The following is a 115343-nucleotide window of genomic DNA, read 5'->3' as shown; positions in this document are numbered from 1 at the left end:
TCGATTTCGAGGGCCCTGCCGGTGGTCATCAGAGAGCGTCCTTGGTGTGGCCTCGGGCGAAGTCCCATGGGGCGGGTGCATTGGCGGCCGCGTACTCGTCTGCGATGCCGAAGACACTCCCGCATCTTGGGCATTCCGCCTGGCCGAACAGGTGCGTCAGGCCCCAGGCGAGCCGTTGCTGGCCATCCCGTACGGCCGGCTCGTGCAACATCCTCCCGGTGCCGGTCAGCTCGTGCGGGACGGCTGGCCGGAGGGGGACCTGGTGGACATCCCCCAGATTCCAGTCTCGGATCGAGGAGTAGCAGCCGTAGTCGCCAACCGCGATCGTCACCGGTGCGTCGCAGTGCGGACACGCGACAGTGACGAAGGAATCGGTGAAGTCGTCCAGGGCCTCGAACCACAAGGTCTGGCCGTCGAACGCGAGCATGGCCCGCAGCCGGCTCAGGTAGACCTTCCCGTCCAGGCCAGACCGCAGCCGGGCGGCGGCCATGGCGCGAAGCTCGGCCAAGGTCGCCGCACAGCGGGCGACTTCTTCGTCGGCGCCGTGAGGTTGAAGGAGGCCACCCGCTATGGCTCCGGCCAGATCGAGGGCCCAGTCCCCGGCGTCCTCGGTCTTCGCGATGTCCGCGAGCTTCGGCAGTGCGGCGATGCTCGCCGGGGTGATCGTCCCCTGGTGGCATAAGCGCCCCCAAAGCCAGTCGATGGCCTCCTGGTCACGACCGATGGCTCGGTCCAGCAACCCGGGTATCGCGTGTGCCGGGCCGTAGGCGTCGTGGAGTGTGGACCAGTCGATCATCCGGTGATTCAAGCACGCTGCGGAGCGACCTCTGGGGGCGGTGAGTCGTGAGCGGGATCACTTACGCCACCGCCAGTGCTGGGGCCTGCGGCGCCGGAACGCGGTGTGCTCATCGAACAGGCGGCGGTTCTTGAGGCAGTGGTGGAGCTGGCCTAGCATCCGGTTGAACAGATTGCGCTGGCCAGCGGCGTGCCAGTCTCCGTGGTCGTCACGTCGCCGCCGGTAGTGGGCTTTGGCACCGGGCGAGGCAGTGATTGCTGAGAACGCCCAGAGGTAGCCGGCGTGGTTGAGCCGGTCGTTCTTCACCCATCGTCTGGTGACGCTGGACTTCTTGCCGGAGGCCCGGGTGACGGGTGAGGCGCCCGCGTAGGCCTTCAGGCCGCGGGCGTCCGCGAAGCGGGTGCGGTCGTCTCCGATTTCGGCCAGCACCCGCGCGGCAAGCTGGATACCGAGGCCGGGGAAGCTGAGGATAATTTCGGAGTCTGGGTGTTGCGGGAACGCCTCCTCGACAGCCCTGGGCGAGGTCGGCGGCGGTGCAGGCGGCCGTGAGCTGTCCGAGTAGGGCGAGCGTCTGCTTGCCGAGCGCATCCTCGACAAGCTCGGGCTGACGGGCACAGTCGGTGCGGAATGCCTCGCGCAGCCGCTCGACGTCCGACTCGATGCCGCGCTTGCGGCCCGCACGCTTGAGAGCCGCCGTGATCTGGGTGCGAGTCAGGCTCGCGGCCTTGGCCGGTGTCGGCGCGAGCTTCATCAGCTCGCGGGCCTCCGGTCGGCACAAGCCGTTGTCCCACTTTGCGAAGGCATCCAGAGCGGCGGGGTAGTACTCGCGCAGCAGGGAGCGGAGCTGGTTGGCGACCTGCTGCCGGTTCCAGACCGCGTCCTGCTGAGCGCGGGCCAGTACGGCAATGGCGCGGGCCAGGTCGCTGTCGTTCGGCAGCGGCCGGTGGGCATGCATATCCGTGCGCAGGATGTTCGCCAGGACCAGGGCATCGCCGGGGTCGGACTTCTTGCGGGAGACTGCGTGCCGGTCGCGGTAGCGGGCGGCAGCCATCGGGTTGATCGCGAACACCTTCCGCTTGCCTGCCCGCAGCACCGCGACCAGCAGACCGCGGGAGGTCTCGATCGCGACCGGGATCGGGGTCTCCTCGGTGTCGCCGTACTCGGCGAGCAGGTCCATCAGGTTCCTGTAGCCGGCCGCGTCGTCGGTGATGTGTCGCTTCGCAAGTAGCTGGCCGGTGTCATCGACCAAGGCAACGTCGTGTGTCCTCTCGGCCCAGTCGATGCCGCAGTAGATCAACTTCTCCTCCCCAGAGGTGCGGTGTTTGCCCAGGTTGCGAGCGCATGCGGGCCACGCAGCGACCTAATTCCAGGACTCGTCCATCCGGTCGGTCCGCCACCTCACTAGCCGTTCGTGGCACCAGCGCACCCCACGGGCCCCGGTCTCCTCGGGAGCTCTGACGGCTCTGGAGTATCAGGAGGTCACCGTGCGGCGGGCTCGCACCACCAACACCAACGAGTGATCAAGCGGACAGTGTTGACGGTGGCGGCGACCTCGAAGACACCGAGCGCCGCCGCTCTGGATAAAGGGATCGAGTGCCCAGACGGCTCCAGGCGTACGGTCGGTGCCCGCGAGGCTGCCACCACCTGCACTGTGGAGAGCAGGGATGAGAGAAGGGCATCGGCCCCAGCGCTCGAACGGACTGGTGGCAACCCCCGGCTCCCACGGCCCGTTACCAAGGAATTAGGACGGCTCCGACGCCGTGATCACACCAGCCACGGCGAGATCGTCTCATCGTGATCATGGTGCGGGGCCGCCAGCCTCTGACGGGACACATCTCGGTCGCCCGGACGGATTCGGCATGAGAGCCTCACGCCCGTGGCTACTGAAACCGAGGTGGGAGAGCTGTTGCACCAGCGCGGCTGGAGGACGTTCACGGTCACTGAAAGGGTGAACGCGTGGGCTGCCCTGGTGAGCTCCATCGAGCGCGGCTACGGCGACGACATCTACGAGTACACCAACGACCTCTACTGCCGAAACTGGCTGCACGAGGCGTGGCTCCTGCTGGACGAACACGTCGTCCAGCTCTGGACCCCGCGGATCAAAGCCTTGGACGCCCGGTACAAGGTCGCGACCATCGACGACGGCGGCCAGGCACTCGATCAGTTCCACAGGCTGCCCGGCCCTGACCTGTGGTGGTGGCGGCGCCACCCCCGCATCCTCACCGGAGACCTCGGGCGTTCGCTTCGCTCGGCCGGTGCCGTCGGCGCCGACCCGGACACGGTATGACCCTCAGCCTCGTGGGATTAGCGCTCAACCCGAGTTTTCACGCGGGACAGGCCTCCCACACGCCCCAGGTCTCCGCGGGCACCGCAAGCAAACCGCGGCCGATCCTGCGGGGAGGTGGCCAACCCGAGGTCTCCTCGACTCGATGAGTATGCGAACGCGGCTGACGGACGCCTGGATTCCTGCAGCCGTCCGGCGGGCGAAGCGGCCGCTGCGGTGTTCCTCACGGCTTGTACCACCGCCCTGAGTATTACGCCGTGGTGACCGAAGGTCTGCGGACTGCAGGAGCAATGCCTGGCGCGGCACGCGCATCCGCAACGCGTGCCACCGCTGTCGGATGCGGTTGCCCATGACAGCGGGCGGCGTTGTGGGCGTGGCCGGACTTTCAGGCGTTGGGCTGCTCCACCTGGTGCCAGCCTTCGGCTGAGCGCGTGAAGAGCATGATGCGGTAGACCTCGCGCGTCCAGACCGTCGCGCCCGCTCCGTAGCCGGCGAGTTCGGCGAAGGCTTCGTCCTCCGAGTCGAAGGAGTATTTGCGGCCGTTTGCGTCCCTGACCATCCACTCCCGGCCGGGCAGGCCGCTCGCACCCATCGCCACGGGTCATTCCGTTCTCTCGCGGTTCTCAGCCGGCGCGGGATCCGCGCGGAGGCCCGACCCTATGCCGTGCGGTCGGGTTTCGGCGAAGGGGTATCCGTGGCCTCCGGAGGGGAGGTGGCGCGGGGCGGGCGGGGCGCGACCCTGCGGTGCCCGCGCCCGGCGAGTCTCCGGCGGGCCGCTCAGGCCGCGGGATGCGGGCGCACGGGGTGCTTGCTCAGTATGGACACCCGGTTGAAGGCGTTGATGGTGATCGCCACCCAGATGACCGCGGAGATCTCGTCGTCGGTCAGGGCCTCGCGGGCGGATGCGTAGGCGTCCTCCTGCACGGCGGCGTCCGCAGGAGAGGCGGTCGCCTCCGCGAGTGCGAGCGCCGCGCGCTCACGCGGGGTGAACAGCTCGGTGTCCCGCCACGCCGGCAGCACGCCCAGGCGCCGCACGTCCTCGCCGGCCTGCAAGGCCGCCCTGGTGTGCGTGGACAGGCAGTAGGCGCAGCCGTTGATCTGCGACACGCGCAGGTTGACCAGTTCGACGAGTATCCGCTCCAGCCCCGCATCCGCGGCGACCGCGCGGACCACGCCGGCGCTCTCGCGGAAGGCGCGGTAGGCCTGCGGGCTCTGCTTGTCGATGAAGACCCGCTGCCGCGTCCGCTCGTGCTCCACGTCATCCATCTGAACTCCCCTTCGGCGATCCGCTGCCGACCCCGTTTCCCGGTGCCCGTCGCGACCCGCGAGCATGTCCTATGGTGGCATAGTAGTTGAATGTGCAATTGTATTGAGGGAGGCGTCGTACGGTGAGCAGTACCGAGAGTGACCCCGCCGGGCTGCTCCGCGGTGACGCGGGGGAGGAAGGCCCGGCACGGCAGGGGACGCACGTGGAGGTTCTGACCGCGCGGGACGTCCCCCTCGGCGGTCCGCGGGCGATGACGGTGCGGCGCACTCTGCCGCAGCGGGCACGGACGACGATCGGCGCCTGGTGCTTCGCCGACCACTACGGTCCCGACAGCGTCGCCGAGTCGGGCGGGATGGACGTCGCGCCGCATCCGCACATCGGGCTGCAGACGGTGAGCTGGCTGTTCAGCGGCGAGATCGAGCACCGGGACAGCCTGGGCACCCACGCGTACGTGCGGCCCGGCGAGCTGAACCTCATGACCGGCGGCCACGGCATCTGCCACTCGGAGGTCTCAACCGCAGCGACCAGCGTCCTGCACGGCGTGCAGCTGTGGGTCGCGCTACCTGCGGGCAGCCGCGACGTCCCCCGGGACTTCCAGCACCACGTGCCGCGCCCGGTTCCGATCGACGGAGGCGAGGCCAGGGTCTTCCTCGGCTCCCTGGCCGGCGACACCTCGCCGGTACCCACCTTCTCCCCCCTCCTGGGCGCCGAGATCATCGTGCACCCGGGTGCGACCGCCGTCCTCGCGGTCGACCCCGGCTTCGAGCACGGCCTCCTCGTCGACAGCGGGACCATAAGCTTCGCCGGAACACCGCTGCGTCCGGCCGAACTGGGCTACCACGCCCCCGGAACCGGGACGCTGACCCTCACCAACACCGGCGAAACCCCGGCCCGGACGATACTGCTGGGCGGGACGCCCTTCGACGAGCAGATCGTGATGTGGTGGAACTTCGTCGGCCGCAGCCACGAGGAGATCGTCGCGGCTCGGGAGGCGTGGCAGCGCAACTCCGGCAGGTTCGGCCGCGTCGAGGGCTACGACGGCGACCGTATCCCGGCCCCCGTCCTGCCCAACGCCACCCTCACCCCGCGCCGGAACCCCGAGCGCCCCACCCCTGAAAGGCAGACGATGACATCGCCGACCGACCCGGTCGTGGAACTCGCGGAAATCCGGCAGCGTTACGAGATCCTGGCCGACGGCCGGCTCGCCGGTTTCACCGAATACCGCGACCGTGGCGTGCAGCGGGTGTTCTTCCACACCGACGTGGACGCGGCCTTCGCCGGGCGAGGCCTGGCCTCGGTGCTCGTCCAGCAGGCCCTCAGCGACGTGCGGAAGTCAGGTATGCGCATCGTGCCCGTCTGCCCCTACGTGGCGAAATTCCTGCAGAAGCACGACGAGTTCGCCGACATCACCGACGTGGTGACGCCGGAGATCCGGCACTGGCTCCGCACGCAGCTCGACTGACCGAACAGCGCAGAGGCAGCTACGGCCTGGGGGCGCGACTGGCCCACCGCGATCGCCGTGTATCCCGGACCGAACCGAACCGAACCGAACCGAACCGGATCGGCGGCGCCGCGCCCGAGCGTATCGGGCGCGCCGGGACCCGCCGCCTCGTCGCCTGGCGCCGGGAGCGGGATGTGCGGCACGGACGTCACTGCGCCGCCGGTTCGGCGATCTGGCGTTCCTGTGGCGTGAGGCCGGCCTGGCGGTGGTGGCGCCCGCGGCGCGGAGCGCCGGAGGAGAGAGGCCGGCGGCCGCCGCGGGACTGGGGTCGACCCCGGCGCGAGCGGCGTGGGAACGCGGTTGTCCGGGGGGCGGGCCGGCGGTCGTGAGGAGCGCGCGGTCGCTCGGTGTGAACCGAACTTTGTCGTTGCCGAGTTGGTGATCGAGCACCATGATCTGGTGGCGCAGCGCGAGGATCTCCGTATCCCGCTCCCGATCGCTCATGGGGAGCAGGCGCAGCATCGCGAACGCGTTCGTCACGGTCAGGTAGGCCAGTCGCAGCAGCACCTTGATCGTCATGCCGGGTGACCGCCGACCAGGCCAGGCCCTCCAAGCGACCGTCCCTGCTCAAAACGCGCACCTCGCACACCCCTTTCCACCAGGGTGGACGGGGTTATCGGCAGGGGCAGGGCTACAGGCCGTTGCTGTCCAGGATCTTCATCAGCTTCGGCTTGCGCTTGAGTTCGGTGCGCAGCGCGGCGGCGCGGCGGGCGTACCCTTCGGGAGTGCCAAGCCGTTCGTGGCAGGCGCGGATACTGCGCAGCAGCCGGGCGATCTCCTGGTAGGTCTGGTCGCCGGTCGACTGCTTCAGCGGTTCGAGCAGCCGCAGATAGACATCGAGCGCGTCGGCGGGGCGGTGGTCGCGTACACGGTCGGCCAGTGTGAGGAGCCGGCGGTCGTCGGCGCGCCCGGCGGCGGCCTCCCAGGCGGCGTCGACGTCGCCCTCGTCGAGCAGGACGTCGATGAGCGTGCGGTCGGTCTCCCCGAGCCGGGAGCCGGAGCCGCCGCGGCCCGCGTCCGCACGCAGCAGCTCCAGCGCGGCCTCGCGTTCGGTCTCCCAGCGGTCGCAGGCCCGAGCCGCCGACCGCAGCGACCGGTAGGTCCGCAGCGTGGCGTGTGCCCGGAAGCGTTCGCGCCGCGCGGCCAGGGCGTCGTCCGGCCGCCCGGCCCGTGCGTAACGGGCGCAGACCCATTCCACCAGCCCGTCGTCGATGTCGCGTCGCTTCGCGGCGGCCCGCAGACCACGCTCGGCCCACTCCAGGGCGTCTCCTGCGCGCCCGGCCTCGTCCAGTTCCTGTGCGATCCGCAGATGGGTGGCGCCGTCAGGGGCGGGAGCGGCGGCGTAGGCGGCGACCAGCGCGTCCACATCGCCCTGGGCTTTGAGCAGCCGCTCCCTGAGACGTGCCGCCTTGTCAGTGGGTTCCTCCCGCCATGCTTCGGTGGCCAGGCCGAGGGCCTGGGCCAGGCCGGCCGGGCCGAGGATGTCGCGGTAGTCGGCCGGGTCGACCGGGCTGATGCTCGCGACCGGGCCCAGCAGATGCCCGACGAGCCAGCGCGCGGTCGGCTCCGGAGCCGGACGGGCCGTGTGGCACGCCTGCCGGTGCACCGCCACCAGGTCGTGCACCGGCGTGAACAGCTCGTCCGGCTCGTCCGCGAGCTCGTAGACCCCGCCGAGCCGCCACAGCGCCCACCGCGCCCCGTCCACCGCCTCGGCCGCCCGCCCCGCCGCGATCAGCGCGCGCAGGACCAGCGCAGCCTCGGTCACCTGCCGGACGTACGCGTCGATCTCGTCGGAGTCGCCGTACCCGTCGCGGGCGAACGCACCTGCGTTGAGGAGCCCTTTGACCCGGTCACGGGCGGCCGTACGGTCGGACCCTGCGACTTCGGCCCGCACCAGGAGGCGGCCGCGCAGCTCGGGGGCGGCGGCCGTCTCCTCGCCCAGCAACGCGAGCAACGCGTTCCGGTCCAGCGATTGCAGCCAGGGCGTCACCACGTCCTCGTCCTCGCGAGCGGGCCGCGCTACGGCCGATCGAGGTGCCGGGACCGTCTCTGCGAACTCCTGCGGTGCGGCCGGTTCGGCGTGCCGCAAGGCCGACAGGCCTACCGCGACGCAGTGCTTGCAGAAACGGCCCTCGGCGCCGTATGGGCAGTCGCACGACCCTTTGACCCCCGCCTGCTCCGTGACGACGAGTGTGACGCGGTACGTCTCCCGGCCCGGCACGGCGGCGCGTATCGTGCCCCCGCCGATCTCCAAGCCGCTCACCGCGCCTACGTACTCCTCGCCGCGGCTGAAGGACGTCGACCCAGCCGCGGCCCTCAAGTCGCCCTCGCCAAAGCCAGGTTGGCTGCCTACTCTCCGCGCCACCGGTCCATTCAAACCGATTCCGGCCCGCGCTGGAGCAGTTCGCGGCTACTTGCCGACGGGTCACCCCGCTCCTTCACCGAACTGACCACCCACGCTTGACACCTGGCGGAGTCGAATCCGCTTGGGGCCGCCCGCCGCCCGTGGACGACGCGTAATCCGTCAGGCCATGTGCTACCACGCGTTCAACGGCGCCTCCCGGGCTCGCCTTCAAGGGCAGCACATGGCCGATCCGCAGGCGCGTCTGTCCCGGCTGTCGCGCGGAACTCGTCGTCGCGGGCTACGACTTCGCCACGCCACGCCACGCCCCGGCGACGCGACACGAAGGCACGGTCCGTCGTCGCCACCGTGCTCGCGGATGCCTGACCTACGACAACCGCCCAGGCCACGGCTGCTCACGGCTCCCCTCCTTCCGGCTCAGGGCGTGTTGTGAAAGTGCTGGTCACGAACTTGTTGGCTGCGTAAAGCCGTTGCCAGCGGCTCGCCCCCCAAGTGCTCGATGGAAGGTGGGGGTCCCAAACGTCATCGTGAGTCTGAGGCCTATTGTTGGGGGATGTATGACCTCGACGTGGTTCTCAGGGGCCTGATGCGGGATGTTGGAACCACTCTGCGCCCGATGGGTTTTCGAGGTTCTGGCGGTGCTTGGCGACTGGTCACCCCCGAGGGTGCCGCCGTAGTCCAGAAACAAGGGTCGCAAAGCTCCGCCTGGGACGCCAAGCTGTTCTACCTCAACACGGCGGTGATCCCGACGGCGTGGTGGACGTGGAAGTACGAGAATGCCATCCCGATCACCAAGGCGAGTGAGTCCGATGGGATTCGAGTCCTCGAAGGTCGGGTCGAGTGCTCTCATACCGATCGCCACGGGCATCGGGGTTTCGCCGACCGGTGGCGATTGACAGCCGGCACGGACGTCGATCGGCTGCGTTCTGATCTCCTGGCTGCGGTTGCGCGAGCGGGGAGCCGGTTGGTGGACTTGCTGGAGCCAGGCTGCTACATCGATGAGCTGCTGGCCCTGCCGGAAAAACAGTGGGGTCATTGGCAGGCGTTGGTGGTGTTGCTCGCAGCCCGGGGACCATCGCCGGAGCTGGATGCGGCGTGTGTCGGGCTGCGCAAAGTCTCTGTCGACCGGCCCCTGGCAGCCGGGCACGTTGATCGGCTCGTCGAAATGGCACTGGCCCGCAAGTCAGGCTGACGGTTTCCCTTGCCGATCAGGCCGCGTCTCCAGGGGCTTGCGAAGCGCAGGTCACAGCCACTCGTTGATGGCTGCAACCAACACGGTTGCTTCATAGCGGACCGCCAACTTGTCATACCGGGTGGCCACCGCTCGGTGGTGTTTCAGCCGGTTGATCCCGCACTCCACCGCGTGGCGCTCCTTGTGGTCCTCCTTATCGAAGGCCGGCGGTCGGCCGCCACGGGAGCCGAGCTTCTTACGGTTGCGGACCTGGTCAGCCTTCTCGGGGATGGTGCATCCGATCCTGCCTCGGCGCAGGTAGGAGCGGTTCGCGCGAGAGCCGTAGGCTTTGTCGGCACGAACCCTGGCCGGTTTGGTGCGCGGGCGTCCGGGACCGGTGCGGGGGGCGCGGATACGATCGAGGACAGGCTGGAACTGGGAGCTGTCGTGCCGGTGCCCGGCAGTGACCAACAGGGACAGCGGCTTTTGCCCCTGCTCGGCCGCGAGGTGGATCTTCGTGGTCAGGCCGCCTCGAGAGCGTCCGAGGCCGTGGTCGTCCGGCTCGGTGCCGAACCCGCCGGGCGGCTCACGCCGCAGATCCCTTTTTTACGCGTGCCGGCGGCGTGCTGGTGGGCACGGCAGACAGTCGAGTCCACGCTCACGTCCCAGGTGATCAGACCCTGCGCGTCGGCCTGGACCTGCAGTTGCTCCAGGATCCGCTTCCAGGTGCCGTCGCGCTGTCACTGGCGGAAGAGGCCGTATATTCGGTCCCACGGGCCGTATCGCTCGGGGACGTCCGGCCACGGGGTGCCCGCTCGGGTACGCCACCGTATACCGTCGATCAGCTGTCGACGTGCCTACGTCCGCGGCCTGCCCGCCTTCTTCCCCATCGGCAGCAACGGCTCCAGCCGAGCCGGCTGCCGGTCTGTCAGATCCCCTCGCGCCACAACATGATCACCGCGATTCAAGATCCACTTTCGCAACAGGCCCTGATCGGATGGACCCATCCGATCAACTGCCCAACCGCTCACAGAGACACGCCCTAGCCCTGTCTCCGGGAGGGTGAGACGGGCGCCGTCTCGCCGGAACTGACGGACGGGCCGGAGGTGGCGAGGTCGAGGAGTGTCATCTTGTCGTGGTCCGGGCTGCCGGGCGGCGCCATGTAGATGATGAGGCGTTGGCCTTGTGCGCGGTTGAGGGACAGCCCTTCGTGCGAGAGCGTCATCGTGCCGACCTCCGGGTGTCGGAGCGTCTTCTCGCCGTCGCCGATCGTGTGCACCTCGTACCGCTCCCAGAGCCGGTTGAAGTCGGGGCTCTTGACGATCAGCTCACCTACGAGTGCGGCGAGATCCGGGGCATCCGGATCGGTGCCGGCGATCGCCCGCAACTGGGCGACGCACCCCTTGGCCTTCTGTTCCCAGTCCGCCCACAGCTCGCGGGCAGCTGGGTGCAGGAAGGTGTACCGGACGGTGTTCCGCTGCCGCTCCGGCCAGTCGGCGATGCCGTGGAGCAGCCGCAGCCCGCCGGGATTGGCCGCCAGCAGGTCGTTGGTGCGGCTCACGACGTACGCCGGGTTGGGCCGGAGCGTCTCCAGAAGCTGCGTGACGGTCGGTCGGACCCGCCGTGACGGCCGGGGACGGGGCTCGGGCGCACGCCGCGCCGCCCGCGCCGCCAGCTCGTGCAGGAAGCCGCTCTCCTCCTGGTTGAGGCGGAGCGCGTCGGCCAGCGCCTCGACCACGGAGGGGCTCGGATGGGTCTCCTTGCCGCGTTCCAGACGTATGTAGTAGTCGATGCTCACACCGGCCAGCGCCGCCAGCTCTTCCCGGCGCAGACCCGGCGTACGGCGGGTGCCGGTTCCGGCGGGCAGTCCGACGTCTGCAGGGCGTACTTCGCCACGGCGAGCCCGCAGAAACTTCCCGAACTCGGTCATGTCGTCATTCTGCCAGCGTGTGATCAGGGGTCCAGCCCGGAGCCTGGCCCTGTTACACCCACCCATGGCGCACCCCGGAAGATCACGGTCTGCCTCGCCCTCGCGAGCCTCACCAGTCTGGACGGATGACCACTCTTGAACCAGCCCGCGCCTCACAGGATGCCCGGCAACGCACGGCCGCACCGAAGCTGATCCTGGCGACCACGTTCATGGGCATCTTTCTGCTCAACCTCAACACCATGGCGATGAACGTGGCGCTGCCCGGGATCGGGCGGACCTTCGGCGGCAGCACGGCGGGACTGCAATGGATCGTGGACGCCTACACGCTGATGTTCGCCGCACTCCTGCTTTCTGCGGGCACGCTCTCCGACCGCATCGGGGCGAGCCGCGCGTTCGGCGCCGGAGTCGCGGTCTTCACGGTCGCCTCGGCGGCCTGCGGACTGGCGCCGGGGCTGGGCGAGCTGATCGCCGCCCGCCTGATCCAGGGGAGCGCGGCGGCGATCATGCTGCCCTCCTCGCTGGCCCTCGTCCGGCAGGCCTTCCCGGACGCGGCCGAACGGGCACGGGCCATCGCGCTGTGGACCGTTGGCGGAGCCGTCGCGGTTGCCGCCGGCCCGGTGGCTGGCGGGGTGCTGTCCAGCACTCTGAGCTGGCGGGCGATCTTCGTCGTCAACCTGCCCGTCGGCATCGCCACCCTCGCGGTGTTGACCCGCGCGGAGCGCTCGCCGCGCCGTGCCACGCCGCTCGATCCGTACGGCCAGCTCACGGCGATCGTCGCGCTCGCGGGGCTCACCTTCGCGGTGATCGACGGAGGGGAGAACGGCTTCGGCGAGCCCGTGGTGCTGGGCTGCCTGGGGCTCGCCGCAGTGGCGACGGCCGCGTTCATCATGATCGAGGCACGTACCGCCGCGCCGTTGGTCCCGCTCGACCTCTTCCGTTCGCGCACGGTGACGGTTTCGGTCGCGATCGGCTTCGTCGTCAATGCCGCGTTCTACGGGCTGGTGTTCGTGCTGAGCCTGTTCTTTCAGGACGTTCTGAACCTGTCCGTCATGGCCGCGGGGCTGATGTTCCTACCGATGATGGCCGTGATCGCCGGAGCCAACCTGGCCTCGGCCAGGGCTGCGGCACGCTTTGGGCCGCGGATGCCGATCGCCATGGGACAAGCGATCTTCGCGCTGGCGATGTTCGGCCTGCTCTGGATCGACGAGGGCACCAGCAGACCAGTGATCGCGGCGATGCTCATCCCGGTCGGCCTCGGCCTCGGTTTCTGCGTACCTTCCCTGACCGCCATCCTGCTGAACGACATCGCCGCAGATCGGGCCGGAATGGCCGCCGGGATCCTGAACTCCTTCCGGCAGACGGGCGGCGCGCTCGCCGTGGCCGTCTTCGGAGCCTTGGTCGCGGACCGGGGTGAGTTCATTGTGGGTCTGCGGGTCGCCTTGTGCGTCGCGGCTGTGATGCTGATAGCCACCACGGCCGCGGCCCTCATGCTGCCGCGCGGCCGTAGCTGACGGGACGGTGACGGGGATGTCTGGCGCGGGGCCCGGTAATGAACTCAACCTGAGGGAGCCGGGCGGCGCACGTCGTGAGGGCGCTCCTCACCACGCCTCGACCGGGTGAGGGGCACCCCGACCTTCAGATCGGCTAGGGCGTGTTTTGGAAGTTGCCGGTGTGCTGGGTGGGTCGACCGGGGAAGTCGCGGGCCGCCGTCCAGATGGTGAGGTCACGGGCGATCTGGTCGATGCTGGTCTCGGTGGTGACGTCGTGTTCGCGTCGGGCGGTGTCGCGGCGGACGACCTCGTACCCGCCTTCGTCCAGGACCGCGACGGAGGTGAACCAGGCTTGGTCGTCCTGGTCGGGCTGGATGACGACGAAGGTGTTGTCCGTGCCGTTGAGGTCATCGATCAGCATGAACAGCGCGTCCTCGGACGGGTCCTCGATGTGGTCGCCGCTCTCGCTCTCGGCCCCGTAGTACGCAGCCCCCATCGGCTCTGTCTCCCCTCAACCCACTGGCCTGATCGCCGCCAGAATGACATGCGGGACCGACACTCCCGGCAGGGCACAACCATTCGTTGATCGCAGCGATGAGGACGCTTGCCTCGAAGCGGACCGCGAGTTTGTCGATCCTGGTGGTCACTGCCCGGTTCGGTTGCGTCCGTGGAAGTGGTGTAGCGGGTTGGACCTGATCCGGGGGTTTGCTCCGGCGTCCGGGTTGGTGCCCGCATAGAGAGACGGCCACCGGCTGATCGTCGAAGTGTCTAGCCTCGAAGGAGATCAGCACGATGACCTCACCCGACAGTGTGCCCCTGCACGCCCTGACCGAGGAGAACTTGGCCTCGGCGACGCGGAGTACGGGCAGGTCAGCGACGAACGCGTCAACCACCGCAACGGCTACCGCCCGCGCGAGTGGGACACCCGCGCCGGCATCTTAAGCGCCAAGCTCATGCACACTGCATCATCAGGTTTTCGGCGGCGTTATACGGCGGGGTTCGTGGGCAGGACTCGGGCGAGCCAGTCGGTGCGGGTTCGGCGGGCCGTGGCCGAGATGTGTGCCTGCGGGTAGAGGGCGTCGAATCCGTGGAAGCCGCCTGCCCAGACGTGGAGTTCGGCCTGGCCGCCGGCCGCCCAGATGCGGGTGGCGTAGTCGGTGTCCTCGTCGCGGAAGACTTCGGCGGAGCCGGTGTCGATGTAGGTGGTCGGCAGGCCCGCGAGGTCGTCGGCCAAGGCGGGTGAGACGTATGCGGGTACCTCGTCGTCGGTGAGGTCGCCGAGGAGGCAGCGCCATCCGAATCCGTTCATCTCGCGGGTCCAGACCCCGGACACCCCGGAGTACTGGCAGCTGGAGGTGGTGGTGTTGCGGTGGTCGAGCATGGGGCCGATCAGGACTTGGGCGGCGATCGTCGGGGTGCCGAGGTCGCGGGCCAGCAGGGTGACGCCGGCGGCGAGGCCGCCGCCCGCGCTGGCGCCTGCGACGATGATCCGGGCGGGGTCGATGCCCAGTTCGGCGGCGTGGTCGGCGATCCAGAGCAGTCCCTGGTAGCAGTCGTTGACCGGGATGGTGCCGGTGGCCTCAGGAGCGAGCCGGTAGTCGACGGAGACCACGATGGCGCCGAACTCGTCGAGCCACTCCAGCGGGATGTCGATCTGTGAGAAGCGGTCGCCCATGACCATCCCGCCGCCGTGCATCCAGTAGACGCAGGGTGCGGCGGCGGTGCGATCGGTGTTCGCGGGGCTGAAGACGGACAAGGGGATCGGGGTGCCGTCCGGACTCGAAGCGGTGACCTCGTACCGGTCGATCGCGCGACCTTCGAGGAGGGGTTCGACGGGTATCGAGGAGAAGGGGCGTACCTGCGCCAGCACTTCCAGGCTGAGCTGGGACATCAGCGGCATGTCGGCCAGGAGTCCATGCAGTTCGGGGTCGAGGGCGGGGCGTGCTGTGGTCATGGTCGTTGCCTTTCGCGGGTGGTGGCGGGACGGTCGGGCCAGGGGCCGCCTCGGCGGGCACCGAGGCGGCCGGGGCTGGGGTGCGCGAGGTAGGCAGCGGTCAGAAGGCGGCTTTGCCGTGGACGGGGACGTAGTCGGTGTACTCGGAGTCCTTGGCGAGCAGCGGGTCGATCTGCGCCACGATGGCCTGGGCGGTCTCGCCGGCGAAGATGCGGTGGTGGTCCTCCTCGCTGGTCCAGCCTTCGGTGACGTGGACGACGTCGGGGTCGGACGCGGAGCGGGAGACGAGGTAGACGAGGCAGTGTTCGCTCGCGCCGGGGCTGCCTTCGTTCAGTCCGGTCAGCAGCAGGTCGATGAGCTGGTCGCCCATTCCGGGCCTGGCGGTCAGGGTGGCGTTGAAGCCGTAGTTGGCGATCATGGATTCCTTCTCTTCTGTGATGGAGCGCGGTAATTCAATTCAACCGGGTTGACCTGCGGAAACGTTAGACCGATACTCGTTCGTACTTGCACGATCCTCGCGATTATGGGAGCCATGGCCAGGAACGGTGCTGCAATGGACGCATGTACCTCGAAGAACTCCGCACCCTGCTGACCCGCCATGCGCGGCCCGACTGGACCACCGCCGTCGACGGCGTCCTCATCTCGAGGGTCGACCGTCCTGATCCGCCAGCACCCGCGATGTCCGGCACGCTCCTGGCCGTCATCGCGCAGGGCGCCAAACGCCTCGCCTTGGGCGAGAGGGTGTTCGAGTACGGGCCTGGGCAGTACCTGGTCGCATCCGTCGATCTGCCTGTCACAGGGCAGTTCACCCAGGCCGACCCCAAGCAGCCGGCGCTGGGGTTCGGTCTTGTCCTGGAACCGTCCGCCGTTGCCGAGCTGCTGCTTGAGGCCGGGCACGGAGACACCCCCCGCAGCAGCGGGGGCGCGCCGTCGGGGATCGCCGTCAGTGACGCTCCGGCCGCGCTGCTGGACGCGGTGGTCCGGCTGCTGCGCCTACTCGACGAGCCCCGCGACCGGGCCGTACTGGCGCCGCTGGTCAAGCGCGAGATCCTTTGGCGTCTGATCACCGGCGAGCAGGGTGCGACGGTTCGTCAGCTCGGCCTGGCCGACAGCAGCCTCAGCCACGTCTCGCGGGCCGTGCGCTGGATCCGCGAGCACTACGCGCAGCCCTTCCGGGTCGAGGACGTGGCGCGGCAATCCGGCATGGGCGTCTCCGCTTTCTACCGCAACTTCCAAGCGGTGACCGCGATGAGCCCCATCCAGTTCCAGAAGCAGATCCGGCTCCAAGAGGCCCGGCTGCTGCTCGCCACCCACCCCGGAGACGTCACCGGAGTCGGCCAACGCGTCGGCTACGACAACCCGTCGCAGTTCAGCCGGGAGTACCGCCGCCAGTTCGGCGCACCCCCCAGCCAGGACGCCGCCCGCCTGCGCCAGGCCGTACGGGCACCGGCAGGTGTCATGCCTTGAGCTGGGCGGGCAGCGCCGGAGGATCGTGCAAGGAGTAGCGAGGATAGTTCTACTATCTCCGCAGGTCACAGCGGTTCAATGGGATTACTGGTTCTCCCGCGGAGCAGGAAAATGCCTGTCCTCCCGGGTGGATCCCACCACATCGCAAAGGGTCACACCATGAAGACCGTTCTGATCACCGGCACCTCGTCCGGCTACGGGCGCGAGACCGCCCTCTACTTCCACTCGCAGGGCTGGAACGTCATCGCCACGATGCGCACTCCGCGCCCGGACCTCCTCCCCGATTCGGACCGGATCCGCGTCGTCGAGCTCGACGTGACCAAGCCCGAGAGCATCACCGCCGCCTTCGAGGCCGCGGGCCCCATTGACGTCCTGGTCAACAACGCCGGCGTGCCCTCGATCAGCGTGTTCGAGGGCACCCCCATGGCCCGAGTGCGGGAGGTCTTCGAGACCAACACGTTCGGCGTGATGGCGACGACGCAGGCGGTGCTGCCCCAGTTCCGCGAGCGCGGGTCCGGCGTGGTGATCAACGTGACCTCCAGCGTGGTCCTCGGGCACATGCCGCTCTCGGCCGTTTACAAGGCGAGCAAGATCGCCATCGAGGGGTTCACCTCATCCCTCGCCCTCGAACTCGCGCCGTTCGGCGTGCAGGCAAAGACGGTCGAGCCGGGCGCCTGCCTGACCACGAACTTCGCAGCCAGGGCAACGAACGGCGGCACCCTGGACGCGCTCGTCCCCGCGCCCTACGCAGCGTTCGTACAGAAGACCATGGACGACTTCACGGGCCAGGACGTGTTCACCAAGGAGAGCGACGTCGCCGAAACGGTGTGGCGCGCCGCGCACGACACGACCGGCCAGCTGCGATTCCCGGCCGGTCCCGACGCGGTCTGGCTCGCCCAAGCGAAGTGATCGCCGACATCCCCGCCGAGGCGCACCGGCAGGAAATGCCGGTCCGGGCCCATGCCGCCGTCTTTCCCGCCAGGCCCGGGGAGGTGGTTGCCGCGGGGGCCGACAGCATCTCGCACGCCAGCCTGCTGGTCCACCAGACCGCCCGGAGCGGCCCGGCCTGGCCGACCTGCTCGGATGCGATCCCGCAGGGGTCGACCACCTGGCCGTGGACGGCAAGACCGCCAAGGGCTCGCGCATCGGCACCTCCCCGGCCGCCCACCTGATCTCCGCCGTGCACGGGCGCCAGCGCGGAGCTCACGCCGCGGGTCGGACAGGGCGGCCGGCGTGCTACTCCCCGGCGGGACGCCGGTAGGCGCCGTACCACCAGATCCGGGCGAGTTCACGGGCGAACGCGGCGTCGCCGCTGCCGTCGTCGACCCGGATGTGGTGGGCGATCGCCTGGGCGCCGCCCCAGACGATGATCCTGCTCGCGGCGACGGCTTCGAGGTCGGCGGTGGTCGAACCCGCGGCCTGCTCCGAGCGGAGGGTGCGCAGCACCGTCTCGTCGAATCCTTCGAGGTCGGCGCTGTAGAAGTCGCTCACCGCGGATTCGTAGGCCGCCGCCTCCCGGACCGCGGTGAGCACGCCTTGGTGGGCGCGGTGGATCCTGATCACTTCTTCGAAGTACGCGGCGAAGCGGTCCGCCCCGTCCCCCGGGCCCGCCGGGTCCCACTGCCGCGCAAGTGCCAGCACCGATTCCCTCAGGTCGTCGGTGAGGCGTGCAAGGACGTCCGCCTTGCTCGGGAAGTGTGCGTAGAAGGTCGCCCGGGACACGCCGGCCTCCTCCAGGATCCGCTGGACACTGATCTCGGAGTAGGCCTCGCCGGAGTCGAGCAGCCGCTCCAGGGTGGAGATCACCTGGGCCCTGGTGGCGGCCGAACGCGCGGCGTGGTGGTCGGCCTGGCGTCGGGTCACGGGTCTCATCGGCACCTTCCAGTCTGTCGTCGCACGCGGACCGGTCCCGGCTTCGCGCGGGGGCGGCGGGCGGAGCCGCGGTCCTCGGGTCAGTCCATCAGAACCGGGTCCCGCTGTCTCCGCCCGCCCCCGTTCCGGGCGCGCCCCCCCGCGCAGGGCCGTTCTTGCCCGCCCCGCCCTGAGGCCAGAACGGGACCGCGCGCACGGCGGCGCCGCGTCAGCGCACCACCGGGAGGGCGTGGTCCCACAGCCGGTCCGCGGCGTCGGGGTCGACCGACCACTTCGCGACTCCCGCCATCACGTCGGGGCCTCCGTCGACCACCTCCGACTCCTGGTTGTCCTCGAAGTACCGTCCGGTCACCCCCTTGAGGAGCGGTGACGCCGCCAGCAGCACGGTGGTGGCCGCTCCCTGGGCCGGCGTCTTGAAGAAGTCGGGGGTCACGAGGTTGCCCTCCGCGTCCATCGCGCCCAGCGCCTGCATCGTCGCCTTGTCGAGGTGGCGTGTCAGGTTGGTGTGGATCCACCCGGGCGCGCACGCGTTGGCCGTGATCCCGTACTCCGCCCAGCGCCGGCTGATTCCGACGGCGAGCAGCACGTCGGCGGTCTTCGACTGCGCATAGGCGACGAACGGGTCGTAGGGGCGGTGCTCGAACTGCGGGTCCTCGAAGTCGAACCCGGCGCGCAGTTGGGCACCGGAGCTGACGACGGCCACCCGCGGGTCGTCGACCTCCTGGAGGGCGGCACGCAGGCCGACAGCCAGGGCGAAGTGGCCGAGGTAGTTGGTGGCCAGCTGCATCTCCCAGCCCTGCACGGTGACCTGGCGGGTCGGGAGCATCATCACGCCCGCGTTGGCGACGAGGCCGTCGAGCGGTCCGCTCCACGCGTCGCAGAAGGCGCGGACGCAGGCGAGGTCGGCGAGGTCGAGCGCGACGGCGCGGACACCCGGGAACTCCGCCACCAGGGGCTGGGCCGCGGCGGGGTCGCGCGTGGCCACGGTCACCTGTGCTCCGGCGCCGGCGAGCGCGCGCACCGTCTCGGCACCGAGGCCGGAGGACCCTCCGGTGACGATCATCCGGCGGCCGCTCAGGTCGACCCCGTCGAGCACCTCCGCGGCGGTGGCCCGTATCCCGAACGGCGTGGTTGTCAGCGTCATACCTGTGCCCTGTCGTGAGAAAACGTGGTTTACAGCGCCGGACGACGTCTGAGCAGCGCTTTGGCGGCACCGTCGCCCCGCGATAACCATACAGCGTGTTCGGACATGCAGATCAGGTAGTGACACGGCGGGCGGCGGGTGGGGAATGACCGTCCGAGCGCGGCGCGGGCGCAGGCCGCGCGCAGGCCACGGCGCCCGCACCCACTTTGCGGACACACGGCCTACTTCTGGAGGCGGCCAGGTCAGTCATCGCCTTGCGTGGCAGCGTCGACCTCCTCAAGCAGGTCCGGGTTGTTCACGCCAGGTTTGTTGACATGGGTGGACACCGGCCGTACGTCGAGGGGCCGCGCCGCGGGGTCGGCGAGGAGGCCCGTGATCTCCTCAGGATCCTGAAGGGACGGGTCGAGCCGGTGGGCGATGTTGTCCGGTGCGACCGTGAGCGGCGTCCGCGGATGGACGCCGCCTGCCGCGTCGGTGGCCTCGGGAGTGATGATCGTGCAGGTGAGCCTGCGCCTGCCGAGAAGGTCATCCGCGCAGGGCGGGTGTTGGCGATGCGTTGGTGGGGCGGTGGGCGTTGTGGTGTTCTTCGAACTCCCGTAGGGCGTGGAGAAGGTGCCGGTGGTTTCAGATGAGGGTGCGGTCGAGGAGTTCGCGTCGGCAGGTCTGCACCCACCGTTCCATGATCGCGTTCATGCGCGGCATCCGGACCCCGCTGAGTACGACCTGGATCCCCGTGTCGTTGAGGGGTGGCGTCGAACAGGGCGGGGAACTTCGCGTCGCGGTCACGGATCAGGAACCGTGCCCGGCAGCCGGCGTCCTAGAGGTCCGTGACGAGGTTCTTCGGGGCTTGGGTCACCCACGAACGGTGCAAAGTCTGATCTGTAATTTCCAGAATCGTTCCTACATGCTGCCGCCCGCACTGACCCCATGACAAACTGCTTGTCAGTCAGGGGAGTTGAGGAGGCGCTGCGGTGATGGACCCCCGGCCGGGCGGAGCCCCGACCGTCCTGCGCATGGTGCTGGGCAGGCCCCCTCGGCTGAGCACTTGCACGGCACACGCACCACGTAGCACCAGACTGGGGACTTCGCGCAGCAGCGAGGCCACGACGGACCGGAGAACGGCGTTGACAGACCAGGGCTTTCCCACAGCGGAGATCGACACGAGCAGGCCGCACCCTGCCCGCATGTACGACTACTACCTCGGCGGCAAGGACAACTACGAGGTGGACCGCGTGGCCGCCCAGCAGGTCATCGACCTGTTCCCCGACGCGGTGCCGTCGGCGCTGGGCAACCGGGCGTTCATGCATCGGGCCGTGCGGTTCCTGGCGGAGAGCGGCGTCCGGCAGATCATCGACATCGGCACGGGTATTCCCACCGCGCCGAACACCCACCAGGTGGCGCACGAGGTGTCCCCGGATATCAAGGTGGCGTACGTCGACAACGATCCGATCGTGGCCACGCACGCCGGGGCGCATCTGCTGGGTGCGGGCAACACCGGGTTCTTCCTGGCCGACCTGCGTGACCCGGAGAGCATCTTGAGCCATCCGACCATCGGCAGGCTGATCGACTTCGACCAGCCGGTGGGTCTGATGCTGGTGGCGATCCTGCACTTCATCCGCGACGACGAGGACCCGGCCGGTCTGGTCGCGGCCTATCGGGACGCGCTGCCCGCCGGCAGTCGAATGGTCCTCAGCCATGCAACTGCCGACTTCCACCCGCCGGAGACGGGTTCGGGGGACGCCATCGACGTGTACCGGCAGAGCAAGGCCACCGCCACCTTCAACCTCAGGGCGCGCGCGGAGGTGTTGGGCCTGTTCGACGGCTTCGAACTGGTGGACCCCGGACTGGTACAGCTGCCGCTGTGGCGCCCGGACGGCCCCGCGCCCGCCGAGCAGGAGCTGGCCCGCGTGGGCATCTACGGCGGTGTCGGCATCAAGAACTGAACCTGTCCCGCGTGAGAATGCGGGTTAGGGACGTTGAGCTGCTGTGCTTTCCTGCGGGGTGACTGGCGTTTCGGACGTGATCGATGGTCATGCGTTGGTCGTGGACCTATCTGCTGGCACGCCGATCCCTGGAGTCGGCGGGCTTGAGGCTGCTGGGCAGCGGGGCGAAGGACGTCGAGCTTCTGGTGCTGCGCCACCAACTTGCGGTGCTGCCACGCCATGCCGGCCGGCCGAAGCTGGAGCCGGCCGACCGGGTACTGCTGGCGGCCTTGTCGCGGTTACTGCCCAGGGAGCGCTGGAGCAGCTTCTTCGTGACACCGACGACGCTCCTGCGGTGGCAACGCGAGCTGATCGCGGACAGGTGGACCTACCCTCCCAAGCGTCTGGGCCGACCACCGATACCTGACACGACACGGGAGTTGATCCTGCGCCCGGCCCGCGACAACCCGCTGTGGGGCCATCGGCGGATACAGGGCGAGCTGTCCCGGTCGGGCATCACCGTGTCGGCAGCCACTGTGCGGGCCGTCCTGCGCCAGGGCGATATTCCGCCCGCGCCCCAGCGGGCGCGCGACACCTGGTCCTCCTTCCTGCGAGCCCAAGCCTCGGGTCTTCTGGCCTGCGACTTCTTCCCGTGGACACCGCGTTCGGTCGACGTCTCCATGCGCTGTTCGTCATTGAGGTGGAGTCACGCCGGGTGCACATTCTCGGTGTGAACGCCCACCCGAAGCAGGACTGGGCGACTCGGCAAGCCAGAACGCCGACTATCAGGCGTACGTGGCCGACGACCCGGACCTCGCCACCGTGATCGCGCACCGCGAGCCGCCGCCACCGCCCGGGCGGGCGCACTGGGCCTGCGCGTGACGTCAGGGGCGGCGGGGCGGTGTCGCGGAAGGCGGCCTGGACGCCGGCCTGGAAGCGGGACGGCTCGGTCCCACAGGTTCGCGAAGAGCAGGGCGAGCGCGTCGAGCAGGGCGGACGAGTGCACCACGACGATGGCCTCCGGCTCGTCGCTCCCGCTCATCGTCGACAACCGGCTACTGATCATGGCAGTGAGCTCGCGCGGGGAGGAGGCGTGGGTCATGTCCGCTCGAGTGGTCGTCGATACACCACCCCATCGGACGTGACCCGCATCCGGGATCCCAGCACGTCGGCGTCACAGCCCGCCGTTCCCCCGGCCGGGCTTCAGGGGGACAACCGTTTGGGGCTCAGGCCGCAAGTATGTCATCGTATGAAGACATCGCGTGATGACAAACTTGGGGAGAACGTCGATGACTGCCCGACATACGGGGTCCGACCTGCGGCAGCGTGCGCTGGTTCCGGTGCTGGTGTTCCTCGGCACGGTGGTTGCGGTGATCAGCAGCCTGGGGGCTCCGCTGGTGCCGACCATCGCCGATGTGGACCACGTGTCGCTGACCGACGCGCAGTGGTCGCTCACGATCACGCTGCTGGTCGGATCGGTCGCCACCCCCGTGATGGGCCGCCTGGGAGACGGGCCGCACCGGCGCCGGGTCGTGCTGGGGGCGCTCACCATGGTGCTGGCCGGCAGCGTGCTGGCGGCGCTGCCGCTGGGCTTCGGCTTCCTCGTCGCCGGGCGAGGACTGCAGGGAGTGGGTCTCGGGCTCATCCCCCTGGCCATCGCCACCGCACGCGACGTGCTGTCGTCCGAGCGGTCGCGCCCGGCGGTGGCACTGCTCTCCATCACCACCGTGGCCGGTGTCGGCCTCGGCTACCCGCTCACCGGGCTGATCACCGAGTCGATGGGCATCCACGCAGGCTTCTGGTTCGGCGCGATCATCAGCGGTCTTGCCCTGCTGGCCGCGGCGCTGGTCGTACCCGATGTCGGTATCCGGGAGAAGCGGCCGCTGGACGCCCCGGGGGCGGCGCTGCTGGCTGTCGGACTGGCGTCGCTGCTCCTCGCGCTGAGTGAGGGCGAGGTCTGGGGGTGGACCTCGGCCAGGGTGCTGGGTCTGGTCCTGTTCGCACTGGCGCTGCTGGTCGGCTGGAGCTTCCACGAACTGCGTACCGCCCACCCGCTGGTGGACCTGCGGACGCTGCGTAACCGATCGGTACTGACCGCCAACGTCGCCGGGCTGATAGCCGGCGTGGCGATGTACATGCTGATGTCGATGGTCACCCGCTTCGTGCAGACCCCGAGCGCCACCGGCTACGGCTTCGGCACGTCGGTACTGGTGACCGGGCTGGTGCTGCTGCCGTTCTCCGCCGCCAGTGTCGCCTCCAGCAAGTTGGTGCCGCTGCTGACCCGGCGAACCTCCACGGCGATGGTGCTGCCGATCGGCTGCGCGATCTCGCTGCTGTCGATGGTGATGTTCCTGTTCGCCCGGGGCAGCCTGTGGGAGCTGTTCGTGATCATGGGCATCGCCGGACTGGGCGTCGGCTGCACCTTCGCGGTGATGCCGGGACTGATCGTCAACGCCGTGCCCGCGCACGAGACCGGCAGTGCCATCAGCTTCAACCAGGTGCTGCGCACGATCGGCTACACCACCGGCAGCGTGCTGAGCGCCGTCGTCCTGGAGGCGCACACCGGCTCGGGCCGGCTACTGCCGGCCAACAGCGGCTACCAGGCCGCCGCCTGGCTCGGCTGTGCGATCTGGGTGGTCACCGGTATCGTCGCGATCGTCCTGCCCAGGCGGTCCGCCGAGGCGAAGCGCCCCGTGACCCCCGTGACCGTGGACGAGGAACTGATGGACGAGAGCATCGCCGACGCCGAGAGCGCCGAAGACAGTGTCACCGCGTCACCGGGCCGGTTCGGCCGGTGAGTCCCGCCAAACGGCGGGACTCCACCCGCAGCCGGCAGCTGCTGCTTGAGGCGGCGGCCGGCCTTTTCGCCGAACGCGGGTTCGATCGCAGCACGACCAGGGAGATCGGCGAACGGGCCGGCGTCGACCCGGCCCTGATCGCCCGCTATTTCGGCGGCAAGGCACAGCTGTACATCGCCGTGCTCGACCTGGACCGGGCCAGCGCCCGGCCGGCCGACCTGCTGGAACCCGAACGCAACCTGATGCTGGTCAACCGCGTCGACCAGCACGGCCCCGGCCCGGTCTTCCGGGCCGCGGTCACCCCGCTGGAGGACTCCGAAGTCCAGGCGACCGCCGTGGACCAGCTGCACTGGCGACTGGTGGACCCGTTGCGCGAGCGGTTCACCCGCGAGGGTCTGGACCGGCCGCAACTGCGCGCGGAACTCACGGTGGCCGCCTTCGTCGGCATCGTCCTGTCACGCCACGGCGGCGCGTTCAGGGCGCTGGCCGAGGCCGACACGAACGACGTCGTGAACCTGGTGCTGGACATGCTCGGCCAGGGCCAGGCCCAGGGCGCCGCAGGTTCCTGATCCGGTCGAGAGCCCGTGTCCGGGGCCGCAGCCACGAGGCCCTACCCGGTCGACGACGCAGGCCTCATCGACGTCGTGCGGGCCGTCGCACCGAGAAGTCTCGACGGCCACCCGCTGTGGCTCGTCTTCGACCCGGTCCGTCGTCCCCCGGCAGCGGGCGGGCCTGTGGGCTCGAAAAGTCGTCGCAAGGCGACGAGTGCAGCCTCGACTCCGGGCCGAGGCGTCGTACATCGTCGCTCCTCGGTGTGGCTCGGGCGAGCGTGGATGCGGCCTCACCTCTCGTCACCTCGGTCCGAGTCTTATGCCCTGACGTGACTGCTTTTTGCGATCGGGCGCCCTGCTGCGCTGTCCCATGAGGGCACTCCTCAGCGATCGAGGGTGCAAGACGTAAGCCGGGACCGGCGGATGGTCTTCCGGCATTCGCACCGCGAACCCCGTTGGTTCAACGTTTAATAACAGGCCTATCGCGACCTGTTTCGCCAAGGATGGACAAACAGCGCAGCAGTGGGGTGGGATCTGGCGCAGCTTGTCCACCGGGAGGTGGTGGAGCACTGGCGAGGATGGCGCGGTCGGTGTCGGTTATGGCGGGCTTGCCGACCACCTGGCGTTGCTGAGCAGCAGTTGGTGCCGCAGAGCAAGATTCTCGATGTTCTTGTCGCGGTCGCTCATCGGCGCAGGCGAAGGACGGCGAACGCGTTCGCCGGGGCGAGGTACGCCAGGCGCAGTAGCGCGACAGATGATGCTGCCCTCTGCCCTCTGCCCCCTGCGCCCTGAGCGGATGAGGACCTCGGGATGAGGGGCAGGACGCTCGGAGGCCAGTGATCAAGGCCGTGACCTGGACGGATGATTTATCGGCACCCGCAGGGCCGGATCCTCCATCGTGGTCGCGTCCGCCATGGTCTGCAGGGCAAGGGCGGGGTGTGAGAGTGGACTGCGCGTGCACGGCCGGGTGCGGCCGTCGGCAGGGGTGGTGGTTCAGCCCTCCGCTGGAGGCGTGCCGCGGGCGAGGAGGCGAGGGGCGAGGGCGGCGGCGAGGGTGGCTGCGGTGGAGCAGGTCGCGACGGTCGTCCAGGCCACGGGGCCGAGCGGCGTGCAGCCGAAGAAGTGGCTGACGCCGGGGGTCTGGATGACGGTAACCAGCGCGGCCGTCGAGATCGCGGCGGTGGTCACGACCAGGGGGCTGTGCCAGTCGGTGATGAGGGTCTGGCCCAGCTGGGTGCCGACCAGGGCCGCCAGGCCCATGGTGCTCGCCCGCTTCGCGCGGCCGGTCATGCGTCCCGTCTGCCAGGCGCCGGCGGCGCCGAGCGTGGTGGCGGCGCCGCGCACCGCCAGGACCCGGGCGAGGTCGGGCCCGAGCAGGGCGGGGACGGGGCCTGTGGCGAGCGGGTCCTCGCCGGTGTCGGGCGTGCGGGCGGGGGCGAGGGCGACGGCCAGCGCGGGCAGCATGTCGGTGAACATGTTGACCAGGAGCAGTTGGCGGGTGCCCAGGGGCGCGCGCCCGGACAGGGCGGTGCCCAGCACGGTGAAGGCCACCTCGCCCGCGTTGCCTCCGACGAGGATGCCGACCGCGTCGCGGACGCTGTGCCACAAAGTGCGTCCTTCGAGGAGTGCGTCCAGGAGGCGGGCCGGGTCGGGATCGGTCAGGACGAGGTCGGCGGCGGCGCGGGCGGAGGTGGAGCCGTGGGCGGCCAGGCCGATGCCGACGTCGGCCAGCCGGATCGCGGCTGCGTCGTTGACGCCGTCACCGGTCATCGCCACGACGTGCCCGGCACGCTGGAGGTCCTGGACGATGCGGACCTTGTGCTCCGGGGAGACCCTGGCGAAGACGCTGGTCCGGGAGACCCTCGCGATGCGGTCGCGGTCGGAGAGGGCGTCGAGTTCGGGGCCGGTCAGCACGGTGTCGGCCTGCGGGATGCCCAGATCGCGGGCGACGGACGCGGCCGTGGCGGGATGGTCTCCGGTGATCATGGCGACCCGGACCCCGGCGTCGGCGAGGCGTTTGACGGTCTCCGCGGCGCTGGGCCGTGGGGTGTCGGCGATGGCGAGGAAGCCGACGAGGGTGAGGTCGTGGGCCAGCGCGGAGAGGTCGTCGTCCGGGGCCGGGGGACGGTCGGGGAATGCCTCGGCGACGGCCAGGACGCGCAGTCCGTCGTCGGCCAGGCGCCGCACCAGGGCTTCGGCGGTGCGCCGCCGCGCCGGTCCGAACGGCATCCGCCCCGCCTGGCGGTCGTCCTTCCCCGACGAGCCGGAGCCGATGACGGCGGCCGAGGTGCAGCGTGCCAGCACCGTCTCCGGCGCGCCCTTGACGGCCAGGCAGACCCGTCCGGCGTCGGTGCCCGCCGAGGCCGAGTAGCCGCGGCTGGCCTCGAACGGCAGCTCGGCGGACAGCTCCCAGCTCTCGTCGGGCGGACACTGTGCGGCGGTGGCGTCGAGGACGGCCCGGTCGGTGGCGTGGGCTACGACGCGGTCGCCGGTGGTGGGCGGGCAGGCCCGGGAGGCGGTCCGCAGCAGGCGCCGACCGGCCCCGCTGTCCAGGTCGAGGTCGAGGTCGAGACCAGCCAGGCGGGTGACGGAGAGCTGGCCGAGCGTGAGGGTCCCGGTCTTGTCGAAGCAGACGACGTCGACGCGGCCGAGCGCCTCCAGGACCCGGGGGGCACGGGTCAGCACGCCCTTTTGGGACAGGCGCCGGGCCGCGGCGGACTGGGCGACGGTGGCGACCAGCGGCAGTCCTTCGGGTACGGCGGCGACCGCGACGGCCACTCCCGACGCGAGCGCCTCGCGCACCGGCACACCACGCAGCATCCCCAGCAACGTGACGACGCCGCCACCGACGGCGACCGCCGGCAAGGCCGTCCTGGTCAACTCGGCAAGGTGACCCTCGATGCCCGTCGGGACGCTCGCGGCGCCCGCCATGTCGGCGGCGCGTCCGGCTTCGCTCTGCTCGCCGGTGGCGACGACGACGGCATAGCCCGTCCCCGCGAGCACGGTGCAGCCCTGATAGACCATGCACGACCGCTCCGCGAGATCGGCACCCGGTGTGGCCGTAGGGTCCTTGGCGACCGGCGCGGCCTCACCGGTCAGGCTCGCCTCATCCAGCTCGAGACGGTCGCAGACCAGCAGCCGTGCGTCGGCCGGCACGACGTCGGACGGGCGCAGCGCGACGATGTCGCCGACCCGGAGGTCCTGGACCGGGACCGTGTCCTCAAGGGCACCGACGAGACCTGCGAAGAAGGCGTCCCGGTCAAGATCCGATCCGTGTTCCGGCGGCGCCCAGGCCACCTGGCGGGCGGTCGTCTGCTGGGTCAACAGCAGCGCGCGCAAGGCGCGTTCAGCCCTGGCCCGCTGCGCCCCGCTGACCACGGCGTTTCCCGCCATGACGCCGCCGACGAGGGCGGAGTCGATGGTCGACCCCACAGCGGCGGAGGCCGCCGCACCCAGCGCGAGCACGGGCGTCAGCGGGTCACGCAGCTCCTCGCGGACCGCCGTCGCCAACTGGCCCGCGCCGCGGACCGCTGAACGCAAACCGGTGGCCCCGGCCGCGAACCGTACCGCCGCCACGACGGCTCCGCGGGCTGCGGCGGCCGCACCCCCAGCGGGTGCCGGCCCTTCCGCCGCGGTTTGCGCGGGGACACCCGGCAGGTGCAGGACGCTGAGGGTCTCCCGCGCTCCCAGCGCATGCCAAGTGCCGCGAACACGACCCGGCGGCAGGGCGCGACCGGCCAACCCGCGAGCCGCACGCAGAGCCCCGAGCTGGGCAAGGAACGCGGCACCGTAAACCGGGGACGTCGTCAACCCCAGCATGCTGCGGCGCCGTCCCGCAGCGGCGATCAACGCACCGAGCGTCGAACCGCCCATGGACAGGTGCGCGGACCGCCCGCTGACCTGCCGGGCTTCGTCGATCGCGACCAGGACACGCCAGACCTGTTCCAGCCCCGGCCCGCAGATCAGATCGGCGGACCAGCACGTGTGGCTCGGCACCCCGGGCCCGGGCAGGACACCGACGCCGACGTCCGCCGCCGCCAAGGCCTCGTCGTCGCCGGTACTGACCACCACGACCACGTCGCCGTCCTGCTGCAACCGGCGGACCTCCGCGGCCGCCGAGGCCCCGGCCGGCAAGACGCGGTCGGCCCAGGGCAACAGCTCGCCGGCGCCGGCGTGCTCGGTGAGCAGCATGCTGCGGCCACCGGAGCGGGCGGCGCCGACGAGGGCGTCCGCGAGCGGATCGAGGTCGCAGCCGGCCAGGACCCGGCCGTGGCAGTGCCCGCCGGCGTCGTACAGGTCCAGCGGCATCCCCGCCGGATCCTCCGGTCGCCGGCCCTGGGTGCCCCGCGCGCGCCGCAACTGCCAACCACCGGCCGTCCAGGGCCCCTCGTGCGTCAGCTCCGCCACCGACCGCCCCATGAGCACGTTGTGCGCCGCGCTCCACACCTTCGCCTCGTCCAGGCCGCCGCCTGTGGACGATGCCGCCAGCAGCCGGGGACGGGAGGTGCACAGCACCGCCGAGTCGATGACGACGGCCGTCACCCGATCCAGCAGGCGCAGGGCCTCGGCGTCCATCGGCACCGCCCCGCTACCGGCCAGGTCGCGGCCGAGCAGCGCGCTGAACGCCTCGCGGCCCATGCCCGCCGCCTTGGGTACCGTGGCCAGGATCGCCCGGGCGGCCGATTCCACACTGCCGGTGTAGGCGAACACCCCGCCCGCCCCCAGCAGGGCGGCCAGCGAGGTCCGGTCGCCGCACTGCTCCACCGCCCCGGCCGGCAGCGGCGCAGGCCGCTCCGGACGTTCGCCGAGCCTCGACGGGAGTCCGGCGCCCGCCCGCACCAGTTCGTGCTCCCGCCGCTCCCACACCCCTTGGCGGGCGCGGATCTCGGCGAGCTGCCAGACTCGCTGCACGGTGTCCAGTGCCACGGGCGCGACACCGTCAGTCAGGGCGTGCACCGCGGCGCTGGACACGGCCAGCACCACTGCGGCGTGCGGCTTGCCGAGCCGGTCCTCCACCAGGCGTCGCAGCCGCGGGTGGGACTCCGTCACCACCACCGGGAGCCGCAGCACCGCGGGGAACGCAGGCAGCGGCGAGACCTGCCGGACCGCGGCCACCGCCAGCCCCAGACAGTCCGCGACCAGGGCCGCCTTGGCCAGCGCGGCCGGGGCGGTGTCGAACGGGGGCATCGGACCAAGGCCGCTGAACGGCTGGTCGCCCGTGCCGTGGGCCTCCTCCAGGTCCGCCACCACGTCGAGGATTTCCTCGAGGCCGGTCTGGTCATCGCCGAGTTCGACGACCACCTGCCCGAGGGCGGCGTTGACCTCCGCCCAGCGCACTCCCTTCACCGCGCGAACGGCAGCGGTGAGATCCCGGCTGAGCCGTTCGTGGCACTCCCCCCGCCCGGTCAGGCCGCGCACCTCGATGTGGGCACGTCCCCTGCCCCTCCACAGGCGCCGCTGTCCGCGCCGCGCTCCCGCATCTGCCAGGACGGTGGCGGCTTCGGCAAGGTCACTCGGAACGCTGCGCAGCGCCCGCCGCGCAGCGCGCCCGCACTGCTGGGCCGTCGAGGCAGCGTCGTGCACCGCCCCGCCCAGCGCTCCCACTGGCGCGGCCACCAGGCCGACCACCGACGGCACGAGTCCGCTCAACGACACCAAGGAAACTCCCGCAGTACCCGGGCACACGGCCACCACCCGCGGGACGCGTCCTGTCGGGACACGGTCGCGGTGTGCTTCACAAAGAGAACATTAGGCAACAAAGTCAGATAATGAGTGGATAACACCCCCGGGGGAGGGATCCACGGAGTCGGCAGAAGGGCAGGCCCATGACACCCGCAGCGCAGCGCAGCAGCCGCCAGGCGACGAAGCGAGCCACCAAGAAGACGGCGGCGGCACCCAAAAGCGGCGCGGGACGCAGCCGGGCTTCCGGCACCACGGCGACCCGGACCACCAAGACGCGGAGCAAGGCCTCCAGTGCCGGCCAGCACCAGCACGACGTGACCATCACCATCCCCGTCGACAGCGCCGCCAGCGCCGTCGGCAAAGTCGTCACCCTGCCGGTCACCGCGGCCCAGCGGATCCTCCCCTCCGCCGGCGGACTTCCTCTGTACGTCGGCCTCGGCGCCCTGGGCATCGCCGGCATCCTGGAATGGCCGGTGGCAGCCGGCATCGGCGTCGGCTACGCCGTCCTGCGCCAAGGCGGCCCCCTCAACCCCCACCCCGAAGAAAACCCGGCCAAATAGGCGACATCCAGAACCTGGCCAAGGAGACGACAGCCACTCGATGGCACCTGTCAACGTTCCGTGAATGTGGTTCTGGATCACTTTCCGTGCCGAGGCAACAGAGGGTCACTCAGTGCTGCCCGCTACCGCACTTGATTGGGTGATGCCGGGGCCGTTCGTCTGACAGCCGCAGGCTGGCGCCGGTAGCTCTGGGGATATGAGGTACGCACAGGGCGGTGGTCTGACCCACGTGCACAGGGGCAATCGGGGGCGGTTACGGCTACAGACGGTGGAGCGCTTCGAGGCCGGGCAGAGGAACGGGGAGGTCGCTGCAGCGCTGCGGGTGAGCGAGCGGTCGGTGGAGCGGTGGCGTCGGGCCTGGTGCGAGTGCGGCCGGGCGGGGGTGTTATCGAAGGGCTCTCCGGGGCGGTCCCGGCTCAGCGAGGGCCAGATCGCCAGACTGGAGCGGGAGTTGGAGCGCGGTCCGCCGGCCCACGGGTGGGCCGATCAGCGGGGGACCCCGACCTCAAGCCGCAGGAGGGCATCTGGTCGCTGGTCAAAGGCGAGATCGGCAACCTCGGCGCCGCGGACCTCACTGAAATCACCCGAGCCGTGAGACGTCGACTCAAGAGGATCCGTACCGCCCCGAGCTCGTCGACGGCTCCCAAGGGCCGCATTGTCTGGGAGAACCCGAGGAACGGGTTGCTCACGATCTCAAAAGTTAAGAACCAAGCGCCGGACGAAGAGGGCATGGCCACCTCAGGCTGCGGCGCGCGATCGTCGTGCTGATGCCCGCGCAGTGCCAAGCGGTGCGGGAATCACCTCGTTGCTGCACGTCAGCGAGGACTATGTACGCGATGTCATCCACGCGTTCAACGAGCGGGGGTTCGACGCGCTGGACCCAAAATGGAGCGGGGGACGACCCAGCACGATCAGTGATCAGGTGCGCGAAAGCATCTGCCTGATTGCCCGGACGTCCCCCGCCGACTGGAAGATCGCCGCGTTCTCCACCTGGAGCCTGACCAAGCTCGCCGAGCAGCCCGCTGCGCATGCGAATGGGTGGGCACAGCGCACGAGGCACAGGACGAAGGGGCGCTGGGGGCTGCTTCCGCGGAGGCATTCCGCCACGGCGGCGTAGTCGCGCAGAACGTAGTGCGGGTGCTGGACTGATCAGCACCTGTCCGCGGCCCGGAGACCAGCACGGACCATCTGACATCACGAGTTCAAAGTCCGTAGGCCGCGGGGCCGAGATCTCCCTCAAGGAGCGTTTGTACGATCTGGGGCCGGTCCCAAAGGGCCAGGATCTCGTTGGCGATGGCCGCGACGGGCAGGTGGTCCTGGTGCCGCACCTTGATGGCTGCGGCTTTCAGAGTGCGCGGGACGGCTCCGGCGTTCAGGAGGACACGCCATTCCTGCACGCCGAGGGCCAGGAACTCCAGTGCGGTGAGCCCGGCGACCTCCAGGGGGTCGGCCAGTGTGCCGGGCATGGCGGTGAGGGTGCGCAGGTGGGGCAGCCCGGCGACAGGCGCGAGGTTGAACGGCGCGCCGTCCCGGGCGCCGAGGGACAGGACTTCCAGGGCGGGATGGGCGGCGGCCTGGATCGTCTCAAGGTATCCGGTGCCGACCCTGGCCACGGCCGGAAGCTCGTCTCCGCGGCGGTCGCGGCGTTCCTCCTGTACCCGGCCCAGAACGAAATCGGTGAGGGAATCGGCCACGAGCTCGGCACCGAGGCTCTGCGCGCGATGGACCACGATGATCTGCCCGAAGTGCCCGCGCGGGCCGGGGGTCAGGTCGACTGCGAACGCGTCGCCGCCGTTGCCGCCGAAGCCGATCCAGCCCGGTGAGCCGCCCAGGCCCTGCACTGCGGCGTCGGGCAGGGTGCAGATCGCATCCGTCGCGCCGAGGTCCCAGCCCGGGAAACGGGGCGCCGCGTCGATGCTGAACAGGTGTTCCAAGCCGAAGATCTCGCAGCCGACCGCCTCGTCGAAGCGTTTCGCCGTCTCGAAGTCGTGGCCCCAGTCCACTCGTGTCACCCGGTAGAGCACCTTGAGCTCATCGGACAGGGTGACACCGAGGCGCGCTTCGGCGGCAGCGATCTCCTCTTCCGTCGCGCCGATGGTGTCGGGCAACCGTTCGCGGAGCGTCCACTCCAGCAACTCCAGGTCCACCGATGGTGCCGGTACCGCCCCGGGCACCGGATCGGGGCGGCGGAGCCAGGGTGCGGGAAGGGAGCCATCAGCCAGGACGAGCACCCCCAGGTCCGGGTAGCCGTGAGCCGGTTCCACAACCGGGCTCGGCCAGACCAGACCGAGCGTGGTCCGTCCGTCCGGTTGGGCCTCCGCCCTGAATGCGATCTCCTGGACTCCGCCGCGCCCGAGCGCCCTCTGTATGTTCTCCACCGCGATCCGCGCTGTCGACGACATGGGTCCCGGATGGGCAAGGCTCCATCCGGATCGACTGATGCGTCCTGCCACACGGGCCGACCGGGCTGCACGCCGCTCTGCGTCGTCCGCCAGCATGAGCCGGAGCACGGGCTCCCAGGTCGCGAAATCGCATACCGATGACAAGGGGGGGCTCTGATCAACCATGCGCAGACCATACGCGGAGCCAATGACAGTGAAAGCGGCCGTGCCCGCCGCCTGCCGACAGGTCACCTGACACCCGAGCGGCCGGGCGGCGTGCCGGCGGGTGATCGGGCGTTCCTGCCAGCACTGCTCCACCGGCTCCCGAAGGACGCGTTGCGCCAGGCCAGTCTGGGATGCGACAGCGCGGAGTTCACGGGCACCGGCCCTGACCAGGATGGATGAGGTTCTCGGCAGGGACAGGGTGGCAAGCACGCGAGCCGCAGCCGGTCGGGCCGGCTGCGGCTCGTGCGCCCGTCGGCGCCGTGGGGAGTGCCCCGGACTACGGCTGGGCGGGCTTGCCCGCGGTGTAGAGCCAGGTGTGGAAGAGGTCGCCGAGCTTCCTGCCGGACACCTTCTCGCTGAGCGCGATGAACTGAGCGGTGGTTCCGTTGCCGTAGCGGTGGCTGCCGGCCCAGGTCTTGAGGATGCTGAAGAAGTGGGCGTCGCCGACGGCCGTACGCAGCTTCTGCAGGGTCATCGCGCCACGGGTGTAGACGGGCGAGGCGAAGATGTTCGCCCCCTCGCCGGGATCGCCGGTCGGAAAGGCCCACAGGCTGCTGGTGGCCGGGCGGGCGTAGTAGCCGTCGAACGTGGCCTGGGTACTCTGCCCGCCGTGCTGCTCCTCCCAGAGCCACTCCGTGTAGGTGGCGAAGCCCTCGTTGAGCCAGATGTCCTGCCAGCTGGTCAGGCTCACGGAGTCGCCGAACCACTGGTGCGCGGTCTCGTGGACGACCGTGCCGACGTCCGGCGCCCGGTCGTAGATCGGGCGGGTCTGCGTCTCCAGCGCGTAGCCGACGTCCGGCGCCTGGTCGACGATCGCGCCGGCCGCAGAGAAGGGGTACCGGCCGAAGAGGTTGCTCTCCCAGTCGAGGATCGCCGGGATCTGGGCCAGTGCCGGGGCGGCGTCGGCCGCCTCGCGGGGATCCACCGCGTTGTAGACGGGGATGCCCGAGGCGGTGGTGTACCGCTGGACGTTGAACTTCCCGACCGTGGCGGTGGCGAGATAGGAGGCCATCGGCTCGGCCTGCCGCCAGCGGAAGGTGGTCTTGCCCCGCGTGGTCCGCTGCGACGTCAGCACGCCGTTGGCGACCGCCGTGTATCCGGCCGGCACGGTGATCGCGAAGGTGTACGACGCCTTGTCCACCGGGTCGTTGTCAGCGGCGAACCAGGACATGGCGCCCTGCGGCTCACCCGCGACGAAGGCCCCGTCGTCGGTGGGTATCCAGCCGTCCGGGGAGCCGTCCGGGTCGGTGACGGTCTCGGGCACGCCGCCGTAGGAGAGGTCGACGCGGAAGCTCTCCCCCTTCCGGAGCGACTTGCGGGGGGTGATGACGAGTTCCTGTCCCGCACGCGTCCACCGGGCCGTCCGTCCGTTCACCCGTACGCTGCGCACTGTCAGCCCGGACAGGTCGAGGTCGAACCTGGTCAGCTGCTGGGTGGCGCGGGCGGTGAGGGCTTCGGTGGCGTCCAGCCGCCGGGTGGCCGGGTCGTAGGCGAGGTCCAGATCGTAGTGCGCGGTGGTATAGCCGCCGTTCCCGGCGAGCGGGAAGTACGGGTCGCCCTGGCCCGGTGCGCCGAGGCCGTCCGTGCCCGCGGCCACGGCGGGGCTCTCGGCCGTCAGGGCCAGGGAGGTCGCGAGGACCGCCACGGCGATGCCCAGGTATCGGGTCCGGGCGGTCCTCCAGCGCGGGCGGGCGGGGATGGCCTCTCCGTGGGCAGCGAGCACGTGCACTCCTGAACGATGCGGCGGAACCGAACATGATCACATCAACGTGGCCACACCTTATGGCGCCGTTCTCCCGGCGACAAGGGATCTTCTTCCCCGCGAGCGGGCGGCTCGGCCTGCTCACCTGCCTGTGTGGGGCTCAAAAATAGAATTTCCGCTGCGGTGCTGCGGGTTTGTCGCGCTGTCAGATGGCGATCTGGTGCTCGTTGATAAGTCCGCCGGGGATCGGCGTCCACGACGCAGGGTTCGGGCCTGCGACGTACCTGGCCGCCGGAGTCGCCCTGGCCGGGCGGCCGGTCACGGCCGCCCGGGTGTGCCTCCGCGTGTCGCGGCCGGGCGGTCAGAACACGCGGATCGGGATCTCGGCCGGGTCGGCCAGCAGGTCGGAGATCTCGTCGTCCAGCCGGACCAGCGTGACGGAGGCGCCCGCCATGTCGAGCGAGGTGCAGTACTCGCCCACGTAACTGCGGCGGATCTCGATGCCGCGCTCCACCAGCTGCTTGTGGGCCCGCCCGTAGACCAGGTAGAGCTCGCCGATCGGTGTGCCGCCGAGGCCGTTGACCATCAACGCGACGCCGTCGCCCGAGGTGTACGGCAGGTCGTCCACGACCGCGCTGACCAGTTCGCCCACCATCGCGTCCGCCGGCTGGAGCTTCTCCCGCTTGCGGCCGGGCTCGCCGTGGATGCCGACGCCCATCTCGACGGCGTCGTCCGGCAGGTCGAACAGCGGGGAGCCCTTTGCCGGCGGCGTGCAGGCGGTCAGCGCCATGCCCATGGTGCGGGTCACGGAGTTGACCTTCTCGCCGATCCGGTGCACCTCGTCGAGGTCCGCGCCCCGCTCGGCGGCCGCGCCGACGGCCTTCATGACGAAGAAGTTGCCGGCCACGCCGCGGCGGCCGACGGTGTACGTCGAGTCCTGCACGGCCACATCGTCGTCGATGAAGAGGGTGCGGACGGCGACCCCCTCGGCCTCCGACAGCTCCTGCGCCATCTCGAAGGCCATCCGGTCGCCGGTGTAGTTGTTGACCAGCAGCAGGACGCCCTTCGGGGAGGCGACCAGTTTCACCGTCTCGTACACGAAGTCGGTCGGCGGCGCGGAGAACACGTCGCCGGGACAGGCGGCGTCGAGCATCCCCTTGCCGACAGTCATGACGTGTGCCGGCTCGTGCCCGGAGCCGGACCCCTGGACGATGGAGACCTTGTTCTCCTGCGGGGCGTCGGCACGCATGATCAGGTTGTACTCGGGGACGTACTTCAGCGTGTCGGGGTTGGCCAGGGCCAGACCCTCCAGCATCTCCGAGACGTAGTCCTTCGGGTCGTTGACGAACTTCTTCATACTGTCGCTCCTCAAGGTCGTGTCCGAGCCGCCGGGTGCGGGGCGCCGGGCCGGATGCCCGTGCCGGCGCCCGCGGTCAGTCGCGCGCGTCCCACTCGGCGGCGACGCGCTCCGCCATGACCGCGACGGCCACCGCGCCCGGGTCCGGCGAGCCGATACTGCGCTCCCCGGTGTAGCTCTGCCGACCGCGTCGTGCCTGCATGGGTGTTGTCGCGTCGGCCGCGGCGCGTGCCGTCGACGCGGCGAGGGACGCGAGCTGTGCGGCCGTGGCCGGCTCGCCGCCGGCCAGCCGCTGCTCCAGCGCATCGGTCATCGGGATCAGCGCGTCCAGCAGCGTCTTGTCGCCGAGATCGGACTTGCCGCGCGCCTTGATCCCCTCGACCGCGGCCCGCAGCATCGCCACCGTGTCCGAACCGGACAGCTCCGGCCGGTCCTTGACGGCGGCCGCGGCGCGCAGGAAGGCGGTGCCCCACAGCGGGCCCGAGGTCCCGCCCACCCGTTTGGAGATCACCAGGGCGATCTTCTTGAGGAAATCGGCCGGCGAACCCTCGTCGAGGGTGTCCCAGTCGGCGAGCACGATCTCGAAGCCGCGGGCGAGCGAGAAGCCGAAGTCGCCATCGCCCGCGACGGCGTCGAGGTCCCCGAACGCCTTCTCGTTGTCGACTGCGGTCTGCGCGATGGTGCGGACGACGAAGGCGAGGTCCGCTGCGGATGTCGGCGTCGATGGCATGGCTGGCTCTCCTGACTGGCGCGGCGTCAGTTCCGGCGGGAACCGGAGCCGGGCGGATCGGATCCGCCGGCATCGGCTGCCGACGGATCGGCGCCGGCGGTGAGCAGGGCGGCCAGGTCCGCGAACTCCACCCACGGGCCCGGGTGCGTGCCCAGCGGATCGCGCAGCACGCGGGTGACGGTCTCCTCCGGCGGCGGGTCGCCCAGCGACGTGACCACCAGCGCCGCCCCGGTGAAGTCCTCCTCGCCGGTGTAGGCACTGGTGGTGACGGCGCAGGTCAGCCCGGCGGCGAGCGCCGCCAGCATCCCGTTGCGGCTGTCCTCGATCGCGACGGCGTCCGCAGGGGCGACGCCCAGCTGCTGGACGGCGTGGACGTAGATGTCCGGGGCCGGCTTCTTGCGCGGGACCACGTCACCGGCGAACACGCTGAAGGCCGCGGCCAGTTCGGGCCCCATGGCCAGGTTGAGGACGCTGCGCACCGACGCCTCCGCGGAGGTGGAGGCGACCGCGAGCGTCCACCCGGCCTGCCGCGCCGCCGCGGCGATCCGCCGCACGCCGTCCCGGGGCGGGATGGCCCCGCTGCGGATGATCGCGGTGTAGATCTCGGTCTTGCGCCGGTGCCAGCGGGCGACCTGCTCGGCCAGCGCTTCCGGGTCGTCGGGCAGACCGGCGGCGGCGACGAACTCCGGCGTCAGCAACCGCCGCATCCGCTCCTTGCCGCCGCCCACCTTCACCTTCTCCGCGTACTCCTCGTCGCTCCACCGGACCGGCAGGCCGAACTCCTCGAACGTCTGGTTGAACGCCGGCAGATGGCCGTAGCGCTCGGTGTCGGCGAGCACGCCGTCGCAGTCGAACACCAGTACGGGCACGGTTCAACCCGCCCGGCCGGCGCTGCCGAAGAGCGTCATCAGCGAGCCGGTCATGTCGACGACGTCCTGGCGGACGGACCGGAAGAGGGACGGCGGGTCCCACTTCTGCCGCTCCGCCGCCGATTCGAGGAAGGCCAGGCCGGACTTCATGAACGTCTCCTTGAGCGCGGTCGAGATGTTGACCTTCGCGCACCCCCGGGAGATCAGGTCGCGGAACTGGTCGTCGGACAGTCCGCTGCCGCCGTGCAGCGCGATCGGCACCGGATGCGCCGCCACCAGGTCGGACACGCGCTGGGCGTCGAGCACCGGCGCCTGCTTGTACGACCCGTGGGCGTTGCCGATGGCCGGCGCGAAGACGTCGACGTGCGTGGTCCGCAGGAACTCCAGCGCGACCGCCAGTTCCTGCTGCTGCGCAGCGGTTTCGCTGCCGATGTCGTCCTCCACGCCGGTGATGGACTCGATCTCGCCCTCGACGGCGGCCCCGTACCGACGGGCCTCCGCGACCACCTCGACGGTCTGCCGCATGTTCTCCTCGACCGGCAGCTTGGAGGCGTCGAAGAGCACCGAGTTCCACCCCAGTCGCAGGCACTCACTGATCACCTCGCGCTCCGGGCAGTGGTCCAGGTGCAGGGTGACCGGCACCTCGATGCCGGCGGTCATAGCGGTCCACATCGCCCACAGCACGTCGCCGCCGATCGACTTCACCGTTTTCACGGAGGTCTGCACGATCAGCGGCGAGGACCTCTCCACCGCAGCCGCGAGCACGGCCTCCATGGTGAGGTCGTTGAAGACGTTGATTGCCGGTACGCCGTAGCGCTCCTCGAAAGCGCCGGACAGGATCTCGGTCAGCGGTACAACTCCCACGTCGCCTCCACCGTTCGTCCCGACCTCCATTCCACGCCCGCGGATGCGTGTCCGCCACTTGTGTCCTAGTGGACGCGGAGGGTAGTCGGGCGCCCCGATCGTGCGGGGAGGACCGGCCCGGGTCCCCGACGGCGCAGGCCGCGCACGAAGCATCCCCGGCCCCGGGGCGGACGCGGCACCGAACGTCGTCCTCATCCGGATGAAGGGAGCATCCCCCCGCGGGGAGGACCCGACGGAGCGTCGGTCAGCACTCCCAGGTTGCAGGGTGTCCGGCTCGGTGATGGTGGGCTACTCCAGCAGGTTCAGGCCGCAGCAGATGCCGCCGGTGAGATCGACTGGGGCATCGGGGCGGATTCCACGGTCGTGCGCGCTCACCAGCAACGGCGTCGAAGGAACCTGGTGTACTTCGAGTCGCGCTCCCGGAGCAGGAAGCGTAGTGAGTCCATCCGGCATCCCGGTGTCGTGGCGAGGTTCCTGGCTGCTGCGTGGTCCAGCGGACGGTGGGGTCGGCGGTGATGCCGGCGAGGTGGAGGCGTCTGGTGCCGTGCTCGATGAAGATGAGGACGTATCGGACCGCGCGACCTGACGCCGCAACACCGCGTTCTCGTGCCGGAGCGCCAGCACCTCCGCGTCCTTGGCCGCACGGCTGCGCAGCGCAGCCGCCCAGGTGCCGTCCGAGCTCTGCTCTGGCGGAGAAGTTCGCAGGTCACGCCCCGAATCGTGTTTTCGAGCCGGATTGGCTCTCCGCAGCCCGAGGATCTCATCGGGGAGTGTTCTCGATTGCCTCGGCGACGGCTACGCCCGCGCCGACCGTGCTCCCCAGCGCGTCCGGATCGAGCCCGCGGGGTTCGCACCTGCGCAACTGCGCGTACTCCCCTAGGACTTCTCTTGTGATGGCGTGCGTGCGCCAGCGAAGGTTCAGGACGAGCCACAGGCGTGCCTGTGAGCCGCACAGTTGACGTTCCTTTACCAAGCCCCGGGCTGCGCCGGGCCGTCGGAGGCACTTGTCCATGTCATCACACATACGTCATCGACTTGTTCGGGGATCGGGGCACCCCGGTCCGATAGCCCTGCTCGCCGTCATAGCCGTACTGACCGGTGTGTCCTCTCCGGCGTACGCGGCCGGGTCATCGACCGCGGGCAGTGGAGCCGGGAAACCGGCGGCCAAGGCTCCCACCCTGGTGGACGGGCTGTCCGACGTGGTGGACGCCTCTGTGCCGGCCGCTACCGCAGCCCGCAGCAATCTGGCGGGCCACAAGGACCGTTATCACATCCCCTCCTCGGACCGGGACCTGGTCACGGACAGCGTGACCTCGGACCCTGACGGCGCCGAGACGGTGCGCCTCGACCAGAAGTACCACGGAGTGCCGGTCCTGGGCGCCCAGTACGTGGTGCGCATGACGCACAAGAACGGCAAACGGACCGTCACCGGCACATCCGGCGCCTACTTCACCAGTCTCGATGTCGACACCGGCAAGGCGACTCTCCCCGTCGCGACCGCCGTGGACGACGCGGTGCGGAATGTGCGGGACGGGCTGGCCAGGGGCGGCTACGTCCCCAGCCACGCGAAGAACGGCGACACCCTGTCGGGCACCGACCGCGGGCTGACCATCCTGCCCACCGACAACGGTGTCCTGGCCCGTCATGTCACCGTGAGCGGATCCGACCCGATGACGGGCGCGCCGGTGCTGCAGGAGGTGTATGTCGACGCCGCGACCGGGATGGCGCTGTTCGAGTCCGGCGGGCTGGCCACCCTGGCCGCGCCGGGGCAAACCCCCGGCGCCCACCCGGGCGGCACGGCGGCGAAGCCGGCCACCACCGGCCGGTCCGGCTCAGTGGCCCCGTCCGGCTCCGCGTCCGTCTCCTCTCCCGACCCCGGATCGGCGGGATTCACCGGAAGCGGCACCCTGCTCAACGGCTCCACCGTGCCGCTGTACCTGACGAAGGACGCCTCCACCGGGGCGTACCTGTTGCGGGACACCGCGCACATGGCCGACACCAAGCAGCACAACGTGATCCAGACCTGGGACGCCACCAGCGTGTCGTACCAGGATGCCTCAGGCGTATGGCCGGACGGCGTCGTGCCGTACTCCTCGCCCACCCCTCAGCTCAGCCCGGACCTGACCTCGGTCGGTGCGGTCGACGCGCACTGGGCGGCCGGGCAGGTGTACGACTTCTATCGCGACACCTTCCACCGCAACAGTCTCGACGGCCAGGGTATGACGATCAACTCCCTGGTCGGCGTGACGGACTACGGCAACTCGTTCGTCAACGCCTTCTGGGACGGCACCAAGATGGTGTACGGCACGGGTGACTCCGAGTACCGCTCACTGGCCTCCGACCTCGACGTGGTGGGCCACGAGATGACCCACGGCGTGGTCCAGAACACCGCGAACCTTGTCTACGCGGGCCAGTCGGGCGCCATGAACGAGGCCCTGGCCGACTATTTCGGCAACGCCATCGACATCACCGTCAACCACACGCCGATGACCGATCCGAACGCCGGACTCATCGGCGGCGACCTGTGCCGCACCCTGGCACCCAAGGACTGCGCTTTCCGGGACCTCAACGACGGTGCCACGATGAAGAAACTTGTCGGCATGCCCCTCGGGTCGTCCTACGACAACGGTGGCGTGCATCTCAACTCCACAATCTTCAGTGGCGCGTTGTGGGACATCCGCGAGAGCCTCGGCGGCAAGTCGGCCGACCAGATCGTCTACCGGGCGCTGACCTCCTACATCACCCCTCTGGACGGCTTCGACGAGGGCCGCGACGCGGTCATCGCGGCGGCGAAGTCCCTGGGCGTGCGCGGCAGCCGGTTGGCCGCGGTGAAGGGGGCTTTCGCAGCCCACGGCATCGTGCCGGGCTGGGAGAAGGGTCTGGGTGTGGACAGCAAGGTGCTGCTCGGCCGGCTCGGGACCTTGCCGCAGTTCGTCGGCACCGGCAACGCCCCCAGCACCGGCGGCGGCTGGTGGACGGTTCCCAAGTCCAGCGCCGACAGCACCGCCCCGTACTCCGTGTGGGTCGGCCGCGTCGATGGCAAGGTCAAGCCACGGCAGGTCTCCCCGAACGACGGCCGGACCCACATGAGCGCGGTCACCGACGGCAAGCGCGTGGTGTGGGTTGCCGTCGACACGCCCTCGCCGGACGACCCGTACTCGCACACGTACGACATCCTCTCCGCACCTGTCAGCGGAGGGGCTCCTACGACGCTCTACAGCACCGCCACGGAGGTCACCGGCCTCAGCGTCGAGGGTGACACGGTCGCGTGGTCCCGGCGGAACGCGCAGACCGGACTGCAGCAGGTCCTGTACCTGAAGGCCGGCGGCGCCACCCCGCAGGTGGTCCCGCTCGGCCGTGACTACAACGAGGCCCTCATGCCGGCCCTGAAGGACGGGCGCATCGCCTACGTGCACCAAGGACTCTTCGACGGGCAGTACGGCGCCGTCGTCGAGGTATACGACATCGCGAGCGGCACGACCACGGACCTGGGTGCGCCTTCCTCGCCGGAGTGGATCAGCACACCGGTGGCCACTTCAACCGGCGTGTACTGGCTGATCGACACCGACTACACCGACGACGACTTCACCACCTTGCGCCGGGCGGACTTCGACGGCTCCCACGTCACCGACCTCATCCCGGAGAAGGGCCCGAACCCGGTCCGCGCCTACGGTCTGGCCGCTACGGACACAGAGGTCACGCTGACCGTGTACCCCTCGTTCTCCCAGGTGTTCGACAACTACAACGACACCCTGGCGAAGCTGTACCAGTTCACGCCGCAGGGAGCGCCGCTCGGCCGTGTCTCCTGCAGTGTCGGCCAGCAGTCGAACGCCGCGGCCGATACCGGCAGCCGGGTCCTGTGGATGGACACCACGACCACGGACACCGACCTGGTGACCCGGGACCGCCCGGCGGGCACCTGCGCCTGAGCGCTCCGCGACCGCGGGTCCCGCGATTCTGCGCGAGGACAGCCGGCCGGTACCCATGAGGCAGGGTCCGCCCCCTTCAGAGGGGCGGACCCTGCCGTTCCGTTTCCTGCGCGGTACGCCGCTGTCCGCACACCGCGCCGGCCGTTCGGCCTCGACGGCTTCACTCCGTAATCGCGAGTCGCTGAACAGGCAGATCATCGTGGCGACATCCACCGGCGGTTTCGGGTTCGGTTTCGGGCTCTCCGCGCTCTCAGCGGTCGTGGTCCCCGCCGTCCCCGCCGTCCCCGCCGCCCACCGGCGGCCCCCCGCGGCTCGCCGCGAAGCCGGTCAGCCAGCCGCGTTCCGCCGCGAGCAGGGCCACTTGGAAGCGCGTCCTGGCCCCGAGCGTCTGGACGGCCTCGCTGACGTGCTTCTGGACGGTCCGCCTGCTCACCCCCAGCACCCGGGCGATGGCCTCGTCCTTCAGCCCGGTGGCCATCAGGTGCAGGATCTCCCGGGTCCGCGCGTCGGGTTCCCCGCCGAGGGGGGCCTGGTAGGGAACGCGCCAGTCCCGCAGGGTCTCCAGCGACATGGGGACTGCGCGTTCCCAGATGCTCTCGAAGAAGGCGGCGAGCACGTCGAGCAGGGCCGGGGAGTGCACCAGCAGCGAGCCCAGCCCGGGCCGGTCGCCGCGTAGCGGCAGGAGAGCCGCGGTCCGGTCGAAGAGCGCCAGTTTGACGGGGAGTCCGGAGCTGATCCGCAGGTCCCCGCGGAGCAGCGATGTGCCGCGGACCGCGGTCTCCAGGGACACCGGGTCGGTGAGCCCCTCGCTGTCGTAGACGGACCGCAGCTGTACGCCGTCGCGGGCCGTGACGGAAGCAGGCCGCTGGCGCGGTCCGGGTCCGTCGGGGGTGGCGGTCACGTAGGGCGGTTTCGCCAGGTGCAGTACCTCGTGGCGGCTGGTTGTGAGGAGGTGCAGGTAGCAGGCGGCGACCTCGCCCTCGTCCTCCAGGACCTCGACGGGACGCGGTGTCGCCCGCGGGTGCGCCAAGGCCCGGTACACCTCGTCGAGCTGTTCCATGTGCTCTTCCGCCAGGGCGAGTTCCTGCCGTCGGCGGGCCAGCAGCGAGCCGAGGGACACGCGCGGCGGCCCGACGCTCCAGCGGGTCGGGCGCCCGGGGGCACGGATGACGAGGCGTTCGGCTTCCAGGGACCGCAGTGCCCGTCCGACCGCGGCGGCAGGTGCGGCGACGGCCGCCGCGACGGCTGCGGTGCCCGAGACGGGATGGTGGACCAGGTGATCGAGTATCCGCCCGGCCAGCGGGTCCAGCCCGGCGCCGGCCCACGGGCCCGGTCCCGTCCCGGCTCCCGGGTCACGGCCGGACTCCGCTCCCAGGTCACGGCCGGTCCCCGCCGGGGATTCCGGTCCCGCCCCCGTCCACGGGTCGTCCGCGGAGGTGTCCATCGGCAGCTCCTGCGGGTCGAGAGCGCGCAGTGACCGTACCCGGCCCGTCACCAACGGACCGGCGCTCATGTGGGCAACTGCGCGTACCCGCAATCAAAGGATCTTGTCCAGCGTGACGCTGCACCGTCAAGGTGAGTCGGAGCCGCGATCACTGAGAAGGACAAATATTTACTTCTCTGAATCATCGGAGGACGTCGCATGTCCGTACGCTTCAGACGGGTCGCACTCGGGACCCTGGCCGCCGCTCTGCTGGCCGCCGGGACCCCCGCGGCGGTGCACGCCGCCACTCCCGCCTCCACCGGTGAGCCCCCGCCCTCAGCAGCTGGTGCGGCCCCCGCGGCGCATACGGTCACCCTGCCCGACGGCTCGGTGGTGCGCTGGTCCGATGGCGGGACCGGCACGCTGACCGGCAAGGACGGCAGCACCCGGGTGTTCCCGGTGCCGACCACCAAGGGCCGTACCGGGCTGGGCACCCCGCTCGCCCCGACCGCCGACCTCCTCCAACGCCGCGTAAACGCCGCAGGCCTGACGCCCTACCAGGTAGCTGGCGACACCGGCGGAGCCCGCTCCGCCGTCCGCCCGCAGACCATGAACTCGGGTCCCGTCCCGCTCCCCGCCGCCATCCGCGAGGCGGTCGGCGGCGCCGCCTCCGATCGCAGGTCCCTCGCCGCGACCCCGGCCGCCGCCGTCGGACTCCCCTCCAACGCGGGCCTGACCACATCCTTCCAGTCCTATCTGAACGCCGGCGGGGTCGACGCGGCCGGCGCCTTTGAAGACTCCGCGACCTACCTGCACGCGCTGCCCGGCGCCGGACAGATCGTCACCAACGTGTCGCTCGGCGACCTCACCGACCAGTCGATGGCCGACAACGGCGACTCGTACGTCCAGGCGTACGGCCCCACCACCGTCGTCAAGGACGGGCAGCGCTATCTCGACTACCCCTCCCTGCCGCTGATCCCCACCTACACCAGCGACAACAAGGGCCGGCTCGATCCGACCGGATCGACCGAGGGCCAGGACCCCAACCTCGCCGAGGTGCTGCTCGACTTCTCGATGATGTCCCCGCTGCCGCACGACCGGCAGCGACCCGAGAACACCGGCAGCGGCGCCACCGACCTGCTCGGCATCGCGCCCGGCGCGCAGTACCGGCTCGTCATCCCCCAGGAGCCGTCGAGCGACGGCATCGCCGCCGCCCTGAAGGCCGCCGCCGCGCAGAAGCCGCGCCCCGACGTCATCACCGCCAGCCTCGGCTTCGGCACCGACGGCTCGATCGGCTTTCCCGCCCGGTGGCTGGAGGACGACCCGGTGATCCGGGACACGCTGGCCTCCATCGTGGACTCCGGCGTCGTCGTGGTCGTCTCCTCCAACGACGGCACCCGGCTGGGCCTGCCGGTGTCCGTCGGCCCGGACGGCGGCAGCACGCCCACCGACCGGACGTCCAGCCGGGCGGCGCAGACCGACATCAACGACGTCGCCCCCACCACCACCCCCTCGCTGGTCCGTGACACCGGGGTGATCGCGGCCGGCGGCACCACCGTCGACGACACGCTGACCTCAGGCGACGTTCGTACCGCGGTCTACCCCACCACCCGCTACAACGGTTCGGCCGGCTACTCCTCCGGCTTCGGCACCCGGGTGGACCTGGCCGCGCCCGGCGACAACCTGCCCTCGCTGATCCACACCTCGGACGGGACCTCCGTGGTGCTCAACGGCGGCACCTCGGCGTCGGCCCCGATGATAGCCGCCGCCGCGGCCGACGTCCTCGCCGCGGCCAAGGGCACCGGCAGCAAGCTGACCCCCGGCCAGGTCCGGGACCTGCTGGTCGCGACCGGACGACCGATCGCCCAACCGCCGCAGACCGACCAGCCGCTGCGCATGGGTCCACAGCTGGACGTGACCGCCGCCGTGGAGAAGGTGCTCGCCCAGCGCCACCGCCTCACCCCGTCCGCGGTGCGCCTCTCGGTCGCTCAGCGACAGCTGCTCTCCGTCACCCCCACCACCAGCTTCGTCGAGGCCACCGACCCGGCCGCGATCGACCTGGCCGGGCCCCTCGACGCAATGGACACCCCGTCCGGCCAGAACACCCTGGCCCCGCTCACCTTCGGCCTCGACCTGACGGGCGGCAGCGAGCACCTGGCGTACCGTCTGAAGGTCGGCGCCCATGGATCGATTCCCTCGGCCGGCCCGAGCCTGCGGGTCCTGCCCGGTGAACTGCTGGCCGCCGCGGGCCTGCCGCTGGTGTCCGCCGAACCGCGCGACCTGACCGTGACCTTCGAGGCCCTGGACGGCGCCGAGGTCGTCGCGTCCGCGTCCAGCCGGATCACCCTCGGCGCGACGGACGGCACCTACGAGCAGCCGCAGGCGCCGACCGCGCCCGGTTCGAGCCCGCTCGGCAAGCCCGTCACCGTGCACTACGACCTCACCGGGCTGCGCAACGCCATCGACCCGGCGCTGGTCCTTTCCTCGGTCGGGCACTGGACGCCCTTCACCACCATGGACAAGTGGCGCGCCCAGTGGAGCACCCCGCTGTCCGCCACCAAGGGGTCGGTGACCATCCCGGCCGCGGCCTTCCAGGCCGGCGGAACCGGACTCTACGGCGTCGGCATCACTCTGGGCGGCGGCCAGCTCCTCGGGGACTTCCGGGCGCTGCGCATCGGCCCCGGCGCCGACCAGCGGCCGCAGGCACCGATGCTGGCCGCCGCCGGCGGCGTCACCGGGCACTCCGTGAGCCTGACCTATGCCTCCTCCGGGCTGAAGATCTCCTGGGACGCCAAGGGCGTGGCCGGGGCGGACGGCGCGGCCGTCGAATTCCTCACCCCCGCGCCGACCCTGTACGGAGCGCTCAACACCACCACCAACCAGAACGGCAGCGGCCGCGACGACAACGGTGTCGACCACGCCTCGACGCTGTTCCGCGCGCTGCCGTCGGTGAAGGGCACCACGCTGCTCGACCTCAAGGCGCTGGGACTGCCCACCGGCCTCCAGTACCCGGTACGGGTCGTCGCCACGCACGGCGGCAAGCCCGTCGGCCAGGCGTCGCCGACCTCCTTCGTGGAGTACCTCGACGGTGAGACCGTCCCCGGGACGCTGGAGAACTTCGAGATCAGCGGGGGAGAGGCGCTGATCGCCACCGACGACTTCGAGCAGGACGCCGAAGGATGGACGGTGCTCAAGGGCTCCACCACCCAGTCGTACTCCCTGAAGAGCGGCACCCTCGGCGTGCCGGTCTCGCAGGACACCGGCAGCTCGATGATGCAGGAGGTCGTCGGCGCCGACCCCGCCAGCGGGCACACCCTCATCGCCCGCGCACCGTTCGCCAGCAGTTCTCCGGCGCTGCTCGACCTGCGCGACACCAGGACCGGCGCCGAGGTGCGGACGACCCCGCTGACACCGGCCGACGGCTCCTCGTCGCTCTACTTCCAGGGCGGTGTCGTGGACCCTGTCCGCCACCGCGCGGCCGTCATGACCTACAACGGACTGACCGGTGAAGCCGCCCTGCGGACGGTCGACATGGCCACCGGCAGCGTCTCCGCCCCGCTGCCGGTCAACTCGGCCAGCCCGGGCCGGAGCTTCAGCAACGTGTCCGTCGACGCCTCGACCGGGACCTTCTTCGTCGCCACCTCCGGGACGATGGGCCCCTGCCTCTCCGGGCGGGTGCCCTACTGGGCGGTGTCGGTCGATCCCGACACCCGGACCGTCTCGCCGCTCACGACCATGCCCGGCTGCACCGCGGGTCTGCTGCCCGACGGCAAGGGGCAGCGCGTGTACGTGGCCGCCGGCTCGGTGACCCCGGACTACAACAGCGGGGAGTTCCCGACCAGCAACTGGCGCACCGCGGACCAGCGGACGCTGGACACCTCCGCGCCGAACGACCTCGGGACGCGGGGCGTGATGTGGCCGGCTCTCGACGCGCAGCACCATGTCGCGGTCGTCGCCAACCTGTACGAGGTGGGCACCTCCGGCGACAACAACGCCCTGAGCGAGATCACCGTCATCGACCCCGACACCGGAAAGGTCCTGGGGCGCCACCCCGTCGCCAACGTGGTGAACTCCGTTCTCACCACGTCCAACTTCGACTTCACCAGCCGGCGCGGCCTGTTCCTCGACCCCGCCACCCGCACCGCCTACCTGGTCAACCCGTGGGCCAACGGCCTGGAGCGGTTCTCCTACTGAGCACCCGGTCGACATCGGCCCGGCAGCACCCCTGAGCGGGTGCTGCCGGGCCCCTGGTGCAGCTGGGCGCTGTCGTGATGCGGGGAAGGGCGAGCGGTACGCTGTTCCGCTCGGAAACACGATTCTGGGCGTGACCTGCAAGCTCTTCCTCCCGGGCAGAGTCCGAAGAGCATCTGGGACGCTGCCTTGATGGTGCTGCGCTCTCGCGATCGGTCCCTCGCGGGGGAGGACGCCTGGCACTTCGCCTGCGACCTGACCATCCGGGCGGTCTGTGATCAGGACCTCTTGCGCGGCGGGTCTGCGGGGCCGGTGATCCACACCACGACGCGGTTGTCGTGCTCACGGATCGCGGCGCTCAGGGCGGCGGCACCGTCGACACCCTTCTCCGCCAGGTCCTCGAGGTAGGGGATGTCCTCTTCGGTGAGAGGACACTGATCACCGTCCCGTGCGCCGCCGTCATGGCCCCAGTAGCGGTGGGCGATTGCGCGTTTGAGGTCGCCCGACAACTCGTACTGTGGCTGGACGGCCCCTGGGCGCCAGTACAATGTGCGGTTCATACCAGCCTTTCCCGGTTCGCAGGGTGTCTGTCACGCCGTCCGCCGGTGACTTGCGTGCGGCCGACGTACCTTCGATCCTGGTCGTACCCGACATGGTCCCAGCCGGAGCGGCGGACGTCAGCGAGGAATCGCGCCGTACCTGCGGGTCACGTCCGCTGGAGTGGTGTATCGACGGCCACTCGGTGATCTTGTCTTCGACGTCGGTGCGGCGGCCAGGGCGTCCAGGACGTGGCGCATCTGGGCGTTGACCGCGTCGGCGTCGGGCTGCTCGAAGACCGTCCGCAGCAGGGTCGCAATAAACGGCGGATCTGTTGATCACGGAGACGCCAAGCGAGTGGGATGACGTTCGAGCGGGTGGGGACAGCTGGAGCTGTCCCCACCCGCCACCTTCACCGGCTGTTGTGTGGGGGCGTGAAGGTGGTTCTCAGCGGTGAACGTGTCGGTGCCGGACCGCTGGAGCTACTCAGTTCGCTGCCGGCTCGGTCACTGCCGCGTCCACTGCTGGTTGCTGCCACCATTGCAGTTCCAGAGGTCGACCAGCGCGCCGTTGGCGGTGGAGGCACCTGCGACATCCAGGCAGAGGCCGGACGCGACGTTGGTGACGGTGCCATTGCTGTTGATGTTCCACTGCTGGTTGGTCGCGCCGTGGCAGTCGTAGATGATGACCGCGGTGCCGGGACTGGTGCCGGCACCCGATGCGTCGAGGCACTTGTTGCCGTATACGACGAGTTCTTTCGACGAGTTGAGGGTCCAGAGCTGGTTGGCGCCGGCGTTGCAGTCCCAGATCTCGGTCTGGGTGTCGTTGGCCGTGGTCCCGTTCGGCACGTCCAGGCATCGGCCGGAGGCTGTCCCGCGCAGTTCGGTGGTGCCGCTCCCGCCGGCACTGCTGGTAGTGCCGGTCTGCGCGTCGATGGTCCATGAGCCCAGGCAGGTGATGGACGCGGTGGAGCCGCTGACGGTGAGGGGCTCCCAGATGTAACGCGAGTCGCTGAGGTTGCCGGAGTTCCACCGGTCGCCCATGAAGACGTAGCTGGTCGTGCTGGATCCGGCGACCGGCTGGATGGACGTGGTCTGCGAGTTGCACGTACTGGTGCCGGACGGGGCGAAGCTGCGCCATGACGACCAGGTGCCTGTGATCGAGGTCGCCGTCGCGTACTGGTTGTCGTTGGTCGACCAACCCGTCAGGTGCGAGCCGAAGACGTAGTAGGTGCCGCCGATTTTGGCCATGGCCGGCGCCTCGTACTGCGGCAAGGTCTTGACCAGGGACGACACGCTGAGGAAGTCTGAGGAGAGCCGGTAGATCTGCAGCTGGGTGTTGCTGCGGTCCTCGCTCATGAAGTAGGCGGTGGTGCCGTCGAGGAAGAGGTTGTCGTCCAGGCTGTCGTGGCCGAGCGGTTTGAAGCTGCCCCGGTAGCTGTAGGCGCCGCACACGCTGCTGCTGGTGGCGACTCCGGCTTTGCGTTCGGAGTAGTTGCTGTCGTCGATGTGCATGTACATCACGTACTGCTTGGTCGAGCTGTTGTAGATGACGTGGGGCCGCTCGACGACACGATTGGGTCCGAGGTCACCGCTGGATTGCCGCGTCAAGACGTTGCCGACGAATGTCCAGTTCTTGAGGTCAGTTGAGGAGTAGCACTTGACGTTCTGGAAGGGCGACCCGTCGGTCTTGTCCTCACCGAGCCAGTAGTAGGTGCTGCCGTCCTTGATGAGGCCTCCGCCGTGGGCCTGGATGATGTTCCCGGCGGTGTCAGACCAGACGGTGCCGGGATTTTGGGTTACGGCTGCGGCCTGGGCCGGCTGGGCCGCTGCGAGGAAGCCGAGAAGCACCATGAGAATGGCACATGCCCGCTTCATGCCTGCTCTCCTCTTCGTTCCTATCGCCGTGCCGGCGGTTTCGGCTCGGGTCCAAGGCGGTCGTTTCATGTCTGCGTTCCTTTCTCTCGGGCTGAGGCTGGGCATGAGGCTCTGGCGCTCCTGCGGGAAAGGGCCGGCCCGCGCGGAGTCTTCGCCAGTCGCCATCCATGCCAGTCAGGGCTGTGACGCTGCGCCCGGGGGGCTTGTGCGCCGGCTCCACGATGTGCTGCGTGCGAGGTACAGGCCGTTGACGCGGTAGGGGGCCGGGTAACCTCCCTGGCGCCCCGGGCCTGCGTCTACCCGGTGAGTGCCCAGCGCTGATTGGAGCCGCCGTTGCACGCCCAGAGCTCAACCGGGGTGCCGTTGGCGGTAGAGGCTCCGGAGACCTCCAGACACAGGCCGGACTGGACGCCGGTGATGGTGCCATCGGAGTTGAGGTTCCACTGCTGGTTGGCGCCGCCGTTGCAGGTGTAGATGTCTGCCACCGTGCCGTTGGTGCGGCCTTGGCCGTATGCGTCGAGACACTTGTTGCCGTACACCTGAAGCTCCTTGCCGGAGGCGTAGGCCCACTGCTGGTTGGCGCCGCTGTTGCAGTCCCAGATGTCGAGCTGCGTGCCGTCGTTCTGGGACTGGCCGGGCACGTCGAGGCAACGACCGGAGGAGGCCGAACGCACGAGGGCGGCGCCGCCCGCGGGACCACTGCCACCGCTCAAGCCCCAGCCGTAGCGCAGACGGTCGGCCCCGGTGGCGTTGTTCGTGGCCAGCGACAGGTTTGTACCTGCACCGTGCAGGGTCTCCATGCTGTAGGTGTCGCCGTTGCGCAGGCCGGGCCAGTAGACCGAGCCCATCGACAGGGAGCGTGTGGTCTCGGTGGCGGCACGGATGAAGGCGACGAAGTTGTCGGTGCTCAAGGCATCGCCGTAGTCCAGGCCGGTGGTCATCGGCGCGCCGAACTCGTCCAGAACTGTTCGCGAAGCGCAGCTGCCGATCCGGTTGCGTAAGTCGGTGATCCAGTCGGTGTAGCTGTGAGAGGCCCAGAAGGCGTAGTCGTGCAGGGACAGATACGTCCCGGTCAGCCGAGAGTCGGCGCAAACGCTGGTGACGTTGTCGTTGTAACCGGTGCCGCTGATGAACACGCGGCTGCGGGGGATGCCGGAGTGGGCGTCGAGCCAGCCGGCGGCGGTGTCCGCCCAGGCGGAGGCGCTGTAGCCGAAGGGCTCGTTCATCGGCTCGAAGTACACCGAGGAGTTGCCGCCGTACTTGGCCGTGACGGTGTTCCACATCGTGCTCCATGCGGCGGTGTCGTCGACCTTGCCGTCCTTGTGGGACGGCCCTTCCCAGTAGCCGATGATCACTTTGAAGCCCATGACGGTAGCGGCGTCGATGGCACCGGTGTAGGAGTTCCACCAGTTGGTTCCCACCGAGTACGGGTTGACGGGCAGGCGGACGGTATTGGCGCCGAGGTTGTTCTGGAACCCGGCGAGGATCGCCATGGCCTTCGCCTTGACTGTGGCGTAACTGTCGGATGTGCTCAGCCCGGAGGGGACGACGGGGTCATCGGCGTAGTTGTCGCGCGCGTCGGCCCAGTTGACGCCGCGGAAATCAGAGGTTCCCGCTGCTGTGGATGCGGCGGCCGACGCGGCAGCAGGCGTTGAGACCGCAGCGGCTGCTGTACCGGCGATAGCCAGGGTCAGCGCGCCCAGTATCGCCCGGAGACGGCCGGGGCGCTGGTGGCGCGGGAAGACAGTGGATCTTTTCATGAACGCTCCCGTGGGGGTGGCTCGCTGTCCTGACGAGGCGTCGGGGCGAGCGAGCGGAACGGAGCAAAGCAGCTGAGAGGGGGTGGGCACGAGGCTCCGGATCGCAGGTGAGGGGCCGCGCCGCCATGCCCTGGACGCCGCTTACCGGCGGCGTCCGCCGTGCACTTGTCGCTTCGGATCGGAGGTGCCCGGGCGCATCGGGTGCCCTTGTAGGACAGATGGCCTGGGAGGTGCGGGGCGCCAGGGCGGTTGCCCGGCTCCCGACGGACGCAGAGCTGATGTTTACGTTGCCATTGGGTCGACCGATGAGGAGTCTGGAGGGGGTGTTCACGGGCGTCAAGAGGCTGCGCGAAAGTTTTTGTTTGAACCTGTTGAGAGTCGTAGAGAACATTCAGGGCGTTAGACCCGCAAACAGCCGCCTGATCGTTGAGAACTGATCGGTCCATGCGACTGTGCGAGGGGTGGGCGGCAGAAGCGACGATTGGCGTAAGTGGGCGGTTCGTGAGTCTTTGTATTGATCTGCTGTCACCTGATGCTGTGACAGCGGGCGGAATCTGCCCGTCTGCGGTTGTTGATCTGGTGATGTGCTGTGGAGGTCGAGCAGACCTACGGGATCCTGATACTGCACCGCCGCCTGGTCCGTGACTACGAGCACCGGCCCTCCTCTTCCGCCTCCCGCGTCTACTGGGCGATGACCCACGTCAAGACCCGCCGCCTCACCGGCGCGGACGCCCCCACCTGGCGCACGGTGCAGGAGGCGGCAGCGTGAACATCCAGCCCCTGCTCGAAGCCCTGGACCTCCAGGAAGACGCCGCCCGCGCCCTGGCCGACGACCTCCGCGCACAGACCGAAGACCTGCAGGCCCGACTGCGGGAGGCCGAGATGCACCTGGAGCACTTCACGATCACCCGCAAGACCGTCACCGGCCTCGCCGACCGGCTCCCGGCCGTCGCCCCGGACCTGCCCGACCACCCGGACTACCCCCGCATCCTCGCCGCCCTCAACCACACGACCGAGCCACTACGAGCCAAGGACCTCTGCGAAGTCCTCGGCCACGAACAGCTGCCGAAGAACGTCAAAGGCAACCGCGCCAAGCTGAAGCGCCTGGTCAAACTCGGGATCCTCACCGAGGCCGACATCGGCAACTTCGCCAGGAAGCAGTAGCCGGCACAACCTCCACCAGCGTTGTTGCTCCCACCCCAGCCAGAAACGGACATCGCCTTACGAACCGCCCACTGATAAGCCCAATCCCACGACCTCGTACACTGCCTGCGCTGGTCACACTGGCGACGCCAGCATCAAGCCCGCGCACGCCAGTGTCATTACCGCAGGCAAGTCGCCGCCCAGCCATGAAGTTCAAGATCTACGGTGGAGTACTAGGCAGAAACCGGTCCGGCGTTGATGCCCGAGATGCGGCCGACGGAGTCGAAGGAGACCACCGCCGCACCCCCGCTGGGCAAAGGCGCGGTGATCTGGTCGGCGGCCTCCTGCACCGAGACGCCGTGCAGGGCGAACCAGCCGTTGACCACCAGTCGCGGCGAGCGTGCGAAAAGCTGTGCGCCAGTGAGCAGATGGCGCGGCATCGGGACCGGGTCCAGCCGCGCGGGCTGGAGTTGCGGATCTTGCGGCACGAAGTAGACCCGGGTCTCCGGACCGGCCTCCTGGCCGATGTAGCCGGGCGCGCCGAGCACTGCCATGCCGAGGAAGGCCAGCGCCTCAGCGGCGCGGCGCGGATCGTCGAAACGGGCTAGCGCCACGTCCTCCTGCTGCAGCTCCACGATGCCGTGACGACGGCCGAACTCGGGGATTCGCGCGCTGGCGGCGGCCACTTCACTGCCGCGCAGCCCCGGGTTGGCCCAGCCCCACAACCAGGTCTGCTCGGCCAGGTCGTAGCTGCCCAGCAGTCCCACCCGGAGGCTTCGGCCGCCGGACTCGTAGCGGCACTGTTCCAGATCTGCCGTCCACGGCCCAGCCGGGAAGGCCTGGTCGATCATTTCCAGCTGCTGTACGCCCCAGGCCGCGTGGTATTCGGCGGCGTGCAGGAAGGCGTCGGAGAAGGCCACGGTCATCGGGGCAGCTTAGCCCCTGCCAGGCCGGCGGCCCTCGGAGGCCTCAGCCCCGGGTCGGCAGGGCGAGGCACTCACGAAGATCACGATGTACGGCTGGAGTACTGGTACTCCAGTTGCACTTCTCCAGCGGCGTCGGCCAAGTCGTTCGCTGGAGTCGATGCCCTTGCGGGCGATGCGGACGCCGATCGTCCTTCCCCCGTAGTCATTTCCGCACGAGCCGAGCCGCTGGTCACGCTGGTGTGCCGCGAACACCAAGATCCCCACGGAATCAAGCCAGTGCTCAAGGGATTGACACGATCCCAAGTGGTTAGGAAACTTTCCTAACGAAATCCCCACCCTCGCCCACGCCCCCCCCTCGCCCCCTTGGGAGCATTGATGGCGCACTTTCTGAGAAAGCTGGTGGCGGCCACGGCCTCGGCCGGTTGCCTCGCCCTGGGCACGGTTGTAGCGGGCGGCGGCCCCGCCGTCGCTGCGACCACCCCCGCCAACCCCTTCCCGACCCACGTGACCTACCGGACCGGCGTCATGCCGTCGGCGTCCGCGGCCACCCGCGACGCCGCCGTCAAGAAGCAGTACGACGCCTGGAAGAGTGCCTACCTCGTCCACGGCTGTGCCTCCAACGAGTACTACGTATCCACCAAGGGCGACGGCGACGCCCCCAACAACGGCCCGGTCTCGGAGGGCCAGGGCTACGGCATGAACATCGTCCCCCTCATGGCCGGTTACGACGCGAACGCCAAGGCCGAGTTCGACGGCATGTGGCAGTTGGTCAAGGACCACGAGGACCAGTACGGCCTGATGCAGTGGCAGCTGGACGGCAGCACCTGCAAATACGCCGACAGCGGTACCCCGGACTCCGCCACCGACGGCGATCTGGACATCGGCTACGGCCTGGTCCTCGCCGACAAGCAGTGGGGAGGCTACACCAGCGACGCCAAGGCCTGGCTCGGCCGGATCTACGCTCACGACGTGGCCGCCGACGGCCACCTCAAGTGCGAGGACGACGGTCCGTCCACCGACACCCGGCCGTCGGACATGATGCTCGATCACCTGCGGGCATTCGCCGCGTACGACACCGCACACGACTGGAACAAGGTCGTCACCCGCACCGAGGCGATCGTCAACGAGTTCACCGGCACGTACTCCGCCACCAAGGGACTGCTCTCGGACTTCGTGGTGAACGCGGACACCACCAGCCCCAAGCCGGCCCCTGCGAACTACCAGGAGAGTCAGCCGGACAACATCGTCGGGTACAACTCCATCCGCGTGCCCTGGCACATGGGGACCGACGCCCTCCTCAACGGCACCACCACGGCCGCCACGGCCTACAGCGACGCCAAGAAGTGGTCGGCCTGCGCCAAGTCCGTCTCCGGGAGCGACCCGAAGAAGGTCTACCCGCACCTGAACCTGAACTGCACCGTCTACTCCACCTCCGACCAGGCCGAAGAGGCCGGCGACTCGGTGGGCCCGGCCGCCATGGCCGCCGGAGACCAGGCGTGGACCGACACGATCTGGAACCAGCTCGCCACCAACCCCTTCGGCGACGGTTACTTCGGCGAGACCATCAAGACCCTCGTCTACATCGTCATGGCCGGCGACTACTGGAACCCCGCGACGACCACCGCCCCGGCGAACGACTTCTCCGTCGCCGTCAGCCCCGCCTCAGGAACCGCCGCCCCTGGCGGCTCGGCAACCGCCACCGTCAACACGGCAGTCACCTCCGGCTCCGCGCAGACGGTCACGCTCAGCGCCACCGGTGCACCCACCGGCGTCACGATCTCCTTCAACCCGGCCTCGGTGACCGCCGGCGGCAGCACGACGATGACGGCCACCGTCGCCACCGGAACCGCCGCGGGCACGTATCCGCTCTCCGTGCTGGGAACAGCCGCGTCCGGCAGCCACACCGTGGCTTACACCCTGACCGTCACCTCTACCAGCGGTGGCTGCACGGCCGCGCAACTGCTGGGCAACGCCGGCTTCGAGAACGGCGCCACAATCGCGCCGTGGACCCAGAGCTCGACGCTGGGCTTCGCGCCGATCAACAACGACACCGCTGACGAGCCCGCCCACTCCGGCAGCTGGGACGCCTGGACGAACGGCGACGGCAAGGCCGACACCGACACCGTCGCGCAGACGGTGACCATCCCGGCTGCCTGCACCGCCACCCTCTCGTACTGGCTGCACGTCGACACCACGGAGAACACCACGACAGCCACCCCCGACACCTTCAAGGTGCAGCTGCTCGACCAGGCCGGCACCGTCCTGACGACGCTGGCGACGTACTCCAACCTCAGTCACAACACCGGCTACACGCAGCACTCCCACGACGTGACGGCGTACGCGGGGCAGACTCTCACCGTGCGGTTCACCGGCACCGAGACCGACGCCAACGGCGGTACGACGTCCTTCGTCCTGGACGACACCGCGCTCCAGACCCGCTGAACACAGCCTGAGACAGACGGATTTGATGCCCGGTTCCAGCCTCGGCCCTTCCCCCGCCGACCCGACTGGAACCGGGCGTCGCCACAGGCCTCTCGTGTCCCCGGAGGCCGTGTGGCGCACCACGACCACGGCCATCCAGCAGTGCAGGCTTTCGGCGCGCAGTCTCGTATCCCACGCCGCCGACGGACTCCCGGAATTCGAACATCGGGACATCCCCGGCGACGGCGAGGAACGCTGACGAGCTCGTGCGCGGTTACCCGTGGCACTGCGGCTTCGGACTCTGGCCGACGTGATCGCCCACCTCGGCGCCACCGCTCAGACCGCGATCACCGACTCCACCGAGATCCGGGTTCGACGCCCCGCCGCACGACATCCCGGACAGACCAGGTCCATCTCCGGCAGAAGCCGGATGAACGCGATGAAGGCTCTCGTCGTCACCGTGCAGGCGATCGCTGGCCTCCTGTCCGATCAACAAGCACCCGGCCACGCCGGCGACCGGCGGATGCGACACCAGTGCGAACAGGTGCGCAGTGGTGCGCACGGTGCGCAGGAGTGCCCAAGAGTCATGCGTCAGAAGTCTGGCCGGACCCTTCCGTGAGCGCTACCGTGAGCGCTCACGGAAGCTCGTCCGAGTGGCGGACGCTTCCCGGCGCCTCCCCAACACCTCCGATGTATGCCCGATCCTGCTTTGGCGTCGCACCGTGAACTTCTTTACCTCCTGGCAGGCAAACCCGCACCCGGCCCATTGACAGTTAGGAAACTTTCATTACAGTCCTCCGACAGATCCAATGTTTCTCGCACCTCCAGCAACACTGACCCCACATCAGACGAGGAGGAAATATGATCCACGTCCGCCCCTTAAGGGGCCATCGAACGAGAGCGCACATGATGCGGCGCGCGGTCGTCGGGCTGCTGGCGGCGGCCCTGTCCTGCCTGGCCCTCGCCGCGCCGAGTCGGGCGACCGCCACCGCCACCGCCCCGGGACGCGACGCCCGCCCCGCAGCCGCCGGCACCACCGACTGGTCGGCGGCAATGGTCAACTCCACGATGGCCCGCTACAGCCCCAGCGCCATTGGCGGCTGGTCCTACCCGGTGGGCCTCTACCTCTTCGGCCAATACCAGGTCTACCTGCGCACCCACAACAGCAAGTACCTGACGTACATCAAGAGTTACGTCGACCGGTTCGTCAGCAGCGACGGTTCCATCAACCAGAGCTTCAACAGCCTCGACAGCATGCAGGCCGGGCGGCTGCTGGTGATCCTGCACCACGAGACCGGGCAGGAGAAGTACGCCGTCGCGGCCCGGAAGATCCGCACCCGGCTCGACACCTACCCCCGCACGACCGACGGCGGCTTCTGGCACGCCGACACGAGCAGCCGCGCCCACCAGCTGTGGGCCGACGGCACGTACATGGTGAATCCCTTCCTGATCGAGTACGGCCAGGAGTTCGGCGACGAGACCTACACACGGGCTGAGGCGGTCAAGCAACTCGACGTCTACGGCAGCCACCTGCAGCAGCCGAACGGCATCCTCAAGCACGCCTACGACGAGTCGAAGACGGCGACCTGGTCGGATCCTGCCACCGGCCTGTCGCCCGAGTACTGGTGCCGTGCCGTCGGTTGGTACTCGATGGCGGCGGTCAACGTCCTGGACGGGACGCCGGCGACGCAGCCCGGCCGTGCCCAGCTGCTGACGATCTTCCAGAACCTCGCGGCCGGCCTGGAGCAGTACCAGGACCCGGCGACGGGGCGCTGGTTCCAGGTGATCGACAAGGGCTCGCGGTCCGACGACTGGACCGAGACCTCCTGCTCCAGCATGTTCACCTACGCCCTCTCGCGCGGTGCCCAGCAGGGCTACCTCGACTCGCACTACGCGGCCGTCGCGGCCAAGGGCTACCAGGGTGTGCTGGCCCGGCTGTCGCTGGGCAGCGACGGCCGGACCAACCTGACGACGATCTCGGTCGGCACCAACGTCGGCGACTACGCGTACTACGTCGCCCGTACGAAGGCCACCAACGACTTCCACGGCCTGGGCGCCTTCCTGATCATGAACGAGCAGCTCCGGGGGACGGTGACCACGCCGTGACCGACACCTCTGGCCGCCCGTCCCGGCGCGGCGTACTCGGCGCGAGCCTCGGCGGGGTCCTGGCGGCAACCCTGCCCGGCGCCGCGGCAGGCGACCGGGCCGCCGCATCGCCGCCCCCGAGCACGGCCATCGCCGGCCCGCCGGCCACCGCCGCACTGTCCCTGTCCACCTGGCAGCAACGCTGGTCGCCATCGGCGAGCACCGACGGCCTCGCCGCCTTCGAGACGGTCGAGGACGACCGGGCCGACTCCCACCCGGCCGGACAGCCCCACATCTACCCCGAGGGGGACAACTACCGCTGGAACATGCACATGGTCGACCGGGACACCATGACCGACCGGCAGCGCCAGGAGGTCACCGGGATGCGCAGCCCGGCCGGCGGCGACTATCTGCAGTGGCTGCCGGGCCAGACCTGGCGGGTCACGTACTTGCTCTACATCCCCAGCTCGCTGAAGGCGACCTCCACCTTCACGCACATCATGCAGATGAAGGAGCCGGGTGCCGGCACCTCGCCGATCGTCGTCCAGTCGCTGCGGCGGGTGAACGGCGCGCAGACGATCGAGCTGCAACTGGCCACCTCCGGCCTGCTCATCGGTCGCACCAGCCTGGACCCGCTGCACGACGACTGGACCCACGTCGACTTCCAGATCAAGGTCGGGGACGGCACCAGCGGCTCGCTGCGGTGGATCCTGCGGGGCAGTGACGGCAGGCAGCTGATCGACGTGTCCAAATCCGGCATCGACACCTACCTCGCCGACCGGGTGCGCCCGAAGTACGGGATCTACCGCTCGCTCGGCGACACCTCCGGGTCGCTGGAGGACTGCTACCTGCTGATCACCGACATGCGCGGCTACCAACTGGTGAGCGCCGCCTCGGCCGACCACCAGGCTGAGGACGCCCGGGTTTCGCAGGGCGTGTTCGCCTCGGACCACACCGGTTACTCCGGCTCCGGGTTCGTCAACTACGACAACGTCACGGGCGGTTACGTGGAGTGGACGTTCAACTCGAACGCCGCGGCCACTGCCACGCTCGACCTTCGCTACGCCAACGGCACCGCGGCCAACCGTCCGATGGACATCGCCGTCAACGGAACGGTCGTCTCCGCCGGTCGGGCGTTCGACCCCACCGGCTCCTGGGACACCTGGGCGACCAGCTCGCTGTCCGTCCCGCTCAAGTCCGGCACGAACACCGTCCGGGCCACCGCGACCACTTCGTCCGGAGGCCCCAACGTCGACAAGATCACGGTGAGGTGAGGGGCCTATGAAGAGAACCTGTACGCTCCTGGGCTTGGTCGTGGCGGTGGTGATCGGCCTCTTCTGGTCGTCGTCCGCCCACGCTGCGCCGTCCGCCGCTGCGCCGTCCGCGCGGACGACGGTCACTCCGGCCGTCTCCGTCTTCGACGTGAGGAGCTACGGAGCTACCGGCGACGGCTCGACCGACGACAGCCCGGCGGTCAACAAGGCCATCACCGCCGCCAACTCGGCCGGCGGCGGAATCGTGGAGTTCCCCTCGGGGAACTACAAGTCCAAGCACACCATCCACATGAAGAGCAATGTGACCCTCCAGCTCGACGCCGGGTCCACCGTCCTCGGCTCCAGCGCCGACACCTACGACGCGGCCGAACCGAACCCGTACGACGCCTACCAGGACTACGGCCACAGCCACTTCCACGACGCCATGATCTACGGCGACGGCCTGACCAACATCGGCTTCACCGGCTCCGGCACGATCGACGGCGCCGGCAACCTGATCACCGGCAACCCCGGCTCCGGCCAGGCCGACAAGATCATCTCGCTGACACACTGCAAGAACCTGACCCTCAGCGGGATCACCCTGCGCCGAGGCGGCCACTTCGGCGCCCTGATCAACGGCTGCGACCACGTCACCTCGGACCACCTGACCATCGACACGGCGAGCGACCGCGACGGCTGGAACGTCATCAGCACCACCAACGCCACCATCACCAACGCACATATCGCGGCGAACGACGACGCGCTGGTCTTCAAGAGCGACTATGCGCTGGGCGCCAAGCTGCCCAACGGCCACGTCACGGTGACCGGTTCGACACTGTCCGCCCAGTGCTGCAACGCGCTGATGTTCGGCTCGGAGACCTGCGGCGACTTCACCGACTACCAGTTCCAGGGAATCACCATCACCGGCGCCTCCAAGTCGGGCCTGGGCATGGTGACGATGGACGGCGCGAACATCTCCGACGTCCACTACCGGGACATCACCATGACCGGCGTGCACTCGCCGATCATGCAGAAGATCGGGACGAGAAAGCGCTGCGGCAACAGCCCCGGAACGGGCCACATCAGTGGCATCACCTACGACAACATCTCCGCGACCGGTGTGTCCCCGTCGTTCACCCCGACCATCTGGGGCGAGTCCGGCGGCAACCACATCACGGACGAGACGTTCACCAACGTCAACATAACCGTCCCCGGAGGCAGTTCCGCGATCTCCACCTCCGTGCCGAGTAACAACGCCACCGACTACAACCCCAGCAGCATCGGCACCCGGCCCGCGTACGGGTGGTACATCCACAACGCGGACAATCTCCGGTTCAGCGGTTCCGGGGTGAAGTTCGCCTCCAACGACGACCGTCCGGCCGTCATCGCCAACACCGGCTCCGACCTCGTCTTCGACCACTTCACGGTGCAGCGCGGCAGTGCGAGCGCCTACGACCTCGGCTTCCAAAGCGTGACCGGCTACTGTGTGACCGGCAGCGTTACCACCACGGGTTCGGCGCCCCGTGTCAACTCCAGCAGCTCCACCCAGCACTGCCCGACGCCCTCGACCCGCTACGAGGCGGAGGACGCCGCGTACTCGGCCGGCAGCACGGTGGACGCCAACCATCTGAACTACTCAGGCAGCGGGTTCGTCAACACCGACAACGCCGCGGGTGCGTACGTGGAGTTCACGGTGAACTCGGCGGCCGCCGGGTCGTACCCCGTCACCCTCCGGTACGCCAACGGCACCACGACCGACCGGCCGGCAGACGTGATCGTCAACGGTACGACAGTGGCGGCGGCGCATTCCTTCGCCGGCACCGGTTCGTGGGACGCCTGGGCCGACGCGACCCTCACGGTGCCGTTGCAGGCCGGTGCCAACACCATCCGCGTGGCCGCGACCACCGCGAACGGCGACGCCAACCTCGACTACCTGGACGGTCCCGCATGAGCCGCAGAGTGCTCGCGCGCTGGCTCGCCGTGCTGTCGATGCTCCTCGGCTCGGCGCTGCTGCTGCCCGGCCCGGCCGCGCGGGCCGATCTCACCAACCCCCGGCAGGACTTCCTGCGCGCCTCCACCGGCGGCCTGTTCCTGCACTGGGGCGAGCGCACCTCCCCGCAGCACACCAGCTGCTCCCAGTGGGAGACCGACGTCACCAACGGCGGCTGGACCCCGGACTACTGGGTGACCGAGGCGCAGAAGCTGCACGTCCAGTACCTGGTGCTGGCCACCTTCCACAGCCGCCTCGGATACGCCCGCCCGTGGCCGTCGGCGATCCCCGGCAGTTGCCACACCCAGCGCGACTTCCTCGGCGAGCTGATCAACGCCGCGTCCGCCAAGGGACTCAAGGTCATCCTCTACATGACGGACGACCCGCAGTGGCACGACGACGGCGGCCACGAGTGGCTGGACTCGGCCGCCTTCTCCTCCTACGCGGGCCACAGCGTGGACCTCACCACCCGCGACGGCTTCGGGGAGTTCTCCTACGACAACTTCTTCGAGGTCATGAACCGCTACCCGAACCTGGGCGGCTTCTGGATCGACAACGACAACCAGTACTGGCTCGACCACAACCTCTACCAGCAGATCTACCAGCAGCGCCCGAACTACACGATCAGCAACAACAACGAAGACACGCTGATCATGGACATGATTAGCAATGAGCAGAAGACGGGCATGACGCCGTCCTACGACTATCCGCAGGCCCTCTACACCGCTCAGCCGCGCCTCACCGAGGCCGACTTCAAACTGCCCTCCACCGGCGCGTGGTGGTACGACGGCACTGATCCCACGGTCGACAAACTACTCACCCTCGGCCGGCTGATCACCAACGCCGGCTCCTCGGTCAAGGCCCTGATGGCCGAGACCGCCCAGGTGAGCGGCAAGTTCCCCGCGAACCAGGAGGTGTTCAACAACTTCGCCAACACCTATCTCAGCCAGATCTGGCCCTCGATCCACGACACGGAGGGCGGCGGCTACATGTACGGCGGCCTCAAGCCCGGCTTCTGGAACGACGGCGCCCACGGGGTCACCACCATCAGCAAGACCGACCCCGACCTGCAGTACATCCACGTCGTCACGCCACCCACCACCAGCACCCTCAAGATCAGGGACAACGGCTACCGGGTCTCCTCGGTGACCAACCTGCGCACCGGGGCCGCCATACCGTTCACCCAGTCCGGCGGCACGCTGACCCTGACCGGACTCGGAAGCTGGGACCCGTACGACACCGTCTTCACGGTGGTCACCAACGGCCGGACCGGGATCTATCCGCCGTCCTCGTACACGGTGACCGCGAGCGCCTCGGCGAGCGGCCACGCCGCCTCCGCCGCGGCCGACGGCAGCTACCTGGCGTACTGGGACAACAACAAGACGCTCCCCGTCACCGTGACCTACGACCTCGGTTCGGCGAAGACCGTCAAGTACATCGGCCTCAACCAGCGGGAGGACTCGGTCAGTTACGCCCGGTCCTCGACCGAGACCTCGGCGCGGATCAATGCGTACAAGGTGCTGGAGAGCGGCGACGGCTCCAGTTGGACCACAGTGAAGACCGGCACCCTGCCCGACCGTCGCGGAGTGGCATTCATCGACGTGCCGTCCGCGTCCACCCGCTACGTCCGTCTGGAGGTGGACTCCACCTACGCCGCCTCCACCGACACCACCCGCTACAAGCGGCTGCGGCTCGACGAGAGCTGGCTCGGCGCGGCGTACGCCACCGCCGCCACGCGCGCGGCGCCGGCCCGTTACGAGGCGGAGGACGCCGCGTACTCGGCCGGCAGCACGGTGGACGCCAACCATCTGAACTACTCCGGCAGCGGGTTCGTCAACACCGACAACGCAGTCGGCGGGTACGTGGAGTGGACGGTGAACGCGGCAGCGGCCAGGAGCGTACCGGTGACCGTCCGCTACGCCAACGGGACGACGGCCGACCGGCCGGCCGACGTGATCGTCAACGGCACGACGGTGGCCGCGGCGCATTCCTTCGGTGGCACCGGCTCCTGGGACACCTGGGCCGACGCGACGGTCACGGTGCCGTTGAACGCGGGAGCCAACACCATCCGCGTCGCGGCGGCCACCGTCAACGGCGACCCGAATCTGGACTACCTGGAGGTGCCGCAGTGACCGCACATGCCATGGCCGCACGACTCAGGGCGCTGCTGGGCTCCGTGAGCGTCCTCGCGCTCTCCGCGGCGGGGCTCACCGTGGCGACGACGGCCGGGGCTCCGGCCTCGTACGCCTCCGACAACGGCCAGTCGATCCGACCCGCCATGGGGTGGAGCAGCTGGAGCTTCGTCCGCCGCACCCCGACCGAGGCCGCGATCAAGGCCCAGGCCGACGCGATGGTCAGCAGCGGACTGAACACCCACGGTTTCGTCTACGTCAACCTCGACGACTTCTGGCAGAAGTGCGACTCCAACGGATTCGCTGTGGACTCCTACGGCCGCTGGACGGTCGACACCACGAGATTCCCCGACGGCATCAAGGCGCTCGCGGACTACATCCACGCCAAGGGGCTGAAGTTCGGTTTCTACGTGACGCCGGGAATCGCCAAGAACGCGGTCCTGAAGAACACGCCGATCGAGGGCACGTCCTACCACGCCCAGGACATCGCCGACACCTCGAAGACGGAGAAGAACTACAACTGCAAGAACATGTACTACATCGACTACAGCAAGCCGGGATCCCAGGACTTCGTCAACTCCTGGGCGAGGCAGTTCGCTTCATGGGGGGTTGACTACCTCAAGATCGACGGCGTCGGCTCCGCCGACATCCCGGACGTCCAGGCGTGGGACGCCGCGCTGCGGGCGACCGGACGGCCGATCACCTTCGCGCTGTCCAACAACCTGCCGATCGCCGAGGCCACGACCTGGAAGAAGCTGGCCAACAGCTGGCGAACCCAGGGTGATGTGGAGTGCTACTGCGGCCCGGGGCCGAACGGCAGCGGCTACCCGCTGACCGACTGGTCGCACGTGTCCAGCCGGTTCGCGACGGCGGCGAGCTGGCAGCCGTACGCGGGGCCCGGCGGCTGGAACGACCTGGACTCGCTGGAGATCGGCAACGGCGACCAGGTCGGGCTCACCGCCGACCAGCGCCGCTCGGCTTTCACCCTCTGGGCGATGGCGGGCTCGCCGCTGCTGCTGGGCACCGACCTGACCGCGCTCGACTCCACCGACAAGACCATGCTCACCAATGACCGGCTGATCGGCGTCGACCAGGACGGGACGGCTGCCGCACGGGTCGTCAGCAGCGGCGTCAACCAGGTGTGGCGCAAGAAGGAGGCCGACGGCTCATACGTCGTGGCGCTGTTCAACACCGGTACCTCCGGCAGCTCCACGGCGAGTGTGGACTGGACGCAGGTCGGGTTCTCCGGCAGCGCCCAGGTCACCGACCTGTGGTCGGGGTCCGACAAGGGCACGATCGCGAACTCCTACAGCGCCACGCTCCGGCCGGGGGAAACCCGGCTGATCCGTGCCACGCCGACCTCGGCGACCACCACGCGGTACGAGGCGGAGAATGCCGCCATTTCCGCTGGCGGCACGGTGGACACCAATCACCAGAACTACTCCGGCACCGGTTTCGTGAACACCGAGAACACCACCGGGGCCTACGTGGAATGGACGGTGACATCCGGCGCCGCGCGCACCGCGACCCTGGCCATCCGTTATGCCAACGGCACCACCACGGACCGTCCTGCCGATGTCTCGGTGAACGGTACAACGGTCTCCGCCGGGCGCTCCTTCCCCGGCACCGGCTCCTGGGACACCTGGGCCGACAACCGGCTGACCGTGTCGCTGCCGGCCGGGACCAGCACCGTCCGGGTCGCGGCTACGACAGCGAACGGCGACGCGAACCTGGACTATCTGGACGTGAGTTAGCACTCGCGGCCCGGAATCTCCCGGGACCTGTTGACAACAGGTCCCGGGAGCGGTCACATGCTCCATTAGTTAGGAAGCTTTCCTAACGGAACATCCAGCGTCCACAGCGAAGGAACCCGACGTGCACCCCTTACTCCCCACCCCCCGCGCGCTGCTGAGCGCATCGCTCGCCGCCGGGCTCGGGCTGACGGGCCTGCTCGCCACCGCCGCCACCTCGGCGCAGGCCGCCGCCACCCGCTACGAGGCGGAGAACGCGACCATCTCGCAAGGCACCGTCGCGGCCAACCACACCGGGTACTCCGGCACCGGCTTCGTCGACTACACCAACGTGACCGGCTCGTACACGCAGTTCACGATCGACGCCGCCACCGCCGGCTCCACCGACCTGACCATCCGTTACGCCAACGGCACCACCACCAACCGACCGATGGACGTCGCCGTGAACGGCTCGGTCGTCTCGGCGGGCAAGGCGTTCAACGGCACCGGCTCCTGGGACACCTGGACCTCGACCACCCTCCCGGTCGACCTCGCCGCAGGCAGCAACACCGTCCGGCTCACCGCCACGACGTCCAACGGTGGGCCCAATCTGGACTACGTGGACGCCTCGGCAGGGGCCGTCACAGGGCCCGGCGCGATGGCGGCGGCCCCGTACGAGTACCTGGGCTGGGGCAGTCCCCAATCGCCCACGAGCGTCATGTCGTCAACCGGGGTGAAGTGGTTCACCCTCGCCTTCATGCTCTCCGACGGGACCTGCAACCCCAAGTGGGACGGCTCCCGCCCGCTCACCGGCGGCTCCGACCAGTCCGCCATCAACTCCATCCGCTCCGCCGGCGGCGACGTCGTGGTCTCCTTCGGCGGCTGGTCCGGCAACAAGCTCGGCGAGAAGTGCACCTCCGCCAGTTCGCTGGCGGGCGCGTACCAGAAGGTCATCGACGCCTACCACCTCAAGGCGATCGACATCGACATCGAGAACACCGAGTTCTCCAGCTCCGCCGTCCGGCAGCGGGTCGTCGACGCGCTGAAGATCGTCAAGACCGGAAACCCGGGCATCGTCACCTACGTCACGTTCGGCACGACGCCGACCGGCCCCGACTCCACCGGAAAGGACCTGATCAACAAGGGGGCGGCCGCCGGCCTCGGCAACGATGGCTGGGTGATCATGCCGTTCGACTTCGGCGGCCACAGCGGCACCATGGGCCAGGCCAGCGTCAGCGCACTCGAAGGGCTCAAGAGCGCCGTGAAGAGCGCCTACGGGTACACGGACGACACCGCGTACCGGCACATCGGCGTCTCGTCCATGAACGGCGACACCGACGAGTCCGACGAGGTCGTCACCGCAGCAGACTTCACCACCATCCTCGGCTACGCCCAGACCCACCACCTGGCTCGGTTCGCCTTCTGGTCGATCAACCGCGACCGCGCCTGCGGCTCCGGCAGCGACGCCGACTCGTGCAGCGGCGTCTCCCAGTCGCCGTACGACTTCACCAAGATCGTCGTGAAGTACGCGGGCTGAGCGGCGAAGCACGCACGTCCCGAAGGTCGCACGTCACACACCGCGTTCCACCGTTCCAGGGAAAGGAAGCACATGCACCTCCTGACGCGCATCCGCCACCAGGGCAGGAGTACGTTCCGCCTCGTGGCGGCCGGCACCGTGGCTCTGCTGGTCGCCGGACTACTGCAGTTCGCGCAGTCGGCGCACGCGGCCGCCACCCGCTACGAGGCGGAGAACGCCGCCGTCTCCTCGGGCGCGGTGGCCACCAACCATCTGAACTACTCCGGTTCCGGCTTCGTCGACACCACCAACGCCGGCGGCGTCTTCGTGGAGTTCACCGTCAACGCGAGCACCGCCGGCACGGCGACGCTGGCCTTCGGCTACGCCAACGGCACGACCTCCGACCGGCCCGCTGACGTCTCCGTGAACGGCTCGGCGATCGCCGCCGCCAAATCCTTCCCGCCCACGGCCGACTGGGACAGCTGGTCGACGGTGACGGTCACCGCCCCGGTCGTCGCCGGCGACAACACCGTCCGGCTGACGGCGACCACCGCGAACGGCCTCGCGAACCTGGACTACCTCGACTTCTCGGTTACCGCCGCGACCGGAGCCGACTACCAGGCCGAGGACGCCACCATCTCCCAGGGCGCCATCGCCACCAACCACACCGGCTACACCGGCACCGGCTTCGTCGACCTCACCAACGTCGCCGGTTCGTACCTCCAGATCACGGTGAGCGCCGCCACCGCGGGCAGCACAAGTCTGGCCTTCCGTTACGCCAACGGCACCACCACCGACCGCCCGATGACCGTCACGGTCAACGGCGTCACGATCGCCGCCGCCCTGTCCTTCCCGCCCACCGCCGACTGGAACACCTGGGCCACCAAGACCGTCAACGCCAGCCTGCTCGCGGGCACCAACACCGTCCGTGCCACGTCCAACACCGCTGACGGCGGCCCCAACCTCGACAAGCTGACCGTCGGTGTCGCGGCCGACACCCAGCCGCCGACCACCCCGGGCGCGGCGAGCTGCAGCGGGGTGAGCGAGTCCGCCGTCACCCTCGGCTGGGGTGCGTCCAGCGACAATGTCGGCGTCGTCGCCTACGACCTCTACGAGCACGGCAACAAGATCGGCGAAGCGCCCGGCACCGCCACCAGCAAGGCGATCACCGGGCTGACCGCCAACACCACCTACAGCCTGTCGGTCATCGCACGGGACGCGGCCGGCAACGCCTCGGCCGCCACGCCGACGGTGGACTGCACCACTCTGCCCAGCTCCGACACCACCGCGCCGACGGCACCCGCGAACCTGACGTACTCCGGCCTGACCGCCAACGCCGTCAACCTGAGCTGGACCGCGTCGAGCGACGACACCGGCGTCACCGCGTACGACGTGCGCAGCGGAGCCACCGTCTACAAGACCGTGACCGGCGCCCCGCCGGCCGCCGCCGCCACCCTCACCGGCCTTGCCTGCAACAGCCCCTACACGCTCAACGTCGTGGCCAGGGACCAGGCGGGAAACATCTCGGCGCAGAGCAACAGCGTCAGCTTCACCACCCCCACCTGCTCCACTGACGGCGGGGTCCCGTCCTCCATCAGCGCCCTGTCCACCGGCTGGACGATCCCCTGGGGCATCGCCTGGCTGCCGGACGGCAAGAACGCGCTGGTCACCGAGCGCGGTGACTTCACCGACACCGGCTCCGAGGAAGGCCGGGTGTGGAAGGTGTCGCTGGACGGCACCAAGACCCGCGTGGGCACGGTTCCCAACGTCGTCGGCACCACGGGCGAAGGCGGTCTGCTGGGCGTGGCCGTCGACCCCAACTGGACCGCCAATCACTACGTCTACTTCTTCCACACCGCGTCCGAGGGCAACAGGATCGTGCGGATGACGTACGACGGCACGTCGCTGAGCGGCTACACCGTGCTGCTCCAAGGCATCATGAAGAACAAGTACCACAACGGCGGACGGCTGGCGTTCGGCCCGGACGGCTACCTCTACGCCTCCACCGGCGACGCCCAGACCTCCAGCCTCGCCCAGGACAAGACCTCGCTCAACGGCAAGATCCTGCGGCTGACCACCGCGGGCCAGCCCGCCCCCGGCAACCCCTTCGGCAACTACGTCTACAGCTACGGCCACCGCAACCCGCAGGGCATGGTCTTCGACCGCAACGGCCGGCTGTGGGAGGCGGAGTTCGGCAACAGCGCCTACGACGAGCTGAACCTGATCAAGCCGGGCAACGACTACGGCTGGCCCACCTGCGAGGGCACCTGCTCCACCTCCGGCATGACCAACCCCAAGGCCACCTGGCCGGTCGACCAGGCCTCGCCCAGCGGCATCACCATCGTCCGCAACGTCATCTACATGGCCGCGCTGCGCGGCGAGCGGCTGTGGCGCATCCCGATCAGCGGCGACACGGAGAACGTCGGCGCCGCCAGTTCGTACTACGTCGGCACCTACGGCCGGCTGCGCACGGTCTCCAAGGTGCCCGGCGTCGACCAGTTCTGGCTGACGACCACCAACTCCGACAACAACGGCGGAGCGGCCGACGGCGCCGACAAGATCCTCCGGGTCACCGTCAGCTAGCCGAAGGGCCACCGTCATGAACCGGCCGGGAGCGGTCACCAGCGGCTCGGTGACCGCTCCCGGCCACCCTCGTCCAGGCACTCACCCCTACGTGTCCCCGACTACCGTCTCACGTCGATGCCCGCACCATCAGCTCCGTGCGTACCACCGTGTCCGCCATGGCCCCGGTGCCCGCCATCTGGGCGGCCGCCTGCTCGACGGCGGCCTGTCCCAGCCGCCGCTTGTCGATGGAGAGGGTGGTCAGCGGAGGGTCCACCAGCTCGCCCAGGGTCAGCCCGTCGAAGCCGACGAAGGCGCAGTCGCCCGGCACGGCCAGCCCGCGCGCCATCGCGTGCCGCATCGCGCCGATGGCGATCATGTCGTTGTACGAGACCACCGCCGTCACCTCCGGCGCGGTCTCCAGCAGGCGCTCCATCGCGGCGGCGCCGCCCTGCACGGAGTTGGTGGCCAGTTGCCGCCAGTGCGGCTCGACGGGCAGGCCGTACTCGGCGGCGGCCGCGGTGAACAGACCGCTGCGCACGTCGGGGGCGCCGGACTCGGCGCGATTGCGGTCGTCGATCATGGCGATCCTGCGGTGGCCGCGCGAGACCAGGTGGTCGAACGCCTGCCGGATGCCGGAGGCGAAGTCGATCCGCACGGTGGACAGTTCCACCGGCCGGTCCTCGTTGCCCATCAGCACGAAGGGCATGCCGGAGTCGGCGACCCGGGCGATCGCGGCCGCGTCGAGCAGGAAGGCCACGCAGGCGTCCACGTGGTCCACCACGGTCTCGGCGACCTTCTGTTCCCGGCTCAACTCGGAGGCGGTGGTGTAGATCACCACCTGCCAGCCGCGGGCGTCGGCCGCCTCCAGCACACCGGCCACCACTTCGGGGAAGAAGGGGTTGAGCACGTCCGCGATCACCAGGCCGAGCGTGGTGGTGGACTGCCGGACCATGCCGCGGGCGAACCGGCTGGGCCGGTAGCCCATCTCCTGCGCCACCGTCAGGATGCGCTGCCGGGTGGCGGGGTCGATCTCCGGCTTGTCGTTGATCGCCCGCGACACCGTCTGCCGGGACACCCCGGTGGAGCGCGCCACATCGTCGATGGTGACGCGCCGCGGCTTGTTGGTTGTAGACACGATTGGCACTCTAACCTTCCGCCCGACCGGCCCCGGACTGCCGCCGGGACTGCCATTGTGCCTGCTGGGTATCGAGAGCGCTCACGTGAAACCTCCTGGCCTCCGGTGCCGCGCCCGCCTGAACCGCGTCGACTCCCTTGACAGTCGGTGCGAGCGGCCCCACTCTCATCCGAGAGCGTTCACGTGAGCGTTCACGGGTCGCCACGGCCGCCCCCCGAGGCCCGCGACGGCCTGACCCGCTCTGCCGTTCTGCAGTCGGAGGAACCCCGCGATGCCACGAACCCGTACCACCGCAGCCGTGCTCCTCGCCCTCTCCATGGCAGCCCCCCTCAGCGCCTGCTCGGTGGGCGGGGAATCCTCCTCGTCCCCCGGCGGTGACAAGAACGCCCAGGAGATCACCTTCCTGACCTTCGAGACGCCCAATCTGCCGCCCTCCTACTGGGACGCGGCGATCAAGCGGATCACCGCGAAGTACCCCGACATCAAGGTCAAGAAGCTGGTCTCGCCGAGTGCCGACCGCACCGCTTACGCCAAGCAGCTGCGCGCCTCCGGGCAGCTCCCGGACGTGATGATCGCGGTCAGCCCCAGCGGCTTCGCCGAGGCAGGCGACCTCTACGCCTGGCAGCCCGGCGAACTGAAGGACTTCCTGGTGCCGGACGGCGGCGCGATCAACGGCAAGGTCTACCAACTGCCCACCAACACCCAGACCATCCCGGACGTCTACTACCGCAAGTCGATGTTCGCCGCGGCCGGCATCACCACGCCGCCCAGGACGTACGCCGAGCTCCTCGCCGACTGCGCCAGGCTGAAGGCCGAGGGCACCACCCCCTTCGTGGTCGGCGGCGGCAAGGACGCCTTCCCCAGCGTGTTGCCGCTGACCGGCACCGTCGCCACCGACGTCTACCGCAAGGACCCCGACTGGATGCTCAAACGCCGGTCCGGGCAGGTGAAGTTCGCCGCCCCGGACTTCACCGGGGCGCTGAGGAAGGTCGGTGACCTCGCCCGCAAGGGCTACATCGACTCCAAGATGGTCTCGCTGGACTACGCCGCCACCGAGCAGGCCTTCCTCAAGGGCAAGGGCGCGATGTACCCGATGGGGTCGTGGTTCGCCGCGGCGGGGGACAAGAGCCCGATCAAGAACGACATCGGTGTGTTCGCGTGGCCCACCGACGACGGCTCCGAGCTGCTGTCGCAGTACACCGGCGGCGGCCTCGACGTGAACGCCCGCTCCAAGCACCTGGACGCTGCCCGCAAGTTTGCCCTCGCCTTCCAGCTCGACAAGACCAACCTCGACGCCTCCGTGCGGTCCGACGCCCTCTTCCCCGCGATCAAGGGCTACACCCCGCCGAGCGACATGGGCCCCGTCTTCACCGAGACCTACGACCTGTGGACGCGCGCGGTCAAAGACAGGACGACCGTCAAGGCGTTCGCCTGGGAGACCGGCGGCGACGCGCTGCTGCCCGGCGTCGATGCCAAGGTCTTCGCCGCCGCCCAGGACGTGATCCTCGGCCGCAAGTCACCCGGGTCGGCGGCCGCGTACCTGGACACCGAGTGGAAGAAGGCATCCTGACCCATGGTCACCGAACTTCGGGCCGCGCGCCGCGAGCCGGCCCCTCGGGCACACCTCGCGGCAGGCCGGGGCCGGTCCCGCAGGGCCCGCGCGGCCCTCGCCCACTTCGGCCTGTTCGGCACGCCGGGCCTGCTGGTCTACGGCTGCTTCGTGCTCGCCCCGGTGGCCCTGAGCTTCTGGTACAGCCTCACCAACTACAACCCGTTCAACCCGCACACCCACTTCGTGGGCCTGGACAACTACCGGACGCTCCTGCACGACCAGGAATTCCTGACCTCGCTGCGCGTCACCACCGTCCTCACCGTGATCCTGGTGATCGTCCCCAACGCGGCCGGCCTGGGCATCGCACTGCTGCTCAACCGCAAGGGCTGGTTCTACAACGCCTGGCGCGGCGTGTTCTTCGTGCCCATGGTGCTCAGCTCGGTGGTGGTCTCCATCGTATGGACCCGGCTGCTCGCCGACGAGGGCGCGGTCAACCAGACGCTGGGCTGGATCGGCGCCGCCCCGGTCGGCTGGCTCTCCGACCCCTCCCTCGCCCTGTACTCCGTGGCGGCCATCATGGCCTGGCAGATGCTCGGCTTCTGCGTCGTGGTCTACCTGGCCGGCCTGCAGTCGGTGCCCGACGAGCTCTACGAGGCCGCATCCATCGACGGCGCCACCGCCTTCAGCCGCTTCCGCCATGTCACCTGGCCGCTGCTCGCCCCGGCCCTCACCATCAACACCGTGGTCCTGCTGATCAGCGCCTTCAAGGCGTACGACCACATCCAGGTGATCACCAACGGTGGCCCCGGCTCCGGCACCACCGCCACCGTGGCATTCCTCACCCTGCAGACCGGCTTCATCGCCAACCACCAGGGATACGCCTCCGCGATGGCCGTCGTGATGCTCCTGATCGTCGCCACCGCCTCCGCGGTGGTGCTGCGCCTGCTCCAGCGCCGGGAGGTGGACCTGTGACCGCCATGACCGACCGCGGCGGGAGGACGGAACGCGAAAGGCGTACGGCGACGCGCACGCGTACGGGCGCCGGCCCGTCGTGGCTGCGGCCGCTGGCCGTCACCGCGCTCGGCGCGCTGTTCGCCGTACCGCTCTACGTGGTGCTGGCGAACACCTTCAAGCCCGGCGCCGACATCGCCCCCAGCCCCGCCTCGCTGCCAACCCGTCCCACCTTGGACAACCTGCGGACGGTGATGGACCGCCCCGACCACCTGTTCTGGGTGAGCCTCACCAACAGCCTGCTCGTCACCACGCTCTCGGTGATCCTGCTCACCGTGCTGTCCTCGATGCTCGGCCACTATCTGGCCCGTACGCACTCCCGCTGGGGCCGGGCGGCGACCCTGGTGCTGTTGTCGGGGTTGATGGTCCCGCCGCAGGTGATCCTGCTGCCCATAACCCACGTCCTGCGCGACTTCCACCTGATGGCGACCGTGCAGGGCCTGGTGCTGTTCAACGTCGGCTACTACGTGCCCTTCGGGGTGTTCGTCTTCGCCGGGTTCGTCCGCAGCATCCCGGTCGAGATGGAGGAGGCCGCGGCGATCGACGGGGCGAGCCCGTTCACCGTCTTCTGGCGGATCGTCTTCCCGCTGCTGCGCCCGGCCACCGCCAGCGCGGTGATCTTCTTCGGCGTCTGGATCTGGAACGACTTCATCGACCCTCTGGTCATCCTCGGCCCCGGAAACGGCACCACGGTCACCACCGGGATCTACCGGGCGATCGGCCAGTACCAGGCGGACTACGGCACGGTGTTCGGCCTGATGTTCCTGGCGACGTTGCCGGTGCTGGTCCTCTACCTCGCGCTGCAGAGGCACTTCGTGAGAGGGCTGACCAGCGGGGCGACGAAGGGTTGACCGCGTTTCACCACCGTGGCACGGCTCACCACAGCAGCCACCGCACAGAACATCACGGAAGGAAAGTCCATGGCGTCCGTTGCTGTCGACCGCGAGCGGCGGGTCTGGTCCCTGTCCACCGCGCACACCACGTACGCGCTGCACGCGACTGGGCACGGCACACTGGTTCAGCTGCACTGGGGCGCGCGGCTGACCCTGGACGAAGCAGCGGGGCTCGCCGGCCGCGCGTACACCATCGCCCCGTACAACCTACCGCTCGACATCGAGGAGCAGCTGCCGATCGACGGCGGCCTGCGGTGGGGTGTGCCCTCGCTCCAGGTGACCTTCCCCGGCGGGGTGCGCTCGCTCGAACTCACCCTGGTCGCCGACGAGATGACGCCCGGAGTCGAAAGCGCTCAGCTCGACCTGGTCCTCGCCGACACCCACTATCCGCTGGAAGTCGTGCTGCACTACCGAGTACGGGAGGCAACGGACGTCGTCGAGCGGTGGGTGACGCTGCGACACACGGGAGCGCGCCCCGGCCACATCGCGGTGCACCGCGCCGACTCCGGCAACTGGCTGCTGCCCGAGCTGGCGGCCTACCGGTACAGCGCGGTCTTCGGTGCCTGGTCGGCGGAGAACCAACTGGTCCGAGAGCCGCTGCCGCAAGGCGAGTTCACCCTCGGCAGCCGGCACGGCATCACCGGCCACCACGCCAACCCGTGGGTGATGCTGGACGACGGCACGGCCACGGAGGAACGCGGCGAGGTGTGGGGGGTGGCGCTGGCCTGGAGCGGGACCTGGCGGCTGACCGCGCAGCGCCGCTTCGAGAACCGGGTCTCGGTGACCGCCGGCTTCGGCCACGACGGGGTGACCTGGCGGCTGCGGCCGGGGGAGGAGCTGACCACCCCGCCGGTGCTCGGCCTGTGGACCGACGGCGGCTTCGGCGCGGCCAGCCGTGCCTGGCACGCCCATGCCCGCCGCCACGTGCTGCCGGCGGCCGGCGAGGTGCGGCCCGTCCTCTACAACTCCTGGGAGGCGGTGGCCTTCGACGTGGACGAGGCCGGCCAGTTGGAGATCGCCCGCAAGGCGGCGGACCTGGGGGTGGAACTGTTCGTCATGGACGACGGCTGGTTCGGCAGCCGGGTGAACAGCAGTGCGGGACTGGGAGACTGGTGGCCCAACCCGGACCGCTTCCCCGCAGGGCTCGGTCGGCTCGCCGATGAGGTGCGGCGGCTCGGCATGGGCTTCGGGGTCTGGGTGGAGCCGGAGATGGTCAACCCGGACAGCGACCTCTACCGGGCACACCCGGACTGGGTGCTGCATTACCCGCACCGCCGCCGCGACGAACTGCGCACCCAACTCGTGCTCAACTTCGCCCGCGAGGACGTCCGCGAGTGGGCCTTCGGATGGCTGGACAAACTGGTCGGCGACCATGGCATCGACTTCCTCAAGTGGGACATGAACCGCGCTTTCTCGCAGGCCGGCTGGCCCGCCCGCGAGCAGGACGGGGACGGCGTCGGCGACCAGGACCGGCTGTGGATCGACCACACCCGCAACGTGTACGCGGTGATGGACCGGCTGCGCGCCGACCACCCGGCGTTGCGCATCGAGTCATGCGCCGGGGGCGGCGGCAGGGTGGACTTCGGCATGCTCGCCCGCACCGACGAGGTGTGGACCTCGGACAACACCGACGCCTTCCACCGCCAGTCCATCCAGCACGGCTTCGGCCAGGTCTACCCGCCCGGCGTGATGGCCGCCTGGGTCACCGACGCGGCGCGGGCCCCGCTGGCGTACCGCTTCCACGTCGCCATGGCCGGCGCACTTGGTGTCGGCGGCAACCTCCACGCGTGGTCGTCGACTGACCTTGCCGAGGCACGCCGACTGGTGGCGGCCTACAAAAATATCCGCACCACGATTCAGCACGGCGAGCAGTACCGGCTCGGGTCCGAGCCCGGCCGGGGCCTGTCGGCCGTCCAGTACGTGTACGGCGACCAGGTCGCCGTCCTGCTCTACCATCCGCACCCCGGGGTGCGGCCCGCGCCGGGAGCGCTGCGGCTGCAAGGGCTCGCCCCGGCGGGCCTGTACGAGGAGCACAGCGAGGCGGGCGGCCTTCGGGCGACCGGCCGGGTGCTGGCCACCGCCGGGCTGCCCCTGGACCACCGGCTGCCGACCGGGGACTGGGGGAGCGCACTGATTCGGCTGCGCCGGGTTGGCTAGCGTGTGCTTGCCCGGCGCGCAGGCGAGGGCTGTGTTCTCCCGAAGCCGGCGCGAAGTGACAAGTACGGGGTCGTAGCCGGCCATCAGCGGCACGATGTTCATGCCGTAGCCCTGGGCCTCGGAGACGGGTCCGTTGTTCGGTGCGTCACCGTCGCCCATGGTCGAGACGTAGTACTCGTTGCCGGCGCGTCCGCGGACCAGTAAGGCAATTGACGATGCGTCGGCTCGCGCGACGGGCTCTCCCGCCTGTGGGACACCTACGTGCCGAGACATCCCACAGGCGGGTCACGTGCTCGGCTGGTGTCAGCAGGTTCCGTTGTCCTGCCAGATGTTCCAGGCGATGGCGGAGCCGGGGGTGACGCCCGTGCTCCAGTACAAGGCGGTGTAGTTGTGGCCGCTGTAGGAGACCTTGTCGTTGGGGATGTAGGAGGCGGTGGCAGTCCACGCAGGGTTGCAGGTGCCGCCGGACGGCGCGGTGACGGTGAGGGTGTAGGTGGCGGTGTGGGTCCCGGTCGCGGCGGTGCCGGTCACCGTGACCGCGTACGTCCCGGCGGGGGTCGCGGCGCTGGTGGTGATCGTCAGCGTGCTGCTGCCACCGGAGGTCACCGCGGACGGGCTGAACGACGCACTCGCACCCGACGGCAGACCCGACGCCGACAACGCCACCGACTCCGCCGAACCCGACGTCACCGCCGTCGACACGGTGGTGGTCGCCGCGGAGCCGGCGGTCACACTCCCCGAGGCCGGGGAGAGGGCCACGGAGAAGTCGTTGGCCGCGGAGCCCGTGGTGACGGTGAGGGTGTAGGTCGCGGTGTGGGTCCCGGTCGCCGCCGTGCCGGTCACCGTGACCGCGTACGTCCCGGCGGGGGTCGCGGCGCCGGTGGTGATCGTCAGCGTGCTGCTGCCACCGGAGGTCACCGAGGACGGGCTGAACGACGCGCTCGCACCCGACGGCAGACCCGACGCCGACAACGCCACCGACTCCGCCGAACCCGACGTCACCGCCGTCGACACCGCCGCCGACACCGCCGAACCCGCCTTCACACTCCCCGAGACCGGGGACAGCGAGACGGAGAAGTCGCTGGACGTCGGTGTCCCAATGTCTCCGTGGGTGAGGGTCTCCCAGGCGATCCAGTGGTCGTCGGTGCCTTCGGGCCGGTGGGCAAGGGTGTACTTCTGGGTGTTGGCCAGGCTGAGTCCGAGCCGGTTGTGGAGCGCGCTGTACCCGATCTCGGTGACGGGTCCGAGGCCGAGGTTCGCATTGCCGCCGCAGATCGAGGACGGGACGGAGGCACCGTTGTCGTAGCCGGCGTGGAACTCGTAGGTGTAGCGCATCCGGGTCGCCAGCTGCGACCACAGGTCGGTGCCCTGCAGGCGCGCGGTCTCGGCGACGTGCGCGATGGCGTCGATGCCCCAGCCGGTGTGGCCGAAGTCGCGGCAGGTCTCCTGGGCGAGGCCGTTGACGAAGGTGCTCTGCCCGAACCAGTAGTTGATCAGCTCGCTGGTGGTGTTGACGCTGGAGCGCGGCGGGTAGGCGGGCTGGCTGCCGTCGGAGGTGGTGTAGACGTATGCCGGGACACGGCCCGTGAAGATGGACATCGCCTTGTTGTAGCTCGCGGCGTCGTCGAGGTGGACCGAGATCCCGACGGCGGCGTCCATCATGATCAGCTCCCAGTTGCCGTTCTTGTCCGGGGCGCCCTGGATCACGACGGGGAGGTAGACGTTGCGCAGCATGGTGTCGAAGCGGGCGGAGTTCGACCAGCCGCCGCCGTAGGTGTACTTGACGATCTCCGCGGACTCCGACCACACCGTCCCGGCCCAGCCGGTCTGCAGCGGGGCGTTGGAGTTGGTGTGCGTGGTGATGGTCCCCGACCAGGCGTCCATGATCTGGATCGCCTTCTTCGCGTAGCTGGTGTTGCCGGTCACGTACCAGGCCAGTGCATCGGTGTAGGCGGCGATCGCGTCCTCCCGCTCGTCGCTGCACCCGTAGTCGGGGTTCGACGACGGGCCGCACTCGACGGTGGACCGCGGGTGGGGCGTGTACGACAGCGAGGCATACGAACTGGCCAGCATCTGCGACCAGGCGCTCTTCTGCGGCTCGACGCCACCGTTGACCCGGGTGCGGATCAGGTCCAGTTGGGACTTGCCGAGCAGGACGCCGGGGTGCGTGAAGCTGGCGGGGGCGGTCACGGCGGCGCTGACGGTCGCCGCGCCATCGCTGGACGGGGTGGCGCTCGCGGTGGGCGCCATCATGGCTGCCACCGTCCCCACCACGGCGAGGAGCGCGGCGCCGATCGACCGGCGGAGGGGTCTGCGATGGTCTGTGCGGCGACTCGGGACTGGGATATGGAGCACCACTTCAGCCACCTTTCCGGTTAGTAAAGTTTACTTACATTGGAGTTCGGCGAGCGTAGGGGTCACTCTGATCCCCCGTCAAGACACCTCGACGCGCCGGGTGTCGAGTTGGTGCAGACCATTGACGCGTCGATTCCGGGTCGCTAGCTTCAGGCCGTTAGGAAACCTTCCTTACTATCCGGCCGGGCTGCGAACCGGTCCGCTTCGAGCTGCAGCGCCCCGCGCTCTCGTCAGCCCGGGCAAGGGCGACCGGGCGGCGGCCCGCGCCGTCCCGCGATGACGTCCCCCACCTCGCTCGTCCCTCACTCACAGCGAAGGATCTGATCCGCCATGTCCCGATCCGTCCCTGCCCGCAGAGCGCTCACGGCGGCCCTCACTGCCGCTCTCCCCGCCGCCGCGCTCTCCGTGGTCGCGGCTGCGCCCGCGCACGCCGCCGGCGGTGCGTTCCCTGCGCACTACTCGGCGCCGTACCTGGAGATCGACAGCTCCACGGCCGGCGACCTGGCCGCCGACCTGAGCGCCAGCGGCGACAAGTTCTACACGCTGGCCTTCCTGACTCCGAAGTCCGGCTGCACCCCGATGTGGGAGCGGGGCAGCGACCCGGTCGGGGCGTTCAAGTCCCAGATCGGCTCCCTGCAGGCGGCCGGCGGTAACGTCATCATCTCCTTCGGCGGGGCCGCCGGCGGCGAGCTGGCGCAGACCTGCACCTCGGTGTCCAGCCTCACCGCGGCGTACGCCAACGTGGTCAACACCTACGGCGTGACCCGTTTGGACTTCGACATCGAGGGCTCGGTGCTGAACGACACCGTCTCCAACGCCCGCCGTGACCAGGCCCTGGCCGCGCTCCAGGCGCAGTACCCGAACGTCCAGATCGACTTCACGCTGCCGGTGGACCCGGGTGGCCTGCCGACCAACGCGATGAACATGCTCAAGGACGCCAAGTCCAAGGGCGTGAAGGTGAACCTGGTCGACATCATGACGATGGACTTCGGCGACGGGCAGAACGCCCTGAACGACGCCGAGTCCGCCGCGAACGGCACCGCCCCGCAGCTGGCCTCGCTCTACGGCATCACCACCGCGCAGGCCTTCAACCGCCTGGGCCTGACCCCGATCGCCGGCCAGAACGACGACAACGAGTTCTTCAGCCAGGCCAACGCCCAGACCCTGGAGACGTTCGCGGCGTCCAAGGGCGTGCAGGAGCTGTCGTTCTGGGAGGTCGACGGCTACGACAAGCCGCTGAACTACGCCTACTCGAAGATCTTCCAGAAGATCACCAGCGGCACCGTCGCCAATGACTTCTCCGTGGCCCTCTCCCCGGTCTCGGGGAGTGTGAAGGCGGGTTCGGCGGTGTCGACGGCGGTGTCGACGGCGGTGACGTCGGGTTCGGCGGAGTCGGTGGCGTTGTCGGCGTCGGGTCTGCCGTCGGGTGCGAGTGCGTCGTTCATCCCGTCCGCGGTGACCTCCGGTGGCAGCAGCACGCTGACGATCACCACCGGCGCCGCGACCCCGGCCGGGACGTACGCGGTCACGGTGACCGGCACCGCCGCGACCGGGACCCACACCGCGACCTACACCCTGACCGTCACCGCGCCGTCCGGCGGCACCTGCAACCCTGCGTGGAGTGCCACCGCCTCCTACATCCCCAACGACGAGGTCTCCTACAGCGGCCACAACTACACCGCCTTGTACTGGAGCACGGGCGTCACCCCCGGCTCCGCCATCGCCTGGAACATCTGGCAGGACAACGGAACCTGCTGAACCCGGGGTCGGGCACAGCCGTGGCCGGTGCACCACTGAGCTCCCCGGGGCGTTCGGAGCGCGGGTGTGAGTAGTTGAGGTACAGGAAATCCCGGTGAGATTGATCTTGCTGCGGTTCCCCACTCCTGATGAGGCCGGGTGTGCTGCATACGGCAGCGGTCTCACCCTCGTCGGGTTCGGGCCAGGGGCCGAAGGGACCGTGTTCCCCGGGGCCGGTGGCGCCGAGGAGGCCGGGATCCTTTCCAGCGGTGCAGCGGCACGGGGCTCGCTGTGCTTTCCGTTCCGGCCCTGTGAGAGCACAAGGGCGTCTTGTCGCGCCGTGCCCCACTGCCGACCCCCTCCGTGGAGTTGGCCGCTTGAAAGGTTCCCCGCGACGCGAAGCGATTGACAGGGACCGTGGGCCGCCGGTCGGCCGACGCGCGGGGCGGATCAGTTGCGCGTGCCGGCCGGTGGGCCGACGACGGTGGTGAGCTGGAGTTTGGTCTCGTCCTCGCTGCCCGGCGCGGCGGTCATCAAGACGATCTTGAGCTCGGTGTCGCCGTCGGTCAGGACATCGCAGTCCACCGTGACCGGGCCCACCGACGGATGGTCGACCGTCTTGCGGACCTCGCGGTTCGCGGTCACCTCTCCCGTCGCCCACAGCTCGGCGAACCTCTCGTTGCCTCCGTTCCCTCCGAGGCGGACGAGCACTCGTTGCATACCGGGCGGGAGATGGTCGCAGATCGTGCCGGCGCCGGCGGCACGATCCGGGCCAGGCGGTAGAGGTGGTCCCGCTCGGCGGTGGACAGCTGGAGGGCGCGTGCCAGGGACGCCACCACTGACGCCGAGGGTGTCGTGGCCCGCCCCTGCTCCAGGCGCACGACGTAGTCGACCGACACTCCGGCCAGGTCGGCCAGTTCCTCGCGCCGCAGCCCGACAGCCCGGCGCTTGCGGACGACCGGCAGCCCGGCGGCCGACTGGGGCAGCCGGTTCCGCCATGTGCGGATCGCCGCGCCCAGTCCGGCCCCAGGGGGTGTCGTCGTCATGCTCTTCATCCTCCCGCGTCCCCGATCACATGCGGGGGCGCAAGGGTGGTACTGGTCTTCCCACCGTCGAATCGTCCCTGGTCCAGCTCCCTCGTCCAGGCAACCATCGAAGGCATGACGATCACTTTCATCACCGGAGCCAACAAGGGCATCGGCCGCGAGACCGCCCGCCGCCTCATCGCGTGCGGTCACACCGTTCTCCTGGGGGCCCGCGACCGTGAGCGGGGTGAGGAGGCAGCCGCCGCGCTGGGCGCACGCTTCGTCCCCGTCGACGTGACCGACGACGCGTCCGTGGCCGCCGCCGCCGCGGACGTCGCCGAGCAGAGGGCAGGATCGACGTCCTGATCAACAACGCGGGGGTCCAGGGTCCCTTCGGTGATCCCGGCGACCTCACCGCCGCCGACGCCCGCGCCGTCCTCGACGTCAACGTCATCGGCGTGGTCCGCACCACCACCGCGTACCTGCCGCTGCTGCGCCGTTCGGACGACCCCGTGATCATCAACGTCAGCAGTGGCATGGGCTCCCTCGCCTTCACCCACGACCCCGGCCGGTCCGAGTCGCAGGTCGCCGTGCCGCTGTACGCCTCCTCGAAGGCGGCGCTGACGATGTTGACCACGCAGTACGCCAAAGGGCTCAAGGGCATTCGCGTCAACGCCGCCGACCCCGGCTACACCGCGACGGACATAAACGGTCACAGCGGCTCCCAGACCGTCACCGAGGGCACGGACGCGATCGTCGCCCTCGCCACCGAGGGGCCCGGTGCCGGCACCGGACGCTTCATCGACCGCCATGGCGAGATCGCCTGGTCCTGACACCGGCGGTGCCGGGTCACCGGCCCTGAAGAACAGAACGGGCAGAACATCGAGACCGGTTCTGGGCGGGAGTCAACCGCTGACAGACGATCTACTCCGGAGACTGCCGCCTCCGACCAGCGTGAGAACCTGGGGCGACCGTCACGCCAGCCCTTTGACCTGCGTCTTCAAGTTGGCGGAGGCTCACGGTGTCGCCGTCCAGGACTTGTGCGGTGAGCCGTTCCATCAGCTCCGGGTCGGTGCCGCTTCCGCGGCCGGTGATGCGGGCGCGGACCGGGCGGCGGGGGCCGATGACCTGTGCGTCGTCGGACGTGTCGGCTTCCTCGGCTTCGGCGAGCGCCCGGTACAGCGAGGCGACCGAGGGGTGGCGTCCCGCGTTCACGCAGCACCCGGCCGTAGCCGCTGCGCTCGGGTACGCGGGCCGAACTGTTCCGTGTGCAGAAGCCCCGGCCGCGCCTGGCGGTTCAACCCGTGAGGGTGTTGAGCCAGCCGGTCAGCAGACGGTTGATCTCCTCGGGGCGTTCCTGCTGGATCCAGTGGCCGCAGCCCTCTACGAGGTGGGAGGCGGTCAGGCCGGGGAGGGTGGTGGGGAAGGCGTCGATAGCGTCGGACATCCAGGTGGTGGAGGCGTCCAGTGCGCCGCCGATGAACAGGGCCGGCTGCTTGATCGGGGCTCCGCGGTGGGGGGCGAGGTCCTCCCAGTCGCGGTCCACGTTGCGGTAGCGGTTGAGGGCGCCCGTCAGACCCGTGCGCTCGAACTCTCCGGTGTAAACGTCGAGGTCGTCCTCGGCCAGCCAGGCCGGGAGGATGCCGGCGGGAAAACGGTCACGCAGCTGGCCGCCGTGGGCGACGAAGTGCGGGTCGGGCTCGCCCTGGGTGGGCATGGTGTCAGCGGACAGGGCGGCGTAGAAGCCCGCGAGCCAGCCCCGCACGTCAGGCTCGATCTCCGTCTCGGCGCGGCCGGGCTCCTGGAAGTAGGAGACGTAGAACTCCTGCTCGGGGCCGCCGATCTGGCCGAAGATGTCGGTGGGGCGGGGGCCGCCGGGTGGCGCGTACGGGACGCTCAGCAGGGCGACGGCCCGGAAGACCTCGGGGTGGAGCAGGGCGGAGGTGGCGGCGATGTTGGAGCCCCAGTCGTGGCCGACGACCACCGCGTTCTCCTCGCCGAGGGCGTGCACGAGGGCGACGTTGTCCTCCACCAGGTCCAGCATCCGGTAGGCGTCGGTCTCCGCAGGCTTGGAGGAGCGGCCGTAGCCGCGCACGTCGATCGCCACCGCCCGGTAGCCGGCCGCGGCGAGGGCCGGGAGCTGGTGGCGCCAGGAGTACCAGGACTCGGGGAAGCCGTGCACGAGCAGGACCAGCGGGCCGGTGCCCTGCTCGACCAGGTGAAGGCGCCCGGCAGGGGCCTCGACGGTGCGGTGGCGGAGTGCGGCGGACGGCTCGGGCTGCATGGGGGCTTCTCCTCGGTTCGCGGGTGGATGCAGGTACGCATCGATCATGCGGCTCAGCGACCGTCCACCGCGATTACCCTTGCCAATCTGGCAAACTTGCAGGACAGGATGGTGGGGCGGCACGTCCGGAAGGGGGCAGAGCGGGTGACAAGCGACGACGTGGCCGACACGCTGGCGGCGATGGGCCCCCGGCTGCGGGCCGCGCGCGAACACCGCGGCTCCACGCTCACCGGCGTCAGCTGCGCGACCGGCATCTCCCCGAGCACGCTGTCGCGGATCGAGACCAGCCGACGCAAGCCCACCCTGGAAGTGGTCCTGCAGTTGGCGAAGGAGTACGGCGTCTCCCTGGACGAGCTGGCCGGCACCGCTCCCGCCGCCGGGCCCCGCACCTCCGCGCTCCAGCGTTTCGGCGACGACAAGGCGGTGCTGCCGCTGACCCGGTACGTCGGGGGCCTGCACGCCCACAAACACGTCCTACCCGCCGTCCAGGAGCCGCCCGCGCGGCCCCGGCAGGTCTCCCACGACGGCTGGGAATGGCTGTGCGTCCTGTACGGGCGGCTGTGGCTCGCACTCGGCGACCAGGACCTCGTCCTGAGTGCCGGGGACGTCGCCGAGTTCGACACCCGCAATCCCCACGGGGTCGCGAACGCCAGCCCCGGCGGCCCGGTCGAGTACCTGATCATGTTCGGGCCGCAGGGAGAACGCCTGCGACCGCGCACCCCGCCCGCCCCCGGCCCCAGGGCTCGGTAGCAAGCAGCGAACGAACGGCCTGACGTCCCGGATAGCCCAGGATGTCAGGCCTCTTCCTCGGCGTCCTCAGCGGCCTCGGGGTCGCGGAAGGGGCGCAGGCCCTGGCCGGGGCCGCTGGCCTTGATTCGGCGCGCACGTAGTTCTGGTCGACGTGGGACAGGCGCGAGCGGGTCAGCGCCTTGTTCTCCGTGTCGATGACCGGGGTCAGGCCGATGTTGCAGCTCTGCGAGACCAGCAGCGCGACCAGGGAGACGAGCAGGCCCTCCATGCGGGTGCGCCGCTCGGAGACATGGCCGAAGGCGTCGAGGAACCCGGTCCAGGAATGGACCTCGAACAGCAGGTCCGGCAGCTCGATCCGGGGGAGCATCGCCTCCCACCGCGGCCCGTCCAGCAGCCTCGCGCGCGGGTCCGCCCACCGGTTCGACGGCGAGGCGAACACGTCCCACCGGTTCTTCAGCGCGCGGTGCAGCTGTTCCAGCACGCACACCACGTACGCGTCACGGTCGACCGCGCCCTGCGGCAGCTTCGAGTTGGAGAACACCGCCCGCTTCCACATCGCCGGCACGAGTTCGGCGTCGACCTCGCGGGGCAGCAGCGGCCGGTCCTTGACCCGCCGCCGCGACAGCGCGGGCAGCCGGCGTACCGCGGCGAGCACCCGCCGCCCGGCCAGGGCCGCACCGCAGTCGTGTCCGGGCAGCGGTCCAGCAGCCGGCCCAGACCGGCTCCACCCGCCCCGCGGTGCGGCGACACCTGTCCGGCGAGGTATAACGAAGCCGTGATCTACCACGTTGTACCGCACACTGACTGGATGGCGACACCCGAGGAGGCGTACGCGCCGCCGTCTCTCGCCGAGGACGGATTCATCCACTGCGCGCCCGACGAGGCGACCGCTCTCGCCGTCGTCAACGCCTTCTACCGGATCGCGCCCAGGCCATTGCTGGCGCTGCTCCTCGACGAGGGTCGACTCACCGCGCAGTGCGTCTTCGAAGCCGCCCTTCCCGCCCCGCCGCCCGGGGTGGCTGACGGCGTCCTGTTCCCTCACGTGTTCGGCGCCCTGAACCGTGACGCCGTCGACCGCGTCATGGAGATCCAGTGGAACGCGGACGGCCGAGCGACAGGCATGCGCGAATTCGACTGACGGTCGGGCACCCGGTCGTCGCACCCGGGCAGCGGGCAGGTGGGGTCGAGACGGTCGACCTCCGTCAGTGCGGTTGCTCGCGATCGAGGTCGAACAGCCGCTCCAGCTCGGCGGCGACACCGTCCTCGTCGTGCGAGCCGATGACCTGGTCCGCCGCGGCCAGGACCGTCGGATGGGCGTTGGCGACCGCGTAGGAGCGCCCCGACCAAGTGAACATCGGCAGGTCGTTGGGCATGTCCCCGAAGGCTGCCACCTCGGCGGGGTCGATGCCGAGGCCGGCCGCGTACCGGGCCAGTGCGTGCGCCTTGCTGACGTCGGCCGCGACCGCTTCCACCAGCCGATGGCCGTTCGAGTGGTAGGCGGTGACCAGGGTGCCGAGGGCCGGTGCGGCCAACTCGAGCAGCTCATCGGCGCTGAGCGAGGGGTGACGCCCGATCAGCTTCGGCGCGGGTCGGCTCCACAGGCGCGCCTCGCCCGGCCGGAGCACGGTGATGTCGGCATCCCATTCCCCCGCCTCGTACAGGTCGTCACCGTCCAGTTCGGCGGCACGCTCCACGGCCAGGCCGATGCCGGGGATCGCCGCGCGGAGCCGGTCGCGTGCCAGGGCCAGCGTGGCGACGTCGATCTCGCGTTCGGCGATGACCTCACGGGAGGCCATGTCGAGGATCAGGGCGCCATTGGAGCAGATGGCGGTGCCGCGTGGCCCGAAGGCTTCGGCGATCGGGGCCATCAGCCGCGGGGGCCGCCCGGTGACGAAGACCACCGTGGTCCCGGCTGCCTGGACGCGGGCGAACGCGGCCGCGGTGCGCTGGGAGACGGTGCCGTCGCTGCGGACGACAGTGCCGTCCAGATCGGTGGCGATCAGACGCGGGCGGAAGCGGGAGTCCATGGTCAGGTGATTCCTTGTTCGGGCCGGAGCGGCAGCGCGGACGAGGAGGGTGCGATGCCGCTCCGGCGCGCGGCACCGCACCGTCCCGCCCGGGGCAGCTGGTGGTGATGTCGTCGTACAGGGTGTAGGCGGCGTCGCCGGCGTACGCCTCGGAGTGGGGAGCGAACACGTCCGCGGGGAAGGGCGTGGCTGCGCGGGCGGGCGGACCCGTGACGACAGCGAGGCCGAGGACGCTGAGCAAGTAGCAGTCGGGGCGAGTTTGCGGCTAGGCGGGTGGTGAGGGTCATGGCCGGGGACACCTCATGTGCAGGGAGCGCTGCACGTTAGGAAAGGTTCCTAACGATCGCCGCAGAGTAGTGCGGCCCGACGTCGGCGTCAACACCTCACGCAGGGTCCCGGACCAGCCAAATTCCTTGCCCCATAGGGCTCTTGACCGTTCGTCGGCGGCAGCGGTACGGTCCACGGCACTCGATTAGGAAACTTTCCTGTCGATTCATGTCATCGCCCCGGTTGGAGCCCTCATGGACACCCTCGCCACCCCGCCCACCGGAAGACCGCGCGGCAGGAGACGCCTCACCACCGCACTCACCGCCGCGTGCGCGCTGGGCCTGGTGAGCGCCGCCCTCGCCCAGGCCGGGCCGGCCACCGCCGCCACCACCGCACTGGTCCGCGTCGACCAGGCCGGCTACCTCGCCGGCGAGACCAAGCACGGCTACGTGATGTCCGGCGCCGCGTTCAGCGGCGCGACCTTCTCCGTCGTCAACTCCGCCGGCACCACGGTCCTCACCGGCAGCGTCGGCTCCACCAACCTCGGCTCGTGGAACACCGGCTACCCGGACGTCTACCCGATCAGCTTCGACTCCCTGACCACGCCGGGCACCTATCACATCGTCCTGGGCGGCTCCGCGGCCGGTTCCTCCCCGTCGTTCAGGATCACCGACTCGGCCGGGCTCTACGGCAAGCTCGTCGCCGACGGCGTCACCTTCTTCCAGACTCAGCGCGACGGCTCGGACGTGGTCGCCGGCACGCTGAACCGCAAGGCCGCCCACCTCAACGATGCGACCGCGAACGTCTACGCCTGGCCGAGTTTCGCCACCGGCAGCGACACCATCACCAACTCCAACCTGTCGAAGACCGGTGGACCCGTCGACCTCTCCGGCGGCTGGTACGACGCGGGCGACTACCTCAAGTTCACCCACACCCAGGCCTTCGGCGACGCCATGCTGTTCGCCTCCGAACGCGCCCTCGGCTCTGCCGCGCCCGCGAGCCTGGACGCGGAGGCGCACTACGGCGAGGCGTGGCTGAACAAGGCGTGGAACCAGAGCACCAAGACCCTGGCGCTCCAGGTCGGCATCGGCTCGGGCAACTCCGCCGGCACTTTCACCGGCGACCACGACCTGTGGCGGCTGCCGGAGAAGGACGACGCCGACACGTCCTCCGCCGACCGGTACGCAGCCGCGCACCGCCCGGTCTTCAACGCGGCGAGCGCCGGCGGCGCGATCAGCCCCAACCTGGCCGGCCGCACCGCCGCCGCGTTCGCCCTCGCCGCACAGGTCGACGCGACCGCCAACCCGGCGCAGGCCGCTGCCGAGTACCAGGCGGCGACCTCCCTGTACGCCCAGGCGAAAACCAGCTCCCCGCCCTCGCCGCTGACCACCGCGCTGCCGAACGACTACTATCCCGAGTCGACCTGGCACGACGACATGGAGTTCGGCGGCGCGGAAATCGCCCTGGCCGCACAGAAGTTGGGGCACGACGCGAGCCCGTACCTGACCCAGGCCGCGACGCACGCCAACAGCTACCTCACCTCGGACACCGGCGACACCTTCAACCTCTACGACACCAGCGCGCTGGCGCACGCCGACCTGATCAGGGCGATCACCGCGGCCGGCAACCCGTCCGGGCTGGCCACCACTCCGGCCGCGCTGACCGCCGACCTCAAGCGGCAGGTCCAGGCGGCGGCCAGCAAGGCCGCCGCGGACATCTTCCACGCCGGTGGCGACTACACCGACTTCGACGTGAACGCGCACACCTTCGGCTTCCTCACCACCGAGGCGCTCTACAAGCAGGCCAGCGGCGACGCCACCTTCGACGCCTTCGCCACCGGGCAGCGCGACTGGCTGCTCGGCGCGAACGCCTGGGGCACCAGCTTCATGATCGGCGAGGGCAGCACCTTCCCGCACTGCCCGCAGCACCAGGTGGCCAACCTGAGCGGCAGCCTGGACGGAACTGGGGCGGTCGCGGTCGGCGCAGTGGTCAACGGGCCTAACAACACCAGCCAGTTCAGCGGCGGCCTGGGTTCGTACTCGACCGGAATGAAGGCCTGCCCGAGCGGCGGGAGCGACGCGTTCTCCGCCTTCTCCGGCCACAGCAGCCGCTACGTCGACGACGTCCGCTCCTGGCAGTCCTCCGAACCGGCCCTGGACATGACCGGCGCGGCCATCATGGGCGCGGCCGCACAGGAATCGCTGAACGCCACGGCACCGTCCAGTGACTTCTCCGTCTCGCTGTCTCCGGTCTCGGGGAGTGCGAAGGCGGGTTCGGCGGTGTCGGCGGCGGTGTCGACGGCGGTGACCGCGGGTTCGGCGGAGTCGGTGGCGTTGTCGGCGTCGGGTCTGCCGTCGGGTGCGAGTGCGTCGTTCAGCCCGTCCTCGGTGACCTCCGGTGGCAGCAGCACGCTGACGATCACCACCGGCGCCGCGACCCCGGCCGGGACGTACGCGGTCACGGTGACGGGCACGGCGGCGACCGGCAGCCACACCGCCACCTACACCCTCACCGTCACCGCGCCGTCCGGCGGCACCTGCAACCCTGCGTGGACTGCCACCGCCTCCTACGCCCCGGGTGACAAGGTCTCCTACGCGGGCCACAACTACACCGCCTTGTACTGGAGCACGGGCGTCACCCCCGGCTCCGCGATCGCCTGGAACATCTGGCAGGACAACGGAACCTGCTGACACCACCGGGCGATCACACACGCCGCCCCGGAACTCCATGCCCGGGGCGGGAACACCAGGGGCCGTCCGGCGTGGGGGCCGGACGGCCCCGCGGTAGCGAAAGCCACCAGAAATCACCTCAGCGGTCCGGGCAGCGCGGGTCGAGCCCGGAGCCCTGTGCCGCTCGGGTGCGACTCAGCGTTGTGAGCTGTGGTGATGCCCGGGTGGTCAGGCAGCGTTGTGGGTGCCGAAAATTCCAACCGGCTAAGGCGGGGGACCGCAGGAGTTGCCGGCCGGTGCTCGTGGACGCCTGCTGCACCGCCTGCCGGGTGATCCGGCCGGCCAGGGAGGAGGCCAGGCTGCCGCCTTCCAGTGCCCAGTGATATGGCGGCCGACGGGCCGGGTCAGCCCAGGTAGAAGTCCTTGCGGGCCGCCACGAACGCCTCGATCGACTGCGGGGGGACGCCGGTTACCCGCTCGACGCCGTCGGCCCTGCGGTCGTACCGGCCGTCCCGGTGCAGCTTGGCCATGGTGGCGATGTGCTGGACGACGTGCGCCGGCAGGCCGAGCTTCGGGAGCTGTGCCTCCCACCTGTCCGGGGGCACGTCCACGTAGGAGATCGGACGGCCCAGCGCCAGGGAGAATTCCGCGGCCAGCTCCGTCATGTCGACCGAGCGGGGACCGGTCAACTCGTAGACCTTCCCGATGTGCGGCTCCGGGTCGCGGAGCACGGTGGCGACAGCCCGGGCGACGTCGTCCACGGCGACCGGCGAGGTGCGTCCGGTGCCGAACGGCAGCGCGATCGTGCCGTTCTCCTTGATCGACCGCGCAGCCAAATCGGTGAACAGCGAGGTATCCAGGAACACCGTCGGCCGGATGTGCACCACGGGCAGGCCGGACCAGTTCAGCACCTGCTCCGTCAGCCAGAGCAGCCGCTGCTGGTGTGACTCCTCGGTGCTGGTGGCGGTCATCTGCGACACCGTCATCTGCGTCAGGTCGACCAGGGCATCCAGCTGCCCGTACTCCCTCGCGACGGTGGCCACCACGGTCGCCGCCAGCAGCTGGTCCGGCGACACGGCCATCGCGAAGTACATCCGCGCGACGCCCTGCAGTGCGGCCGCGACCGTTTCGGGCCGGGTCAGGTCGCCGATGACGACCTCCGCGCCGGCCGCCCGCAGCTCCGCCGCGCGCTCGTCGTCGCGGCGGACCATGAAACGCACCGGCACATCCTGGGTGCGCAGTTGCTCGAAGACTGCACGGCCCACGCCGCCGGCGCCGGGAATGAGAACAAGGTCGTTGGCAACCATCAGCGGATCTCCTTCGGAGTACGGGAACGTCTGGACTGGTGGGTGTGGTCAGGGCCGACAGCCCGGAGGCCGCCATGGTGTCTCGCGGTTACGACTCGATTTCGCCGCTGGGTGCTGCGGTCCGGGGCTGGGGCTTGTCACCGGCGGTGGCCATGGCGACGTTCTTGCCCGGCAGCAAGGCCAGCACGACGACGGCGCCGAGCAGGGCGACGGCCGCTGACCCCATGGCGGTGATGTGCATGGCGTGGATGAAGGCGTCGTGCGCGGGGCGCACCAGCGCCTTGCCGGCCGGTCCCAGCTTCTCGGCGGCGGCCAGGGTCGCCTGGACGGATTCGCCTGCGGCGTGGCGGTCGGGGGCGGGCAGTTTCCCCAGGTGGCTGTTGATGCCGTTGCGGTAGGTGGTGGACAGCAGCGACCCGAGCACGGCGACTCCCATGGCCCCGCCGACCTGCCGGAAGGTGTTGTTGACCGCGGATCCGGAGCCGGCCTTCTCCCGTGGCAGCGACGACATGATCATGACGGTGGCGGGCGGCATCACATGGGCCATCCCCGTGCCCATCAGGAAGAACAGCACCTCCAGTACCCAGATGGGGGTGTCCTGGTCGAGCAGCAGGAAGCCGGCGAAGGCCGCCGCGGTCAGGACCAGGCCGGTGGCGCACACGGCCCGGGCGCCGAAGCGGTTGACGACGAGGCGGGCACGCGGGGCGAAGAACATCTGGGAGGCGGCCAGCGGCAGCACGAGCAGACCCGACTGCAGGACGCTGTAGCCCCGGACGCTCTGGTTGTAGAAGACGCTGAAGAACGTGACGCCCATGAGGGCGAAGAAGACCAGGCCGATGGCGGCGACGGATGCGGAGAACCGCCGGATGCGGAAGTAGCTGACGTCGAGGGCCGGATGGTCGCTGCGGGCCTCGTACCCCACGAAGCCGGCGAGGACGGCCAGGCCGCCGAGGATCGCCGCCCAGGACTCCGGCCGGGTGAAGCCGCCCAACTGGCCGCCCTTGATGATGCCGTAGACCAGCAGCGCCAGGCCGACGATGGAGAGCAGCACGCCGAACGGGTCGAGCCTGCCGGGCCTGGGGTCCTTGGAGTCGGGGACGATCACGATCATTGCGGCCGTCGCGGCGGCCACGATGGGCACGTTGACCAGGAAGACCGAGCCCCACCAGAAGTGCTGCAGCAGGATGCCGCCGGTGATCGGGCCGATCGCGATGGCGAAACCGACCGCACCGGTCCAGATGCCGATGGCCTTGGGCTGCTCGTCGCGCTCGAAGACGTTCATGATGATCGCGAGCGTGGCGGGCAGGATGAAGGCGCCGCCGAAGCCCATCAGGGCGCGGAAGGCGATGAGCTGTCCGGAGGAGTCCGACAGCGCGGACAGCGCGGATCCCACGCCGAACACCAGCATGCCGAAGAGCAGCACCTTCTTGCGCCCGAGCCGGTCACCGAGCAGGCCCGCGGTGAAAAGCAGTCCGGCGAAGACCAGCGTGTAGGAGTTGATCGCCCACTCCAGTTGGCTCTGGGTGGAACCGAGTCCGGTGGGAGCGGGCTGGGCGATGGTCTTCATCGCCACGTTGAGTATCGAGTTGTCCAGCATCACCACCAGGAGGCTGCACAGGAGCACGGTCAGGATGGCCCAGCGCCGGCGGTGGACCGTCTCGGAAACACCTCGTCGCTGGGCAGGCGGCACGGGTGGCGCGGTCGCCACGGTCGCCGCGGGAGTCGAGGACTCGGTGGGGCCGGGTGGTGATGCCACAAGGGGTCTCCAGCGCTGTCGGTGGTTCTGCGATTGCGGGGGCCGAAATAGATGTCGCTAATAATCTAAACAGAGCTTACGATAGATGGCAACCGACATCCAATCGAGGAGAGTGATCCCGTGGGCCGCGTGTCCCAGGCGCAAGCGCAGGAGAACCGGCAGCGCGTCGTAGCCACCGCCTCGCGAATGTTCCGGGAGAAGGGCACCGCGGTCAGCGTCGCCGACCTGATGAAGGCGGCCGGGCTCACCCACGGCGGCTTCTACAAGCAGTTCGACTCCAAGGAGGACCTCGTCGATGAGGCCATCGCCCACGCATTCAGCGAGCCTGGGACGCACTCGGCGGTTGCCCCGGAAGACCACGCAGAGGGGCATGAGGCCGCGCGCCGGACGCTGATCGGGAACTACCTCTCGGTCTGGCACCGCGATCACGCCGGGGACGGCTGTCCCGTCTCCGGTTTCGCGGCCGATTTGGGGCGCGAGCCCGAGCAGGCCGCCCGCGCCCGGGACGTCTACGTCAACGGGGTACGCAACCGCGCCGCGTTGCTGGCCGGAGGCGACGACGACGGCATGGCGCAGCTGTGCACCATGGTCGGCGCCCTCGTCCTGGCGCGCGCCACCACCGGCGACCCGATCTCCGAGGAACTGCTGCAGGCCGCGCGGACGGCCCTCAGCGAGAGCAGCACGGTGCCGTCGGAAGCGCGGCAGCAAACGGACTGAGCGGTGCCCGTGCGAAACCGGGACCTGATCCCGCTCTTGTCCTGGTCCTTCTCGGCTGGTGAGGCGAGACCACAGCTCTCGCGGGGGCTCGCTGGCGGAGGGGAAGCGTGGCGCCCGCGGGGTGGCTGCCGAAGGCACGGGACCGACGGGAATAGCCTGACGCGACCTGTCACGAATTGAGGCGAATCATGATGGAGCCGGAACCCGGGTCGCCGAAGCCCCGGCCTCCTTCTCCGGAGGAAGCAGCACCGCAGCTGACGGACGAGCAGCGAGCCAGGCTCGCCTCGTACGGAAGCGGCCAGGACGTGCGGCGCGGCGACGTGGTTTTCCGGCCCGGTGAACCGGCCTATGACCTGATCGTGGTCGAGGCCGGGACCGTCGAGTTGGTGGCGCCATCGGGCCCGGGCGACGACGAGGCGGTCATCGCGACCTACGGGCGCGGCGGCTTCATCGGCGAACTGAACCTGCTGACCGGGCAGACAGTGCACCTGGCCGCCCGCGTGGTGGAGCCGGGACGCATCTACCGGATCCCCCCGTCCCAGTTCCGGCGCCTCATGGCCGACGAGGCGGATCTCTCCGACCTGCTGTTGCGCGCTTTCCTCGCTCGACGAGACCGGCTCCGAGCCGGTGTGGTGGCGCGCAGGCTGGAGATCGTCGGCGTCAGCGCTTCCGCGGAGGGGCTCGCCCTGCGCACCTATGCCGCACGTCAGCGCCTACCGCACCTCTGGATCGAGGCAGGCAGCCCCGCCGGTCAACGGATTCTGAGCTCGGCAGGGCTCGTCACGACTGATCTGCCCGCCGTCGTCGCCCACGACGGGGTGCTACGTCGGGCCACTCCCGCGGAGCTCGCCTCGACTCTTGGCCTGTCCTACCGGGCCGCGGAGGGAGGCCCTGTCGACCTCACCGTGGTGGGTGCGGGTCCCGCGGGCCTTGCCGCCGCCGTCTACGGCGCCTCCGAGGGGCTGGACACCGTCGTGCTCGACGGCGTCGGGACGGGTGGGCAGGCGGCAGCAAGCTCGCGGATCGAGAACTACCTCGGCTTCCCCTCCGGGCTGAGCGGTGGGGATCTCATGCAGCGGGCCACCTTGCAGGCACTGAAGTTCGGCGCGCGCCTCTCCAGCCCCTGCCACGTGGCAGCTCTGGAGACCCGCCACCACTACCTGCGCGTCGTCCTGACGGACGGCACCGGCATCGACAGCCGCGCCGTCCTTATCGCCACCGGCGCCCGCTACCGCAGACTGCCCCTTGTGTCATGGGAGCGGTTCGAAGGCGCCGGGATCTACTACGCGGCCACCAACCTCGAAGCCCAGCTGTGCGCCGGTCAGCCGGTCTGCGTCGTGGGCGGCGCCAACTCCGCCGGGCAGGCAGCGCTGTACCTGGCCGCACGCGGCTGCGGCGTCACGCTGGCCGTCCGGGGCAAGGACGTCGCATCGGGTATGTCGTCCTACCTCGTCAACCGGCTGGGCGCCGATCCGCGGGTGACCGTACGTCCCTCCACCGAGGTGACCGAACTGCACGGCGGGGAAGGACTCGAACGGATCACGCTGACCGACCGCGCATCCGGGAGATCGGAGCAGCCGTGCCGGGGCCTGTTCTGCTTCATCGGCGCGTCCGCAGCCACCGACTGGTTGCCCGGTCTGTCCACGGACCCCCATGGCTTCCTGCGCACCGACGTGCAACTGGACCCCTACCCGCTCAGCCCGGTGTGGGCCGGCCTCGGGCGAAGTCCGCTCCCCTTCGAAACCAGCGAACCAGGCGTCTTCGCTGCCGGCGACGTCCGCTCCGGATCCATGAAGCGGGTGGCCGCCGCCGTCGGAGAGGGCGCCAGCGCCGTCCACTCCGTTCACGCCGCTATCGGGACACCCGTCTGACCGCCGTCAGCGAGACGTTCGTCAAATCGTGTTTTCGAGCGGGACAGCCCCCAGCCGATTTCTTGAGGGACCCGGCGGTCGCGCCCGCGACCGCCGGGTCCCTCGTCATTCGTGCTGCCCGGGCCCGACCGTTTTACGGGCGGATCAGGGGCTGTCCTCACCTCCGCCCTCGGCGCCGCCGTTCGCGAGCCACTGCTGGTAGGCGATCGCGGCCCGTACGGCCGAGAAGAAGTTCTGGCCTGCGGTGGCAGGCGTTGCGGCCGCGGTGCCGGCGGCAACGGTGAGACCGGCGGCCGGTGTGTACATCGCCTCGTTGAAGCCCGTGCCGGAGCGAGCCGAGGCCACGGCGAAGACGGGGTGTGCCGTGCCGCCGGAGAAGGAGGTCGAGATGTAGTCGCCGACCATGGTCCCCTGGGTGGTGCCCGCCAGCCAGGAGTGGGTCATCGGTCCGGCCAGCTGGGTGGCTGCCGTCCAGGTGGCGCCGCCGTTGGCGGAGGAGACGTATCCGACGTCGAGCTGGCAGTTCGAGGCCGTGCAGTTGGCGACCGGGTGGTAGTAGTAGGCCAGCGCCAGGCGCGCGGTGCTGCCGGAGGTCGCCCTGTCGACCGCGAGGCCCGGGATGAAGTGGTCGACCGTGGTGGTCGTCGCGTCGATCGGGATGCGGACCACCGAGGACCAGGTGGTTCCGTTGGTGGTGGTCGACATCACGATGTCGTTGGAGGTGCACGAACCCCTGGTGCCGCGGAAGCGGCAGTCCTGCCAAACCAAGTAGACCTTGCCCGACGCGTCGATCTCAGCGGAGGGCAGCGGTCCGCTGCGCAGGGACCCGTGGACGGTGTACGTGCTGACGGTGGCGACGGTCGTGGTCGAACTCCAGGTGCTGCCGCCGTTGGTGGACTGGAAGGCGAGGACCGACGTCTCCGAGGCGCTGGCAGCGGACACGATCACCGTACCGTTGGGCTGCACCACGGGCTGGCCGCCGATGCCGGTGGCGTTGTTGCCGGTGTTCTTCGACGCACCCCAGGTCACCCCGCCGTCGGACGAGGTGGTCATCTTCAGGCGGTCGCCGTCGGCGGGGCTGTCGTACTCGGTGTAGCAGTTGCCGTAGTAGAGGCTGGTCGAGGTGTTGTCGCAGACGATCCAGTTCTTGTCCAGGTCCGAACCGGTCGCGGTGGTCACCGGGTTGCTCCAGGTCAGCCCGCCGTCGGTGGAGCGGCTGGTGTAGACGACCGGCACCGTGACCGACGAGGTGATCGGGATGCTGGAGATCATCCAGACGTTGTGCTTCGCGTCGTAGGCCACCGCGGCGTCGCTGGCCCGGGCGTAGGTGCCGCCCCCGGCCGTGGTGATCCCGGGCAGGAAGCCCTTGGTCCAGGTGGCGCCCCCGTCGGTGGAGGTGGTGAAGCCGATGTTGGTGCCGCCGCCGTCGTTGAACCGGCCGACCTGGAAGGCGGAGACGATGGTGGAGCCGTAGGCGAAGGTGTCGGGCTCGACCTCGGTGGCGTGCTGGCTGTCGGAGTTGGTGTAGGGGTCGGTGCTGATCTGGGTCAGTGCGGGTGCGGCGTCGGCGACACCGGTGGACACGACCAGCGCGACGGCGGTCACAGCCACCGTGACCAGGCCGGGACTGACCACGCGCCGCAGTAAGGAGCCTAGGGACATGTTCCCTTCCTCTGCCGAGAAACGGGCACGTCGGGCATCGGTACGCCGCCGGGTGAGGACGTGGAGGAGAGCTTGTACACGTCCCGCCTTGGGGCAGAGCGGGTTCCCGCCGAACCGAACCAGGTGCAGGACGTGCGCAAGGACGTCCCTACCGTCCTACTGTCTACATGCTCACGTCAATACGACCTGTCGGAGCGCCTGTACACGGACACGATGGTCCGGTACCCCGGACGGCACATCCGCAACTCCTGCACTCCCGCCCCGGCGGGTTCGACAGACCTCACGCCGGCGATCCTGGGGAACCAGCCGCGACAGCGCGGCCAGCCGGATCCGATCGGCCGGCTGGTACCTGACCCGCGCGATCTGACGACGCAGCACCGCATTCTCATGCCGGAGCGCCGACGCTTCTGCGTCCTTGGCCACGCGGCTGCGCAGCACGGCGGTGGGCACCATGACCGGGTTCCGGACGAGCGCGGTGACGACCGACGGCACCATCGAAGGGTCGTCCCAGATGCTGCACCGGCTCTGGGGGACAAGCCCGCAGCGCGTCCCGAATCATGTTCTCGAGCGGGATGGGGCGGCACGCAGGACCGCAGCCCCTGCGGCCGATGGTTGCCTGGTCGGTCGCAGGGGCTGCGGCGGGAGTCAGTTGCGCTTGCTGAGCGGCGCTCCCCTCGTGCCGGTCACGATCAGCGGGAGCGCGATCAGCAGGAGCAGCCCGGGGAGGATCACGTGGAGGCCCGCCGAGTGGCCGGAGAAGGCGCCCATGAGCACCAGGCACAGGCCGAGGAGGGCGTATCCGAGTCCCCAGACGACCGGTCTGGCCGTCTGGCCCTCCAGCCAGGGGAGGGGCCGCCGGAGCAGCGATACGGCGATGCCGACCACGGCTACCAGCGATCCGACGACTTCCAGTAGGACGTTCATGCTGTGCCCTTTGAATTCACCATGGCGAACTTCCCGGTTGAGGGGGAGGCCGCCGTGGCACGGCGGCCTCCCTGGTGACGAGATGTGGCGTGGACCAGGACGGAGTTCGAGACGGGGTGCGGCTACTCCTTGCCGACTCTGAACCACCCAGGGTAGAGCTTGAGCTTGACGCCCCGACTGGGGTGCTCGTTCAGTGTGTTGTAGATGTCAGCCGACACCCACCAGTACACGCCCGATATGGCGCCGAAGACGATCGCCCCCAGGTTGCTTCCTGGAATGGCGCCGAACATCACCGCGAGTATGGCCGCCTTGCCCGCTCCCGCGTTCATCCGGTCCGCCACCCGGTAGGCCCGGGAGCGGGTCATGTCGACCTCTTCGTAGCAGCCCCACCAGTGCCAGTGGTGGCCGTTGTAGTTGTGCTTGCTGCGGCCGCTGAGGTCGAGGCAGGAGACGGGGTTGCCCGAGCAGTAGTCGTAGGCGTTGGCGCTGCCTCCTGACACCGGGTCGACGGACAGGAAGCGGCCCTCGGTGGGGTCGTAGAGGCGGACTCCCATCAGAACGGCGCCGGTCACCGTCTCGTCGGAGCGTTCCTTGCCCCCCAACCAGCCGTAACGGCCGGCCGAGTCGGTGCTCACGGCGTTGCCGAACTCGTCGTAGGCCAGGGCGGTCGGGACCACCGAGGCGTCGACCGGGAGCTGCACGGTGACGTTGGAGTGCAGGTCGGTCAGCTGCAGGACGGTGCTGCCGGTGGCGGTGCTGAGGGCGGCGAGGTCGCCGTCGGGCCCGCGGACCTCGCGGGTGACGGCGCCCGAGCTGTCCTCGGCGATCCAGTCGGGGCTGTCGCCGTCGTTGCCGTAGTGGTTGGTCCTGGCCCCGGTCTGGGACCAGGTGCCCGCGGTGCTCGCCTCCGTGGTCCAGGAGGCCAGGCGGTTCGCCGGGTCCAGGGTCCACGTCTGGCGGGCGGCGCCGTCGGCCGAGGTCTGGGTGCGGACCATGTCGTCGGCGTAGTAGTCGATGGTGGCGCCGGACGCCTGGGCCGTGGTGCGGCCGAACGCGTCGTAGGCCACGCTGGTGCCGTTGACCGTTTCGAGGCGGTCGGCGCTGTCGTAGGTGGAGACGGTGCTGACGGGCGAGCCGGCTGTTCCGTCGGGGTTGTCGACGACGGTGGTCAGGCCGGTGCGGTTGGTGTTGTCGTCGAAGGTGTAGGTGCGGTGGGCGGTGGTGTCGTCGCGGGTGTCGTCGGTGTGCGTGAGGCGGCCGGCGGCGTCGTAGCCGTAGTCCTGCTCACCGGTGTCGGAGGTGTGGGTGGCCTGCTCGCCGTGGACGGTGTCGCCGGCGGTGTCCGCGGCGACGGTCACGCCGTCGCTGTCGCGAGTGTAGGCGCGGCCCGTCTCGGCGCCGGTCTCGTCGCGGTGGACGGCGAGGGTGTAACCGCCCGGCAGGGTCTGGGCGGTGACCTCGCTGTCCGCGTCGTAGGCCGCACTGAAGGTGCCGGCCACCGAGTCGGTGCGGGAGGTCTCCAGGCCGCGTGGGTCCTTGGCGCTGTCGTAGGTGTAGGTGGTGGTGGACGGGGCCGAGTCGGTGGTCAGCACCGGCCGGTTGAGGGAGTCGTACTGCGTGGTGGTGGTACTGCCGGCGCCGTCGGCGTACGAGATCTGCCGGCCGAGCTTGTCGTAGGTCCGGCTGATGGTCCGGCCGGCCGCAGCGGTGGTGGTCGCCTTGCCGGTCGCCGGGTCGTAGGTGGTCGTGGTGTCGGGTACGGCCGTACCCGTTCCGCCGGTCACCGAGGTGCCGGTGTCGCGGCCGGCCGCGTCGTGGCTCGTGGTGGTGGTACGGGTGACGCCGTTGGCCGTCTCGGTGACGGTGGCGGCGTTGCCCCACCTGTCGTAGGTGGTGGTCTTCACCGGGAGCTGGGCGGGGTTGGTGCCGCCGCCGGTGATGGCGCTTGCGGGTCCGACCGAGCAGACCAGGTCGGCCCATTCGGGGTGGCCGTTGCAGGCGCCGGTGCCGGTCGCGGACCAGTAGGTCGTGATCGTGGCACCGGCGTCGGTGCCGTCGGACTTGGGCAAGGTGGTCTTGATCACCCGGCCCTGGGCGTCGTAGGAGGTGGTCTTGGCCAGGTTCAGCCCGGTGGGGTCGGTCACGGTCGTGGTGGGCAGGCCCTTGGCCCAGTCGTACGCCGTCGTGGTGGTCCGCTGGTCGGCGTCCGCCGGGTAGTCGGCCACGTCGGCGCCGACGGTGACGGTGGTGGGCTGGTCCTCGACCGCGGCCGTACCGTCGGTGGGACGGCCCTGGTCGTACTGCGTGACGGTGTGCGCGCGCGTCGGGACGACCGTTCCCGCGGGCAGGTCGGCAGCGCCGGCGGGCGCCGTCAGCGTGGACTCCAGCGTGGTCAGGTGGCGCGGCCCGAACTCGTCGGTCTCCCGCAGGCCGTCCGCGGAGAACACCGCGGTGGTGGACAGCTGGTCAGCGCGGTCCGCGGTGGACAGGCCGTCGATGCCGAGCTGTTGCAGTTCGGTCAGGCCGGCTCCGCCGGTGGCCAGGGCCAGTTCGCGGTTGTCCGCAGTCAGCCGGCGCACGGTGTTGCCGAAGCGGTCGTACTCGGTGGTCGTGATGTGACCGCCCGGTTCGGCGGTGTTGACCTCACGGCCGGAGGCGTCGGTGTAAATGACGACGGCCCGGTGGTAGTCCCCGGTGGCCAGGGTGGTGCCGTCGTGCGAGGAGGGCACCTGGTCGGCGGGGAAGATGGCCGTGGCGTCGGCCGGAGCGTCCTTCTGCGCCCAGCCCGCGACGTCCGGGCCGGCCATGGCGTACGGGGCGGCGCTGCCGGTCAGCTGCGCGTTGTAGACGATACTGGTGGTGGCCGTCCCCCCGTCCGTCTGGGTCGCACTGCCCTGGGTCAGCGTCGGGCGCGAGGCGGACAGCAGCATGCCGTCGCCGGCGGTCGCGGCGCTGCCGACCTTGCCGTAGGCGAGCGTCCACGGCAGTTCCCCGGGCGGGGTCAGCGTGGTGATCCGGCCGGCGCTGTCATAGTCGTACGCGGTCTTCAGCGCCGGGCTGATCCGCGGGTCCCATTCCTGCCGCAGCCGGCCGGCGGAGTCGTACGCGTAACCCGAGACGACGGTCGCCGTCGAGGCGCTGTCACCGGGCGTGGTGGCCCACAGCTTGATCTGGGACACCTGTCCGGCGAAGTCGCCGAAGACCGACGCCGTCGCGGTGGTGGTGGCGGCGTACACGTACTCCAGGACCCGGCAGCCCTTCGCTGACGGTGTCGCCGAGCAGGTTGCGGAGGACACGGCGCTGGTGGGCGCGATCACGTACTTCGGACGGGCCAGGGTCTGGGTGCCGGAGGTGATCTTCTCCGACACCACCTGGGTGGTGGAGTTGCTGGTCGGCAGGAACGTGGAGGAGACCTCCCACGTCGTCGCCGCCGGGTCGACCTTGGTGAAGGCGGTGGTCGTCCCGTCGGTGTCCTTCAGGGTGAACGACCCGGTCAGCGACCCGGAAAGGGTCAGGTCCTCAGCACCGGGCTCGGGCTTCCAGCCGCCGCCCGAGGTTGCGGTGAAACCGGTCGGGGCACCGTCGACGTCCACCAGCGACACCGAGGTGCTGGAGGACTTGCGCAGGTAGGACCAGTCGGAGTCGGTGATCTCGGCGGTGGTGCCCGCGATCCACTGCGGACCGAAGATCGCCACCTGCCCCTCTTGTGCCGAACCGTTCACCGGCCGGCGGGAGGACGCAGCGCGCGTCACCGACAGACCGATGCCGGAGGCGTCGGTGGAGCTCAGCGTCGCGTCACCGGTCAGCGCGTTCACCGACGCGGGACCCGCGTTCAGCGACGGGGCGTCCCCGGCGTTGCGGTCCACTGTCACGACGTTGGCCGGGGAGTTGTCGCTGAGGGTGCCGTCGGTGAAGACCGCGCGGACGTCCACCGGTCCGTCCTCGGCGAGGGTGTCGGTGATGTTCCACGTCAGGGCGGCGGGAGTGCCGGCGGACGCGGCGAACGGCCACCCGGCCGGTGCCGTGCCGTCGGCCTTGCGGACGTCGGCCAGCGGCACGCTGTGCCAGGTGTCGGTCTCACCGATGCGGTACTGGTACGTCACGCCGGTGTCGGCCGCCTTGCCCTGCCCGGTCAGGCTGACCCGGCGTGCGGGGCGGTCGCCCTGGCCCGGGGTGAGCAGTGCGGCGCCGGAGCCGGCGTAGAAGACGTACGACGTGGCGGTCGAGACGTTGCCGGCCTTGTCGTGCGTGGCGATGCTCAGGGTGTGCTTGCCGGCCCGGAAGCTGAGCGTGTCGGAGACCGCGGTGCCGGTGGTGGCGTGGGTCTGCGCTGAGCCGCCGTCCAGGGTCCACACCACGGAGGCGGTGTCGGTGGCCGGTGGGGTGAAGGTGAAGGAGCCGGAGAAGTTGCCGCTCGCGTCCGCCGTGCCCGACCACGCGTTCGCGGGGAAGTCGGAGGAGGTGACCGACGTGGTACCCGGTGCCTTCGTGTCGACGGTCAGCGTGCGCCAGGCCGTCCAGTCACTGTTCGGGCTCCACCAGTTCTGCCCGTCGTAGGACGAGGCGTGCCACTCGTAGGTGCCGTCGGCCAGCGCCGTGGTCGGCGACCAGGTGGCGGTGGCACCGGAGTTGACGTAGGGCGAGTAGCCGGAGGCGACGACGGTGGTGCCGTCGGTCTTGTCGATCTGGAACAGGTGCTCGATGGTGTCCTGGTCCGCGTCGGTGGCCGAGGCCTGCAGAGCCGGCGTGGAGTCGCTGGTCGCGGCTCCGTCAGCCGGGGTGACCTGGGTCGGCTTGGATGGCCGGTGGTTGTAGGTGATGGAGAACGTCGGGTTGTTGGCGAACTTCACCCGGTCGATGTCATTGGTCTCCGTCGCGTTGAACAACCCCATGGTCCAGTTGGTGTTGTGGATGTCCGCGATCTTCTGCATGCCCGAGGTCACGTCGAACGTCACCGGCAGATTCGGGCTGCTGCTGGGCGTGGTGAAGGTGGCCGACGCGTTCGGGCTCGGGTAGTTCGGGTTCGCCGTCGTGTTCTTGCACGGCTGGTTGTTCCACGTCGTCGACGCGCTGATCGAACAGGTCGAGAACGCGTTCACCGTGGTGGAGTTCGGCCCGGACGCCGAAGCGGCGGTGACCTTGGTGTTCAGCTTCGCCGACTGGATGATCGCGCCCCAGATCCCGCTGGGAATGCTGAGGTTGTAGTAGGTCCGCTCGATCCCGGTGGGGGACGAGAAGCCCTGGTAGCCGACGGCCAGACCTCCGCTGGGCGTCGTGCCCCAGTTCGACGTCGTCGGGTACGCCTGCTGCACCTCGTCGAAGTGCAGCGTCGCCGACGACGCGGGGTGCGGCACGTAGGCGGGGTCGATGTACACCGGGAAGACCGTGGTCTTCGCCGTCAGCAGCCCGTGGTCCGCCACCAGGTGCAGTTTGTGGTCCTTGAACTGCGCCTTGACCCGCGCCTGACGGGCTCGCGAACCGGGAGCACTGGCTGAGGACCTGGTCGCGGCGGCCGACGCGGATTCGCCCGTACGCGCGGAAGGTGCGGCCGTCACCGTGCTCGTCGCCGAGTCCCACATGACCGGTGCGGGGGAGCTGACCAGCAGTCGGCCTTTGCCGTCCTTCACCGTCAGGTTGCCGCCTGCGTCCGCGGCAACAGCCGCACCGCCTCCGGCGGTCAGCGCCTGCGAGATGTCGGCCAACTGCGGATCAGCCGCCGCGGCCGCCGACTTCACGACCAGCGTCTCCTCGACACCACCGGCGGGCGTGGCCGTGACCTGCAGGTCCACCCCGGCGAGCACACCGGCGTACGTCGCGGTCGCACCCGAAAGGGTCGGTGCGGGCAGCGCGGTGGGCCAGTGAAGGGAGACGTTTCTGCCGTCCACGGTCATCGACACCAGTGGAGCGCTCCCGCCCCCGGACAGCACCAGACCCGCCTCCGACGCCACCGGCGCCACGAGGCCGTCCGCCCGCCGCTTGAGCCTGGCGTCCAGATTCACCCAGGAGCCCTGGCGCTTCACCCACTGTGCCTGCGCGAACGCCGTGTACGTCAGCGACCCGTCCACGTTCGCGAACGTCTGCGAGGCGTCCGTACGCTCGTCCAGCACCTCGATCCGCCGGTGCTGCAACCTGGCCGTCAGTCGCGCCGACGCCACGTCCCGCGCCTGCGCCGGGCCGTACGAAACCTGCTTCTGCTTGTGCGACGGGGCCGCCTGGTGAGTGGGCATGACGGCCACCGCCGCACCTGCCCCTCCCACCACGGTCACCGTCGCGATACCGACGACCATCGCCACGGCGCCCGACACCTGTCGCAGCCATCCCGGTGACGAACCTCCTACGCGGCCGCCCGGCGCACGACGCCGGACTCCCCCCCACGATCGGGCCACAGCCCCTCCTCAAGGACAACGTAAAGTAACTGCCCTGTCACAGCCGACAGGGCCCGCAAATCCTCACACGGCCGGGGGGAGGCGAGATAGGGATTAATCGAGAGGCCGAAGACGGTCGAATGCGGAACTAAAGGATCCTCCATAATTTCCTATGGGTTTCGTGCTAGTTATCGAGTGGCATATCTACCCGAAATGGCACCAATCCCTGGCTTTCTCCGGTGCGTCCGGAATAAACCTGGAAGCCGTGTGGCCAAGGACACGTGGATGCGCGGAAACGGCACAGCCCGCGGTTCGCCGGGTGCTCTTCGGAACCAGGAGGTCCACCGTGACGCCGTCCGTGCCGAAAACCTCGTCCGTGTAGATCAAGCGGCATGTCGGTACTCGTGGAGGATGGTGCATGTGCCCCGCGGCGGTCAGGATGAGCCGGCACGATCGCTGAGGAGGTGTCATGGGGAGACCGGCGGTCGGGCTCTGGCTGCCCGAGAAGCACGAAGCACTTGACGCTGCACCATGGCTGGAGCACTTCTGCGACCTGGAAGCGCGGAGCGACGGCTCGATTGATGTCTGCGTCCGCAACCCCTCGGCCGTCGGTCTGCCCTACCTGCAGCAGGCGGAGGGCCGGTTCAACCTCGGGCCAGAGGTCATCGACGACGGCGAGCAGGCGGCCTTTCCGGGGCTCGATACGCCTCCTGCGGCGGAACTGGTGGTGTTCGCCTACTGCTCGGGGCCGCAGGAGCATCGCCTCCTCGGCCATCTCGCCCTGTTCCTTGCTGAGCGTTTCGGTGCTCTGATCGACTTCGGTGGCATGCTCGGCTACCGCTACGCCGGGCACTGTCGCACCGTCGAGGAGAAGGCCGCCCGCCTCGCTGAGTCCCGCGCCCTCGTCGCCTTACTCCCGGGCCGGGTCCTGGAGATGCCCTTCGAGATCGAGGACGGCCTCTACGGCTACTCCCACGTCGGTGACCGCGAGTTCCTGGCCGCATGGCTCGGCCACCCCGATTTCCGCCTGATCTAAATGAGCGCGATCCGCAAACGGGCCTGCTCGCTCGGCCTGCATGATCTTCGAGGAGCCCCTGAAATCTCAGCCAGTCGCAAGCGTCGTCCAGACCCCCGGCGGGTGCTCAGCCGGTTTCAGCCACAACTGCGGTTGAGACTGCTGGTATTGCTCGTCGGCCCCCGGCTGCCAGAGGAAGCGGCCTGCGGCGTCCGCCCACACCGCTTGGAGTACCGGGAGCGGAGGCCGGCGGTAGAAGGAGATCGCGCGTCCGAAGAACTCCCGGTACCAGCGGAGGTCCACTGGCTTCAGGACGACGGGCCGATCCTCGATGATCCCGTGGCATTCCCTGCCATCCTCCAGCACAGCCCCGGTCGCAGCCTTGTGACCCAGGGAGTTGAGCAGCACGTGCATCGTCTGGATATCCAGTCCGAACATGGCGAGCTCAGGCACCGAGTGCGTGTGCCAGAGCCCGATCGTGTACGCGAAGCCGGGTCCTTCGTCGTCGGCGGGCACCACGACCACGCTCCAGCCATGCTCCATGACCTGCTTGGCAGTCCGCAGGTCCATGCGATCGGCCGCTTCCCGATCACCGTAGTCATGGCAGATCACGCAGCGACAGGATGGGAGGTCGTGCGGCATGCCGGTGAGATTACCTGGCGAAGCACGGAACCTGCGCCAGAACCGGAGGCTGCGCTCACTTGCCGGTGCGTAGGACGGTGAAAGCGACAGGGGTGGGGTCGGCGGCATCGTGGTCCTTCGCGGCCGTCCCGGTGTTGAGGGTGCCGTCCCCGCGGGGCGGCACCTCAAACCCCGCGCGCGCCGGCCGGTCTGGTTCCGACTGGCCGACACTACCGTTGCCACGATGGCTGGGCCGTCGCGCCTGATCCGAGCCATGATGAGCGCCGACGGTTCATCAGTCCTGGGGGGATCATGAGAGCTAGACGTGCGCACGCCATCACTGCGGCGGGCTCAGCGGCAGTGTTGCTGATGGTGGCGAGCGGATGTGCGGGGGACACCGGCGATGGCAAATCCGCGGGTGCGCACACCCCATCGTCCACCACCGCTCCGGCCGCTGCCCCTTCCCACACCCCGGCGCAGCCGACGCCGGTGCCGGTGCCCACATTCACGTCCGCACCGGCGCTGACCGTCCAGAAGTTGACAGCGCTCACCTTCCCGGAGGACGTCACCCCGGGTACGTACGGGATGCCGGTGACGGCTTTGACGCCTTCTGCCGGCAGCGCCTCGCGTCCGGTCACGCCTGTGGCATGCCAGGACGTGAAGGAGATCGTCGAGGGGAAGCCGGCCACCGTCGGGGTCTCTCAGCTGATCAACTGGAAGGACGACATCTTCCCGGGGAGCACCACACTGGCGGCCTATCCCTCCGCAGGCGCCAAGAGCGTGTTCCGGGCGCTGGAAGCCGACCTGCCGCTGTGCCGTAGCCTCTCCGGCGTCGATTACGGCGGTCACCGGTTCACCAACCGCATCGTCGTCTTGCCGGCCCCGACCGTGGGCGACCAGGCGGTACGGTTCCAGGAGGTGGCCAACGTGGGCGAAGGGCACCTCCGCTACACCGAGCACATCGTCGTGCGGAGCGGCGAGACCATCGTCGCCTTCGTCATGGCGGACGTCGACCGGCAGACCCCCTTCCCGCCCAACCTCGTCGCCCAGCAGGTACAACGCCTCGCCGCCGCCCAGCACTCGCCACAAGCCCAATCCAGCGGGTGAACCGCACTCTTCCTCCCGCGTGATCCATCACGTCCCCGACCGGGCCACGGTGGCACCGGGCGCTGCGACCTGCGGCGTCAGGGTGGTTGAGCACAGGGGAACAAGTCCGCAGTGCGCGTACCCAAGCAGTAACCGGGACTGACGGCCCGCACTTCTCGATTACCGCTGAGGTCCTCTTCCTCGGCAGGATGGGAGCCATGACCGAGATCCAGACCCCTCGCCTCATCCTCCGTCGGTGGCATGACGACGACCTTGCTCCTATGGCAGAGATCAACGCGGACCCGCAGGTCATGCGCTGGATCGGAGATGGATCCGTCCGTGATCTGGAGCAGACGGCGGAGGATATCGAGCGGTGGGAGGAGGAATGGGACGAGGAGGGCTTCGGTCTCTTCGCCGTCGAGCTGCTGGCCTCGGGCGAGCTGGCCGGCTTCGCGGGCCTGTCCCTCCCCCTGTTCCTGCCCGAGGTGCTGCCTGCCGTGGAGATCAGCTGGCGACTCGGCCAGCAGTATTGGGGACAGGGCTACGCGTCTGAAGCCGCCCACGCCGCACTGGAGTTCGCGGTCCAAGATCGTGGTCTCGATCGCGTCATCAGCATCAGCTCGGCGGGCGATGACGCCTCGGAGAACGTGATGCGGAAGCTCGGCATGGTGCCGGAACGCGAGACGACACATCCGGTGTACGGACTTCCGCTGCATGTTCACACCATCGATCTCACCGAGTTCCACGACTGAACCGCCCGTATCGGCTCCCTAGCAGGGGGCAACAGGCTGCCGGGGTATCGGAGTGCTGAACCACCCGACGGTGCGGATGTACTGCTGAGATACGAGCTCGTTGCTGAGCTGAATCGGGCACCTACACGTCCTGTGGGGCAGGTGACTGCGGTGGCGCGCCGGTAGGGCGCACGGCCACGGTCGCCGGCATGGCCGCGTCGTGTCCGAAGCGGCGACGCCCGCCCCACGGGCCAGGCAGCCGGTGCCGGCACCCACGCCCAACCCGGCACCAAGACCGGGGCCACCGGCCCGGGAGTCACCGCCCCAGCTACGCCCAACGGCGCAGCCCCCACTCACCGCCAACAGCACCCCGCACCACAGTCCGGGTGCGCGGCCGGTCCCAGGCCTTGCTGGAACGGGTTTTTGGTGCGGTGAGGATCAGGCGGTTGTTGTCGGCGGCGGCGAGTGTGTGGCGGACGTAGAGGACGCGTTCGCGGGTGGACGTCGTCCCAGTGCAGGGCGAGTGCTTCGCCTTTGCGGATGCCGGTGCCGATGAGTACTTCGGCGAGGTCGGCGAAGGCGGGGTCGGCTTTGTGGCAGTGGGTGGTGGGTTTGAGGGTGAGCTGCTTGTCCTTGAGCCAGGTCGTGAGGTAGTCGGCGACGGTGTGGTTGGGGTCGGCGCTGAAGCCGGCCGCCTGGCTCTCGCTCATTCGGCGTAGGTCGGTGCGGGCTGCGTCGGCGGTGGGGTAGCCGCCGCGGCGGATGTTGTTGCGCCGGCGGTCGGGGGAGGGGAGATCGAGGGAGAACGTCCCGGTGCCGTGATCGGGGTCGGCGGCGAGCGTGGGACAGCCGGCTCCGAGTTTGCGGTGCCAGGCCGGCAGCGTGGCGGGCGTGATCGGGAAGACCTGCGCCCGGCGGTACCGCGGCATCAGGGGCGAGAGCACGGCGAGCCGGAGGCGGTCGGCCGGTTCGTAGCGCACTTCCTGTTTTTGAGCCCACAGGGCGCCCGAAGACCGGGCGTCCGACCCCCGTTCGGCTCCCGGTAACATGTTCGAACTCACGGGGATCGCCCTCTTCGGCCGGCCTTCGCCGGGAGAAAAGCGTGCCATCCGGCACGAAGAGTGCTCCGTGCGGCCGATATCCGACGAATCAGCCAAAATTGATACCCAAGACATCGCGGGCGTTTCCGCGAATAAGCAGCAGAACAATGGTCACCGCATGGCGCCGGCCACGAGCGGTGCTATGGGGCACGGCAGGCGCGGCGATCCTCGGATTCCTCGTCTCGCTGGAGATCGCCGCGCGCCACTACGGTCTGCCCGGACCGGTCACCAACCAGGCACGCGAGGTGGTGTTCGCCCCCACCTCGGGGCCGCTGTTGTACGCCGGACTGGCGCTGATGACGGTGGTGCTCACCTGGCGGCAGCGGTTCATCGCGGTCGGCGCGGCGATCGGCGTCGACATCGTCTTCTGCCTGGTGCGGTGGGCGGTAGGCGCCGGGATGCACTTCGGCAACGGCGCCCTGTGGGTGATCCTGGGCTGTGCGGTCATCGCCGTCACGCGCCGCACCGGCCAGGAGCGCGCCCTGTTGCTCAAGGGCGTCGGTCTCGGCCTGCTGCTGGTGACCGGCCACAAGACCGGCGACACCTGGTTGCTCATCACGTCGAAGACCCGCCCGATGGTGTTCGACCAGTACGTGGCGACCGCCGATCACGCGCTGGGCAACCCGTCGTGGCTGGTGGGCCGGGTCGTCGCGGCCACCGGTCCGGTGGGTGCCCACGTGCTGCACGGCGTCTACGGCCAGCTCCCGCTGGCAGCGGCCATCGTCGCGCTGTACCAGCTGCGCAACGTGGCGGTGGAGCGTCGCTTCCCGGGTCACCATCTGGTGCGTACCTTCCTGGTCATCGGCCTGCTCGGGCCAGCCGTCTACATGATCTTCCCGGTGGTCGGCCCGGTCTTCGCCTTCGGCGCCGACGGCGGCCACTGGGCGGTGGCCAACCTGTGGCCGGACACGCCGACACCGATCAGGCCCCCGCACCGGATGGCGTTCGACGGGATCACCCCGCGCAACTGCATGCCCAGCCTGCACACGGCATGGGCGACCACGATCTTCATCCACTCGCGCAAGGGTCCGCGGGTCCTGCGGGCCGCCGGCGCGTTCTGGCTGGTCGCCACGCTCGCGGCGACGCTGGGATTCGGTTACCACTACGGCGTGGACCTCGTCGCCGGCGTGGTGTTCGCACTCACCGTCGAGGCGGCGATGCGCGCGCTCGACCGCGGTTGGGACTGGTCGGCGTCGCGACTGGTCGCCCGCGGTGCGACGGTCTTCGTCGTGCTGCTGGTGTCCTACCGCTACCTGCCGGTGGAGATGGCCAGGCATCCGCGGGTGTTCGGACCGCTTCTCGTCCTGGCGCTGGCCTCGGTGGTCCTCAACTACGTGCGGACCACACGGCGCTGGGACCTGGAGCCCGTGGCGGAGCTGCCGCTGGAACCGCGACCGGTGGAACCGCGGCCCGAACTGGTCTGAGCCGCGCCCTGCCGGGCCGCTGACCTGTCGCAACGAAGTTAGAGGCGATCGTGTCGGCAAGGTCGAAGAATGCGTCGATGACACCGCGCGATCCGGCCATGTCAGGCGTGGCCGGCTGCCGGGTTGCCGATGCAACACCGCGGCCTCGTGGCGCAGTACGAGGAGCTCGACGTTCGTGGCGTCCTCCGACCGAGACGCCGCATACCGACCTACTCCAACGATATCGGCCCCCTCCCCTCTGTGCTCCGGTCGCCCTCCAGGACGCGGGGCACATGGCGTGGCTGCGGGCTTGGTGCGGGTGTTATGTCGTGGTGGTGGGCCAGGTTTGGAGGGCGGTGTCGGCGATGTGGCGGAGGTCGGTGGTGGTGGCGCCGTCGCGGGCTTGGGCGGACATTCCCTGGAGGACGGCGGCGTAGAAGGCGGCGAGTGCTCGTATGTCGGTACCCGGGGGGATGGTGCCGGTGCGTGCGGCGTCGGCGATCTTGGTTTCGAGTGCGGTTCTGGCCTGGGCGCGGATGTCGCGCAGGTGGGTGGCGACGTCGGCGGACTGCGGTGAGCAGTTGGTGGCCGCGGTGATCAGCAGGCAGCCCGGCGGGCGGTCGGGCCGGGTGTAGGCGGCCGACGCGTCGTGCAGCAGCCGTGTGACGGCCGCGCGGGCGTCGGGCTCCTCGGTCAGAGCGCGGACGGTGAAGGCCCCGTAGGTGTGGTTGTAGCGGTCGAGGGCCTCGAAGAAGAGTGTCTTCTTGTCGCCGAAGGCCGCGTAAAGGCTGGGCGCGCCGATACCCAGCGCGCCGGTCAGCATCGCGATGGACGTGGCGTCGTAGCCGTACTGCCAGAAGACCGCGACGGCGGCTTCCAGCGCCTCATCGCGATCGAAGGATCGTGGCCTGCCTGTCTTCATCCTCTCGATTCTATACCGATCGCTAGAGATGTCTGATAGCTTCTTATCGAACGATCACTACAGAAGTGGAGCCCACTCATGGTCGCCCTGGGAATTCTCATCCGCCTGGAAGCCAAGCCCGACAAGGTCACCGAGGTCGAGAGCATGCTGCAGCACGCCCTCCAGCAGGTGAAGGGCGACGTCTCGACCATCGCCTGGCACGCCCTGCGTATCGGCCCCACGTCCTTCGCCGTCTTCGACGCCTTCGAGGACGAGGCCGGCCGCCAGGCCCACTGGGACACCTACAGCAAGCCACTGGAGGCCGCTGCCCCCGAACTGTTCGCCGGGCCGCCGACCGTGGACTTCGTCGACATCCTCGGCGCCAAGCTCCCTGGCGCGTGACCTTAGTGAAGACCGCACACGTCGACGGAATCGACCTCGCGTACGAGATCTCGGGGCAGGGCGAACCACTGCTGCTCGTCCACGGGTCCAACCTCGCGACCGGGCTCGTCCCACTGGCGGCGGCCCTGGGAGAGCCGGCCCCCTCCGTGCAGACGATCCGCTACCACCGGCGCGGCATGACCGGCAGCACCGGGCGGGCCTGGCCGGTCAGCATCGCCCGGCAGGCCGCTGACCTTCTCGGCCTGCTCGACGTGCTCCGGCTGGACAGCGCGCACGTGCTCGGCTACTCCTCCGGTGCGGTCATCGCCCTGGAGGCAGCCCTCTCTGCACCGGACCGGATACGCAGCCTGACCCTGCTGGAGCCGATCCTCACCGAAGTGCCCAGCTGGTCTGGCTTCTCGGTCGGCATGGCACCGATCCTCGCGCTCTACGAAGCCGGCGACATGGCCGGCGCGGCACACGCCACCTTCGCCGGCATGGCAGGCCCGAACTGGCGGCAACTCATCGCGACCGCCGGACCTGGCGCCCTCGAACTGGCCGAACGGGACACGGAGGTCTTCTACCGCGCAGAGTTCCCCGCACTGACCGAGTGGACGCTCGACGCCCAACGCGCCACCGCCTTGAGCGCCCCGGTGCTGTCGGTGGTCGGGGATCACGGCGAAGCCCCCTTCTTCGCAGAGGGCCGGGCACTGCTGCACCAGCACTTCCCGCACTGCCAGGACGCCGACATCCCCGGCGCCGACCACATGATGCACCTGCAGGCACCCGGCGCGATCGCCGCCGCTGTAAGCGGCTTCGCCCTTCAATCCTGATGGTCCCCTTACCGAAAACCTCGTCCGTGCAGGGCGGCAGGCATTTCGACGGTCGTTGAGGGCACGCCTTTTTGAACGTGATCACGTTGGGTCGACCCTTCCGTTGCACACGTTCAGGTGGATCGCGCCCGGTGCTCACCCAGGACGAACCGATAGCGGCGATGAGCTGCATGGTCGAGGTTTTCGGCAGGGACAGGGCTACGCCTGGCCTTCCGCCGCGGCCACCGCGGAGCCGACCTCCATCAGGTCCAGGGCGTGCTTGAGCACCTCGCAGGCTTGTATGTGATTGCCGGCCTCCTGGAGCAGGTCAGCCAGCTGGCGGCAGACCAACACCGCCTCCGGCCCGAAGGACTTGCGGGTCTGCAGGAACGCCTGCTCCAGCACCTCGACGGCCTCCCGGCTCTGCCCCGTGTCGGCCAGCAGCTCGGCCAGTTCGAGCTGCACGGCGAAGTTGTGCGCGCCCGGCTCCGGGGTGCCCTCCTGCAGGACCAGGCGCAGTACCGGCAGCGCGTCCCTGCTGCGGCCTGCCGAACGCAGCATGCGGGCCACTGACAGCCCCGCGCCCAGCATGGCGGCGCGCACCTCCTCGCGCAGCACCGGACCCGCCGGCAGCGGCTCCGCGGTCGCGGCACGGTTGCGGACCAGCGGGAGCCGGCCGGTGTTGTTCTCCTGGTGCCGCTGCGGCCGGGGCCGGTTCTTGGACCGCAGCCGAGCGTCCAGCTCCTGGTAGATCGTCTCCAGGTCGATGAGTTCCGGCCCGTCGACGATGCCCGACCGCAGGATGTCGAGCAGCTCCCCGGTGAACGCGGTGTGCCTCTCGCCGTCCGGGGCCAGTGCCACCCGGTCCCGCGGCGAGGCCGCCAGCACGTAGGCGCCGTCCACCGCTGCCTCGTCGATGATGCCGCCGGTCAGCGCCTTCGCGGCCCGGCCGCTGAAGCAGCAGTCCAGTACGATGATCTTGCGGCGGGCACGGGACTGTCTGACCACTGCCCGCAAGTGCTGGTAACCCACCGCCGTGTAGCCGGTGTTGGCGCGCGACCCGGTCAGTGCGAGGTAGAGGTCGGCGGAGTCCGCGTCCCGCAACCCGTGCCCGGCGTAGTAGACGAGGAGCGTGTCCTCCGCGTCCTCACCCGCACTCTGTACGGGGTCGAGCAGGGCGGAGGAGTCCTGCGGATCGGTGACGACGGCGCAGTGCCGGTCGGGTAGCCCCCACAGCATGGGGTCGCCCAGAGCCTGCGCCAGGTCCCGCAGGTTGGCGGTAACGGCGGGCAACTGCTCCAGTTGCCGGTAGGCCGCAGTGCCGATGAGGACGGCCCGCGAGCCCATCGGATCAGGAAGGCGTTCCATCACCCGCCGCTTCCCCGGCGCGTACGATCGCCGCCCGCGTCGGCCCCTGGGCGGGAACCGGCGGCGGATGGGCATCCGGCGGAGCGGCCGCCAACGGAGCCGCGGCTGGCAGCGGGAGGTCGGCCTGCGGCTGTGTTCCGAGGAACTGGAGGGCGCGGGTCAGCGCGGCCACGTCGACCGGCCCGCTCGCGGGGATCTCGACGGTCGTCTGCCCGCGCCGCAGCGTGATGCCCGGCGGGCGGCGCCGCGCGTCCCGCCACTGCGCGAGGGAGACGGCCAGCGCCCCCGCTGACAGCCCGGACCCGATCGTGAGCTGCAGGACGTCGAAGGCCAGGCCCATGGCGCCCGGCTGCGGTGGCGCGCCGTCCCGTATTCGGCCTGCCGCCCTGCCCGCGAGCGACTCGTCCGCCCGCAGCCAGCGCAGCAGCGACCGCAGATCGTCCTCCGCCGTCCCTGCGGCCGCCAGGGTCAGGACTACCTCGACCTCCCCGGCGGCGGCAAAGGTGCCGCCGATCGTGCCCGTCTCATCCACGTCCACTGTTCCTCTCCGCCTCGCAGCGCTCGCTCACGGCGGAGAACAGCACGACCGCCTCCCCACCGGCGCCCTCCCTCGACAGGCACATCGCCTGCCAGAACTGGGCAGCCAGGGTCGTGGGGTGGCCCGCCCCCAGCGAGATCGGGCAGACCCGGGCCAGCGTGCCGAGGATGCGCACCGCCTCCTGCAGGTCACCGCGGTGGACCAGGGTGACCGCCTCGCGCAACCGTGAGGTGGCCTTGGCCTCGGTCATGCCGCTCATCACCATCTGCTGGGTGGTGCTGCTCAGCCCCACCGGGTGGCCGCCGGGCACCCCGTCGGCCGCCGACGTCGTGGGCCAGGACACCGGCGTGGGAACCGCCGTGGTGTGCAGGCCCGAGATCTCCTCGGGGCGCTCCCTGCCGTCGCCGGGCGCGGGGCGCGGGGCGGTCAGGGGGACGCCTTCCGAGGCCGCGGGCACGTCTGCCGCGGGCCGGTGCACGGTGGCCAGCGCCTGGTCGCGGATACAGTCGGCCACCAGGTCGCGCAACTGCCGTACCAGTTCCGCGGAGACTGTGGTCTCCAGCCGG

The 115343-nt window shown here is 69.8% G+C and carries 77 protein-coding genes and 14 pseudogenes (1 of these 91 only partly in view); 46 read left to right on the top strand and 45 right to left on the bottom strand.

Annotation, left to right across the window (positions count from 1 at the left end; genetic code table 11):
- Positions 1-28: 28 nt before the first annotated feature.
- Together NFU81_RS07545 and NFU81_RS07540 are read right to left on the bottom strand one after the other, a co-directional pair.
- Entirely contained in the window at positions 29-796 is a 768-nt protein-coding gene (locus NFU81_RS07545; protein WP_251486332.1) for a hypothetical protein, read from the bottom strand.
- 57 nt (positions 797-853) lie between these two features.
- Positions 854-2093 (bottom strand): annotated as a pseudogene (locus tag NFU81_RS07540) (IS110 family RNA-guided transposase).
- A gap of 579 nt (positions 2094-2672) precedes the next feature.
- Between NFU81_RS07540 and NFU81_RS07535 the strand changes: the two are divergent.
- The gene (locus NFU81_RS07535; protein WP_251486329.1) at positions 2673-3083 is read left to right on the top strand and encodes a hypothetical protein; all 411 of its coding nucleotides are present in this window, start codon (positions 2673-2675) and stop codon (positions 3081-3083) included.
- Positions 3084-3465: 382 nt separating this feature from the next.
- On the opposite strand, the gene NFU81_RS07530 is transcribed toward NFU81_RS07535, so the two are convergent.
- Together NFU81_RS07530 and NFU81_RS07525 are read right to left on the bottom strand one after the other, a co-directional pair.
- Positions 3466-3678 (bottom strand): hypothetical protein, encoded by a 213-nt coding sequence (locus NFU81_RS07530; protein WP_251486326.1) that lies wholly within the window; start codon positions 3676-3678, stop codon positions 3466-3468.
- 179 nt (positions 3679-3857) lie between these two features.
- Positions 3858-4346, bottom strand: coding sequence for a carboxymuconolactone decarboxylase family protein (locus tag NFU81_RS07525; protein ID WP_251486323.1), 489 nt, complete (start codon positions 4344-4346; stop codon positions 3858-3860).
- 122 nt (positions 4347-4468) lie between these two features.
- On the opposite strand from NFU81_RS07525, the pseudogene NFU81_RS07520 reads away from it, so the two are divergent.
- Together NFU81_RS07520 and NFU81_RS07515 are read left to right on the top strand one after the other, a co-directional pair.
- Positions 4469-5452, top strand: a pseudogene (locus tag NFU81_RS07520) (pirin family protein); the annotation flags it as partial.
- Positions 5453-5473: 21 nt separating this feature from the next.
- The gene (locus NFU81_RS07515; RefSeq protein ID WP_251486408.1) at positions 5474-5809 is read left to right on the top strand and encodes a GNAT family N-acetyltransferase; all 336 of its coding nucleotides are present in this window, start codon (positions 5474-5476) and stop codon (positions 5807-5809) included.
- 670 nt (positions 5810-6479) lie between these two features.
- On the opposite strand, the gene NFU81_RS07505 is transcribed toward NFU81_RS07515, so the two are convergent.
- Positions 6480-8111 carry an SWIM zinc finger family protein gene (locus NFU81_RS07505; RefSeq protein ID WP_251486321.1) on the bottom strand — a complete coding sequence of 544 codons (1632 nt, stop codon included), beginning with the start codon at positions 8109-8111 and terminating at the stop codon, positions 6480-6482.
- Positions 8112-8763: 652 nt separating this feature from the next.
- Here NFU81_RS07505 and NFU81_RS07500 point away from each other — a divergent pair.
- The gene (locus NFU81_RS07500) at positions 8764-9402 is read left to right on the top strand and encodes a DUF4304 domain-containing protein (RefSeq protein ID WP_251486319.1); all 639 of its coding nucleotides are present in this window, start codon (positions 8764-8766) and stop codon (positions 9400-9402) included.
- Positions 9403-9453: 51 nt separating this feature from the next.
- On the opposite strand, the pseudogene NFU81_RS07495 reads toward NFU81_RS07500, so the two are convergent.
- Both NFU81_RS07495 and NFU81_RS07490 read right to left on the bottom strand, forming a co-directional pair.
- Positions 9454-10328 (bottom strand): annotated as a pseudogene (locus tag NFU81_RS07495) (IS5 family transposase).
- A 95-nt stretch (positions 10329-10423) separates the two neighbouring features.
- Positions 10424-11311, bottom strand: coding sequence for a helix-turn-helix transcriptional regulator (locus NFU81_RS07490; RefSeq protein WP_251486316.1), 888 nt, complete (start codon positions 11309-11311; stop codon positions 10424-10426).
- A gap of 125 nt (positions 11312-11436) precedes the next feature.
- Here NFU81_RS07490 and NFU81_RS07485 point away from each other — a divergent pair, with 125 nt between their 5' ends.
- On the top strand, positions 11437-12822 hold the full coding sequence (locus NFU81_RS07485; RefSeq protein ID WP_251486312.1) for an MFS transporter: 1386 nt from the start codon (positions 11437-11439) through the stop codon (positions 12820-12822).
- A gap of 133 nt (positions 12823-12955) precedes the next feature.
- On the opposite strand, the gene NFU81_RS07480 is transcribed toward NFU81_RS07485, so the two are convergent.
- Both NFU81_RS07480 and NFU81_RS41225 read right to left on the bottom strand, forming a co-directional pair.
- Entirely contained in the window at positions 12956-13297 is a 342-nt protein-coding gene (locus tag NFU81_RS07480; RefSeq protein ID WP_251486310.1) for a hypothetical protein, read from the bottom strand.
- Positions 13298-13373: 76 nt separating this feature from the next.
- Positions 13374-13469: pseudogene (locus tag NFU81_RS41225) on the bottom strand (IS5 family transposase); the annotation flags it as partial.
- Between the two features lie 124 nt (positions 13470-13593).
- On the opposite strand from NFU81_RS41225, the pseudogene NFU81_RS41220 reads away from it, so the two are divergent.
- Positions 13594-13736, top strand: a pseudogene (locus NFU81_RS41220) (IS256 family transposase); the annotation flags it as partial.
- Positions 13737-13786: 50 nt separating this feature from the next.
- On the opposite strand, the gene NFU81_RS07470 reads toward NFU81_RS41220, so the two are convergent.
- On the bottom strand, positions 13787-14755 hold the full coding sequence (locus tag NFU81_RS07470; protein WP_251486307.1) for an alpha/beta hydrolase: 969 nt from the start codon (positions 14753-14755) through the stop codon (positions 13787-13789).
- A gap of 100 nt (positions 14756-14855) precedes the next feature.
- Positions 14856-15173 (bottom strand): putative quinol monooxygenase, encoded by a 318-nt coding sequence (locus NFU81_RS07465; protein ID WP_251486304.1) that lies wholly within the window; start codon positions 15171-15173, stop codon positions 14856-14858.
- 143 nt (positions 15174-15316) lie between these two features.
- On the opposite strand from NFU81_RS07465, the gene NFU81_RS07460 reads away from it, so the two are divergent.
- Both NFU81_RS07460 and NFU81_RS07455 read left to right on the top strand, forming a co-directional pair.
- Entirely contained in the window at positions 15317-16222 is a 906-nt protein-coding gene (locus tag NFU81_RS07460; RefSeq protein ID WP_251486300.1) for an AraC family transcriptional regulator, read from the top strand.
- 159 nt (positions 16223-16381) lie between these two features.
- A complete protein-coding gene (locus tag NFU81_RS07455) occupies positions 16382-17131 on the top strand; it encodes an SDR family oxidoreductase (RefSeq protein ID WP_251486296.1) in 750 nt (249 codons plus the stop codon).
- Positions 17132-17458: 327 nt separating this feature from the next.
- Here NFU81_RS07455 and NFU81_RS07450 read toward each other — a convergent pair whose 3' ends face one another.
- The 3 genes and pseudogenes from NFU81_RS07450 to NFU81_RS07440 all read right to left on the bottom strand — a co-directional run.
- Positions 17459-18094, bottom strand: coding sequence for a TetR/AcrR family transcriptional regulator (locus NFU81_RS07450; RefSeq protein WP_251486293.1), 636 nt, complete (start codon positions 18092-18094; stop codon positions 17459-17461).
- A gap of 208 nt (positions 18095-18302) precedes the next feature.
- Positions 18303-19238, bottom strand: coding sequence for an SDR family NAD(P)-dependent oxidoreductase (locus tag NFU81_RS07445; RefSeq protein ID WP_251486290.1), 936 nt, complete (start codon positions 19236-19238; stop codon positions 18303-18305).
- A 242-nt stretch (positions 19239-19480) separates the two neighbouring features.
- Positions 19481-19741, bottom strand: a pseudogene (locus NFU81_RS07440) (SOS response-associated peptidase family protein); the annotation flags it as partial.
- A 621-nt stretch (positions 19742-20362) separates the two neighbouring features.
- Between NFU81_RS07440 and NFU81_RS07430 the strand changes: the two are divergent.
- The 4 genes from NFU81_RS07430 to NFU81_RS07415 all read left to right on the top strand — a co-directional run bounded on the left by NFU81_RS07430 (position 20363) and on the right by NFU81_RS07415 (position 24527).
- A complete protein-coding gene (locus tag NFU81_RS07430; RefSeq protein ID WP_274038120.1) occupies positions 20363-21181 on the top strand; it encodes an SAM-dependent methyltransferase in 819 nt (272 codons plus the stop codon).
- 143 nt (positions 21182-21324) lie between these two features.
- The gene (locus NFU81_RS07425; RefSeq protein ID WP_251486286.1) at positions 21325-21894 is read left to right on the top strand and encodes a hypothetical protein; all 570 of its coding nucleotides are present in this window, start codon (positions 21325-21327) and stop codon (positions 21892-21894) included.
- Positions 21895-22449: 555 nt separating this feature from the next.
- Positions 22450-23958: an MFS transporter gene (locus NFU81_RS07420; RefSeq protein WP_251486283.1), complete on the top strand. Its 1509-nt coding sequence runs from the start codon at positions 22450-22452 to the stop codon at positions 23956-23958.
- Positions 23955-24527: a TetR/AcrR family transcriptional regulator gene (locus tag NFU81_RS07415; protein WP_251486280.1), complete on the top strand. Its 573-nt coding sequence runs from the start codon at positions 23955-23957 to the stop codon at positions 24525-24527. The genes NFU81_RS07420 and NFU81_RS07415 overlap by 4 nt, the downstream gene beginning before the upstream one ends.
- 975 nt (positions 24528-25502) lie before the next feature.
- Here NFU81_RS07415 and NFU81_RS07410 read toward each other — a convergent pair.
- Positions 25503-30164, bottom strand: coding sequence for an HAD-IC family P-type ATPase (locus NFU81_RS07410; protein ID WP_422665159.1), 4662 nt, complete (start codon positions 30162-30164; stop codon positions 25503-25505).
- Positions 30165-30334: 170 nt separating this feature from the next.
- Here NFU81_RS07410 and NFU81_RS07405 point away from each other — a divergent pair, with 170 nt between their 5' ends.
- From NFU81_RS07405 to NFU81_RS07395, 3 genes and pseudogenes are all read left to right on the top strand, one after another.
- Positions 30335-30751, top strand: a complete 417-nt coding sequence (locus NFU81_RS07405) for a hypothetical protein (protein ID WP_251486275.1) — start codon at positions 30335-30337, stop codon at positions 30749-30751.
- A 196-nt stretch (positions 30752-30947) separates the two neighbouring features.
- Positions 30948-31250 (top strand): annotated as a pseudogene (locus NFU81_RS07400) (helix-turn-helix domain-containing protein); the annotation flags it as partial.
- Positions 31251-31556: 306 nt separating this feature from the next.
- Complete coding sequence (locus NFU81_RS07395) at positions 31557-31868, top strand: helix-turn-helix domain-containing protein (protein ID WP_251486269.1); 312 nt, start codon at positions 31557-31559, stop codon at positions 31866-31868.
- Between the two features lie 85 nt (positions 31869-31953).
- On the opposite strand, the gene NFU81_RS07390 is transcribed toward NFU81_RS07395, so the two are convergent.
- From NFU81_RS07390 to NFU81_RS07360, 7 genes and pseudogenes are all read right to left on the bottom strand, one after another.
- Complete coding sequence (locus NFU81_RS07390; protein ID WP_251486266.1) at positions 31954-33318, bottom strand: SMI1/KNR4 family protein; 1365 nt, start codon at positions 33316-33318, stop codon at positions 31954-31956.
- Between the two features lie 316 nt (positions 33319-33634).
- The gene (locus tag NFU81_RS07385; RefSeq protein WP_251486402.1) at positions 33635-34981 is read right to left on the bottom strand and encodes a M1 family metallopeptidase; all 1347 of its coding nucleotides are present in this window, start codon (positions 34979-34981) and stop codon (positions 33635-33637) included.
- Positions 34982-35420: 439 nt separating this feature from the next.
- A complete protein-coding gene (gene dhaK, locus NFU81_RS07380) occupies positions 35421-36416 on the bottom strand; it encodes a dihydroxyacetone kinase subunit DhaK (RefSeq protein WP_251486263.1) in 996 nt (331 codons plus the stop codon).
- 76 nt (positions 36417-36492) lie between these two features.
- A complete protein-coding gene (gene dhaL / locus NFU81_RS07375) occupies positions 36493-37146 on the bottom strand; it encodes a dihydroxyacetone kinase subunit DhaL (protein WP_251486260.1) in 654 nt (217 codons plus the stop codon).
- A gap of 26 nt (positions 37147-37172) precedes the next feature.
- Positions 37173-38015: an HAD-IA family hydrolase gene (locus NFU81_RS07370; protein ID WP_251486258.1), complete on the bottom strand. Its 843-nt coding sequence runs from the start codon at positions 38013-38015 to the stop codon at positions 37173-37175.
- Between the two features lie 3 nt (positions 38016-38018).
- The gene (locus tag NFU81_RS07365; RefSeq protein ID WP_251486256.1) at positions 38019-38879 is read right to left on the bottom strand and encodes a class II fructose-bisphosphate aldolase; all 861 of its coding nucleotides are present in this window, start codon (positions 38877-38879) and stop codon (positions 38019-38021) included.
- 379 nt (positions 38880-39258) lie between these two features.
- Positions 39259-39447 (bottom strand): annotated as a pseudogene (locus tag NFU81_RS07360) (integrase core domain-containing protein); the annotation flags it as partial.
- A 532-nt stretch (positions 39448-39979) separates the two neighbouring features.
- On the opposite strand from NFU81_RS07360, the gene NFU81_RS07355 reads away from it, so the two are divergent.
- Positions 39980-42808, top strand: a complete 2829-nt coding sequence (locus NFU81_RS07355) for a M4 family metallopeptidase (protein WP_251486255.1) — start codon at positions 39980-39982, stop codon at positions 42806-42808.
- Between the two features lie 250 nt (positions 42809-43058).
- On the opposite strand, the gene NFU81_RS07350 is transcribed toward NFU81_RS07355, so the two are convergent.
- Positions 43059-44321 carry a helix-turn-helix transcriptional regulator gene (locus NFU81_RS07350; RefSeq protein ID WP_251486254.1) on the bottom strand — a complete coding sequence of 421 codons (1263 nt, stop codon included), beginning with the start codon at positions 44319-44321 and terminating at the stop codon, positions 43059-43061.
- Positions 44322-44450: 129 nt separating this feature from the next.
- Between NFU81_RS07350 and NFU81_RS07345 the strand changes: the two genes are divergently transcribed.
- Positions 44451-48425 carry a S8 family serine peptidase gene (locus tag NFU81_RS07345; protein WP_251486253.1) on the top strand — a complete coding sequence of 1325 codons (3975 nt, stop codon included), beginning with the start codon at positions 44451-44453 and terminating at the stop codon, positions 48423-48425.
- Between the two features lie 275 nt (positions 48426-48700).
- Here NFU81_RS07345 and NFU81_RS07340 read toward each other — a convergent pair whose 3' ends face one another.
- The 3 genes from NFU81_RS07340 to NFU81_RS07330 all read right to left on the bottom strand — a co-directional run bounded on the left by NFU81_RS07340 (position 48701) and on the right by NFU81_RS07330 (position 52596).
- Positions 48701-48982, bottom strand: coding sequence for a hypothetical protein (locus NFU81_RS07340; RefSeq protein ID WP_251486252.1), 282 nt, complete (start codon positions 48980-48982; stop codon positions 48701-48703).
- A 483-nt stretch (positions 48983-49465) separates the two neighbouring features.
- On the bottom strand, positions 49466-50836 hold the full coding sequence (locus NFU81_RS07335; protein WP_251486251.1) for a ricin-type beta-trefoil lectin domain protein: 1371 nt from the start codon (positions 50834-50836) through the stop codon (positions 49466-49468).
- Positions 50837-51132: 296 nt separating this feature from the next.
- Complete coding sequence (locus tag NFU81_RS07330; protein WP_251486248.1) at positions 51133-52596, bottom strand: ricin-type beta-trefoil lectin domain protein; 1464 nt, start codon at positions 52594-52596, stop codon at positions 51133-51135.
- Between the two features lie 595 nt (positions 52597-53191).
- Between NFU81_RS07330 and NFU81_RS07325 the strand changes: the two are divergent.
- Both NFU81_RS07325 and NFU81_RS07320 read left to right on the top strand, forming a co-directional pair.
- Positions 53192-53365 (top strand): annotated as a pseudogene (locus NFU81_RS07325) (IS5/IS1182 family transposase); the annotation flags it as partial.
- Complete coding sequence (locus tag NFU81_RS07320; protein WP_251486245.1) at positions 53362-53760, top strand: hypothetical protein; 399 nt, start codon at positions 53362-53364, stop codon at positions 53758-53760. The pseudogene NFU81_RS07325 and the gene NFU81_RS07320, both read left to right, overlap by 4 nt.
- A 212-nt stretch (positions 53761-53972) precedes the next feature.
- Here NFU81_RS07320 and NFU81_RS07315 read toward each other — a convergent pair whose 3' ends face one another.
- A complete protein-coding gene (locus tag NFU81_RS07315) occupies positions 53973-54665 on the bottom strand; it encodes a DUF6882 domain-containing protein (RefSeq protein WP_251486242.1) in 693 nt (230 codons plus the stop codon).
- Positions 54666-55040: 375 nt separating this feature from the next.
- Between NFU81_RS07315 and NFU81_RS07310 the strand changes: the two genes are divergently transcribed.
- From NFU81_RS07310 to NFU81_RS07265, 10 genes and pseudogenes are all read left to right on the top strand, one after another.
- Entirely contained in the window at positions 55041-57107 is a 2067-nt protein-coding gene (locus NFU81_RS07310; RefSeq protein ID WP_251486239.1) for a glycosyl hydrolase family 8, read from the top strand.
- Positions 57108-57396: 289 nt separating this feature from the next.
- Positions 57397-57705: a hypothetical protein gene (locus tag NFU81_RS07305; RefSeq protein ID WP_251486236.1), complete on the top strand. Its 309-nt coding sequence runs from the start codon at positions 57397-57399 to the stop codon at positions 57703-57705.
- Between the two features lie 287 nt (positions 57706-57992).
- Positions 57993-59192, top strand: a complete 1200-nt coding sequence (locus NFU81_RS07300; protein ID WP_251486233.1) for a glycoside hydrolase family 88/105 protein — start codon at positions 57993-57995, stop codon at positions 59190-59192.
- Positions 59189-60055: pseudogene (locus NFU81_RS07295) on the top strand (polysaccharide lyase family protein); the annotation flags it as partial. The gene NFU81_RS07300 and the pseudogene NFU81_RS07295, both read left to right, overlap by 4 nt.
- A complete protein-coding gene (locus NFU81_RS07290; RefSeq protein WP_251486401.1) occupies positions 60035-60445 on the top strand; it encodes a carbohydrate-binding protein in 411 nt (136 codons plus the stop codon). The pseudogene NFU81_RS07295 and the gene NFU81_RS07290, both read left to right, overlap by 21 nt.
- Before the next feature lie 7 nt (positions 60446-60452).
- Positions 60453-62375 (top strand): glycosyl hydrolase family 28 protein, encoded by a 1923-nt coding sequence (locus NFU81_RS07285; RefSeq protein ID WP_251486230.1) that lies wholly within the window; start codon positions 60453-60455, stop codon positions 62373-62375.
- Complete coding sequence (locus tag NFU81_RS07280) at positions 62372-64546, top strand: discoidin domain-containing protein (protein WP_251486227.1); 2175 nt, start codon at positions 62372-62374, stop codon at positions 64544-64546. Before NFU81_RS07285 ends, NFU81_RS07280 begins: the two co-directional genes overlap by 4 nt.
- Positions 64543-66300, top strand: coding sequence for a carbohydrate-binding protein (locus NFU81_RS07275; RefSeq protein WP_251486225.1), 1758 nt, complete (start codon positions 64543-64545; stop codon positions 66298-66300). The genes NFU81_RS07280 and NFU81_RS07275 overlap by 4 nt, the downstream gene beginning before the upstream one ends.
- A 121-nt stretch (positions 66301-66421) precedes the next feature.
- Entirely contained in the window at positions 66422-67813 is a 1392-nt protein-coding gene (locus tag NFU81_RS07270) for a carbohydrate-binding protein (RefSeq protein ID WP_251486223.1), read from the top strand.
- A gap of 72 nt (positions 67814-67885) precedes the next feature.
- On the top strand, positions 67886-70375 hold the full coding sequence (locus tag NFU81_RS07265) for a PQQ-dependent sugar dehydrogenase (protein WP_251486221.1): 2490 nt from the start codon (positions 67886-67888) through the stop codon (positions 70373-70375).
- 109 nt (positions 70376-70484) lie between these two features.
- On the opposite strand, the gene NFU81_RS07260 is transcribed toward NFU81_RS07265, so the two are convergent.
- A complete protein-coding gene (locus NFU81_RS07260) occupies positions 70485-71492 on the bottom strand; it encodes a LacI family DNA-binding transcriptional regulator (protein WP_251486218.1) in 1008 nt (335 codons plus the stop codon).
- Between the two features lie 271 nt (positions 71493-71763).
- Between NFU81_RS07260 and NFU81_RS07255 the strand changes: the two genes are divergently transcribed.
- From NFU81_RS07255 to NFU81_RS07240, 4 genes are all read left to right on the top strand, one after another.
- Entirely contained in the window at positions 71764-73062 is a 1299-nt protein-coding gene (locus NFU81_RS07255; protein ID WP_251486215.1) for an ABC transporter substrate-binding protein, read from the top strand.
- A gap of 3 nt (positions 73063-73065) precedes the next feature.
- Positions 73066-74016 (top strand): carbohydrate ABC transporter permease, encoded by a 951-nt coding sequence (locus NFU81_RS07250; protein ID WP_251486211.1) that lies wholly within the window; start codon positions 73066-73068, stop codon positions 74014-74016.
- 5 nt (positions 74017-74021) lie between these two features.
- On the top strand, positions 74022-74906 hold the full coding sequence (locus NFU81_RS07245) for a carbohydrate ABC transporter permease (protein ID WP_251486399.1): 885 nt from the start codon (positions 74022-74024) through the stop codon (positions 74904-74906).
- Positions 74907-74975: 69 nt separating this feature from the next.
- Positions 74976-77105 carry an alpha-galactosidase gene (locus NFU81_RS07240; protein ID WP_251486209.1) on the top strand — a complete coding sequence of 710 codons (2130 nt, stop codon included), beginning with the start codon at positions 74976-74978 and terminating at the stop codon, positions 77103-77105.
- A gap of 1101 nt (positions 77106-78206) precedes the next feature.
- On the opposite strand, the pseudogene NFU81_RS07235 reads toward NFU81_RS07240, so the two are convergent.
- Positions 78207-79358: pseudogene (locus tag NFU81_RS07235) on the bottom strand (alginate lyase family protein); the annotation flags it as partial.
- A 432-nt stretch (positions 79359-79790) separates the two neighbouring features.
- Here NFU81_RS07235 and NFU81_RS07230 point away from each other — a divergent pair.
- Positions 79791-81218 carry a glycosyl hydrolase family 18 protein gene (locus tag NFU81_RS07230; RefSeq protein ID WP_251486205.1) on the top strand — a complete coding sequence of 476 codons (1428 nt, stop codon included), beginning with the start codon at positions 79791-79793 and terminating at the stop codon, positions 81216-81218.
- Positions 81219-81647: 429 nt separating this feature from the next.
- Here NFU81_RS07230 and NFU81_RS07225 read toward each other — a convergent pair.
- A pseudogene (locus NFU81_RS07225) lies at positions 81648-82252 on the bottom strand (MmyB family transcriptional regulator).
- 105 nt (positions 82253-82357) lie between these two features.
- Here NFU81_RS07225 and NFU81_RS07220 point away from each other — a divergent pair.
- Positions 82358-83055, top strand: a pseudogene (locus tag NFU81_RS07220) (SDR family NAD(P)-dependent oxidoreductase).
- 464 nt (positions 83056-83519) lie between these two features.
- Here the strand turns inward: NFU81_RS07220 and NFU81_RS07215 are convergent.
- A complete protein-coding gene (locus NFU81_RS07215) occupies positions 83520-84506 on the bottom strand; it encodes an alpha/beta fold hydrolase (protein WP_251486202.1) in 987 nt (328 codons plus the stop codon).
- Positions 84507-84650: 144 nt separating this feature from the next.
- Here NFU81_RS07215 and NFU81_RS07210 point away from each other — a divergent pair, with 144 nt between their 5' ends.
- The gene (locus tag NFU81_RS07210) at positions 84651-85256 is read left to right on the top strand and encodes a helix-turn-helix transcriptional regulator (RefSeq protein ID WP_251486199.1); all 606 of its coding nucleotides are present in this window, start codon (positions 84651-84653) and stop codon (positions 85254-85256) included.
- 82 nt (positions 85257-85338) lie between these two features.
- Here NFU81_RS07210 and NFU81_RS07205 read toward each other — a convergent pair.
- A pseudogene (locus NFU81_RS07205) lies at positions 85339-85932 on the bottom strand (Tn3 family transposase); the annotation flags it as partial.
- Positions 85933-86031: 99 nt separating this feature from the next.
- Between NFU81_RS07205 and NFU81_RS07200 the strand changes: the two are divergent.
- Entirely contained in the window at positions 86032-86394 is a 363-nt protein-coding gene (locus NFU81_RS07200; RefSeq protein WP_251486193.1) for a DUF952 domain-containing protein, read from the top strand.
- A gap of 64 nt (positions 86395-86458) precedes the next feature.
- Here NFU81_RS07200 and NFU81_RS07195 read toward each other — a convergent pair whose 3' ends face one another.
- Entirely contained in the window at positions 86459-87283 is an 825-nt protein-coding gene (locus NFU81_RS07195; RefSeq protein ID WP_251486190.1) for an HAD family hydrolase, read from the bottom strand.
- Positions 87284-87804: 521 nt separating this feature from the next.
- Between NFU81_RS07195 and NFU81_RS07190 the strand changes: the two genes are divergently transcribed.
- A complete protein-coding gene (locus NFU81_RS07190) occupies positions 87805-90240 on the top strand; it encodes a glycoside hydrolase family 9 protein (RefSeq protein ID WP_251486186.1) in 2436 nt (811 codons plus the stop codon).
- 383 nt (positions 90241-90623) lie between these two features.
- Here NFU81_RS07190 and NFU81_RS07185 read toward each other — a convergent pair whose 3' ends face one another.
- Both NFU81_RS07185 and NFU81_RS07180 read right to left on the bottom strand, forming a co-directional pair.
- Complete coding sequence (locus NFU81_RS07185) at positions 90624-91526, bottom strand: NmrA family NAD(P)-binding protein (protein WP_251486184.1); 903 nt, start codon at positions 91524-91526, stop codon at positions 90624-90626.
- A gap of 88 nt (positions 91527-91614) precedes the next feature.
- Positions 91615-93234, bottom strand: coding sequence for an MFS transporter (locus NFU81_RS07180; RefSeq protein WP_422665161.1), 1620 nt, complete (start codon positions 93232-93234; stop codon positions 91615-91617).
- A 168-nt stretch (positions 93235-93402) separates the two neighbouring features.
- On the opposite strand from NFU81_RS07180, the gene NFU81_RS07175 reads away from it, so the two are divergent.
- Positions 93403-93999: a TetR/AcrR family transcriptional regulator gene (locus NFU81_RS07175; protein WP_251486181.1), complete on the top strand. Its 597-nt coding sequence runs from the start codon at positions 93403-93405 to the stop codon at positions 93997-93999.
- A gap of 188 nt (positions 94000-94187) precedes the next feature.
- Positions 94188-95870, top strand: a complete 1683-nt coding sequence (locus NFU81_RS07170; protein ID WP_251486180.1) for an FAD-dependent oxidoreductase — start codon at positions 94188-94190, stop codon at positions 95868-95870.
- Between the two features lie 144 nt (positions 95871-96014).
- On the opposite strand, the gene NFU81_RS07165 is transcribed toward NFU81_RS07170, so the two are convergent.
- The 4 genes from NFU81_RS07165 to NFU81_RS40785 form a co-directional block, all read right to left on the bottom strand.
- Entirely contained in the window at positions 96015-97532 is a 1518-nt protein-coding gene (locus NFU81_RS07165; protein WP_251486178.1) for a sialidase family protein, read from the bottom strand.
- A gap of 171 nt (positions 97533-97703) precedes the next feature.
- The gene (locus tag NFU81_RS07160; protein WP_251486176.1) at positions 97704-98027 is read right to left on the bottom strand and encodes a hypothetical protein; all 324 of its coding nucleotides are present in this window, start codon (positions 98025-98027) and stop codon (positions 97704-97706) included.
- Positions 98028-98177: 150 nt separating this feature from the next.
- Complete coding sequence (locus tag NFU81_RS07155; protein WP_251486174.1) at positions 98178-98456, bottom strand: hypothetical protein; 279 nt, start codon at positions 98454-98456, stop codon at positions 98178-98180.
- A gap of 122 nt (positions 98457-98578) precedes the next feature.
- On the bottom strand, positions 98579-104743 hold the full coding sequence (locus NFU81_RS40785) for an RHS repeat-associated core domain-containing protein (protein WP_274038126.1): 6165 nt from the start codon (positions 104741-104743) through the stop codon (positions 98579-98581).
- Positions 104744-105290: 547 nt separating this feature from the next.
- On the opposite strand from NFU81_RS40785, the gene NFU81_RS07140 reads away from it, so the two are divergent.
- A complete protein-coding gene (locus NFU81_RS07140; protein ID WP_251486172.1) occupies positions 105291-105857 on the top strand; it encodes a DUF6368 family protein in 567 nt (188 codons plus the stop codon).
- Between the two features lie 66 nt (positions 105858-105923).
- On the opposite strand, the gene NFU81_RS07135 is transcribed toward NFU81_RS07140, so the two are convergent.
- Positions 105924-106478 carry a DUF4262 domain-containing protein gene (locus NFU81_RS07135; protein WP_251486170.1) on the bottom strand — a complete coding sequence of 185 codons (555 nt, stop codon included), beginning with the start codon at positions 106476-106478 and terminating at the stop codon, positions 105924-105926.
- A 339-nt stretch (positions 106479-106817) separates the two neighbouring features.
- On the opposite strand from NFU81_RS07135, the gene NFU81_RS07130 reads away from it, so the two are divergent.
- A complete protein-coding gene (locus tag NFU81_RS07130) occupies positions 106818-107564 on the top strand; it encodes a hypothetical protein (RefSeq protein ID WP_251486167.1) in 747 nt (248 codons plus the stop codon).
- A 197-nt stretch (positions 107565-107761) separates the two neighbouring features.
- A complete protein-coding gene (locus NFU81_RS07125) occupies positions 107762-108295 on the top strand; it encodes a GNAT family N-acetyltransferase (protein WP_251486164.1) in 534 nt (177 codons plus the stop codon).
- Between the two features lie 332 nt (positions 108296-108627).
- On the opposite strand, the gene NFU81_RS40995 is transcribed toward NFU81_RS07125, so the two are convergent.
- Positions 108628-109254, bottom strand: coding sequence for a hypothetical protein (locus NFU81_RS40995; protein ID WP_308208271.1), 627 nt, complete (start codon positions 109252-109254; stop codon positions 108628-108630).
- 227 nt (positions 109255-109481) lie between these two features.
- Between NFU81_RS40995 and NFU81_RS07115 the strand changes: the two genes are divergently transcribed.
- Positions 109482-110798 carry a phosphatase PAP2 family protein gene (locus NFU81_RS07115; protein ID WP_251486162.1) on the top strand — a complete coding sequence of 439 codons (1317 nt, stop codon included), beginning with the start codon at positions 109482-109484 and terminating at the stop codon, positions 110796-110798.
- Positions 110799-111099: 301 nt separating this feature from the next.
- Here NFU81_RS07115 and NFU81_RS07110 read toward each other — a convergent pair whose 3' ends face one another.
- On the bottom strand, positions 111100-111699 hold the full coding sequence (locus NFU81_RS07110; protein ID WP_251486159.1) for a TetR/AcrR family transcriptional regulator: 600 nt from the start codon (positions 111697-111699) through the stop codon (positions 111100-111102).
- A gap of 78 nt (positions 111700-111777) precedes the next feature.
- Between NFU81_RS07110 and NFU81_RS07105 the strand changes: the two genes are divergently transcribed.
- Both NFU81_RS07105 and NFU81_RS07100 read left to right on the top strand, forming a co-directional pair.
- A complete protein-coding gene (locus tag NFU81_RS07105) occupies positions 111778-112080 on the top strand; it encodes a putative quinol monooxygenase (protein WP_251486158.1) in 303 nt (100 codons plus the stop codon).
- On the top strand, positions 112077-112892 hold the full coding sequence (locus NFU81_RS07100) for an alpha/beta fold hydrolase (RefSeq protein WP_251486156.1): 816 nt from the start codon (positions 112077-112079) through the stop codon (positions 112890-112892). The genes NFU81_RS07105 and NFU81_RS07100 overlap by 4 nt, the downstream gene beginning before the upstream one ends.
- Before the next feature lie 198 nt (positions 112893-113090).
- On the opposite strand, the gene NFU81_RS07095 is transcribed toward NFU81_RS07100, so the two are convergent.
- The 3 genes in view from NFU81_RS07095 to NFU81_RS07085 are tightly spaced (each overlapping or abutting the next) and all read right to left on the bottom strand, a layout consistent with a single transcriptional unit that may run on beyond the window.
- A complete protein-coding gene (locus NFU81_RS07095; RefSeq protein ID WP_251486154.1) occupies positions 113091-114239 on the bottom strand; it encodes a caspase family protein in 1149 nt (382 codons plus the stop codon).
- The gene (locus tag NFU81_RS07090) at positions 114223-114771 is read right to left on the bottom strand and encodes an effector-associated constant component EACC1 (protein WP_251486153.1); all 549 of its coding nucleotides are present in this window, start codon (positions 114769-114771) and stop codon (positions 114223-114225) included. Before NFU81_RS07090 ends, NFU81_RS07095 begins: the two co-directional genes overlap by 17 nt.
- On the bottom strand, positions 114764-115343 hold the end of the coding sequence (locus NFU81_RS07085) for a serine/threonine-protein kinase (RefSeq protein ID WP_251486152.1). It continues 803 nt past the right edge of the window; 580 of the gene's 1383 nt are visible here — the last part of the coding sequence; its start codon lies beyond the right edge, outside the window; its stop codon occupies positions 114764-114766. The genes NFU81_RS07090 and NFU81_RS07085 overlap by 8 nt, the downstream gene beginning before the upstream one ends.

Origin of the sequence: Actinacidiphila cocklensis (genome assembly GCF_907177275.1) — a bacterium.
In the GTDB taxonomy this organism is placed as follows: Bacteria; Actinomycetota; Actinomycetes; order Streptomycetales; family Streptomycetaceae; genus Actinacidiphila; species Actinacidiphila cocklensis.
Note: the sequence above shows the minus strand (reverse complement) of the source record. Positions and strands in the feature narration are given on the sequence as shown.

Excerpts from the sequence above, each read along its gene's own strand:
- NFU81_RS07545 (WP_251486332.1), bottom strand. The coding sequence starts at position 796 with ATGATCGACTGGTCCACACTCCACGACGCCTACGGCCCGGCACACGCG.
- NFU81_RS07525 (WP_251486323.1), bottom strand. The coding sequence starts at position 4,346 with ATGGATGACGTGGAGCACGAGCGGACGCGGCAGCGGGTCTTCATCGAC.
- NFU81_RS07515 (WP_251486408.1), top strand. The coding sequence starts at position 5,474 with ATGACATCGCCGACCGACCCGGTCGTGGAACTCGCGGAAATCCGGCAG.
- NFU81_RS07500 (WP_251486319.1), top strand. The coding sequence starts at position 8,764 with ATGTATGACCTCGACGTGGTTCTCAGGGGCCTGATGCGGGATGTTGGA.
- NFU81_RS07490 (WP_251486316.1), bottom strand. The coding sequence starts at position 11,311 with ATGACCGAGTTCGGGAAGTTTCTGCGGGCTCGCCGTGGCGAAGTACGC.
- NFU81_RS07485 (WP_251486312.1), top strand. The coding sequence starts at position 11,437 with ATGACCACTCTTGAACCAGCCCGCGCCTCACAGGATGCCCGGCAACGC.
- NFU81_RS07480 (WP_251486310.1), bottom strand. The coding sequence starts at position 13,297 with ATGGGGGCTGCGTACTACGGGGCCGAGAGCGAGAGCGGCGACCACATC.
- NFU81_RS07470 (WP_251486307.1), bottom strand. The coding sequence starts at position 14,755 with ATGACCACAGCACGCCCCGCCCTCGACCCCGAACTGCATGGACTCCTG.
- NFU81_RS07465 (WP_251486304.1), bottom strand. The coding sequence starts at position 15,173 with ATGATCGCCAACTACGGCTTCAACGCCACCCTGACCGCCAGGCCCGGA.
- NFU81_RS07460 (WP_251486300.1), top strand. The coding sequence starts at position 15,317 with ATGTACCTCGAAGAACTCCGCACCCTGCTGACCCGCCATGCGCGGCCC.
- NFU81_RS07455 (WP_251486296.1), top strand. The coding sequence starts at position 16,382 with ATGAAGACCGTTCTGATCACCGGCACCTCGTCCGGCTACGGGCGCGAG.
- NFU81_RS07450 (WP_251486293.1), bottom strand. The coding sequence starts at position 18,094 with ATGAGACCCGTGACCCGACGCCAGGCCGACCACCACGCCGCGCGTTCG.
- NFU81_RS07445 (WP_251486290.1), bottom strand. The coding sequence starts at position 19,238 with ATGACGCTGACAACCACGCCGTTCGGGATACGGGCCACCGCCGCGGAG.
- NFU81_RS07420 (WP_251486283.1), top strand. The coding sequence starts at position 22,450 with ATGACTGCCCGACATACGGGGTCCGACCTGCGGCAGCGTGCGCTGGTT.
- NFU81_RS07405 (WP_251486275.1), top strand. The coding sequence starts at position 30,335 with ATGACACCCGCAGCGCAGCGCAGCAGCCGCCAGGCGACGAAGCGAGCC.
- NFU81_RS07390 (WP_251486266.1), bottom strand. The coding sequence starts at position 33,318 with ATGGTTGATCAGAGCCCCCCCTTGTCATCGGTATGCGATTTCGCGACC.
- dhaK (WP_251486263.1), bottom strand. The coding sequence starts at position 36,416 with ATGAAGAAGTTCGTCAACGACCCGAAGGACTACGTCTCGGAGATGCTG.
- dhaL (WP_251486260.1), bottom strand. The coding sequence starts at position 37,146 with ATGCCATCGACGCCGACATCCGCAGCGGACCTCGCCTTCGTCGTCCGC.
- NFU81_RS07350 (WP_251486254.1), bottom strand. The coding sequence starts at position 44,321 with ATGAGCGCCGGTCCGTTGGTGACGGGCCGGGTACGGTCACTGCGCGCT.
- NFU81_RS07345 (WP_251486253.1), top strand. The coding sequence starts at position 44,451 with ATGTCCGTACGCTTCAGACGGGTCGCACTCGGGACCCTGGCCGCCGCT.
- NFU81_RS07340 (WP_251486252.1), bottom strand. The coding sequence starts at position 48,982 with ATGAACCGCACATTGTACTGGCGCCCAGGGGCCGTCCAGCCACAGTAC.
- NFU81_RS07335 (WP_251486251.1), bottom strand. The coding sequence starts at position 50,836 with ATGAAGCGGGCATGTGCCATTCTCATGGTGCTTCTCGGCTTCCTCGCA.
- NFU81_RS07330 (WP_251486248.1), bottom strand. The coding sequence starts at position 52,596 with ATGAAAAGATCCACTGTCTTCCCGCGCCACCAGCGCCCCGGCCGTCTC.
- NFU81_RS07315 (WP_251486242.1), bottom strand. The coding sequence starts at position 54,665 with ATGACCGTGGCCTTCTCCGACGCCTTCCTGCACGCCGCCGAATACCAC.
- NFU81_RS07310 (WP_251486239.1), top strand. The coding sequence starts at position 55,041 with ATGGCGCACTTTCTGAGAAAGCTGGTGGCGGCCACGGCCTCGGCCGGT.
- NFU81_RS07300 (WP_251486233.1), top strand. The coding sequence starts at position 57,993 with ATGATGCGGCGCGCGGTCGTCGGGCTGCTGGCGGCGGCCCTGTCCTGC.
- NFU81_RS07290 (WP_251486401.1), top strand. The coding sequence starts at position 60,035 with ATGCGCGGCTACCAACTGGTGAGCGCCGCCTCGGCCGACCACCAGGCT.
- NFU81_RS07285 (WP_251486230.1), top strand. The coding sequence starts at position 60,453 with ATGAAGAGAACCTGTACGCTCCTGGGCTTGGTCGTGGCGGTGGTGATC.
- NFU81_RS07280 (WP_251486227.1), top strand. The coding sequence starts at position 62,372 with ATGAGCCGCAGAGTGCTCGCGCGCTGGCTCGCCGTGCTGTCGATGCTC.
- NFU81_RS07265 (WP_251486221.1), top strand. The coding sequence starts at position 67,886 with ATGCACCTCCTGACGCGCATCCGCCACCAGGGCAGGAGTACGTTCCGC.
- NFU81_RS07255 (WP_251486215.1), top strand. The coding sequence starts at position 71,764 with ATGCCACGAACCCGTACCACCGCAGCCGTGCTCCTCGCCCTCTCCATG.
- NFU81_RS07250 (WP_251486211.1), top strand. The coding sequence starts at position 73,066 with ATGGTCACCGAACTTCGGGCCGCGCGCCGCGAGCCGGCCCCTCGGGCA.
- NFU81_RS07245 (WP_251486399.1), top strand. The coding sequence starts at position 74,022 with ATGACCGACCGCGGCGGGAGGACGGAACGCGAAAGGCGTACGGCGACG.
- NFU81_RS07240 (WP_251486209.1), top strand. The coding sequence starts at position 74,976 with ATGGCGTCCGTTGCTGTCGACCGCGAGCGGCGGGTCTGGTCCCTGTCC.
- NFU81_RS07230 (WP_251486205.1), top strand. The coding sequence starts at position 79,791 with ATGTCCCGATCCGTCCCTGCCCGCAGAGCGCTCACGGCGGCCCTCACT.
- NFU81_RS07215 (WP_251486202.1), bottom strand. The coding sequence starts at position 84,506 with ATGCAGCCCGAGCCGTCCGCCGCACTCCGCCACCGCACCGTCGAGGCC.
- NFU81_RS07195 (WP_251486190.1), bottom strand. The coding sequence starts at position 87,283 with ATGGACTCCCGCTTCCGCCCGCGTCTGATCGCCACCGATCTGGACGGC.
- NFU81_RS07190 (WP_251486186.1), top strand. The coding sequence starts at position 87,805 with ATGGACACCCTCGCCACCCCGCCCACCGGAAGACCGCGCGGCAGGAGA.
- NFU81_RS07185 (WP_251486184.1), bottom strand. The coding sequence starts at position 91,526 with ATGGTTGCCAACGACCTTGTTCTCATTCCCGGCGCCGGCGGCGTGGGC.
- NFU81_RS07170 (WP_251486180.1), top strand. The coding sequence starts at position 94,188 with ATGATGGAGCCGGAACCCGGGTCGCCGAAGCCCCGGCCTCCTTCTCCG.
- NFU81_RS07165 (WP_251486178.1), bottom strand. The coding sequence starts at position 97,532 with ATGTCCCTAGGCTCCTTACTGCGGCGCGTGGTCAGTCCCGGCCTGGTC.
- NFU81_RS07160 (WP_251486176.1), bottom strand. The coding sequence starts at position 98,027 with ATGGTGCCGTCGGTCGTCACCGCGCTCGTCCGGAACCCGGTCATGGTG.
- NFU81_RS07155 (WP_251486174.1), bottom strand. The coding sequence starts at position 98,456 with ATGAACGTCCTACTGGAAGTCGTCGGATCGCTGGTAGCCGTGGTCGGC.
- NFU81_RS40785 (WP_274038126.1), bottom strand. The coding sequence starts at position 104,743 with ATGGTCGTCGGTATCGCGACGGTGACCGTGGTGGGAGGGGCAGGTGCG.
- NFU81_RS07140 (WP_251486172.1), top strand. The coding sequence starts at position 105,291 with ATGGGGAGACCGGCGGTCGGGCTCTGGCTGCCCGAGAAGCACGAAGCA.
- NFU81_RS07135 (WP_251486170.1), bottom strand. The coding sequence starts at position 106,478 with ATGCCGCACGACCTCCCATCCTGTCGCTGCGTGATCTGCCATGACTAC.
- NFU81_RS07125 (WP_251486164.1), top strand. The coding sequence starts at position 107,762 with ATGACCGAGATCCAGACCCCTCGCCTCATCCTCCGTCGGTGGCATGAC.
- NFU81_RS07115 (WP_251486162.1), top strand. The coding sequence starts at position 109,482 with ATGGTCACCGCATGGCGCCGGCCACGAGCGGTGCTATGGGGCACGGCA.
- NFU81_RS07110 (WP_251486159.1), bottom strand. The coding sequence starts at position 111,699 with ATGAAGACAGGCAGGCCACGATCCTTCGATCGCGATGAGGCGCTGGAA.
- NFU81_RS07105 (WP_251486158.1), top strand. The coding sequence starts at position 111,778 with ATGGTCGCCCTGGGAATTCTCATCCGCCTGGAAGCCAAGCCCGACAAG.
- NFU81_RS07095 (WP_251486154.1), bottom strand. The coding sequence starts at position 114,239 with ATGGAACGCCTTCCTGATCCGATGGGCTCGCGGGCCGTCCTCATCGGC.